Genomic DNA, 115,343 nt, shown 5'->3' with positions numbered 1-115,343 from the left:
AGCTGGCTTTCATATTCATCTGTCAGCACAGGTTCAATCGTCTGCCTAGCGTACATAGGTTGATACTGATAATGATCCCTCAACACCGTATACAATGATTGGCCTTCTAACATCTCTTGGCTCAATCCAGGCACTTTTTGTTCATCAAGCCAGACTGTTTCCAACGCCAAAGGCTCTCCGTCAACGATTCTCAATCGCTTCACTTCCACGACCTGCTCATGATGCGGAGGCATCCGCAAATTCCGTTTCAAATTGAGCGTCGCATCCATGACGGAAAAGTTAAGCATCCGCGTTTCTACCGACAAGCCCTGTTCTTCCATCTCTTCGGTAAAACCTTTCAGACGCGTGATCAAATGTTTCGGCTTTGGCTCGGCCACAAAGGTACCTTTTCCCTGCTCCCTGTACAACACCCCTTCGTTGACCAAGGCGATAATGGCTTTGCGAGCCGTCATGCGGCTGATTTGATGGATTTCGCACAATTCCCGTTCAGGGGGAATTGCGTCGCCCGGCTTCAGCTGATCATTATCTATCATTTCCTGAATGATTTCTTTCAGCTGGTAATACAAAGGCACCGGACTGTTTTTCAACACCTTGCGCATCCTCTGATTCTTCACCATTCTTCCTTCCTTCTTTATCATGGTCGGGCCAACCGCACCGGCACGCCCCCCATGCATGCAACTTCCCCCAAGAGCTGACGAACCAATGTGGCCAGCTGTTGCTTGGTTGCGGCGTAAGTGGCCAAGGTCGTCACATCATGCGGTATCAACTCACTATCATAAGGGTCACGCAACATGATTGCAATAAGGGGACGCATCTTCGCAAGTTCTTTCATCACTGCGATCTGCTCAGGGAAGCGGTAAGCATTGACCGTCCCTTGCAAGATGACGTCTGCTTTGGCCGCTTGGAGCCTCAATTCAGCCAACGCCTGTTCCGCTTCATCCGGCGCCAATTCTACACAGACGGTGTGTGGAAAAGCCTGCTTGACATAAGCGGCCAACTTCAATTCCTGCTGGCTGGATGTATCCGCTTCCGACAAATTGCTTAACCGGGGGGAGATTACCAACAGCTTCATGTCAGGAGACAGGGGCAGAAGGCGGCGCGGGTCGCGCACAAGCGTGATTGAATGCTCAGCGATCTGGCGGGCCAACTCCTCGCCGCTGATCGGCGGCAACTTTCTGCTCTGTTGGTAGGCGGCGATTTTTTGCTTGAACCGCAAAATCCGTTTCAAGGAGGTATTAATGCGCTCTTCCGTCAATTCACCTTGCTCAACCGCTTGCATCAATCGGTAAAAAGCTTCCTCAACCGAGTCACGGCTGTCATGAATGAAAGCGATATCGCCGCCCGCCAAAATAAAACGCAAAACAGCCTCACCCGCAGAATACAAATTGCGCACCGCACCCATGGCCAAGTCGTCAGAGATAACCAATCCATCATAGCCCATCTCTTGGCGCAACAATCCACTGATTACTTCTTCAGACAGACTGGCCGGCAAGGAACTGCAGGCAGAACAAACCACATGTGACACCATCACAGAATCGATCCCACCGTCCACCAACTTCTTAAATGGCACGTATTCTGTTTGTCTCAACACCTCTTCAGCGGCGTGGTTGACCGCCAATCCAACGTGCGTATCGGTCACCGTGTTGCCATGTCCCGGAAAATGCTTGGCGCAGACCGCCACTCCACCGCGATTGGCTCCGAGGCTAAAATGAAAGCAATGGCTGGCAACCTGTGCGGGATCATCCCCAAACGCCCTCACCCCTATGACTGGATTGGTTTTCTCCAGATTGAGGTCGGCAACTGGCGCCAACAAGTGATTTATTCCCATTTCCGCCAGCTCCCAACCGACTTGTTGAGCCTGAAGTTCAGTCAGTTCTACCGAACCAGTCGCACCCAAAGCCATGCTCCCGGGAAATTCGGTAACACAATCACCAAACACACTCAAAACGCCACCTTCTTGGTCGCATGCAAAGATCACAGGCAAATCTAATCCAGAGGCTGTATAAGCTTGCTGTATGTCACTCGTCAACTTCTTCACCTGAGCCGGATGTTCGATATTCGGCCCGTTAATGCGATAACCCGCGAGTGGAACCCTCTCAATGAAACGGCGGAAGGACTCGCTCAAGGCGGTCCCCTCCGCTTGCCCGACCAACAACTGGCCGATTTTTTGTTCCAAACTCAGTGATGTCAATCGCTCTTCCATTTGACTGAGCATGCAAACTCCCCCTTATCCTTTCACAGCCCCTGAGGTCAAACCTTTGATTACATATTTCTGGGCTACGCTGTACAGGATGATGACCGGAATCAAAGTCAAGGTCACCGCCGCTGCCAACAATCCGTAATCGGTCCCATATTGCGAACTGACCGTCGTCAAGAGCACGTTGATGGGACGCACATCTTCCTGCGGAACGAAAATCAAAGCTGAAAACAAATCATTATACGACCACAGGAACACAAAAATGCTCGCGGTGATGAACGCTGGTCGTGACACAGGTAGCATGATGCGCCAAAAAATAGTAAAACGGCTGCATCCATCCATGATAGCCGCTTCTTCCAAATCCTTCGGGATCGTTGCCATATATGAAGACAAAACCAAAATGGTAAATGGCAAAAATCCGGCGGTATGTGGGATGATCAAGGCCCAATACGTATTGAGCAACTGCAAGTCTTTCAACATCCCAAACACCGGTACCACAGTGGCAAACGCTGGAATAAGCAAACTAGCCACCAATACGGTTTGCAGCAGTCCCCGCAAACGAAAGCGGAAGCGCGCCAAAACATATGCCGCCAACCCGCCGACCAACAGCGTCAAAAGCACCGTCCCCCCGGACATAATAAAACTGTTCAGATAACTTCGACCAATATCCACCTGTTCAAAGGCATTTAAATAATTGGCAAAGGTAGGATTTGTAGCGACAGAAAACGAGTTATTGATCACTTGGTGCGAGGGCTTCAAAGAGTTGTTGACCACCCAGAACAGCGGATAAATCGTGGTCAATGACCAAAGCCCCAAACAAATGAACGTTACCATCCTGGTGATTTTTCCCCGGAACAAAGCCAGCGTCATTTTTTCATATATGGTAAGTTGTTTCAACTTTCCCACCTCATTTCCTTCCGAAACTCAATAAGTGATCTCCTCTTTCTTGAGCAGGCGATTGGCGATAACGGAGAACAAAAGACCCAAAATCACAATCCAGACAGCAATCGTCGCTCCATAACCGAAAGCTTGGCCCGTAAACGTTTTTTGGTACATATAGGTACCCAACACCTCAGAAGAGTTCGCCGGACCGCCGGAACTGATGACATACACCAGTTCAAACACTTTTAACGCTCCCGTGATTGCGAGCAGGATGGATGTTTTTACATCACCCCAGATCAGGGGGAGAGTGATGTAAATCGTTTTTTGGAGTCCGGTGATCCCCTCCAACTGCGCAGCCTCATAAAAGTCATCAGGAATCTTTGAGATCGCCGTCAGTATAATGACAAAATAAAACCCGACATACTGCCAGATGACGGGCACAGCTACCGCCAACAAAGAAGTTTCTTCAGTCATCCAGACCACCTTTTCAAATCCGAAGCGAACAAGCAATTGATTCAACATACCATTGTCATAGTTATAGAAAAGGGTGAACATCAATCCGATCGCTGTTGCCGAGATGGCGACAGGAAAAAAGAAGACCGACCGAAAAAAATTCTTGCCAAATCGAATCGAGTCTACTAAAAGGGCCAGCACAATCCCTAACCCCACCTGAAAAATCACCGCGTACAACATTATTTCCAATGTGTTGAGCGTGGCGATCTTCACGACTTCATCCTGTGCCAAGCGAATATAGTTTTCTATGCCCACAAAGCGGTTGATAAACATGCCATCTGAATAATAAAAACTCTTAATGATACTGTGAATGAACGGATAGTACAAAAACACGCCCGTCAACAAGACAGCGGGAAGAAGGAAAAAAAAGATGACTCCACGATCACCCTTATGCATGGGACAACTCCTTTCTTTGGCAAAAGCGGCAGCCTTGCATCATGCAAAACAGCCGCTTTCGTCCATGAATATTACTTTGGCATTTTTTCTTGCTCTATTTTCTGAGCGGCCTGTAACACTTCCTGAGCCGTTTTCTTTCCTTGCACGATGTGGGGGACGCCTTTTCTTATTTCGTTAAACGCTTCAGCTGAGATTTGCGCGTCGATGGGCAGTGAGAGGGAATGAGCTTCCTGCACCATCTGGTGACCTTGTTGGAAAACAGTCGGCAAACCCTCTACCTTGACGTCTACCGCCGGCACACCCCCATTAGCCTCAGCGAATTTCTTCACCATCTCTTTGGAAGTGAGATACTTGATCAATTCCAACGCCAATCCTTTTTTGTCATTGTCTTCATAGGACTTCTTGCTCAGATAAAAGCCCGACGTATATCCCGCCACCAAGTCCTTCGGATTCGCTTTACCCCCCGGCATTACCGGGAACGGGATCACCTCAACATCTTCTTTATCCGTCAATCCCCCCAAAATCCAAGACCCATTGACGATCATGGCCGCTTGCTTGTTCTTGAACAGCTCTTGCGCTTGCGCATCTTTGATAGTCAGCGCATCTTTGGGGAAACCACCCATGTCATACACTTCTTTAATTTTTTCCAACCCTTGTGCCCAAGAGGGATGGATACCGTTGTCAAATTTGCTGTTGTGACCCGCCGGACCACCTGCGGAGAGAATGAAATGTTCAATCAAGTAATAAGACTCTTCCAATGAACCAGCGATTGGAATAATTCCGTTTTTAGAGAATGTTTCGACGGCTTTGGTGAATTTCTCCCAATCCGTCGGTAGCTCCAGTCCGTATTTTTTAAATAAACTTTTGTTGACAAACAATCCTTCATAAAAACCGGTAATCGGAACAGCGTAGATTTTGCCGTCTTTCGCTTTCACTTGTTGTTTAACGTTGTCGGAAAAGGCATCACTCCAGGCTTTATCTTTGGCGAAGATTTCCTCATATGGCACCACCGCACCGGATTGGATGATTGGTTCGGCTTCCGCTCCGGTGAAGAAAAACGTCACATCAGGTTCATTGCCTGAAGCGAAATCGGTTTTCACTTTCGTTCGAAAATCATCTCCTGTGGCCGTCATCGATTCATCGACAATTTCGACATCTGGATGCGCTTTCATAAAATCTTTTAATGCTTGCTCATATGCTTTCTTGGCCGGATCTGTACCACCGAACATCGTCACAACCCGCAATTTAATCTTGCCGTTGTCAGCACTTTGCGAACAACCGGTCAACGCAGCCACCAAAATCAGGACAACAGCCAACAAGCTTGGCCACCATTTGCGCATGCCATTCACCAACCTCATGATGATTTGTAATATTGACTATACCAATTTTATTTAATTCACAAAAATATGTCAATAAAAAATATATTTATTCTTATTGCTCCAAGTACGTATCAACTTGATTTACTATAGACAAGCTCCCGTGCCAATCTTAAAACGTATGGGGAAGCGGCATTGCGCTACAACCGCTGCCACTCCCCCATCCGGTGGACATCATGATTCATTTTAGCGTGGGTATTTTGGAAGCGTATTTCTCCACGAGCGCTTTGTTGTAATCATCGGCTCCCGGAATATTGCCACTGCGGAATACAGGCACTTCCACACCTGCATCGGCCATCAGTCCGACCGCCTCCACCAGCACCGATTGCAAAATGAGAGAGCCCAAAATGGTCGAACTCGGGCCGAACCTGGCCGGTACCCGCTCATGCGAAAGCAGAGCGTCCCCTTTGTCAACATGATTGTTCAACACCAAATCAACCACTTCTGACAAATGTCTGCCCGAATGGTGCCGCGACGGAACCCCACCGGCATAAGCGAGCGATGTCAAACCGATCACCTTCGCCCCTTTTTCCTTAGCAAACAGCGCCACTTCGATCGGCACCGGATTGATGCCGGAGGTAGAGATCACAATCACCACATCCCCTGGCTGAATCGCTTGCTCCTCCATGAACGTCTCAGCCAGCCCATGTTGCCGCTCCAATTCCGAAGAGCGCGCCGCCCCCTCGTGCAACATCAACTTTTCAACCAAAATCGGATGAATGGGAGCCAAGCCCCCCGCACGATAAAACACATCTTCCGCCAACAAGTGGGAATGCCCACATCCAAACAGATGGACCACCCCACCCTGTGCAACAGCTTCTGCGATCCAACGGCCCGCTTGTTGCATTTGGGCCAATTCTTCCCGCTTGATCTCTCCCAGCTTTCGCTCGATCGACTCCATGAACGCTAAAATCATCAGGATGTCCCCTCTCTACTGATCCCAAGCGTCCGCATCCGCAATCACGGTGACATGGGAATGTTGTTTCAAGATGGATGCTGGCAAATCCTCCGATACAGGTTCATTTAATAAACGATGTAAAATGGGCGCCTTATGTTTGCCGGACACCAACAAAACAATGCGTTTGCTTCGCATGATCGTCGCCAAACCCATGGTGATCGCGTGTGAAGGCATGGTCTCCCCTTCATCGAAATACCGGCGATTCGCCTTTCTCGTCGACTCTGTCAACGTCACTACATGTGTAACCGATTGAAAAGGGGTGCCAGGTTCATTAAACCCGATATGCCCATTCATACCAATCCCCAGAATCTGCATATCAATACCTCCGGCCGCCAGAATGGCCTCTTCATATTGGCGACATTCCTGTTCTAAATCAGCCGCTATGCCAGAGGGAATATGTGTCTGTGCCAATGGGAGATCGATCCGGTCAAACAACTGCTTCCGCATATAATAGGCAAAACTGCTGGGATGTTCCGGCGGTAAGCCTACATACTCATCCAAGTTAAATGTACGCACGCCGGCATACGATGTTCCCCGCTCTTGATGGTCGGAAACCATTTTCTGATAAATCCCGGTCGGTGTCGCCCCCGTCGCCAAACCCAACACTGCATTCGGCTTCTGCTGGACTTGGGAGATGAGCATCACCGCCGCTTTTTCGCATAGGTCGTCATAATCTGTTGCTCTGATGATCTCCATTACTACTACTCCTTTGATTGATAAGCGATTGCCCCGCGGCAAATCGTCATGAATACATCCATTTGTTCATCAAGGATCACAAGATCAGCGTCTTTTCCCACCGCAATGCTTCCTTTGCGATCATATAAATTCAATTCTTTCGCAGCGTTAGTCGCCGTCATTTGAATCAATTGTTCCATGGTGCAGTCAACATATTGATGCATGTTCTTCAGTGCATCTTTCATTTTCAAAATGCTACCGGCCAAGGTCCCATCAGCCAACCGGGCATCACGATCCGATACTGTGACCTCCTGCCCGCCGAGATCATATGTCCCGCTCTTTAGGCATTTGGCCCGCATGGAATCGGTGATAAGGATGATTCGTTCTGGAGTAATGGCCTTATACGCGACATTTACACTGTTTGGTTCGATGTGAATTCCGTCAACAATCATCTCGACCATCAATTCGTCGCGCACCAGCGCTGCACCAGCGACACCCGGTTCACGATGGTGAAACCCTCTCATGCCGTTAAACAGATGAGTGACGTGGCTTAAGCCTGCGTCAATCGCCTCGCTGACCTGTTGGTAACAGGCGTCTGAATGGCCCACGGACGCAATAACCCCTGTTTCTTTGAGATAACGTGTCAATTCAAGCCCACCCGGCTCTTCCGGAGCCAAAGTGACCAATCGAATGTGCCCTCGGGCCATGGACTGCCATTTGGCGAATTGTTCCCGGTCGGGATGGACAATATACTCTGGGGGTTGCGCGCCGGCGCGCTTCTTGTTTATGAACGGCCCTTCCAAGTGAATCCCTGCGCATTCCGCCTTCCCCGGCACCTGATGCCGTTCAATGAAGTCAGCCGCATTGATCAGCGCAGCCTCGATATTCTCGTGCGTTTGTGTAATCGTCGTCGCCAGAAAACAGGTTGTGCCTTCTTTTGGCAAGTGTGAGGCCATCGTGTCAAGCGCTTCCAATGTCGCATCCATGGTATCCGCACCAGCGGCTCCGTGGATGTGGACATCAATCATGCCAGGCAGAACTTGGTGTTCCGTTGATAATTGGATCACTTGTGCGTCTGTAAAATCTGGCATGTGATCCATCGGTCCGAAATTTTTGATTTTGCCATTGACTAGTTCAATATATCCAGGTGTGATTTTTCCATTCTCCGTAAAAATCGTTACATTGCTTATGATAAGTGGGGAAACCGGATTCATATGATTATCTCCTTTTTCCTTTCGTTACAATTTAAGTGTATCACTATCATGTATAGTTGTCTATACCACTTTTCCTCTTTCGCCAGATCACCTGTCCGCGACATCGGGAACAAATGGCTTAGTCTAGGGCGTGTCTGATGAATTGGGCAGCGGCTTCAAAACCATTTTCTCGTTCGCTTCACTTGTGCATCTGCACTCCTAGAGAAAAGGTGGTTTTTCCACCGTTTCTTCCCCACCAACCAGACTTGCCAGACACATCCTAGGCCCACCCGTATCAAATTTCCCACCATACTATCCCCTGCCTGTAAATTCCCTATGCAAAAACGGCCGAGGTGGTGTTCCCGGCCGCTTAAGATCAAGATCATTTGCTCTTCTATTTTTCCTGCTTATCATCGCATTCTGATTGTTGTCGCGCAATCTCCATCCTTAGCAATGGCTCGGGATCTTGCCATGTCGGAGGCTTGATCACTTTCCCATCTGACTCCCGGTAGCGTGGCTTGCCATCCTCCCACAATTTAGACATGTTGGCTTCGTGCACGATGCGAAAGAGCTCTTCCGGCCGCACACCCATTTCGACGAGTGTTCCCAGCGCCAGATACATGACATCAATCATGGCATCCGCTTGCTCAGTTAGCGTTTTTGCCTCCAGAAACTCTCGGACCTCCTCCATCATCCAATCAGCCCGCTTGTGCACGCGATCCTGTTCCAATTTACACGGCTTTTTTTGTACAGGGACATTAAACGCTTCATGAAACGCCTTCACATCTTTCCATGCTTTATTCATAAAGATGGCCTCCATTCATTTGCATAGTCCTAGCCCACATTGAATAATTTCGTTACCAGGAGGTGAGGATTTGATGTGGTTGCTCTTATTTCAAATCGCTCTAGTATTTATCACCATTCATTCCCTCTTGAACGCCTATCAGCTGTTCCGAGTGCAGAATTGGTTTGATTTCGTTTATCGCCTCTCTTTGTGTGCTGCCGCGCTTACCTTGTTGTTCAATCCGATCCCCATATGAAAGCACCTCCCTGGCAGGGAGGTGCTTTCATATTCACAGATCGCCGAAATCAAGTGAACTTGCCTTAGAATAGTTGGTTACTTTCTGTTCAAAGAAGTCTGTTTTGGTCGCATTCAAGTTAGAGAAGCTTTCCACCCATTTCATAGGATGAGAAGTAATCTCCGGATACAGGATCTCAAAGCCCAATCGGCTTAACCGCTCATTCGCCAAATACTTAATGTAGCGTTCCAACACGTCATTGTTAAGCCCCTGAATTTCATTGTTGGTGATGTATTGGCCCCAAGCGATCTCATGCTCCACTGCCGTCCGTGTCATCTCACGCAACTCTTCAACAAACTCCGGAGTGATCAAGTCCGGATTTTCGCTACGCAACTCTTTGATCATGTTTTGGAACAAAACGACATGGGTGAGTTCATCCCGTTGGATATACTTGATGATCGTCGCCGTAGCGGTCATCTTCCCTTGGCGTGCTAACGCATAGAAAAAGGAAAATCCGCTGTAGAAGTACAAAGACTCCAACAAGAAGTTAGCCATACATGTGCGAACAAAGTTTTTGTCGTTTGTGTCATCAACGAACTGCTGGTACAAATCGGCGATAAACCGATTCCGGCGCAAAAGGTGTTCGTCGTTACGCCACTCGTCATAAATGTTTTCGCGCGTTTCCGGCGAACAGACGCTATCCAAGATATAGCTGTAAGATTGAGCGTGAATCTCCTCTTGAAACGCTTGAATGTTCAACAGGGAGCTTACTTCTGGCGCCGTCACATACTCATTGATGTTGGGCAAATTCTCCCCTTGAATCGAATCCAGGAAGTTCAAAAAGGAGATCGTCTTGTCAAATGCTCGTCTTTCCGCTGGCGACAATTCCATGAATTGTTTTGCGTCACTCGCCAGCGGGATCTCTTCGGGAATCCAGAAATTGTTCAGCATGGCCCGATACAGCTTGTGCGCCCAGTCATATTTGATCCGGTTCCACTCGCGCAGATTGGTGGTGTTGCCGTTGATCATGCGTTGGGTTCCCCGTTGCCCGTGTTCGTTAAATATTTTTTTGCGTTCTAATTTCATGCCCTATCACCTTTCTACTGCTTCTGTTATGAAGAACAGCTCACGCAATCTTCCACTTCCAATGATTGGTTACGCACATAGTAGATCGTTTTCAAGCCGTTGCTCCACGCATCCATGTACAGATCCAAGAATTCGCGCGCGGTGGTGTTTGGTGTGATATACAGGTTGAAGGATTGCGATTGGTCGATATGACGTTGCCGTCTTCCAGCCGCCCGAATGCTCCAATGCTGGTCGATCGCATGCGCTTCTTTGTAATACCATGTCGTTTCAGGGCTCAGGTTAGGAGCTGTTTGCGGAATGACCGCACCGCGTTTTTCTTCAACGAAATACTTAGCGTACACTGGATCAATGCCCGCCGTTGAGCCTGCGATCAGCGATGTGGACCCGGTCGGAGCTACGGCAAATACCCACGCATTGCGCATACCGTGCTTGGCCACTTCTGCCTGTAGTTTCTGCCAACGCTCATCGGTATAACCACGCTGTTTAAAATACTCTCCGGTCTGCCACTCACTTCCTTCAAACAACGGATAATGCCCTTTTTCTTTAGCGATTTCCATTGAGCTGCGAATCGCATGGTACGCCAACTCTTCAAACAGCTCATCCGCCTCGTTCACATGCTCTTCTGATTCCCACATGATTTTCCGTTGTGCCAAGTATTGATGGTAGCCGCTGGTACCCAATCCCACTGCCCGGTACTTCTTATTGGTCAATTCCGCTTGCTTTACGGGATAGATGTTGAGATCGATCACATTGTCCAACATCCGCATCTGCACGGATACGATACGGGCGATGTCATCTTTGCTTTTCACCCGGCCCAAGTTGATCGAAGACAGGTTGCACACGACAAAGTCACCCGGCTTTTGTTTGGTGACGATCACGCCGTCTTCCAGTTCTTCAGAGATTAATTCAGTCGGCGACATGTTTTGGCAGATTTCGGTACAGAGGTTGGAAGAATAAATAACCCCTTTGTGCTTGTTGGGATTGGCTCGGTTCACCGTATCACGGAAGAAGATAAACGGCGTTCCGGTCTCAAATGCGCTCACCATAATCCGCTTCATGATCTCGATGGCCGGAATCTCGGTCTTGTGCAGGTTCGGGTTGGCTACGCATTCTTCATAGCGACGAGTGAACTCCTCTCCCCAATAATCTTCGATGGAATAGCCCATCACTTCGCGCACTTCATGGGGATCAAACAAATACCAGTTCTCCCGCGCTTTCACCCGCTCCATAAACACATCGGGAATGCATACACCAGGGAAAATGTCATGAGCTTTGAGGCGATCATCCCCGTTGTTGGTCTTCAAATTGAGGAAATCGAGGATGTCAGCATGCCACACATCCAAGTAAATGGCGAATGCTCCTCGGCGCACACCCAGCTGATCTACTGCCACGGCCGTGTTATTGTAGTTGCGGATCCATGGAATCACACCGCCGGAAGCCCCTTTGTGACCGCGGATTTTTGATCCTTTGGAACGCACTTTACCCAAGTAAATCCCCACTCCGCCGCCGTGTTTGGACACTTGCGCCGTCGCGGAGTTGGTATTGTAAATCGACCACAGGGAATCATCCACAGTGTCGATAAAGCATGAAGACAGCTGGTGTAGTGGTTTACCTGCATTGCTGAGCGTCGGGGTGGCCACTGTCATCTCCAGCTTGGACAACACATCATAAAACTGCTTGGCCCAACCGACACGGTCGACTTCGTTTTGCGCCAGATGCATAGCGATCACCATGAAACGCTCTTGAGGCAGTTCCATCACTTTCCCATCATAGTCACGCACGATATACCGGTCCGCCAGCACTTTTAATCCGATATAATTGAATAGATAGTCCCGCTCAGGCTTAATGTACTTCTCCAGCTCATCCAGCTCTGCTTTCGTGTAACGCTCCAACAAATATTTTCCGTACAAGCCCTTTTCCGTCAAGCTATGTACCAGAGCATGCAGATTGCCGTATTTATCCTGCGCTTTATATCCCCGGTTTTGGGCCGCTTCCTCATACAAGCCATGGGCGAGCAGATGGGCAGCGACAAATTGCCAGTCCGGCTCTTCGACGCTCGTTTTTTCAACAGCGGCTTGGATGACGATTTGCAACACCTCTTTGTCGCTCATGTTGTCTCGCAACTGCATCGCCGCATCTTCAATCAATTGTTCTTTGTTTAAATGAGTGAAACGCGCACACGCATCATCGATTAAGCCACGGTAGCGCGTCAGCTTATCAACAGAAATATCGATCATGGATCATCACGTCCGTTCTACTATATATAGTCGCTTTAGTAGTATAGCTAATACAAGATATTGTGCCAAATCGAAAAAAAGGAGGAAAAAAGAAATACGAGGAACCATTAAGACATAACCATCTGTTTTTGTCTTTTTTCTCTTTTAAACTCCTCTCTCTCAGGTTTGACTAACACTTGAAATATATTAATAAAACCAGATCAACACGTTTCATTATCAAAAAATAGTAAGACTCAACAAAGCAACATAATAACATACTTTGGCGTAGTTTAAATCTCCAAAAAATTTTTTGACTTTTAGGAGGCGATCCACTTGCTTCACAGTCAACGCTCCTTCATGTTAGCCACCATCATAGCCTTGTGCTTGACCGCATGTGCACCAGCGGAGCTCTCCACTCCATCCGCGTCCAAGCGAGCGTCAACCATCTCCGTGCGGGCAACCGCACCGCAACCCATACTCAAACGGCAACTCACCCCTTTTGAACAGACCCTCATGCGCAAGCCGGGCGATCTGCATGGCTCTCAGTTTACAGAAAATAAACTTCAGGCGCGGTTAGCCACCGTGAAGCGAACCCAATCGGCAGACGCTACTTTCCGCCAATTGCTGCAATGGCTCCATGAAGATTATCGGCGCTTGGTCATGGAAACTGCTAATTTTTCTACGGATATCAACCCCACAACACAACAACCAGCAAATACCATCATTTTAGAGAAGCCGACACACTTCGCCATCCTGCTTGATGCCAGCGGAAGCATGGCTGAAAAAGTGAATGCCAGCACAAAAATGCAAAGCGCCAAAAAAGCGATCGCTACGTTTGTCAGCAAATTGCCCCCAGCGGCCACCATTTCCCTACGAGTATACGGCCACAAGGGCACAAACCAAGCTACGGACAAAGCGCTCTCATGCCGAAGCACAGAAGCCATCTTTCCCGCATCCACATACAACGCCACCCGATTTTCCCAAGCGCTCGACGCCATAAACCCTAGCGGTTGGACGCCCATCGCCGCTAGCTTGGCCGCAGTAGAAAAAGATGTTCCACCTCAAGCTGAAGAAGTCCATCTATATCTGATCAGCGACGGGGAGGAAACGTGCGGCGGAAATCCGGTTCAACTCATGTCTCAACTTCGCCAAAGCGCGATACGCCCTCACGTCCATGTGATCGGATTTCGCATCGACGATGCAGGGCAAAAAGCTTTAAAACAGATGGCCGAAGCCGGTATGGGCACCTTCACTTATGTAGACAGCGGTGAAGAGTTGGACCGTTTTTTGGATGCCGAACACCAGCGGCTCATGCGTGAATGGTTGCATTGGGGCCAGAAAAACGGAAGCGAGGCGCTCCGGATGCGCCAGCAAAAAATGAGCGAGCTGGATCGTTTATTGATGCGTTGGAAATCTACCGCGGACCGAGAAATGAACCGGATGAAATTGGCATTGCGCTATTTGGAACAAACTGGCTACCCTCCCGCACAGCGAGATAAATTGAAACAGCTCATCCAAGAGCGAAGCGACCAATTTGGCGCCTATCGCACGGAAACCCGCCGCTCTTTGCAAGCCGCCATCCAAAAAAGCGGTTGGGAGGCATGGAGCAACATTTGGGATGAAGGGGCTCGCCAAATGAGAAAAGCGATGGAAAACTAACATCACGACACCAGTGTTTATGTTCTATTCTAAAATTTCCGTTTACTTTCGATGTAATTTATTGTATAATTAGAATATATATCCAAGTTTTTTGCTCGTTTGTCTCCATTCGTGTGCATCTCCAATTTGGGGTGGGATAATGAAATCCGTGTTATTGCTCTTGATCGCAATCATCAGCGAAGTTATCGCAACCTGTGCGCTCAAAGAGTCTGCCGGCTTCACCCGATTGCTCCCGACCTTGATCGTGATCATCGGCTACGGAATCGCTTTTTATCTGTTCACCATCAGTTTAGAACAAATTCCCTTGGGGATCGCCTATGCCGTCTGGTCCGGATTGGGAACGGCCGGTACCATTCTTGTCTCCAATTTACTGTGGAACGAGAAATTACAACTGGTCCAGATGGCCGGCATCGTGCTGATTATTGTCGGCAGTGTGATGGTGAATCTCTTTAACCAACCTTCTACTTGAAATCAAATGAGCAGGCCAACCATAAAAATTGGCCTGCTCATTTGATTGATTATTTACGGTAGATATTTCGCCGTTTTTAGACGATGTCAAAGTCTTTATCCTTTTTCCAATGTCGATGACTGGCATGGTCATGCATTTAGTTTGTTCAACAAACTTGTTTATCATATAGATAAGAAAAAACAGGGTGATGGTCGGACATCCCCCTGTTCATGATCGTCTACGACAGATTATAAGGACTTGCTCCAATCGTGCACGGCATCACCTTCAAGGAAGCGTTCGCAATCCAACGCCGCCATACACCCCGAGCCAGCAGCAGTGATCGCTTGCCGGTACACATGATCCTGCACGTCACCGCAGGCAAATACGCCTGGCACATTGGTTTTGGTTGTTCCCGGCTCCACTTTGAGGTAACCCGCCTCATCCATCTCCAGTTGGCCTTCCAAGAAATCGGTGTTTGGTTTGTGTCCGATTGCCACAAAAATGCCGTCGGTGTGAATGATCTCCTCTTCACCGGTTTCGTTGTTTTTCACTTTCAGTCCCGTCACACCTTGCTCGCCGCGGATCACTTCGACTGGCGTGCGGTTCAAACTCCATTTGATCTTTTCGTTTTTACGGGCCCGATCTTGCATGATTTTAGACGCGCGAAGCTCGTTGCGGCGATGCACCAACGTCACTTCTGTGGCAAAGCGGGTAAGGAAATTAGCTTCTTCCATCGCCGAATCGCCGCCGCCGACCACGATAATTTTCTTGCCTCTGAAAAAGAACCCATCACAAGTGGCACATGTGCTTACCCCTTGCCCGATGTTTTCCTTCTCACCCGGAATACCAAGCAATTTGGCCGAAGCTCCTGTGGAAATGATCAAGGTTTCCGTCTCAATGCGCTCTTCCCCCATGTACAACGTGAACGGACGTTTCGACAAATCGACTTTCTGCACCCATCCCCGCTTAAACCGAGCACCGAAACGTTCGGCTTGTTTGCGCATGTTATCCATCAGCTCCGGCCCCATGATGCCATCAGGAAAACCCGGGAAATTCTCCACTTCGGTTGTCGTGGTCAATTGCCCACCCGGTTCTGGCCCCTCAATCACCAACGGCTCCATGTTGGCGCGTGCCAAATAAATAGCCGCCGTCAAACCAGCTGGCCCCGTGCCTAGAACAATCACTTTATTCATCTTTTCCGCCTCCTACTGCCTAGTTGATGCGATATGTATCTTGAAAATGCATCAACCAACATTTATTTTAACCCAGCCCCGGCATCCAGCAAGATGTTTTTCATCCAAGGCTGAGCCATATGACACCCGAGATTCATATCCCTGTAGGCATGCCATCCGTCACCTGCATGGCATGCCTTATATTTCCCTGCATCCGCAGGTGCCAAACTGCTTTTTAGAATCATTCTAATCTACTTTTTTCGCTTCAGCAAATGCTTTTAAAAAGTTGGCTGGCGAATGGGCTCCCGACAAAGCCAGCTTTTCGTCAATAATGACAAAAGGAACTCCTTGAATTCCGATTTGCCGCGCCAATGCCAAATCCGCTTCAATCTCCGCCCGTTTCGCATCCTCTGTCAACGCCGTCCGCACCTCATCCAAATCCAATCCCACACGGGCAGCCAGCTCCAGCAAGACCTCCAATGACCCCACATCTTTGCCTTCCTCAAACTCAGCCACATGCAAGGCATCCAGCATCCCTTCCACTAGCGCTGGCGGGGTACACTTGAGCAAAGTGTGTGCCAACCATGTATTGGGCATCCGCTCGATTTTCGTGAAATCAAAGTGGAGACCGATGTCTGCCCCGGCCCGGGTCACTTGCGCAAACACTTGCATCATCCGCTCCTGGCCGCCCATTTTTTCCGCCATGTGCTCTTGGAAAGGGCGTCCTTCTTTAGGCATATCCGGTTCCAACAAATAGGATCGATAACGGATAGTCACTTCTTCACCATGCTCCCGCTTCCACTCAGCCAATGCCGTGAAGAGGTTTTTCTTGCCGATCCGGCACCACGGACAGACAATGTCATGAAATATGTCGATAATCATTCCTATGCTCCTTACTTTTTTAAAGTTTATATTTTTCTATTATACTCATTGTGAGGGCTGGCTGACTATCCTTAATTTGCGATTACATGGATAAAACCCCTATCATTTCTTCCACAATATGCTATGATGGCAATTGATCCGCGATTTTTTTACCATACTTACATTTTCACACACACATCTTGATTGCAGGAGGGGGCGCATGGTGGCCACTAGAAAAAGTCAACGTTTAGATAAAGTGTTAGTGCACATGGGCGTTGGCACGCGCAAAGAAATTAGGAAACTGACCAAAGCAGGCCGAATCAAAGTGAACGGGTCCGCGGTGAATGACCCGAGTGTGCATGTCATGCCCGAAACGGACGATATCACCGTCGACGGCATCACCATCGATTACCGCGAGCACATCTATTTGATGATGAACAAACCGCAAGGCGTCATATCAGCAACCGAAGACCGCAATGAAGAAGTCGTCACTGACCTGTTGGAACAAGAACACCGCGTATTTGAACCATTTCCCGTCGGACGGTTGGATAAGGATACCGAAGGTCTGCTGTTGCTCACTAGCGACGGAAAATTGTCACACCAGTTGCTTTCTCCCAAAAAACACGTACCCAAAACTTATTACGCTGAGGTAGATGGTGTAGTTACGGAAGAAGACGCACTCGCCTTTAAACACGGGGTGACCTTGGATGATGGCTACGTAACGATGCCTGGCGAACTCACCATTCTCTCGTCCGGCCCACGATCCGAAATCGAGTTAACCATCTACGAAGGCAAATACCATCAGGTCAAACGCATGTTTGAAGCCGTCGGAAAAAAAGTGGTGTTTCTCAAGCGGATCGCTATGGGACCGCTTACTTTGGACCCCGAATTGGAACTAGGCGAATACCGGGAATTGACACCGGAAGAACTCGCCCTGCTCAAAGGAGAAAACAACGGCAACTAGTATCCCCCCCTCATTTGTAAACCATTCGCAGGGGGGACCCTGCAAGCCCGACTTGAATGGATTTTTATTCTAAGTTAAAATCATGATGCAATTTCTTCCCCAATGGTAAAAATAACAATGCACCAACAAAAATGAATTCAAGGGGGCAGTCTATGAACAAGCAAACGCAGAATGAGTCATTGGCACGAGGATTAAGCAACCGGCATATCCAGCTGATCGCGATTGGGGGCGCAATCGGCGTAGGATTATTTTTGGGTTCAGCTTCCGCCATCCAAGCAGCAGGGCCCGCACTGGTGCTCTCTTACGCCATCGGCGGGATTATCATCTTTTTTATCATGCGTGCATTAGGAGAGCTGATCCTCTACAAACCTGTCTCGGGCTCCTTCAGTACATACGCAGCTGAAATGATCGGGCCATGGGCAGGATTCATCACCGGCTGGACGTATTGGTTTATGTGGGTCGTCACAGGGATGGCCGAAATTACAGCTGTGGGCATCTATGTGAACACATGGTTCCCAGACATACCGCAGTGGATTCCCGCACTCATCGCCCTCGTTGCGGTGTATTTGGTCAACCTCATCGCCGTCAAGGCGTTTGGTGAGGTGGAGTTCTGGTTTGCCCTGATCAAAGTAGCCACCATCTTGGTATTGATCGTAGTCGGTCTCGTCATGATCACAACCGGCTGGGGCAACAACGGAGAAGCTGTCGGATTCTCCAACCTGTGGGAGCATGGCGGTTTCATGCCCAAAGGAATTACGGGAGTATTGTTCGCTTTGCAAATGGTCATGTTCGCTTTCTTGGGCGTTGAGATGGTGGGGATTGCCGCCGGGGAAGCTCAAAATCCGGAGAAAACAATCCCTTCGGCAGTGAATAAAATCATCTGGCGCATTCTCATTTTTTACATCGGAGCGTTGATTGTGATCCTCTCGCTCTATCCATGGAACCAACTGGACGGCAAGACGAGTCCATTTGTACTGACCTTTGCCAAGATCGGCATTCCCGCCGCGGCCAGCATCATCAATTTCGTCATCCTGACTGCCGCCTTGTCTTCCTGTAACAGCGGCATCTTCAGTACCGGTCGCATGCTATTCACACTGGCGGGACAAAATCATGCACCACAAGCACTTCACTATGTGAGCAGACGCCAAGTTCCATCCCGAGGAATCACGGTGTCCGCCATTGTCTTGTTGTTTGGCGTGGTGCTTAATTATTTCATTCCTGAGAAAGCGTTTACTTACATCACCAGCGTTGCAACTTTCGGTGCATTGTGGGTCTGGGGCATTATCTTGTACGCCCATATCAAGTTCAGACAAAAACACCAGCCCACTTCGTTTAAAATGCCGGGCACACCTTGGACCAACTGGATTGGCATCATCTTTTTGATCGGTGTGGGGGCGCTATTGTCTTTGGAAGAAAGCACCCGCATCGCCCTGTATGTGGCACCCATTTGGTTCGGCATTCTCGCCTTGAGTTACCAATTGGTACGCAAATACAATAAAAACGACGCATAATGTCATATCCGTCTCCCCTATTCTTGGGGAGACCTTTTCTTATCTAATACAAACACATCGTTCAAAGGGTGGCACTCACCAAGTGTATGTCGGCACCCTCAAACGGATATCACTCTGAAACAGAAAGTAGCCAACCTGAACTTTATTGACTCAACCCTTGCATAAGCATCCCAACGCGTCGATCTTTGGTATTGTCTGAATTTTTCACCACCAAGGTAACATTCGCAGCGATGGCCGAACCGATTCCTCACGGTCCCACCTGCCACCGATTGGCGAACATCGCCCGTCGACATCAGACAACCAAGGGGTCTTCTTGCAATCCTTCTCAACTTACTTGACACGATGGCATCGGTACGATATCATTTGTATGTACAAACAAAGGAATGGGTGCGATTTACAATGATCGAAGAACAAATGAGCCATTGTCTTTTCATTGCCGTTAGCCGCTTTTCACGAACCATCACCAAAATGGCCGAAGAAGAGTTTGCCTCTATCCATTTGTCTCCCACTTACGCTTTCCTGCTGATGATCATAGCGGAAAAGCCGGGTCTTTCGCTCAAGGAGTGTTGCGAAAAATTACATATCGCCCCCTCGACAGGTACCCGGTTTATTGACAAATTGATCGCCAAAGGATTGGTTGAGAGGAAAGCGGTGGGTAAACTCGCTTTGATGTACCCCACCGAGAAAGGATATGCTTTGGTCGAACCCATCCGCGAATGCTGGAAGAACTTGTACACACGCTATTCAACCTTGATCGGGGTAGATGAAGGTTGCCAATTGGCGAAACGGCTGATGATCGCCAACGCTAAACTGGAACAAGAAAATAACTAACCCTTTGCTCCATCATTTGTTTTGTACACACTTTTATAAGCTCACCATGCAGGAGGTCGACACACATGAAAACACTGGTGATTGTGGCCCACCCTAATCTGGACCAATCCCGCATCAACAAACGTTGGGTGGCCAAATTACGCGAATATCCTGAACAAGTGACCGTTCATGACTTATATGCAACTTATCCCGACGGAAACATCGACGTGGCGAAAGAACAAGCGCTGGTGATGGAACATGACAGAATCGTCTTCCAGTTCCCCTTTTATTGGTACAGCACCCCGGCGCTGTTAAAACAATGGCAGGATGACGTGTTGGCTTATGGTTGGGCCTATGGCAAAGAAGGAACCAAACTCCATGGCAAAGAGTTTGTGGCAGCCGTATCCATCGGCGCTCCCATGGAAAACTACAAAGCGATGGGTTATTCAGTCGACCTGCTCACGCTCCCTCTCAAAGCCATGAACCATTTCACCGGCATGACTTATCTTGAACCCTTCCACTTCTATGGAGCCAACACCGCCACCGACGAACAAATCGAAGCCGGCGCCGAACAATACGTTGCCCATATTCTCAATCCTGCACTGACAACCGCGAAGAGCTAAGAGGGGGAGTATCCCCCTGTTTAATTGATCAGAATGGCATGGATCGCCATACTCGCTTCGATGATGCTTTTCTTGGTGTCTTGTCAGAATGGCCCACCAGCGAAAGAACCGTTAACCAATGAAAAGGTTAAACAGGTTCTCCACACCATCCCTGATCATTTCAAAAAAAAGCTGCGCTTACCCACACACCTTCCGTTTAACCCGACAAACATGGAGGCTCATTATTCATCATTACACAAACATAGCTACCAACAAGATTATGTACAAAACACTGAACATGTGGTTTATTTCACCATCACGGAGAGTACATCCACTTTCAACAACCTGGAAAAAATAAAGCTAACCAGTGAAATCGACGCATTTTATGAGGAAAAAGGCATCTTATATTGGAATGATAAAAAAACCATGTTCATTACCTTTTGTCAACAGTAGACCACTCCAAGCAAAAACAATACAAACTTTCCAAAGATCAGCTAGTAAAAATCGCTACCAGTGCCATTCCCCTCGAGTGAATCGGCTGGCCGCGAGCAAGAACCCTCTTGAAGAAAAACAAGCCTTTGATTTGGGTACGTATGCGTCAAATCAAAGGCTTGACCAATTTTTCATTCAAGACTTTTATCATCTGTCTGTGTGTATGCCCATGATCCTTTCGATTCGCTCCACATCCACATGCTGGCGCAACCACTCTGCCAAATCGGCATACACTTGTTGGCGGTCGACGGCGGGATCTGAGGCGAGCGTCAACCCCTTCTCGTCTCCAATAAACTGCAACCACTTTTGCACAAAGCGTCCATTGTCAAACAACCCGTGCAAATACGTCCCCATGACCCGTCCATCGGCAGATATCGCTCCGTCTTCTCTTCCATCGACCCAACGCAACAACGGCATGACACCCTTTCCCCTGGTGGTGCGCCCCAGATGTATCTCATAACCGGACACTTCCACTTGATCAGCCCACTCCGCTAGCAGGCACCCTGTTTGTTGCCTTGTTTCTTTGACCGGCACAAAATCGGTCTCCACCGCTAGCAAACCTAACCCTGACTCCACCCCGCCAGCACCCTCGATCTGCCCTTCATCCCGCAGCACACGACCCAACATCTGATATCCACCGCAAATGCCAACGACAAACGACCCGCGTTCATAAGCTTGTAGGATCGCTTCCATCCAGCCATTCGCTTTCAGCCACTGCAAATCATGTATGGTGTTTTTGGTGCCTGGAAGGATGATCACATCCGGCGCACCCAACTGATCCACAGACTGCACGTAACGAACAGCGCATGCCGACTGGCGGGACAACGGCACAAAATCAGTGAAGTTGGAAATATAGGGCAGGCGCACAATTGCCACATCCAGCTTGTCCCCTACCGCTTGTTGATCGCCGCGCATGTTTTGCAAAGCGAGAGAATCTTCTGGATCTACTTCCATCCGGATGGTCGGCAGAACCCCCAGAACTGGAACACCAGTCCTCTCTTCCAGCCAAGCCAGGCCGGATTCCAACAATTCTTTGCTTCCTCGAAACTTATTGACGATCCATCCTTTAACCCGTTTTCGCTCCTCTTCCGTCAATAGTTCATAGGTTCCTACACAAGACGCAAACATCCCACCCCGCTCGATATCCGCCACCAACAAGACGGGAGCATCCACCAGCTCGGCAACTCGCATATTGGCAATATCACGATCTTTCAAATTAATTTCAGCTGGGCTACCCGCCCCTTCAATCACCAATACCTCCACTTGTTCCGCCAAACGCGCAAGCGATGCCCGCACCGGTTCCAACATCTCCTCCAACGTCCGAGCACGGTACGTCATTGCTGGCATATCCGCCCATCGCTTCCCATGCACGATCACTTCCGACACCATCTCCCCTTTCGGTTTGAGGAGAATGGGATTTATGTCGTATGTCGCTTCAATCCCTGCCGCCTCCGCTTGGGCTCCTTGTGCCCGGCCAATTTCATGACCTGAACGCGTCACATAAGAGTTTAAAGACATGTTTTGCGATTTAAAAGGCGCCACCCGATAACCCCGTTCATAAAAATGCCGGCATAGCGCCGTACAAATCACGCTTTTTCCCACATCAGATGCAGTGCCTTGGATCATGATCGTCTTCAATATATCCTCCCCTTTGGATATCAAGTGGAATCATCAGCATGACCTTCGTACATCTCGCTTATCTTAGCCCAGAAGACCATCATGTGCAAGCACTGGCTAGCCTTGTGTATGGACTCGAGAAACGGTGTTGTCATGCTAAGCAATTCAATAATAAAGGATTTTATTTATAAATGTAGAAATATTTGATTATTTCAATTTACAAGGAGGAAAGCATCATGTGGACCACTTGGAAAAGCATCTTCGCCAGCACTCTCGCATTGGGAACCATGCTCGCACCGGGTGTCAGCTTCGCACAATCGCCTGTCGACGCACCCGCTGGAGCCTATCTTCCTCCGCAACCCAAGTATGCAATCACAGCTGGAAAAGTGCCTGAGCCATTCAACAAACAAACGAGAAACCAGCATGTCACACGCGGCCCGATTCATCCTGATTATAAAATACATGTCACCTATGATAGCCAAAACCATATCATTAACGGAAAACTATCTGTCACCTTCACCAACAACACCGGGGTTCGCTTGAACGAGGTATACTTCAACCTCTGGGGCAACGCCGCCAATTTCCGTACAAACGGGGGTGGCATGGATGTAAAAAACGTGAAAGTGAATGGGAAAACAGCCAACCATCACCTTCAAGAAACCGCCTTGCACATTGACGCCACCTTGCCCAAAAACCGCAAGTCCACTGTTTCCATGGATTTCACCGTCCATGTGCCAAAGGGGCAAGACCGGTTCGGTTGGGATGGTGACACCGTTTCCTTGGGCAATTGGTTCCCCATTTTGGCCGTCTATGATGATGAAGGCTGGAACGTCGACCCTTATTTTCCATACGGTGAAAGCTTTTACTCCCTGACCGGCAACTTCGACGTCACCGTCACCACCGACAAAAAGCAAGTCATCGCCGCAACCGGAACCGAAATCGGGAAGCCCAAGCTCAAAGGAAACCTCGCCACCCATCGTTATATCGCCAAACAGGTGCGTGACTTCGCCATGGAGATGAACCCCAACTACAAAATCATCTCCACCACCGTCAACAAAGTGAAAGTGAATGTCTACTACGCGGAAGAGCACGCCAAGTTCTCCCAAGACCTCCTGCAAAGCGGCGTGGACAGCATTAAGCTCTTCAGTGAAAAATTCGGCGCTTATCCTTGGCCAGAACTGGATGTAGTCAGCATGAAAGGCTGGTTTGGTGGCATGGAATATCCGCAGCTGGTCATGATCTCCCTCCGTGACAACGCCACCCCGGCCTGGGTACGTAGCGTCAATGCCCACGAAATCGGACACCAATGGTTCTACGGCATCATTGGCAACAACGAATATGACGAGGCTTGGTTAGATGAATCCTTCGCCACTTTCGCCGCCGCTCTATATGACAACGAACTCGACCAACTCACCGCCGAACCGATTCCCGGATTCCATCTCTCCCATCCGATCTCCTATTTCACCGCCTACGGCCAAGAAGGCATCAACGCCTACTACGACACGGTCTACGATTACGGCGCCCGCACCTTGAACGACTTGCGCAAGCTGTTGGGAGACAAGCAATTTTATGCCTCGATGCAAGCCTACTACAAACAAAAGAAATTCGACATCACCACCACCAAAGACTTCATCCGCATCATGGAACAAACCAGCGGGCGAGATTTGGACAAGTTCTTTGCAGAGCATTATGTGTTTGTATCTGATCAGGAATAAAAAAATAAAACCGGCTGGAGAAAGACTTCTCCGGCCGGTTTTTGTTTATAGATTCCCTGGCGGTTTGCATTCTGTGTTTTATTGATATAGTTCAAAATCATGAAAAATGGCAACTGGTATGGAACCCCGTTTTAATTCTCTAACTGAGATGTATTTCATTGATACTAAGGTTGAAAGAGGTGTTGTTGATCTGACGCTTCAGCAGTTTCAATTCTCTAACTGAGATGTATTTCATTGATACACACAGCCCGGTCAGGCTGGTTCTTGTGTTTGTTGTTTCAATTCTCTAACTGAGATGTATTTCATTGATACATATGTCATTTGAAGAACGGATGCAACACCATATCGGTTTCAATTCTCTAACTGAGATGTATTTCATTGATACGTCCACCATGAACGTTTCAATTCTCTAACTGAGATGTATTTCATTGATACACTATGATACCTTGATTGATGGCTTGGCTCTTCTCCCGTTTCAATTCTCTAACTGAGATGTATTTCATTGATACGGCCACTTCTTTTCGGCTCTCCTTACCGGTAAATCCGGTTTCAATTCTCTAACTGAGATGTATTTCATTGATACGGGTGAGCGGGATGACGAGGAAGGAGCTAGCTAAAACCAGTTTCAATTCTCTAACTGAGATGTATTTCATTGATACGAAAGGGGTGAGATGTATATGCGTGAACTCATTGGGTTTCAATTCTCTAACTGAGATGTATTTCATTGATACCCTGCGCCCCCGGCTACTAATAGGGGGGCGCAAGTTTCAATTCTCTAACTGAGATGTATTTCATTGATACTTCGAAAAGGAGGTGGAGATGATGGAAGAAACCCTCGCCGTTTCAATTCTCTAACTGAGATGTATTTCATTGATACCCAGTCGCTGTTTGCAAACGAACCGATGTCGCTAACGAGTTTCAATTCTCTAACTGAGATGTATTTCATTGATACCGAGGACAGGATGTATTCCTTTGGGTTCTGGAATCAGGTTTCAATTCTCTAACTGAGATGTATTTCATTGATACGTCTATGGGGGATGGAGACGATCGCGGTCTGGTGGCTGACCGGTTTCAATTCTCTAACTGAGATGTATTTCATTGATACATCAGCGTATCCGTTTGTTGGAAGAGCGGCAGAATGTTTCAATTCTCTAACTGAGATGTATTTCATTGATACCTCCAAGTAAAAGGCTTTGTTTTGTAACATCATAAAGTTTCAATTCTCTAACTGAGATGTATTTCATTGATACCCGCGAGGGAGTCTTTTAAAAACAACATCCATAAGGTTTCAATTCTCTAACTGAGATGTATTTCATTGATACTCCCCGGTCCCGATCAACTACATCTCACCATATCCGTTTCAATTCTCTAACTGAGATGTATTTCATTGATACGAAATAAGGATTTTCTGGAACCAAGTAACCAGAGGCAGTTTCAATTCTCTAACTGAGATGTATTTCATTGATACCATCTGTTAGGATTTATGGAACTGCAAGTAAGTCAGGTTTTGTCGTTTCAATTCTCTAACTGAGATGTATTTCATTGATACAGTCCCAGCCAAATCAGAGAAGTAGCGAGCCGTTTCGTTTCAATTCTCTAACTGAGATGTATTTCATTGATACGGCGTTCGCGAAAACCTGTAAAAAACCAATGTCTAGCTGTCCCTTTTCCGAACACCCCTCCAAAAATTAAGTTTTTATCACCAGAAAACCGTTTTATCATACATGCATCAAATGGCAAACCCCTTGATTCATAAGGGATTGGGCATTTCCGACGACCCCCTGGCTTTTTTCCGAAGCAATGGGTGTTCGCATTATTAAGCCAACAACCTACACCCTCTACTCATTATATCTAAATGATTCAGAAAATAAAACCATCAAACCCATCACACTATGACGCATGCCCAAAGGTTAAGGTCAGACTATTTCACGTTGGGGATGCTTTGAATTGAATTTTCTCCTAAGGACACCTCTATAATTTTGAGGTGTCCTTTTCATTTTCTGGGTACAATGTTTCTATCTCAGTCATCCCATTTACTTATCAAACCACATACCCAGTTTAATGCATGAATGCGTTCATACGTAATCAGCATATCATACTCAAGCGTTTCATCATGATTGAAAGCTTCCACCTGTTGATTATAAATTTCAAAATGCTTGTCAAGCATATGTACGATCTCTTCAATCGGACGGCATTCCGCTTTAGCGATAAATGGTTCAAGTGGCTCACCCAGCCCTGGCAACACCTCACGAATGAAACCGCCATCGCACCGTTCAATTGGTAAATCAAGCTCTTCAACTAAATTCAAGCTCCATAATAATGCAAGCAAGCCTTCAATTCGCCAAGTAAGTAGGTTCGATTGCATCGCTCGCTGATTCCAACTTTTCTCTGCCGGGCTGAGATCAGAGATCGGTACAGAAAAGACATTTTGCTCTTGCGGGCTCAGCGAATCCCATAATCCTTCTTCCCTTGCCCACTCTACCACTTTCTCCGGCTCATGATAAAATATTACCCCTAATAGTAAATGAAGAGCCAAAGCACGCTTCGCTATATCTTCTGCTGAACGTAAATGGACTTCATTTGTTTCGGGGTACACCGGGAAGTTATACACCATAAGAACACGTCCGGTATCCGAATCCAATGAGATTTGTTTACTTGTCTCGGAATGAGTCATGTACATACACTTTCCTTTCTATTTGGACTTTATCAAATCTACTTACATGCATTTTGTTTCGATGAATTGAGCGGAGGAATATCATCAGGATACTGTTCATGCTGATTCCTATACAAGGATTCTTCGTACTGTTGAGCCGTGCCAACAAAGAACTGTTGCATAGTCGGATATTCTCCTTTTTCATCCTCACGTCCGACAGAATGAAACCCTTGTACATAGATCACACCTTTTTTCGGAACCCAATCAATGGTTTCATATTCCATATGTGCCTTTGTCCGTTTTCCTTTTTCGTCTACAAAGTAAAATTCAACCCCTCCTGCCCCATCCAAAGATGTACACGTCCGCAATTGACCATCATGGGAAATCGGTACCAACCACTTTCCATCCTCTTTAACAAGCGCTTTTTTTCCTGGAATATCCCCGACAGCATAAACCCATCCTGTAAAGCCTTTAGGAATGAGAAACACAAGATCAAAATGATTTTCTTTTGTACACCCTACAGACAAAATAGTTAGGATCGAGCTCATGATGAATACAAATACATATTTCATGTTGATTCACTCCTGTGACAGACTTGCACCATGGATTAAAAAAAGCCAACCACCTCTATGTAGTTGGCCAAAAAAGCTCCGGGGTACTATATGATTATTCGTTGCAATATCGTTATTTAAGGCACAGTTTCAGAGCGCTATTTGGTTTTATTATCACATTTCCGTGTATAGTTCAAAATCTTATCAACTGATTTGGCTCTTCGCTTCTTCACATCATGATAAGTAAACCGCATAACCTTCCACTCTTTTTTCACGTGAAATATTACCGAAATTAGCTAAGTTAGGAGATTTTCTAAATGAGGAACAGCAGCCAACTGTGAAGCCACTTTCTGATAATACCTATCTGTCACTAAAATAAAAGAAGCGGTAATCACTCTATAGAGAGCTCTCCCGCTTCTCACTATTTTAAGGACCGGATACAATCGTTACTATCCAAACAACAGGAAAAATACTAAATAACATAATCACATTTCCAATAATCGACCATTTAGCAAAGCGATTATTTTCCATTCGTTGTCCTATGATACCTAGAATAATCCCCACTGGATTAAGAACAAAGATACAAGTCCAGAGAGGAATTCCCTCATCAAACCCGATGTTTAAACTAGGTATAGCCAAATATAAGGTCCAACACATAATCCCAAGGAGAATCATAATGGTCGATAATATAGTCCAAGCTCCTAAACGAGGATTATTCATCAATTTTTATCCCCACCCATATCATAGTTCGATATTCAATCACGAGCTACACAAAGCGAAACCGCAAAATATGTCATAATTAAACGTGCTTTCCTTCTCTCTCTTGGTTTCATATAAGGCAAGCTCTTTTTAATCCCTCGAATTAGTTGTCCATCACATCTACAATCAAAATAACCATTATATTTATAGCACATATCGTGTTGCATGCAACGATAATCCAAATTGTCAACAGGTTTTGGTTTATTCCAGTTTTTACCCCCGTGCCCAGGGCCGCACCATCTGCCCCAAACAGGTATTCTGATATTTCCATCTGGATCAAAGTACTTTTCCGGATTGTTGTTAGCATAAGAATATCCGTTCTTAGTCAATGGATCGGCACAATCTCCTTGATGCGGATCCTTAGTTAGAAAGTTTCCATGCTCAGGCTGATAGTAACGGGCTTGCAGATAATATAAGCCAGTTTCGGCATCATACCTATATCCCGAGTACCGATAAGGGTTGTCCAATGTACCTGTTTCTCTTAATACATTTCCGAAGGCGTCATACTCATAAGTTGCCACAACGGTTCCATTAGCGTCAGTTACCGCCACTACATCGCCATGTCCATTTAACTGATAATAATAGTACTGGTTATTACGCATCATGCTCAAGGGTTGATTGCTCGCATTGTAAGTATATCTAGCAATGATATTGTTACTTCCATCGGTTTCATAAATTACGTTTTTATTCTCATCATAATGGAACTTAATTGTTCCAGCAGACGTCGTCATGGTGTTACGCATACCATCAGCACGGTAGGTAAACGAAGCAATTGTATTTCCACCACTATCCTTTACCGTTGTCAATCGATTCTCCGCATCATACACATAGATACGACGCCCGTCATTTACTAAGTTACCATTTTTGTCATAAGTGTAATCCACTCCATTTATGGTGGAAATCTGATTAGCATCATTATACATATAATCAGTTGTGGTAATAGAGCTCCCTTTAATCACTTTCTTATTGAGACGATTTCCAACAGAATCATAAGTATATTCGTAAATTGTTCCATCAGGCCTTGTTTCCTTGATAAGCTGATCTAGTTCATCATATTCATATAAAGTATTACCCGCCTTAGAAAAAACGGATGTGATGTTCTTTTTTGTATCGTAGGCATATTGGAATTGATCAATTAATTCCCCATTTTTATTAATAATGCTTCTCTTCAACAAATCTTCTGCACCATTATACTCGTTAAGCGTCGTGGTACCATCTCCCGTTTTCCGGCTAGCAATCTGGTCTGTTTCATGATAAGTGAACTGTCCCATGTTGACACCATTTTCTACAACCTTACTTAGCTGATCCAAAGCATTGTAGGTAAATCCATGCGTACTAATCGCGGTGCCTACGGTATACTTTCGCTCAGTCACATTTCCATTTTCGTCATAGGTGTATTCCATTTTATTCCCAGTGTCAACAACAGATTTCAACTTATTGTTCGCATCATAAGTAAATGTTGTTGCTTCCCCCTTCGCTTTATCCGTTTCTTTGATGATGTTTCCATTCGGATCATACTCAAATGCATATCTTTCCACTCCGTTATGCGTCACGAAAGATTGACGATAAACAGAGTCGTACGTATACCCCACGGTGTTCCCATTTGGATACAAGGTCTTTGTTTTATTTCCTATCAAGTCATACTCATAACTTGTTGTTTGTTTAAGTGCATCGGTTACCTTTTTCACTAAGTTGAGCTCATTGTACTCATAACTTGTTGCTTTGTTTTTGGCATTAATCATTTTCGTCCTATTACCATTGGCGTCATATAAGTATTGAGTTACCCCTCCTTTTGCATCAATTACTTGGGTCAATCGGTCCAATCCATCATTGGCATAAGAGGTAATATGCGTACCCACGTTAACTTTTGTAATATTTCCAACAGCATCATAAGTGTTTTCCACCGTTCTTCCCACAGGATCCGTTGTCTTAGTTTCATAGTTACCATTGGCATCATACTCATGTGTGGTAGTTATCGAACCGACAAAAACTTTAGCCGTATCAAACCAAGCCGTCCCCGACTGTTCGCTGTATTCATAGAAAACTTTAACATTGTCGAACGGCTTCGATACCTTAATTTCAGCAGTGCGATGTTGCCAATCGTGTGATTTGGTCTTATCAAAGTTAAACGCAAACGTTTCTTGACGGGTGGAGCCCAAATAAGTTTCAATGACATAACCATAGATGCCACCTTGTGGATTCGGGTTTTCAACTTTAGAGAATCCTGATACAGTGAACATTGCGCCAACACTTCCAGCCAACTTCACATCTTGGCGTAAGGTTTTCCATTTGCCAGCTTCTCCTTTGATACGCATTGAATATTTTCCGGTATGGGCTTCAGTGTTATCCAAACCATCCACAGTTGTAGAAAGCGTCATATCTCCGGCAGCAAACCAACGATCTGGGATCAAGTCACCAGCAGGATCTGTATCTCTTTCCAAATCCCCATTTTCCAAAATGTTATATGCACCATAGAACTCTTCTTCAATCTGCAACCCATCAAACCAATATTCCCCAGTGCCAGATGTGGTATAGCCACGAATCTGGAGTTCATTGGTTCCGGCAGGCATTGCTCCTGGATTGATCACCACATGAACCCGAGTGGAACCTTGACCGGCTGCAATCCAAGTGCCCTGTATAGCTTTATAAGTCCCTTTAGAGGAATTGAAGCCAAACCCATAAATAGTTGCCTTTCCTGTCGCATTGGTCGATGTTTTTATATAGCCACTAAGTATATATGTTTTATTCGGATCATACGTGATTTTACTGCTTGCAATCGCAGTGGTTGAGGTCGGATTGGTCACTTTGATACTTTTCTTACCGAGTGTGATTCCCTCTGCAACTAATCCACTTGTTTCCCAAGTGATGGTGGATGTAGAAGTCGGCACTTTACTCCAATCATCTGGCCACTGGTCAGCATTACGATCTATTTCAAAGCTTCCGTTAATGGCAAGGTTATTGCCAGGGCTCATTTGATTACTCTCAGATATTACATTTCCAAAAGGATTGTATTTTTGAGCCGACGATTTCACTCTAGCGTCTGTAGTTGATGTATTGTTATTATTTACGTCATATTCATGAGTAGTTATATTGCCCTTCGAATCAACTTCGTTAACCAAGTTATTGTTTTCATCATGTTTTGTTGTAGTCGTTTCGTTGAGAGGGTTAGTGACTGTTGTTAAGTTTCCATTCTTATCATAAGTGTAAGAGTAAGTAGCGTTGCTATTGATCGCGTTGGCATTTGCATCTTTTTTGCTAATAAGTTGGTTTTCAGCATTGTACGTAAACGTTCGTTTATAATTTAAACCAGTTGGATCTTGCGTGATTTGAATTATATTTCCATAATCATTATGTTGAAAAAGTGTTTTTACTCCTTTAGCATCTGTAACTGTGGTCAATTTGTTTGCAGGATCGTAACCAAACTTGGTATTAGTTGTTTGTACCTGTCCATCCACTGTAAGTGGTTGAGAAATCTCCGTTACTTGGTCATTGACATAAGTGATGGTTTTCTTATTCCCATTTCCATCGGTGACATCCACCAAGTTGTGGCCAGTATCATATCCATACGACTTCGAGGTCAAAGTGATTCCGGCTTCATCTTTTTTCACCACAGAAGTCAAGTTATTGTTAGCGTCATAACCATATTCAATCATTCGGTTCGCAGGATCTGTTACCTTCACGACAAGATTGTTTGAATTATAAGTAAACCTAACTACGCGGTTCGAGGCATCAGTAATTGTACTTGGATAACCGTTTTTATAAGAAATTACGGTAACGTTGTTATTTGCATCTTTTATCTGTATGAGACGACCACTTTGATCAAAAAGATATTGAACTTGGTCCGAGTTTTCTAGCACATATGAACTATCGGCATTCTTCTTTAAAGTTAATTGTAAAACTTCTGTTGTTTTGTATAACCCTTCAGTGGAATCATAGGTAAAACTATGAATTGTACCATCCCCATCAATGTATTGGATTGGTCCATCCCCGCTATCAATTACGTGTTGTTCAATAGTAGAGCTCCAGCCAAAACCAAAAATCCCACTACTATTAGAACGACTGTTATAGTAGCGATCTACTTTTGTTGAGATTCCCCGCCCTTTGATTTCAAGATCAGTTTCAGGGAGAAAGAAGTTTCCGTTAAAAGTATTCACATTGGTGACAGACGAAGTCCAAAACTCTTCTTGGCCCAACGGACTAACAGTATAAGTGATAACCAGTTTCGGCTTCATTGTGGGATCAGTTGCATAATCACTGGAGCGGAAGGACTTCCGATCATTTGTCTCTACTGTATGACGCAGAGAAACACCATAGTTCTTGCTAGTACCATTGTACCATTTTTTTACTTGAGAAGTGAGATCCCAACCATATTCCCCTGCCGCTCCTACCGTTGTTGAAGCAAGTTTGGTCCCAATTGAAGGCTGCTTATTCCAAGTGACCTCATTTGATTTCCAAGAAGAAGTCACAGGATAAAGATCCACTTGTTGGTTTTCAACCGTTGCATATTGATTCAAGTATAATTTAGCAGAGGTAATCTGGGCTCCGCTTAGTAAAGGTTGTAAATCAAACTTAATGAATGAACGAGTTTTCCCATAATCCACATGAGTACCACTAATCAAAAAAGTTTCTCCATCGTAGTATGACGTTGGATTTTTCTCACTAACAAATGTATCCATCGTGGTATACGTACCTTGCACGATTAAAGTCGGATCCAAGACCACAGGGTATTTACGAGCATCATCCTTCAACCAACTCTCATCCGCTTGAATATCTAAATAAGTTTTGTTCCCTTCAGTACGCAATTTCAACTTAACATCATAGGAAATGCGATCAGCTGCATCGATCATATAAGGACGCGGTATAGAGAATAGCACTTTTCCCTTTGTGTCCAGAAACTCTAGGGATCCATCATTTTGTTCCTTCAACTTTGCGTTTTTAACATTAACAGCCATGGAAAAAGTAGATTTACCATTGTACTTATGTAAAATCCATTCTTCTTTTAAACCTGTCTGGCCAACATAATAGACCAGATCGGTATCGGGATATACAGACTGGTATGTGACACGGTTTTTAGATAATTTCGCGGCTACATTTACACCATCGACCAATCGAAATTCGACTTTCGACTCACCATATTGGAAACGAACCAATTTATTTGCTTTAGTTCTTTTAGCAAAACTGGCAACAAACGAATTCTCTTCATTTTTCAGCGGAAGTTCTTCGTCTTTTTCATTTCGTGCTGATAAAGATTTAATCGTATTATCAATCTCCAACCAATGTCCATTTTTTTTTGTAATGTATCGGCTCTATAAATTGCTCAGTAGTAAAGGTCTTTCCATCTGGTTCTAAAAAAGTTTTTGAATTCATAGTACGGAGTTCCGAAATTTCAAACCGCTTCTTAGTAAAAGCCTGTAAAGTCTTATTTGGTTTGGATGTAAAGGTTTCTTTTTCCTTACTAAACGCATTTGCATATTCAAAAAAGAACGTAAAATTTAGGATCGAGATAATTACTAGGATTGAGACTAACCTACCAAATCGAAACCATCTTTTCATAAACTTCCTCCTAAATGTGCATAAAATGTGAAACATAAATCCTATTATATCTAGATATAAAAAAATAACAATACATTATTCTTGGTTTTATTTAGTATTATGGATGAATTGCGAAATAATCTGTCCTTTGTAGATTGACCGGATGTCATAATACATCCACCGTTCCAAGATGCTATCCGTCATAAACATGTTTTTATCCAGCACCGGAAAATGCCCCCACGCAATCTGTTCAAAGATAAACTGTATCGCCAGAAACGGAGAAAGGATCCAGCGTACAATTTGTTTTACAGATCGTTTGGTCACAATGTATTTTCGTCTGACTCTGCGATAAGTTTTCTTAACTGATATCCACCATGAGTTTACACGATTAAAAACACTTAGCTGTTTATACATTATAAAAACCCCTCCTCTTTTCATAATACTATGAAAATAAGGAGGGATTACATTTGATCACGAATTCATTCTGCTTGTTAGACATCCCTACAACAGGTTCATCCATGTAAAGGCATATCCAACTGTTACTTACAGTTTGTGCCATTTGTCGTTGCCTCATTCTGTGCAATATTGACATCAAAAAAATTGAATGTTATAAAAATAGATGCTTAGCACTCGTCACCCTCAAGTGCTAACAAATCTTTCTCACCTGCTAATTTTCTAGATTCAAAGGAGAGAATGGGCATGGAAAAGAAGCAGTTTCAAGCTGAATCAAAAAGACTGCTGGAAATGATGATCAGTTCGATTTATTCGCAGAAAGAAATCTTCTTAAGGGAATTAATTTCCAATGCCAGTGATGCCATCGATAAGATTTATTACAAAGCGTTAACCGACCCTAAGTTGGTCTTCAATAAAGAGGATTATTATATCAAAGTGATTGCCGATAAAGAAAACCGTACACTGACCATTCGCGACACTGGGATTGGCATGACCGAGGACGAACTGGAGAACAACCTTGGCGTCATCGCGAAGAGCGGTTCTTTAGCATTTAAGAAAGAATACGCATCCCAAGATGGACATGAATTAATCGGCCAGTTTGGCGTTGGATTTTATTCTGCTTTTATGGTGGCAGACAAGGTGACCGTGATTAGCCGGGCTCTTGGCAGCGATCATGCCTTTAAGTGGGAATCTACGGGGACAGATGGATACACAATTACGCCCTGTGAAAAAGCTGAGGTCGGCACGGATATTATTCTCAAGATAAAGGAAAACACCGAAGAAGAGAACTATGATGCATTCTTAGAGACGTACCGATTACAAGAAATCATCAAAAAGTACTCGGATTTTATCCGTTACCCCATCAAAATGGACGTGACTGTCAAAAAGCTCAAGGAAGGCAGCGAAAACGAATTAGTCGATGTTCAGGAAGAACAGACCATCAACAGTATGGTACCGATTTGGCGTAAGAATAAAAACGAGCTGACTCCTGAGGATTATGAGCAGTTTTATAAGGAGAAGCATTACGGTTTTGATAAACCCATCAAGTATGTACATCTCAACGTCGAGGGTACAGTGACATATCAGGCAATCCTGTTTATCCCTGAAACCATCCCCTTTAACTATTATACAAAGGAATACGAAAAAGGACTGGAACTGTATTCCAACGGTGTATTAATCATGAATAAATGTGCTGACCTGCTTCCTGACCACTTCAGCTTTGTCAAAGGGATGGTCGATTCCGACAGCTTATCGCTGAATATCTCTCGGGAGATGCTACAGCATGACCGGCAGTTAAAGCTGATCGCTAAAAATATTGCGCGTAAAATCAAGAGTCAATTGCAAAGCATGCTAAAGGATGAAAGAGAAAAGTATGAGCAGTTTTATAAGTCCTTTGGCAGACAATTGAAATACGGCGTTTACAGCGATTTTGGCGCCAACAAAGAAACGCTGCAGGATTTGTTGCTGTTCTACTCCTCCAAAGAAAAGAAACTCGTCACGCTGGATGAATATGTATCAAGAATGCCAGAAGATCAGAAATACATTTATTACGCCACCGGTGAATCCATCGAACGAATTGAAAAGCTTCCGCAAACTGAGCTCGTCGCTGACAAAGGCTATGAAATCCTATACTTTACCGATGATATCGACGAGTTTGCTATTAAAATGATGATGAGTTACAAGGACAAGCCATTCAAGAATGTATCAAGTGGCGATCTGGGAATCGAAGCCGAAGAACAAGAGAGCGATCAAGAAAAGCAGGAAAACCAGGAGCTATTTGAATACATGAAAAACCAATTATCGGGTAAAGTGACGAATGTAAAAGCTTCCAAACGACTTAAAAACCACCCCGTATGTCTGTCTTCGGAAGGCGAAGTCACCATCGAGATGGAGAAAATATTAAACGCCCAGCCTAACAACCCGAATGTAAAAGCAAATAAGGTCCTGGAGATTAACATCCACCACGAGGTTTTCCAAACGCTAAAGGATGCGTTTGAAAAGGATAAGGATAAGCTAAACCTGTATACAAACCTGCTTTACAATCAAGCGCTCCTAATCGAAGGGTTGCCGATTGATGACCCTGTCCAATTTACGAACGACATATGCAAAATCATGGTTTAATAAACTAACTTCGTAGCACATAAAGCTCCCCTTCTGATAACGGGGAGCTTCATTTTGCTATCACAGATTTCTGCCCATTCTTACTTTCCGCATTGCTTAAATCTCCATCCGTAAAGCCATCCACCCTACACGCATGGTTTCCAGTCCGTTCTGTCTTTCTTCCAACAGTCAGCCGGAATGCATTCACGCCGTCACCTTTTTTCTCCCCAAACGATTCGCCCCGATCACTCCGGCGATAATCAGTGCCGAACCGATGAGATGGTGCACCGTGATTTCTTCTCCCAGAAATATGGCTCCAGCGATAATGGAGACGACGGTCCCTAGATTGGCGAAAACACTCATTCTTGAAGCTTCTATTTTTGACAAGGCATAGTTTGCAGTCAGCGCTGTGACAAGTGAGGACAATACACCCAAGTAGAGAATGGAAACAACAAAGGAACCACTGGTAAGCGGGGCTAAAAGGAGGTCAAGCGTGCCGTCGGCCACATGAGTGGTGATTGAAACCGCCGAAAAAGAGACGAATCCGATTCCAGCATCACATAACTGATTTCTGTCGGGCTGTAAACCCGCAAAAGCGACCGGACTAATACGCTGTAACCGGCAAAAGCCAAGCTCGACATGACCAATAAGAAAATCCCGGTGAAATTCGAGAAATCGAAGTCTGTTCCCTTCATAACGAAGATCAACACAACGCCAGATACCGACAAGAAGATCGATACCTTCTGAAAGAGGGTTGTCACTTCCTTCAAAAAAACGGAGGCCAGTACCATGGTTACGATCGGTGTAAAGGCGTACAAAATACCTCCTTCGGCTGACGAAGCGTGTTGCAATCCAAACGCTTGAAAGAGGAAGAATCCAACTGGGTACATGGTCGCCAGCAACAACAAATTTAAAAGCTTACCGCGGAACTTAAATTTCACCCAACCAAAAGCAACTGGGATTGACATCACCACAAACGAAACAGCAAACCGGTGCGTCAACGTGTCAACCGGGTTGGCGTGTTCAAGCGCCACTTTGGTGAACAAAAACGAAAAACCGATGATCACCGCATTCAATACGGCACATAAATAAGCCAGTTTCAATCCGCTTTCGTTTTTCATCGTTGCTTCTCCCTTCTACAGGTCGGCGGAATCATTTTGAAAATGGATCATCCGTTAAATAAAAAGTATGGCAAATAGCAATTCCGAACAATGTCATTTTGGCAAAACTGTATCGATACAGTTGATTCGGTCAAGATATAATAATCAGTGGAAAGCAAAATCTGCCAACTCCGGAGGGAGCATTGTGAAAAAATATTTATCTATTCTTTCCGATATAGAGCAAAAAATCATGGAAGGAGAATACCGGCCGGGCCAAAAGCTACCATCTGTCCGCAAGGCGGCGAAGTCATACGGATGCAGCATCAGTACAATCACCCGGGCATACGCAGAACTAGAAAAACGGCACGCGATTTATTCCATCGCGCAAAGCGGTTTTTATGTAGTCGGACAGTCCGATGTTTCAAGCGACACCGCGAGCGACCTGATTGATTTCGCTTCAGCGTCACCTGATTTAACTGTGTTTCCGTATCTCGATTTCCAGCATTGCTTAAATAAAGCGATCGACATTTACAAATACCACCTGTTTACATACGGCAATTCAAAAGGGCTGGAAAAGCTACGCCATACGCTTGTCTCCCATTTGGCAGACAGCCAAGTGTTCGCTAAAGCGGAAAATATCTCCATCACTTCGGGCATCCAGCAGGCGTTGGAAATTTTGGCGAAGATGCCGTTTCCTAACGGGAATTCGGTCATCTTGGTCGAACAGCCAAGTTACAATCTTTATCTTCATTTCCTAGAGGCAGAGGGCATACCCGTTTGCGGAATACGGCGCACTGCGACAGGGATAGATTTGTGGGAATTAGAGGAGAAATTCAAAAGCGGCAACATCAAATTTTTCTACACCATGTCGAGATTTCACAATCCACTAGGTACCTCATATAGCACGGAGGAAAGAAAAGCCATCGCCAGTTTGGCCGACAAATACAACGTATTCGTTGTAGAGGACGATTACATGGCTGACTTGGGCCAAGAACGGAGTTTCGACCCAATCTATGCTTACAGCCAAACATCGCGCGTCGTTTATTTGAAAAGCTTTTCAAAAATCATTTTCCCAGGTTTACGATTGGGAGCGGCCGTGATTCCGAAGCAATTGTTAGATATGTTCTACACTTACAAAAACTACACCGATACCTCGCTTTTATCCCAAGCAGCGCTAGAAGTATACATCAAAAGCGGCATGTACGAACGACATAAGCACAAAATTTCCAAGCAATATGCGACGCGAATTCAGTTGCTGAATGAAGCGGTGCGGCGGCACAATGATGCGGGATTGATTGAAGTGTCGGATGTCAGATACGGGGTCTATGTACAATTTAAACTACCAAAAACGGTCAATCTCGAACGTCTGACACAACGGCTTGCGGCACGGAAGATCAAAGTGGTATCCAGCAAAGGATTTTATTTGTCGGATTACTTGGAGCGAGAAAAGTTTTTGCGGATCAGCATTTCTCGGGTACAACCGGAGAAAATCGATGAGGGGGTCAAAGCGATCATTGAGGAAGTGAGGCGGGAAAACTGGTAAAGCCTATGCACCTGTCAGGACCCTTAAATAGATCAAAGAGCAAGGAGTCATTGCCCCTTGCTCTTGTGGTTTTTACTTCATGTATTTACTTCGATCTGCCCTTAACGCATTTAACATCTTTACTTTTTCCATGATTAATGGAAACAATGGAGAGTCCGATCCAATCCCTGTATAAAGAGGAATGGTTTCAGCCAGCCCTTTTTCTTTGATGTCTTTCTGAATTTGGACAGCTTCCTCATCGTATTCATAATTAAACTGGAATGCCGCAGCAATGCCAATGCACAAATGCTCAGGAGTTACACCCAGTTTTAACAGTTGAACAGCAGGGCCGACTAAACGGTCGTTGGGTCCCAGCTTTCTTATCGGTGACCGGCCAATTCTCGTCACTACATCAGAAAGATAGGGATTAGAAAAGCGGTTCATAATCTTCTCGATATATCTTTCTTGTTCTTCTGAGCTAAAGTGATATTTCGTTGTTAGCAAGCGGCTGGTTTCCATAAGCGCTTGCTTGGTTGTGTTTTGGATAAATTCATCTCGCAGGGCCGCAGCAATCGCCTTATACCCAAAATAATATCCAAGATAAGCAGCCGTTGCATGACCGGTGTTTACCGTGTATAGTTTGCGCTCGATATATGGCTCCAGATTTGGGACATAGTCGACTCCCTCGATCTGGGGGACTTCACCTACCATGTTGGCCCGTTCAACCACCCATTCAAAGAAAGGCTCAACAGCAACACGAAGTTTGTCTTCATGCTTTTGCAATGGAACGATTCGGTCTACGGCCGCATTCGGAAAACCAACAAGTTCATCCACTTTTCTTTGATCTGCTTCGCTTAAATGCTGATAGACGTATTCTTTTAGCATAGAACTTCCGCCTATCGCATTTTCGCAAGCGATGATGTTAAGCGGTTGTACATTTTTATTGACTCGTTCTGCCAGTCCTTTTGCGATGGTTGGCGCAATCAATTTTAACACATTGGGACCGACCGCCGTTGTCACCAGATTTGCGTCCAGCATTTCTGCTACTACGGCGTTTGCATCTTGCCCGTTGATGGCTCTAACTCCACTCACATGAATTTGTTCATTCCCGGCATCAGCAATTTCTACTGTATATTCTTGTCTCCGATTGATTTCATCCACCAACTCCGAAACCACATCAACAAAGCAAACTTCATATCCGGCACGGCTCAATAAGGCGCCGATAAATCCTCTGCCGATATTTCCTGCCCCGAAATGTAATGCCTTCACCTTACATTCCTCCTTCCAAAAGGGCAATCAATTCTTCGGCAGATTTGGCTTGAATTAATTTCTTCACGTTTTCTTCGTCAGCGCAGATGATGGCGAGATTGGATAGTATCTCCAGATGCTCATCACCCACCGCAGCGATGCCGATCACCAGATAAGCTGTATTGCCATTGCCAAAATCGACTCCGTCGGGAATTTGCACAATCGAAATGCCAGTGGAGCGAATCCATTGTTTGGCATCGTTTGTCCCATGAGGAATGGCTACTCCGTTTCCAATATAGGTTGTCAGATCTTCTTCCCGCTCAATCATTTTGCCGATATATTCTTCAGAAACATGATTTTCTTTAACCAACAATTTTCCAGCTAACTCAATCGCTTCTCGTTTCGTCTCCACATTTTGGTTTAAGATGATTTTATCTTTAGATAAGATCCCCATTAAACTCACTCCTTGATGTTCATTTTTTCTGAGCAAAATCGATACAAGTGTTGCACAAAATATTGCCTGATTTGGGACTGATCATGGGATTCAAGAACCCGGTTGGTTTCCGGTTCGATTAACAATGCACTGATTTCACTTAAAACAGCTATCGCCTCATTCGGGATCGACACCGGACTCAACAATAGAAGAATCTTATCGATCTCAACCGTTCCTTCATCCATCGATTTGATTGGAATCGGCTCACTTAGGACATGCATGGTAAAAGAGGGTTGGGTCACCTGATCGTTTCGACAGTGAAACAGACCCAGTTTGGCATCAGGGATCCCAAGACCTCCTTGTTTCTCTCTTTCAAGCAGCTGGTGAACAACCGGTTCACTTTGAATAATGACACCTTTGCTCTCCAGTATTTCGCATGCTTGAGAAAGGATTTCTTTTTTGCTTAGGCTTCGATTCTCTATTTGTAATAAGCAAAAGTTCTTCATCAAATCAATGGCATGGCCAAGTAAAGAGTGTAATGATTCAAGTTGTTGCAAGCTGTTTGGCTGGGATGTTTGCTGGGCTTTCCCGCTCGTGACAGGCTCATACTTCCTTAAAAACGAATAGATCTTTTCAATCTCTTTGTCTGTCAGCATAGGGCTCACCCTGATATATTCCTCAGGCTTTTTGGATGGAATGGGTATCGTGGATACGATAAAGTCGTATTCACTCTCATCGATGTTGTTCAGCTCAAACACCGACACATTCCGTCGCACCTGAATCTCAGGAATGGAACTTGCCAGACGGCTGGCCAACATTTTCGAAGAACCAATCCCACTTGAACATACGATTAGTACACGAAAACGCTTTTTGGCCCGCGATGCTCTTTCCAAAGAGGAGCCGATATGCATAACCAAATATCCGATTTCTTCATCTGGCACCTGCAATCGAGGGAAAATTTCTTTCGCTGCTTGCTTAACGATTTGGAATAAATCAGGGTAATCCTTTTTGATGATATCGAGCATCGGATTACGAATCTTCATATTTCTCTTCATTCTGTGAATTGCCGGTTCCAGGTGGGTGATAAGATCATGAAGTAATGAACGATCCTCACTTAGATTTACTCCCACCTTTTCTTCACAAAAATGAATGAGATTCTTGGCAATCGCAATTAATTCGGCGTTGGCATCTTCCGGCGATCCGATTTGCGAAAGCCTTAATTTGGCCCCTCTTAAATGCATGGTGACAAAGCCGATTTCATCCACTGGAATGGGAAGGCCAAAAGAAGATTCTAGTTGCGCCACGATCTGTTTAGCAACTTGATATTCAGGTGTGCCTTCAAGTTCTTTCAAATAATCGGGGTCGATTTTGATTTTCTCTCCTTTGGTTATCCGTTCAATCACCAAAGAAAGATGGATGACAAGTCCAATAAAGGCGCTGTCTGCCAAGGGATACGAAAGAAGTTCGCTGATGTTGCGCAATGTGTTTTCGATAGCGATCAGCTTTTCTTTGGGAATCAGGTTGAGCAATCTTTCTGATGCAGTATCCGTTGTTGTAACGGGCTTATTTTGAATGTTTTCTTTCAATAGCTCCATGAGTTGCGACTCGTTTAGATTCTCAAAGATCAACGCGCTGATCGCTTTTCTTTTTGATGCTTCAGCACCAGTGATTTCAATCCCATATCCCCGCCTTCTGACCAATTCAAGATTGAACTGCTTGATCCAATCGTTGAGATGATCGAGATCATGGCTGATTGTGGCGGGCGTCACTTTTAAATCATAAGCCAGCGATATGATTTTCACCGGCTCTTTGGCTTCTAATAGGGTGCATAAAATGACGGTTTTTCTTTCTGCTGGCGTGTATTCAATGGGAGTGATCTCGGACAATGCTTGCTTCAGTTCATTCAACTTCTCTTTATTCCCTTGAATGATCAGCCCTGTTCCGGCCTTTTTCTTCAGTTTTAATCCATGACTTGTTATCAGCTTGTCCAGCTCATCCAGTTCCCGGTGAACCGTACGGGAACTGACTTGCACTTCTTCCGCGATTTTCCCGATCGTCACACCATCAAGCTCTCTTAGCAAGATTTCAAGAATATGGCGCTGTCTAGAGGAAATATTCATAATCCCTTACCCCGATTTACACAAAGAGATAAATGACTGGCATGGTGCAAGTGTTTTATCCTTTATTTTGCTCACTAAGCCGTTTGGTCAATTCATCATACTTCGGGTTATTTAAGAAATTGTCGACCGAGATGTGCTCAGCATGTGGAGCTTTGGCTTTGGCGCGATCGGTTAACGTCATTTGCGTTACCACAATATCTGCATCTTCCGGAATATCATTAATAGCAGTATTCGTCACTTCCACAGAGACATTGGCGTCCTTGAATTTTTTTCGCAGAATAGAAGCTCCCATCGCACTAGAACCCATTCCCGCATCACAAGCAAACACCACTTTTTTAACTAAAGCACTTTCTTTCTGTTGCACAACATTCTGTTCTACAACTTCACTTTTCTTGCCTTTCAGTTCCTGCATCTTTTCAGCGGCTTTAGCAAAATCCTCTTCACCGGCGCCCGACTTGGATTTCAGGAACACAGCGGAGACAAGGAAGGAAACAACTGTGCTCACAGCAATGCCGGCCAATACCGCGAGGAGACCGCCTTTAGGAGCCAACGCGATCAGAGCAAAGATACTTCCGGGAGATGGTACAGCAACCAGGCCTGCATCCAACAGTTGGAAGATGAACACACCACTCATACCACCGGCGATTACCGACAGGATTAAGCGAGGGTTCATCAGGATATACGGAAAATAAATCTCGTGAATACCACCCAAGAAGTGAATGATGGCAGCTCCTGGAGCTGATTGTTTCACAGAGCCTTTACCGAATAACCAATAGGCCAACAAAATCCCCAATCCAGGCCCTGGATTCGGTTCAAGCAAGAAAAAGATGGACTTGCCAATTTCTGACGCATCTTTTAGCCCCAAAGGACTCAGTACGCCATGGTTAATCGCGTTATTGAGGAACAATACTTTTGCCGGTTCGATAAATATGCTGGCCAAAGGCAGCAACCCTGCATGGACTATCCATTCCACACCAGCCCCCAGCAATTGGGTTGAAGTAGCCACTACAGGCCCGATAGCAACATAACCCAGAATGGTTAATATCGCACCGATAATTCCTGCCACAAAGTTATTGACCAGCATTTCAAAACCTGCGGGAATTTTTCCTTTAAACAACCCATCAACCAGCTTGATCACGGCGCCACCCAGCGGGCCCATGATCATCGCGCCCAAAAACATCGGAATATCCGTACCGATGATGATCCCCATCGTAGCAAGGGCCCCCATCACACCGCCTCGAACGTCGTAAACCATCTTTCCACCTGTATAACCGATGAGCAGAGGCAACAAGTATTTGATGGTCGGCCCAACCAGCTCAGCCAATTTTTCATTGGGAATCCATCCCGTAGGAATGAATAACGCAGTAATCAGTCCCCATGCGATAAATGCCCCAATGTTTGGCATTACCATTCCGCTTAAAAACCTACCAAATTTTTGTATGCGGACACGAATGTTTGTGTTGTTTTCAGCCTGTTTCACAGATTCACCCATAACCTAGCTCCTTTCTAACTTTAAATGATAAAATAATTATTCCCTCGTCCATATAGTAAAGCGGTTCCATGCCTACTTCAACAAAATGAAAACATAACTTCGTCATCCCCAATGTTGACAAAAATAAAATGTTGCTCATTCTTAATCTATCCACCCTAAGAGAGAATATTTAATTCGGAGTTAGGAAGTACGATGAAATCGTTCACTGTCCCCTTGTATCAACAGGCACATTTGCCAATAGAACTAATCACATTTACAAAAGCAACACCCTCGGCACTTAAATTACCGAGGGTGCTTCTTTGTGTTATGTAATTATTTAGGCCCATTGTTGTGTGAAAAGGGATGTCGGATGGATTCCAAGGAACGAAGTTGTTGAAAACTGATCACCATCTAGGTGCAGAACTTTGCATCTTCCAAAAACAAAATCTCTTTCCCAATATCACTATGATTACAACTAAACCGACAAGCTACTGAGCGAATTGATGGACGAAATACAACTTTCAATACCAATATGGTTACAACTAAACCCCGTATGTGAACATCAGTCATTTCAAGCATTTTCATTATAACAAAAACCAAAATAATCTGTGAACCGTTAATGATGCAAAAATCCCGGGAGGTTCACAGACTTTTTAGTACTGGGTTTGTGCTCTCCATTTGCAAACCGTGAGAAGTTGTTGGCGCATTCGACAGTGAAGAGGATCATACCATTTATCCCGGTTATAACATTTGTCGGCTACATAGCTGGGACATTACCATATTCTTTTTTTCGCTTGGGCGAGATAACCTCAGCCTGCGGTAAGTTGATTTTAGAATCACACAGACACTTAAACAACCTCCTCTGATTCATTCAGAGGAGGCCAAATAACCAGCACCATTGAGAGAGATTCATCTAATCCTCGATAATAATCAAGTTATTATTCATTAATAGTACTAGCTAGGAATACACTGTTCATAACTCCTGCCGCACCGTCTGAGCCAACTTTGCCTAGCCATGGATGAGCCAGTGTTGTACTTGGCCCTCGATCCGGAGAATTAATATGATGTTAAATGAACGTCACTTGCCTATATTAAAGCTATCCTTAATTTCTCTTAATAATTTACCAACCTCTACTTCTTGTTCTGGATATATATCTGTCTAAAAGCACCTATTACGTGGCAAAAGTCATCATAATCCCCTACTTCGTTTGAAATGGATAACCATTGCTCAAATGGACTCCAAAATCATTAAGTTATGTGTTTATATTTAAACTCTCCTTAATTTCACTTAACAGTTTGCAAACCTCTTCCTCTTGCTCCGGAAATTTTTTGATATATTCTTTACTGTGATCAATAAGACAATTATAAAAATCCTTAAAACTCAAATAGCCCATTGTATCTTCTTCCGCCGCAGGATAATCTTTAATTAAAGATACTTCATCTTCTTTACAACGATATTCCTCCCATTCATCAAAATCATCATGAAATAGAATCCTGACACATTCTATTCCAAAACCTGTTTTATCTTTAAATCTATTTAATGCATTAATGAAATAACTTTCTCCAATAAACCAAAAATAAAATTTCATAAAATCCTTTTTTTCTTTCTCATCATCAAAGATTTTATAGATCTGCTCCTTGTTATTGTACATACATTAAATCCTCCCTATTACCTCGATAATAATCAAGTTATTAATTAAACGTAGGAAAAAAGTTTGTGATTTCCCCTTGATCATTGATAAAACCTCTAAATTTCATTCCATTTTGGCTAAAGCCTGTAACTACTCTCCCTTTAATTCTTTTCATTTTAAGGCCTTCTTCCATCGCCTCTTTTCCCCATTGAATCATTTGAGCATCAGTATAAACGTTAGGGTCATACACAGTTTTAGGCGTTGGTATTACTTTATATTGACCAGAGGGGATTAGTTTTCCATCTGGACCATAAGTTAAGGATGGAATCCTATAATATACTTCATACAAACCGGGAAAAGTAGGATGTTGCTGTTTACTAATTATTAAATTGCTCGGATCCATACCTGTTGTTTCCAATGTTTTATAGAAGTCATGCATATTATGTCCTCCGACAACCCCTTTTTTCCCTTTCCCTATTCCTTCTCCAACGGTAAAGTGAGTATCAAATCCACTTTTGAATTTTACTGTATTATGGTTACCATTCGAAGCAAACTTCTGTAACCAAACACCAAACGGTGTATCCCCAACAGTCTTTGGAAAAGTCGTCCCGTCCTTAAAAACAGAAACAGCCGTTAATGGAATATCATTGATTTTGGACACAATGGTAGGAGCAACGAGTTTGCCTCCATATTGAGCAACCCCCATACAAGCAAAACCGATCGCGACACCTAATAATCCGGCAAGCCCTGCTTTTTTCCAATCCACCTTCCCATCACGCATATAATCAAAAGAGGCACTGTCCGCCACTCCTGCCGTACCACCTGAGCCAACGAATGGAAGCCATTTTCCTAGCCACGGAGGAGCCAGTGTTGCAATTCTCCCCCCGATCAATCGAAATGCGAGCGCTCCGGCCCCCAATCCGACCAAACCAGCTATTGCACCAATCAACGCCTCTTGCGCAATACCGGAAACATCCTTATCATCTATCCAAGCTCCAAATCCACCAACCGCCATTCCCATCACGATCGAAATACCCACAAGGGGGTTGGAACTTAGAAAAAACAGACCCAGCCCCAGACACAGCAGCGCCAAAATCAAGGATAACTGCTGTTGCAACCATTTTAGCAGTTGATCAATAAAGCCGGTCGATTCTTGCACCGGGGCTTTAGGAATCTCCGCCTTCGGTACCTCAATCTTATTTTCCGGTATCTTCACTTTCGGTATTTCAATCGGGTCACTCGGTATCTCCACTTTCGGTATCTCAATCGGGTCATTACTCGGAATGCTTGGTATTTCAATGCCTTCTGCAAGCAATATCTTCTCTGATTTTGTGCCCAACCATGTATGAGTCTGTGCTAATGCTAAATGGGGGATATTCAAATGTATGATTAATAGTATTAATAGAATAGTAGATATCTTCCACTTTCCCATAAACAATAATATTCCTCCTTCATCTTAAACTACCTTCACTTCTGGAAAAATCATTATCTGGTTTAACAAGATGACAAGACCCAATCCACAGGCAAGTACAATGATATATACCCACATTGCTAAACCTTAACTACTTACTGATGCGTACCTTTTTGAAAGAAGTCCCCATCACGTGGCAAAAATCATCATAATCCCCTGCTTCGCTTGAAATATTGTGATGTTAAGGCCACCTCTATGGTGACGACATATTCATACTCTATTAGGTTTGAGGAAGGTAATTGGTATTTTTATCTCTATTTATTCCCACTCTTGATCTTCAGTAAGTTTTCCTGTTTCAAAAAAGTGTTTCACTGCTTTAATCATACTCAACAAGATATCGTTTGGGTATATCCGTACCTACCTTTTGCACAGTAATGTTTATGTACTCTTCATCCATCTCTGATACAGAAGAATTAACCAACTCTTCACTGTAACCATCATCATAATAGGATAAATAATATAGTCTCACTCCGTTGTATTCGTCTCCCCCGGCAACCATCAAATCTCCAGCCTGATCAGATAATAAAGAAACATGATCAAGGTTGCATCCATCCAATTGATCCAAAATGGAATGAACCTGATCCCAACTTGGATTTGATATAACTTCTTTTTCTCCTGGCTTTAAAATGCAAAGCTTCCATTGATTCATATTTACACCCCTTTATTACTGAAGATTACGATCATTTTACATACTAATCCCCTCTTCCTTATAAATAATGAGCAGCCATGTTTTAACTGACTTCCAGTCATCATCGTCATCATCCAGATGCTGTATGGGAAGATGCATTCTTCTTCGTTCCAATGGTATTAGCTACCATCGATTCATTGACTTTACGGTAAAAGAAACAAATGGCGGTGGCTCGTTTCCCTCCGTAAAAAAGAACCATTTGGCAAATTGCATAAATATGGTCTTTAACACTAAACCGTGCATACAAATCAATCATTTACAACATTATGAGAGTTAAATGATCGCTATCCTACCTAAATAAATTTTAAAAGGGCTTATGGTCTGATACCAAGAGCCCTTTTTTGTGTTGAAATGCCCTATTTTCGAATCCTTTCTCAGCTAATTGATCATGTTGACCACTTAACTCTTTCCTCTCCCTTTGTATGGTTTGCTTCAAAACATCAATTATTTACCCTTCAGCCGTCGCCACAGACAGCGCCATTGCACTTGTGGAAGATGAGATGCATTTCTTTGATTCTATGTTGAGTTTGATTCGTCCAATTTCCACGCGGAGTTTCAATTCTCTCGATGAGATGCATTTCTTTGATTCTGCGATATTGCTTAGAGCGTTATATGAACAACTTACGTTTCAATTCTCTCGATGAGATGCATTTCTTTGATTCTCAAGCGGTTGGCATGAGGAGTGCAAATATGCTTCCCGTTTCAATTCTCTCGATGAGATGCATTTCTTTGATTCGCGGCTCGAATGTTTCCGGGTCAACCCACCCGATAAAGTTTCAATTCTCTCGATGAGATGCATTTCTTTGATTCGGGGCTTCTTCGGAAGTCTTTTTTTATTGGAAAGGAGGTTTCAATTCTCTCGATGAGATGCATTTCTTTGATTCAAGACGTTTCCGTCCAAGTCGATGACCGATATCTGTTTCAATTCTCTCGATGAGATGCATTTCTTTGATTCTCTGGCCTTTGGAAGGTTTCCAAATGAATTCAAACGGTTTCAATTCTCTCGATGAGATGCATTTCTTTGATTCTTCCGGCTGTTAGAGGAGCGTCAGAACTTCACCGACAGTTTCAATTCTCTCGATGAGATGCATTTCTTTGATTCAAGACTGATGATACGAATTAAATCCAATTACAGTATAGTTTCAATTCTCTCGATGAGATGCATTTCTTTGATTCGGCGTACGTCGAAACACTTGTCTTCAAGCATGTATCCCCCCCTTTTGCGAACACCTCCTTAAAAAAGGATAGAATGATCCATTCGCCTGTCGTATCAATCCATCTCTAAATCCCCAAAACCCTTTATTTATAAGGCATTAAGGATTGCCGACGACCTCCTGGCTTTTTTCCGAAGCATAGGGTGTTCGCAATTTGGATTGATTATGCGGAATTAATTTGACTTGTCCCATCCCCCAGGCTGTTTTATAGCCAAACCCCATGATCGAGCCATAGCATGCTAACTTCCAAAGCCACTTCTGATCCTCAAAAGGCAATTTATTTGTATTTAAAGTCATTTTCCCCAAAAAACCGATGGCTTGAAATTTTTCAAAGTCGACGACCACGGTTTTGAAAGAAGCATAATTAATTTTGATGGTCCGAATCATGGAGTATGGAAAATCAATGTTGCCTGTATGCGTAATTTTTAAAGCGCTTAGAAACAGAAGGGTTGGATCTGGCAGAGGGTAGTAATTGCCGGATTGGTAAAAAGTGGTTGGAGAAATAAAATGCAACGTAAATTTCGTCGCAAACCTTCGCATGATGTCTTCATCCGAATAACTGATCAACTGAACCTCTTGAACCACACCTTTCCAATCGATCAAATCAATCTCTTTTTGAACCAAAAAATGCTGTTGCATACATTGAATAAATGCTTTACTTGGGCTTTGAATATGCAATTCATCATTCTCAATCAATAGATGAGCAGAGAATATTTGACGTTCTTTCCGATCATGAATCATCTGGGAAAGCACCGGATCGGTGTTTTGAATCGCTTTTAATATATAGCCATGCAATCTTCGCCCCCAAACACCTCGATCCAATTTCTTTCCATATGGCTTCAAAAAGATGCGCAACCGATACATGCTCTATCTCCTTACAAGATATAATCACTTTCCTTGACACTTTCTTCAGAGGATTCACCTTTGTAACATGTTTTCCTCTGGCAAGAATGACACAAATGATATATACATAAAGAATCTTCTTCTTTATCCAACAAAGCAAACAATCGATGCTCGAGTTCGATCCAACGCTTTTCATCGCAATCTATCTCAAACAACGAATACTGAACCCATCTGCCATAATCTTTCAATATCTTAAATATCTGATTTCTCCGTCTATCATTCATGATATCATAACTAATTACTCGTTTCATGATATTCCCCCTATTTAGCCAAGAACGGGTAGTATTCCTCCAGCTCTCCCTTTACACACTTAGCCAGTAAAACGGCTTGTTTATGTAATATTTCACGATAGGTATATTTTTTCTCCAAAAACGAATGATACACGCTATCTTTTCTTCGTTTATCGAACTCTTGTAAAAATCTTTTTCGGGCAGCTTTTTTCAATCGCGGTTCGCCTTGATCATGTTGAAAATCATTCACCTGAATACTTCCCTGATTAATCAATTTCACAACCAAATTATCTACAAGCAAGCACCGAAATTCCTCCATCATGTCTAATGCCAATGACTCACGGCCATACCGCTCACGATGCAAAAAACCAATATAAGGATCTAATCCCGCCGCGCGGAGAGCTCCACTTATTTCGGCTCTTAATAGCGCATAACCATAATTAAGCAACGCATTGATAGGATCCTTGGCCGGTCGACGGCTTCTACCGTGAAACGGAAAGTCCTCTTTCTGAATAAGAAGAGGAAAAGCCTCAAAATACTGTCGGGCAGCCATGCCTTCAATTCCACGGAGATGATTTAAATCGCTTACTGTTAAGCATTGTTTCATAGCTATTTTTAGGCTTTGGATCGGTTGGTCCAAATGAAGCTTTCTTCGTCTGGCATAGCGTTGCAAGCTTGTTCGCGTATTTTTTATCTTAGCCATCACCATGTTTCTTGCGATGTGCAAGCTTCTTTCTTCTGAAAGATGCATTTCAACCTGTGCAATTCGTAAGCGGACATTTTTATTGTCTGGACCAATAAATCTCCCCACCACATCATATCCATCAAAATAAACAACATCAATTCCCTTTTCTGCCAGCATCATTAACGCATCTGTAGTCAATGTGGACGAAGAATGGATGAAAAACCGTCTAAAATCTTGTACTCTTAATTCTTTTATAAGCACCTGATTTTTAAAGACTTTCAAACGCTCGGATTCTTTTCGTACAAAGCAATATGGCTCTGTTAAATAAAACGTTCCCACCGAATTTTCCCCCTTAATTGCCTCCGTTCACGTGGTAAGCAATAATCGACTAAGCTACATTTGCAACATTTTTTCCAATCATCTATACCAGCAGGAGGATTGTCAGATAAATATAATTCTCGGATGAGTCCAATAACCTCTATGGTACGTCTTCTGATCTCCTCATCGAAAATCACTTTCTTGCGTTGATGTGACCCATAAAAAAAGAGATAACCAAAATCAACCTGCTTACGCAAATACTCCTCTAAAGCTAATGCTTGAGCGCAAACTTGAAGCACATTGTTCTCCCAGTCGGCAGCTTTTCCCCTTTTATACTCCACCGGATAAATTTGCCCCTGTTCTTCTTCTATGAGATCGCACCGAATAGACAATCCATATTTCTCAGAATAGAGGAAAACGGACCGATAACCTTCCCGTTCTCCCCTTGTTTCTCTGCCGACGTGATCCACATGTTCATGTAACAACTTTCCATGCATTGTATAAACGTTATGGTAAAAGGTCTTCTCAACATATTCGTAATAACACCGCCGTGGGCAAAATACATATGCGTTGATCGCATGCCCTTCTACCGTCGGATTTTCCATCATAGCACCTCACTTCGCACACGTTCCATGATACTCCATAACTGAAACGCCTCCGAATTAAAAGCGATACTCCAGTCTGCACCTTGTTTCTTTGCAGGATATATACGAAACATCGGTGGTAAACGAAGTAGATCACTTAATTCCCATATAGAATGGTTCACCATATATGCAACCCAAGACTTTTTTTCAGCGGAATGGAACAGTTGCTTTAATTCTTGATTTAACCATGGGTCTTCCGGTGCTTCCAAACTCAATCGATCAATCCGAACCACCTGGCCTTTATGCTTGGATACAGATGATCGCAATTTCCAATGTAATCTTGCAGGTTTTTCCCGGATGCCCATCGCGACCGCATATCCTAAAACGTAATCATTTTGAAGAGCTGCCAGATGTTCCTCTCTCTCGGCTCCTCTAAATCGTTCATTCACTTTCGCAATCATTTCCTCTTTGGTAATAAAGCGAACCATTCGTCTTCGGAGTACAAACCAAAAATCATATTTCCTTAATGGAGCTTCAGGTATTGATTCATCCCAAAACCAAACGTCTGGATAAAATGTTTCATGATGCTCTGATTCTTTACGCCAACTTTTCAACCTGAATAAATGACTTTCCAATGTATTTTGCCCACGGAAACTTATGACCGGTTCCAAAATTTTTTCTTGTTTCAACTGTTCATAACGAGTGCGTTGGCTTTCAAATCCTTCTCCATAAAGTAGTTCAATGGATTGCTTGATATTAGCCAATATTGGATTCTCTTTCTTTTCAAGCTGGTGCTTTGCTATTAGATGATAGTGGTGCACTAAATTCATACCGCCCACTTTATGAATATAAGGTATAAAATCTTGATAATATTGATACGATTGCATAATGAAATCTTTTAACTCACTACGAGTTACCTGTGCAGGAGATTGATTGTTTATCCTTTCAGCGACATATGGGGGAGCATAAGCCCAAACATGCAATGGCGGACTGGGTTTGGAACAACTTCCTCGACCTATTCTTCCTAACCGTTGCATGAAGCTCCCCGCACTCCTCGCTTCAAAAATAAGAAAATCCTTATGCATGTCTCCTTGGAAATCAACCCCTACTTCTACTGTAGCTGTAGCGACTGTGATTTGTTTACCTAATTCAATCTCGCTCTTTTGACGGTCAGACAGTCCGTGAACCTCTCCTACCTCATATCCTTTCTCCCTCAATTGACTCGCCAACATTTGTGCTTCATGAATTGAATCAAGAATTACAAGCCCTTTGGCCTTTGGGTATTGAAATAAATATTCTTCTACGTCTCTCCAATTCTCCAATATCTTCTCAGCCGTTTGCCATTGGCGAAGATTACTTGACTTTACTTGCAATTTCAACGGCTCCAAATACGTTCTTTTGGAGAAAACAGGGGGCTTGGTTGCATCCAACCATTCCTTTACTTTATCCTGTACCCTCCAAATCTCGATTCCCAAATTTCTCGCTAAAGCAAAAAACTCATTTCGCGGGGTCGCCGAGGAGAGCAAAAAGGCAAAGGGTTTATATGGAGCAACGGAAATGAGCAGAGCCATCCATTGTAACAAAAAATTTATCTGAGCCACATGATACAGATGAAACTCATCAAAAATTTGCAATTGAAACTCAAGTAATTGATAAAAAAGAGCTGGCTGTTCCCCTTTTTTATATGAATGAAAACGCTCCTGAGAAATCAACATCAGATAATCTGGATTGGACAAAATCAACCGAAAAGCAGGATTCATTGATTCTGCAAGTTGCTCAATTGTCGTCTGACCTGGTTCGCGTCTCTTCTTTAATTCGTCTGCCGTCCAGATACCAATATCTTCCCAATCCTTTAAAGGGAGATTTTTTTGAACTGAGCGATATTGATCTTTAATCAGTTCATTGACTGGGTAAATACCTAACGCTTTGATGTGGGGATCATAGAGTAAAGAACTATAGTTGGCTAGTGTCTTACCTGCACCTGTCATAGCCTCATTCCAAATGATCACTTTCTTGTTTTGATCAATTACTTCTCTAATCAACTGTTGTTGAACGATTTGATGTGCATAGGGCTTCAACGTGCCGACAAATGGAACATCATACGTATTTGCTGTTTCTTCTTTCACATAAATCATTTATCCCACCACCAAAAAGCTGATTCAGGTACCCATACATTTCGATGATCGCCATAAGATATCTGATAGCCATCTAGTTGCTCATCCCATTCAACCCCTTGTACCAGACGGGTTGGCAAAACGTTGTACATGGCTGAGAAATATACCGGCAGGCAAGCAATATCTTGAATATTAACCATATGTGGACAAGTATTTCCTTTCTTTTTGGTCAACAACACTTCTTGCATGGTAATCGATGCCAGACTCATCCACTTTCCCAACCTTATTTTGGACGGAATCGGAATCGGATCATGACTTAAAATATAGGTTTCAAATGTTGATCCAGGCCGAATGCACTTAATGAACCCCCAGTTTGGGTATCCCATACTTTGTGTTCGTTTCATCAAAAACGCTTCATCGGTAGTGTTATACTGCATCATTCGGTGGGAAATATGAACCGGCACAGCAGGATAAACATACACCCCTTGTTCATTCAGCGGTTGAAGTTGTTGTTCGTATTGAGGAGATTGCATTTCATTGAAATACAGGGAATCTACCCACCCCATCGCATAAGCTAAGGCGTAGTTGTGGAGAAGGGAAGCGGTCTCCGCGACCTTTCCCTTTTCCATGCTGGCAAAAAACAAGTAATCCTCCAATTCAATGCCGATACGATAGGCATATTTTTTCTCCTTTACTTGGACCGTTTTTTCAGGTACGCTTGATGATCTTCTGCCAGATTTTTTAGCCATTCGCGATTCCCCTCCTCACTCTTCCATAGTTGACGCAAGCCAGAAAAAACAGATTCCAACTCTTCACCTACATACAATTGGATGGGTAAGTAAGAGTCTGCAACCACTTCATTCAGTGCATGTAACATCGCCTGCCGCACTTCCTCTTGTTCCAAAGGCCCTTCGTGGATTTTCTCTCCTTTTTCCTGAATCAAGTAATCGAATACCCTTTGTGTCAACTCCAAGTTCGACATTATTTCGGTGTTTGTAAACAACAAACCAATGATATGATTCTTCACATACCCTTGCCGGTTGCTTTCAGCACCATAACGAGTAGTAGACAAAATATTACGCAAAATATAAACCAACTCACTCGATGTCACGTCAATCGCTGTTTCGATCGTGGGGAAGAACACTTGAGGCCGGATATGCTCTCGCTCAGCAAATGCACTGCCTGCTATGCCTCCTTGCGTTGTATCTTGAATCGCATTCAGTGTGATGGAGCGCTGTATAGCTTCATATTGACGAATAGAAAATCCTGAGTCTGTCAAAACGCGTGAACGCTGTGCTCCATCCCCACTGGTCGCAGCAAAGCCATACAACAAACAATCCGGACATTCTCCACACATTTTTTTCATGTAGTCACAGGTTTCTCCCCACCCCATTTGTCGGTTGAAGGCACGACCCGTACGCCGTTCAGGAGCTACTTGCTTCCTTTTTTGCAATACAACTCGAGAAAGCAACTGATTCTTTGTCCGTCCTGCACGAACCATTTCAACATCCAGGTGTTGTCCCTCCGTAGTTAGGACGGCAGTTGAATGAAATTCGCGGAGAATCACCATGCTGACATACACCCGTTGGGGAGATTTGGGAATCTCCTCTAACAAATGCTGATCCAACAATTTTTTTACAACGCAATCTTTCCAAGTTACATTAGATCCTTTCATATACATCCTCCTCAATTAATCTTGATTCTCATCTTTTCCCATAAACTCTTTTTGCCTTTCCAGGTGTATCGCAAAATAGATGCCATCTGCCAATTGATTTTCTTTTTGATTCAACTTCATAATACTTTCATTACAAACTCCAGAGAAAAATTCATCATATACAAGATTGACTAACTCCATCACCTTATCCGTATCAATGGGGGAGGGAACATACCCCAACTGTTGCCCCTTTAATCGTTCCAGCCTCTTATGCACGGCTCCGCAGAGGCTCTCCTTATCCCTCCTGCCTTCTTTGATTCCCTTGATAATGATTCGATACAGATTTTCATACCGGTGAGCCCGTCCATCTTGTTTCGTGCTTGGCTTATACAAAGCCAGAGTAGCCAAAGCAATTTTTTGTGCCAACGACACCATTGTTCCCCCTTTATATTCGTCGATTTGTTTACATGAGCGAATAAAACTTGGACTGGTAAAATTCTTCTCCATGCTACATCGTTTGAAAAAATAGGCTCCTGAAAGCGGATGTACTTCGAGTTGATGCAGGATTGTTGAAATATTTTTATCAGTAGGCTTACTGTAATCAAGTGGATGTACCGTTTGGTGGATTTCCCATAAATATGCCAAACGGTAGATCAATTCTTTGGCATTTTCCACAGGAACGATAAAATCTGTGTCCCCTCTTTCTTCCACAGTCCCCAATAACTTTGCCACTTTATAGGGGGGCGCATCCAAATGAACGGCATAACGAATATCCTTTATTTCTGACAGCGGCAAAAACGCTTTCTCTGTAACCACGATTCGGAAGCCATAGATGGTATGAAGTGATAGGGCTACTGTTAAAGCCTTCATCCACGCTTCTTCTCTTGTTCGAACCAATGTGGCACTATTGCTATAACAATGAAAAATGAATAACATGATATTCCCCGGAAGACCTGCATTCATTACGTCACCAGTGTCGGGAAGCTTTCCGCGCTCAGCTAAAACCATTTGTAAATACTCATGGTATCTGCGAAAATGCGTTTTAAGATGCTCCCGTAAAACCTCTACATTTTCTTCTATAAATGGCATTTGCCAAGTCGGAAGATTTTTGCTTTTATGCAGATTAAGCGAAGTGAAGTCATCATCCAAGTCTTCATACAACTCGACAAGCGATTGGTCTGTTAATTGATATGATGGTACTGCAAACAAGTGAATTTGGCGGGAAACATCATACTCTCCTGGACTTCCCATTTTATAAATTTTGCGCAACGAATATTCGAATGCACAAACCCCACACCAATGAAGCGCAGACACACTTTTTTCTTTAGGCAACAAACGATTACTGAAAACCTGAACATCGTCTTGGATCATGGGCGCCTTTATGACTAAATCAACACCGGATAGTATTTGGCGATTACAAATATTGCACACTTTCTTCTGGCTGCGTTTTTTTGGCTTTAACAACTCGCTTGATTGAAGCAAATTTAAACGCCGTTTTCTTTCCCAAGACAGTGTCACTTCTTCAGCAAAGTAGTTTTGTAACTCCTCATGCAGTTTCATTTCCGACTCAGCTATTTCTTTACAGCGCGCTGCTGTCACTTTGTCCTGAAGAAATGTTGTTGCCATTTGCCTAACTTGAAGATAAATATCTTCAATAGGAACCTGCAAAACTTCATATCCATCTACGCGAGCCGACAAGAGATAACGATAAGATAACCAAATCGCCGCATCAAAACGTCGGCTGCTGCTTTGCATGCTCTTTGGAACAATTTCCAAAATGTCTGTCACCATTAACCCTAAGTATTCTGCAATCATTTGTATGGCTTCGCCTGAACTGACTTTGTACAACCGTTGCAACAACCGTTGCAAAGCAGCAAAATACTTTGCGGTAAACGCCCATTTTTCTCTAAAATCCTCACTTGGAGACGAATTCATTCCTAATTTTGCGTATAACTCAGCCAAGTGATCTACTTTATACGCCCTTAATCTCTTTGCATCAAAACGGTCTTTTTTATCCTCAGGAAATTGATTGCTCCTCGAGGATTGTTTGCGGAATATTCGGTAAAACAATACAGAAAAATCTTCGGGATCAGAGTACAAAGCAAAGGCGAGGGTTTGACAACGAAATGTGGCGCGATCAAATAAGTCTTCTTCATTCACTTCATCTACTTTACTGTCCATGGCCTGTTGAAACATCTGGATCAACTGTTCGATTACAGTCTCTTTTGCAGGAAGTTCCTGGCTTCTAAATGTGATGTACAGTGTCCCATCTCCAAATCGTAACCATGGATAGAATCCCCATTCCTTCATGATCGTTGCTAAGCCATTGTGCAACAGGGTTGTGATCATGCCGCGAATCTCTTGCGTCTGGTGAAATTCGATTCTCATCGCTTGCATTAATTTTGGGGGCAACAATTGCTTTAAAAGGTGACTTAAATTATACAACGTTCGCCCCTTTTGACACTCAGCAATACTCGTAATAGACGCTAACTTGTCCATCAATTTGACCCAAAAATAGATATGGGTCCAACGGTACTCGCCAGAGAGTAAACCAAAATCCCCAAGTTTGTTAGATAACGAAGACACAGCAGCTACTCGCAAAAACGCAGCAGGTGGCGTCTTAATATCCAACCCTATACACAGTTTTTCCCCCAACTCCTCCAGCTCTTCCAAGGCCCGGTCATACTCGCTTCCCACTTTCTTATGCAATTCCTGAACTTTATGAAGATCATGCAGGACAAATGCAACCAAGGCGATTTTTAGTTCCACAACACGAAAAGGAAGGTGATAAGTCTCAAGTTGTGCATAAAGAGAAAGAAACGCCTCGATGCCGGATCGTATATGCTGCCACATCGTCTGATCAACCAAGTTTCGGTCTACTGCATAGTGTTCTTTATTGTATTTATAGGACTTTGCTATGGCATCAGCAAACAGCGTACCCTGATATTTCAATGTTGCAAAATTCGTTAGTAGCTGTTCGGCAAATTTAAATAAATCCATTTTCCTCACCCCCTGCCTTCGATTATCAATGCTGCAACAAGGATTTTCAACCAAAGCAACTGTGTAGAAAATACAATTTGGAAGTAATATATACTTCCAAATCGAAATTTAGAGACAAAAAAATCGCTCTAGCGGTCGCAAGCTAGAGCGATTTTTTATTGATTAAATACGCTGAGCCGATAAACTTGATCGAATAAAATTTTGATTTCATTCTGAATTTCTTCTTTAAAATGGCGGGGTGCAACCACTTCCAATGCGCTCCCCCACCCTAAGACCCACTTTTTCAACTCCATGGGACTCGCTACATTGGGAAACTTAATCTGGCCAACAACATATTTTCCCTGGATCATTTGTCCTATTAATTTTATCTCTTGCCTTGGATGCCACTCCTTTTCAACAATCCGTTGGAATGCATTTTGCTCCAAAATATTGAAAATATAGTCTTCCCGTTGATTGTTGTTATTCTCCGCTTCAAACATTTGGTCAATATAAGTGTCAGCATATGATTCTTTATAATTTAAAACCTCATTTGCATTTACCTTGTTAGCGATTGGAGAACGGATCCATACCTTTTTCACCTCTAATAACCGATCCAAACGATAATGTATGATTCTCTGCTTTTTAATTTCCTCTCCAAAAGGCGTCGTTGCTTTTCCAATAATATAAAAATTGCTTTTGCAATAATATACCATATACGGATCAAAGTATCTTATCGCCTTTTTATAACGAAATCGTATAATTTGATTGCACAAAATCGCATCAAAAACCTCATTTAACGCTTGATAAAAATGAATTCGCTCCTTTGGGTAACCAAATTGTTTAATTCGATAAAATTTAGACCAACTTTTCATCTTCTCAATATCTTGCTTAGGCAAAACAGAACAGGCATGTTGAAACAGCAACTTATACGCTTCTTGCCCTTCATTCAACAACAATGGTTCAACCTGTTTAAGTGCTAAGAAAAGATATAACCTCACCTTCGGACTCAGATTCACAATGCCTCTTGAAAAGTTACCTTCGTATTTCCCATGATATCTGGTAATATACTCCCTTTGATTTGGTGTATTTAGTTTTTCTCTCAAATAGTCGATATCGTTGCGGACTTGTTTATCGCTGACTCCATAACGCAATGCCGTCTCCTTAATTTTATATGGCCCCGGATCAAGCAATAATTCTGCAAGCATGGCAAATAACCGCTCTCGATATTTCACATGTTTTTTCAATTGATCATTCACCTCAACTAAAACAAAAAATCTCTCTTGTGAGAGATCCCGTTACGTTTCCATTCTCTCGATGAGATGTATTTCTTTGATTCACCTGTACCCGCGTCTACTGTCGGCGTCCCTTGGGTTTCAATTCTCTTGATGAGATGTATTTCTTTGATTCGCTCTTCTATGGTAAGGTTTTTCTTTGTATCAGCGGTTTCAATTCTCTTGATGAGATGTATTTCTTTGATTCCTTGAAGCGGAAGAGCTTAACTTGTTTAAACTGGCCGGTTTCAATTCTCTTGATGAGATGTATTTCTTTGATTCACAGCGAATTAATAGCGATGTCTGCGCTAATGGCTGTTTCAATTCTCTTGATGAGATGTATTTCTTTGATTCTTTAATTAGCGTCGACTGCGAAACGTACGACAAAGTTTCAATTCTCTTGATGAGATGTATTTCTTTGATTCCAAAATCCCTAAAAGTGTGTTAGCTGCCACTTTTGAGTTTCAATTCTCTTGATGAGATGTATTTCTTTGATTCACCCGTAGGCTGTTCGCTCTAATTCGTCCCAGTTGTTTCAATTCTCTTGATGAGATGTATTTCTTTGATTCGGCATTCGCCAAAGCGCTTGTCCTGCAGCCATGGTTATCCCCTTTTGCGAACGCCTCCCTAAAAAAGAATATAAATGCCCCTAATATGTCTGATAAAATACGACTCAAAATCCCCAGACCCCTTTATTCATAAGGCATTAAGGATTTCCGACGACTCCCTGGCTTTTTTTCGAAGCATGGGGTGTTCGCAAAAATCTGATTACACCCTTCATTTATAATAGCATAATTAATCACTCGTTTCATGATATTTCCTCCATTTGGTGAAATTACATTTCAAAATAATAAAACGCCAGATTTATATTTGAGCTTGTAAGATGAATAAGCCAGCAGCTCCAAAGCCATTTTTTCATTTGTTGCACTTGTGCATCGGCGCTCCTCGAGAATTGTATGAAGAGGGCTAAAAACGCCCTCTTTCAAAAAGCTGTCACCAACACTTCCATTTCAGACGCCCCTGATACAGACCATAAATATATGTTTGGCTCTTCTTAAAACGAGGAATGACACTAGCAAGATCACGTGGTAAGCAAACCTCTTTTATTTCAGGAGGGCATGATATAGCAAAAAAGCATTATTATTGCGCGAATGGGAAATCAGTTATGAAGTAGACGGGTATCTTCCTTTGTTGCTACGCTATGGGGCGTAATGGGAAGCCTGAGGGGCGCAGATCAATACGAGCTGGGGGCACGTTCACCATTTGACGTTTTGAATGGTTTCTGAAGTTTCTCACGGATGAAGAATGCATGGAGCTTAAAGTAACACATTTACTATATCTATGGAGTAACTAATACGTATCACTCTGGACAACATACCCTTTTCTGTACATTCAAACGACCATTCGATTTATACCAGTAAGCCGCCTAACAATCCCTTGCTAGAATACATGATCTATCTCACACCAAAAATATCAAAACTTTTTCCAGCAATGATCTTTTTTCCATCATCAAGCTCCAGTTCAAGCACATCCCACAAGGGAATGACGATTTCCTTGCCATTGGCTGCCAATAAGGAAACCCTTTGCACATAGGTCTCTGGAAAAAGACGCACATAGCATGTCACTTCAACATCTTTACTCCCGTACATCCCCTTCCACTGTTTTTCATGGCAATCGACTTCTATTTCAGGACGTTGTTGTAATTTATTAATAAACGACGTAACTTGATTTGCTTTCCCTTTAATTTGAACTTTTAGCAAAATCTCCACCACCCTTTATCTAAATTACTTGACTATTTGGACAAGAAGTTTTAATATGCACGATGAACCTAGTAATAGTATGGTTTAGATTTCGGAATATTAGAACAAACTGAATAGTTGTATTTTAGCGTGGTACTCACACTATCTGGTTTGAATGAGAGGGTTGTAAGATTATGAAATACCATTACGGATTAACGATTCGTGAAGGTAGAGAGAAATTAAAAATGACACAGACACAGCTGGCTGAAAAATGGCCGCAAGCGGGTGGCGGAACTGGTGTGAGTGTAAATTATGTATCTGATGTGGAGCGAGGCATAAAACATATCTCTGATCCCCAAACACTTCGCCGATTATGTCGTATATTGCAAATCCCACTTTGGAAAATGGGGCTTTCTGATTACGATCCATTCAATCCGAGTACAAAACATCCTAATAGTAATCAGGAGAACGCTAATCATAATGAAAACAACGGCATAGTTAAACTGACGGACTCGCCGTTTGACCGTATATTGGACTATAAAAATTGTCTTGTTGAAGCAAAAGGAGATTGCTTTATCTCAGGAACTTCGATGATCCACTTAACCGATGATTCAAGTGATATCTTGCAAGCGAAACTGGCGACCGGCAATATATACTTGCTAATCCTGAATCCCGATTGGATCGAAAGAAATGCTTCTATCCTCACTTTCATAGAAGATGATGAATACAGACAAGAATTCCACCACGAAATCCGCAATTCCATTCGCAAACTCCATCAACTTCGCAAATCTTTACCCCTGGATCTCATTTCTCGCTTAAAGATTAAAACCTATAGTACCGTTTTCCCATACATTGTCACAGGATTCGACGATGGCGAAACCGGAAAACTAGTCTTTGAGATAACCGATTATATTCCTGAAAAAAAACGACCCCGTTTTACACTGCACAAACTTAAAGGCAAGCACACATTATTCGAGCAGGTGAAGAATAAATTTTTTTCCATTTGGAATAACCAATCTATTAGCAAGGAGATTTAAGCAATGAACAAAGAGCTTTACTTTAAGTATCAGTGGAGATATAAAAAAGAGGACTTAAAGTTTTGTCCTCGATGTGGCAACCGCTTTTCCTTGGAAGATCTACACATTCCCAACCAACCTCAACTCCTTTGCCATCATTGTCAATTCGTCTTTTATTTAGATCCAAAGCTAGTTGTTGTGGCAGTCGTCTTAAACAAAGAAAGAAATAAAGTATTGCTTCTTCAAAGAAATGAAGAACCGGGTAAAGGCTTATGGGCATTTCCTGGAGGGCATGTTGAGCGGGGACAAGATCTGTTTGAAGCAATAGGAAATGAGGTAAAAGAAGAAACAGGCCTTACTGTAAAAATTGATGGAATCATCAACACCTGTTCTTCTGCCGAAGAAGGTCTAGTCCAATTAACCTACGAAGCGATTGCCTATCATGAAGAAGTGATTGTGAACATCGAAAGCAAAAAAGGTTATTTTTTCCGCTTTGATGAAATTCCTTGGAATCAGCTCGCTTTTCCCTCTACCGAAAAGCTTTTACGCTTGTATACAGAAAAGTACGGGTAATTCGACTAGAAGCTTATTATCTCACCTTCAAAAATGTTAAAAGGGCCTTCAGTTTGATACCGAAAGCCCTTTTCAATGAATCTACAATGCGGTAATTCGTTCCGGGAGAACCAATAATTGACTTTCACTCTGAAAACGCTTCCTGTCTTTGATGCTCCCCCTATTAAAACACACTACGTACTAATCCCCCATCTATTCGCAATGCGGACCCATTAATAGCTGAGGAAAGAGGACTGCTTAAAAAGGTGACGAAATGTGCAATTTCTTCTGGTCGAATAAGCCTTTGAATCAGGGAAGTTGGTCGATTCTCTTTCATAAATCGCTTTTCCGCTTCTTCCATCGTCAAGTTCTCATTAGAATAAAGGGTATTTAACATCGTTTCTACCCCTTCTGTTAACGTGGAACCCGGCATCACCGTATTAACCGTCACATTTGTTCCTTTCGTCAGCTCAGCCAAGCTGCGAGAGAGCGAGAGCTGCATCGTTTTAGTCGCACTATAATGAGCCATTTCTTGAGAGGGCATGATTGCTGCTTCGCTAGCGATAAAAATGACTCTGCCTTCTTTTTTTTGAATCATTTGTTTTAGGTACCAGCGAGAGAGTCGAACCCCGCTCATGATGTTGACTTCAAACAGCTTAAACCAATCTTCATCTGGGATATCAAAATATTCTACAGGCTCAAAGATTCCCAAGTTGTTAATTAGAATATCTACTTCTGAGTGCTTTTCAATCACCTGTTGGCATCCTTGTTCGGTTCCAAGATCAGCGACTACTGACTGAAGGGTGGCGTCAGGATACTTTGCTTGAATTTCTTTGATCGTTTGATCCACTTTTTCTTCACGTCGTCCATTAATTAGCACAGTGGCGCCTTCTGCTGCCAACGACATGGCAATTGCCTTTCCAATACCTGCAGTAGACCCAGTAACCAGTGCCGTTTTTCCTTCCAAATACAGATGCATGCAGAGCCCTTCCTATTTCAAGTTTTAGGCCATTAACCTATGTAGTGACGTTGATATTGTTATGAACCTGAATCGCCCCTTTTTAAACATATAGTATGAGGAGTGATTCATATCGCAAAAGGATATAGACGACACAGACGCCTATATCCTTTTGCATCTTATTAAAAGTCGAAGTTATCCGGATCTGGACCCACTCGTTTATTCTGATTCAAGCTATCAATTCGCTCCATCTCTTCATCCGTCAACGCAAAATCAAACACCTGGGCGTTTTCAGCAATTCGATGTGCTTTCGTCGATTTGGGAATGGTCACGACGCCGTTTTGCAAGTCCCAACGCAAAATGACTTGCGCAGTTGACTTGCCATATTTGTTTGCGATATCTTTTAGAACTTGATGATCTAGCAATTGACCTTGCATCAATGGAGACCAAGCTTCCAGCTGAATCCCGTGTTCACGGCAAAACGCCTTTAGTTCTTTTTGAGTCAAACGCGGATGGTATTCCACCTGGTTCACCATCGGTTTAATCTCAGCATCTTTCATCAAGTCTTCGAGGTGATGGATGTGAAAATTGCTTACCCCAATCGCTTTGACTCGCCCTTCTTTGTAAAGCGTCTCCAACGCTCTCCATGCCTCTTTATATTTGCCTTCTACCGGCCAATGAATAAGGTATAAATCCAGATACTCTAAGCCAAGTTTATTTAAGCTCGTTTCATAAGCTTTTATGGTGGATTCATACCCTAAATCGGCATTCCAAACTTTCGATGTCACAAACAACTCTTCTCTAGAAATGCCGGTTTCCTTCAACCCTTCACGAATTCCTTGTCCGACTCCGGCTTCATTTTCATAAATGGCCGCCGTATCAATGCTGCGATAACCATATTGAATCGCTGTTTTTATGGCATGAACCAACTCAAGTCCTTCTTCCACTTTAAATACCCCGATGCCAAACCAGGGCATTTTCACACCGTTATGCAAAGTGGTGGTATCTTGTAAGTTTTTCGCTGTCATATATTTTCCTCCCGTTGGTAAATTGATTGTTCTGTCTAATTATCAATGCAGTGTCCATCACCTCCTTTCAAACCCCCGTTGATACAGGGTACCATTCTCCCTTTTTATTCTGAAAAAACATGTTTACCTACCCGGGTTTGATCTTTTTGCTCCAAGGCGCGACTCCACCCTGTCAGGATCACAGCACCTAAAACCATCACTGCCCCGATCCAGGCCGTATGAATCAACCCAACAGAATCCGTGATAACGCCGCCCAAGTAAGAGCCGATGGCGATTCCGGCGTTAAATGCGGCAATATTGATGGCAGAAGCCACATCTACCGCACTTGGTACAAAGCGTTCAGCCAGCATCACGACATACACTTGCAGTCCTGGCACATTCATAAAAGCAAAAATCCCCATCAAGATGATCGTGATCAATCCAGCAACCTTATATGGCGCAGTAAAGGTTAAGATGAAAAGCACAATTGCTTGCATAGTAAACATATAGAATAACGCGGTAATGGGCTTCTGATTGGCCACTTTCCCGCCAATGATGTTGCCGATGGCAATAGCAACGCCATACACAAGCAAAATGGCGGCAACGGTTCCTTCTTCGAATCCTGTAATATTTTGAAGCAATGGAGATAAATAGGTAAATACTACAAACGTCCCTCCATACCCTAAAGCCGTAATGACAAATGAGAGTAATAAGCGACCATTGGTAACCAGTTTGAACTGATCGCGGAATGTTGTGCGCGTGCCTTTTGGCAAGTCAGATGGAACAAGGGTACTGTTGGCTATAAAGGAAATCACACCAACTGCTACAATCGCAATAAAGGCGAATCTCCAGCCAAATTGCTGTCCAAGAAATGTACCAAAAGGTACGCCGGTAACTGTTGCCACAGTGAGTCCGGAAAACATAATGGAAATCGCACTAGCTCTACGATCTTCCCGCACTAAATTCGCTGCGATCGTCGAGCCGATCGACATAAATACACCATGTGAAAACGCAGACAGGACACGCGCAACAAGTAATATGCCAATACTTGTCGCACTAGCAGCAATCGTATTACCAGCAATAAAAACAGCCATAATAGAAAGCAATAACGATTTGCGCGACATACTCGATGTGACCGATGTTAGAATGGGCGCTCCAAATGTGACCCCTAATGCATATAGAGAAACGGTTAACCCAGCGGTTGTTACAGAAATTTGCAAATCTTGAGCGATAAGCGGTAATAACCCCACACTGATGAATTCTGTGGTGCCAATCGCAAATGCACTGACTGCCAATGCCAGCAGTGCCAATGTACTTCGTTTTTTATCTAAAGTCATTTTCTGTCCTCCTGACAATGGTCTGGTTGCATGGTTGGTTCATCTGCTAGCAGACGATATAAAGAAAAGCATGGTTAATATCAGCCGGCGAATGTTATTATGAGATATATGAATCATAATGAGAAGTACGCACTTATAAGTTCGATAGATACTTAGAAGTTTCGTAGGTACTTTTTGGTTCCTATGAATGGGAGGAAGCATATGCAGAAAAAGAAGTACAATATTTCGGTTGAAGCTACATTGGAAGTCATAGGGGGAAAATGGAAATGCGTTATCCTTTGCCATCTGACACACGGCAAAAAACGCACAAGTGAACTAAAACGTTTGATCCCCAACATCACGCAAAAAATGTTAACCCAACAGTTACGCGAGTTAGAGAAAGATGGGGTTATCAATCGCATCGTCCATAATCAAGTACCGCCCAAAGTGGAATATGAGCTGAGCGAATATGGATGGAGTTTGAAAGGGATTTTAGACGCTTTGTGTGCGTGGGGAGAAAAACATATCACCAGAGTATACGGCGATAAATTTGCTGTATTGGAGGAGAACATATTAAATGAAAAACTGAAGGATTAGACGGAATCTCAGCTTCTTAAAGCAACCAACTTCTTCAGGATTCAAATACAAAAAGGCTGGGGAAAACACCCAGCCTTTTTGCTTTACTAATTTCGAATGAGGTAATCAAAGGCACCCAAACCAGCTGTAGCGCCTGATCCCATCGAAATAATAATCTGCTTGTAAGCACTGTCGGTGCAATCCCCAGCTGCAAATACGCCAGGAACGCTCGTGGCACCATGCTTATCCACGATAATTTCTCCGAAGCGATTGCATTCGACTGTATCACGCAACCAGTCGGTATTTGGCACGAGGCCGATCTGAACAAAAACGCCCTGCAGTTCAATGTGGTGCTCTTCCTCAGTCGCCCGATCAATATAAGTAATCCCGTTCACTTTGTCAGTGCCGGTGATTTCTTTCGTTTGCACGTTCTTTAGAACGGTAACGTTAGGGAGACTGTAAAGACGTTCCTGCAAAACGGCATCAGCTTTCAACTCAGGCATAAATTCAAGCACCGTGACGTGCTTCACAATGCCTGCCAGATCGATCGCCGCCTCAACCCCTGAATTGCCGCCGCCGATCACCGCTACATGCTTCCCTTCAAACAAAGGACCGTCACAATGAGGGCAATAGGCTACGCCTTTGTTTTTAAACTCAGCTTCACCTGGCACACCCAGATTGCGCCAGCGCGCCCCTGTTGAAATGATCACGGCTTTGCTCTTTAATACGGCGCCATTTTCAAGTTCAACCTCGATCAGGTCTTTCTTTTCCAGGCGCTTAGCACGCTGCGGAGTCATCACATCAATGCCATACTCTTTGACATGTTCTTCAAGGCTGGCCACAAGTTTGGGACCTTCTGTGTATTTCACACTGATAAAGTTCTCAATCCCCAACGTGTCCATCACTTGACCGCCAAAGCGTTCAGCAACGATGCCTGTGCGGATGCCTTTGCGCGCCGCATAGATTGCCGCACTCGCTCCAGACGGACCGCCACCGATAACAAGCACATCAAATGGGTCTTTATTAGAAAGCTCCGATGCATCTGGGCCGCTCCCCAGCTTGGCGAGGATTTCCTCAAGAGTCATGCGGCCGCTGCCAAAAAACTCACCGTTTAGGAAAACGGTTGGCACAGCCATGATTTCTTTGCTTTCAACCTCATCCTTAAATGCCGCACCGTCAATCATGGTGTGCGAGATACCAGGATTGAGAACACTCATCACATTCAGAGCTTGCACGACATCCGGACAGTTGTGGCAACTCAAGCTAATATAGGATTCAAAGTGGTATTCGCCCTTGATATTTTTAATTTGATCGATGACCTGCTGATCAACCTTCGGAGCTCTTCCGCTTACTTGCAACAAAGCCAATACCAATGAAGTAAATTCGTGCCCCAGAGGAATGCCGGCAAAAGTAATTCCAGTGTCTTCATCCATTCGGTTCACACTAAAGCTCGGCGTTCTCTCTAATGATGTCTTCTCCACCTTAATATGGGAAGACATGGCGGCCAATTCATCCACTAAAGCAAGCATGTCGCGGGATACGTCATCCGATCCCGCGCTTACTTTCAGAAGCACATCGCCTTCCATCAATTGAAGATATTGGGCAAGTTGTGCTTTAATATCTGCATCCAGCATCATTGGTCATACCTCTTAAATTTTGCCTACAAGATCAAGGCTTGGTTTGAGGGTTTTGCCACCTTCTTGCCATTTAGCTGGGCACACTTCACCTGGGTTGTTGCGAACATACTGAGCTGCTTTGATTTTGTTTACAACGGTGCTTGCATCACGGCCAATGCCTTCTGCGTTGATTTCAACAGCTTGCACTACGCCATCCGGATCGATGATGAACGTACCGCGATCAGCCAAACCAGCTTCTTCGTTCAGCACTTCAAAGTTGCGAGAGAGCTGTTGAGAAGGATCGCCGATCATAATGTATTCAATTTTGCTGATTGCTTCAGAGTGGTCATGCCATGCCTTATGTGTAAAATGGGTATCCGTGGAAACCGAGTACACTTCAACACCCAGCTCTTTCAGAGTGGCGTATTGGTTTTGCAGGTCTTCCAATTCCGTTGGGCAAACGAAAGTGAAGTCTGCTGGATAGAAGCAAACTACGCTCCACTTGCCTTTCAGATCAGCCTCGGTCACCTCGATAAACTTGTTGTTTTTTGGGTCGTAAGCTTGTGCTTTGAATGGTTTTACTTCTTTACCGATTAAAGACATGTCAAAATCCTCCTTGTTAGTAGTTAGCAGTTTATAACCTTTATCTAACTACAATAATTATAATCTAGGTATAATTATTACTTAGGAAATATTCCTTTGTCAATAGCAAATGGCAAATTCGCAGAGATTAATTATCATTTTCAATGTATGCATTGCCAGTAAAGCAGACCGCCATGGCGCCAACGCATCTTGAGATAACCCTTGAAACACAGGCAGTATGGTTCACTCACACCTTTAATAAACCAACCGATAAACCCTCGCTTCATATGGTCTTAATACCATGTTTTCGATGTCACCCGACCCATCGCCTTCATAATTGGCTACCATCAACTCACATTTTTTATATGACCGGAGGTAGGTAGGCAACTCAAAACGAGGGGTGCCATTAAAAAAGTTGCAAATGACCACCAACTTCTCATCGCCTAATGTTCGCGTATATGCATAAATTTGCTCATGATTCTCCAATATCAAATCATACGTTCCATAAACGATGATCTCATGCTTTCTCCGCAATTGGATCAACTTCTTGTAATAATGAAAGACCGAGTTTGGATTTATTAAGGCCTGCTTGACATTTACTTCTTTGTAATTTGGATTGACGGAGATCCAAGGGGTTCCCGTAGTAAACCCTGCATGCTTGGAATCATCCCATTGAACAGGTGTGCGTGCGTTATCCCTGCCTTTCATATGGATGGCGCGCATCACTTTCTGCATGTCCTCTCTGTTTTCCACCGCTTTCTCTCGCACCATGTTTAAGGTTTCGATGTCTTTGTAATCTTCAATGGAAGCAAAGCGGACATTCGTCATGCCGATCTCTTCCCCCTGATAAATGAAGGGGGTTCCCTGCATCAGATGGAGAAAGGTGGCCAACATTTTCGCCGACTCTTCCCGATATTTAGTATCGTCACCAAAGCGAGAAACCATTCGGGGCTGATCGTGATTGTTCAAATATAGGCTGTTCCAACCCTTGTTCTCCAAAGCCTTTTGCCATTTAGTCATGACAACTTTCAGATCTTTGAGTTGCCAAGGCTTCACATCCCATTTTCCGCCAGGGCCGGAGTCCAGCTCCATATGCTCAAACTGGAACACCATGTTTAACTCACCGCGGTCTTCAGCAGTGTACAAGATCGCTTCTTCGGGTGTGACACCCGGCATCTCGCCTACGGTCATCACATCGTACTTTGAGAGAACCTCTTTGTTCATCTCTTGCAGAAATTCATGAATGCGGGGGCCGTTCATGAAATATTGACCGCCAAAAACATATCTTTTCCCTTCTGGATTAGGCACGTCCGGCAAATCGGGATCCTTGGAAATGAAATTGATAACGTCCATTCGAAACCCATCAATCCCCTTATCCAACCACCAAGTCATCATGTCATACACTGCCCGGCGGAGTTTCGGGTTTTCCCAGTTTAAATCGGGTTGTTTTTTTGAGAATAAGTGAAGATAATATTCTCCCGTCGTCTCATCGTACTCCCATGCTGATCCGCTGAAACACGATTCCCAGTTATTTGGTTCTGCGCCGTCCTTCCCTGGACGCCAAATATAAAAATCGCGATAAGGGTTATCTTTCGACCGACGCGCTTCCACAAACCACGAATGTTCATCGGAGCTGTGGTTGACAACCAAGTCCATGATTAATTTCATTCCGCGCTGATGAACTTCTGCGAGCAATTCTTCCCAATCTTGCATCGTGCCGAATTCATCCATGATCGCTTGATAATCACTGATATCATACCCGTTGTCGTCATTGGGCGACCGATAAACGGGTGAAAGCCAAATCACATCGACCCCCAACTCTTTTAAGTAATCCAATTTTGAGATAATCCCGCGCAGGTCGCCGATCCCATCTCCATTGCTGTCCATGAAACTGCGGGGGTAGATTTGGTACACAACGCTTTCCTTCCACCATTTTCTCGCCATCGTATCTGACTCCTTTGAAATCTCATCACAGTTGCAGTTGGCGTGTCGCGCATCAAATCCCGCATGACTAAATTTTTCGTATACTTATTACTATATCACAAGATGCATACATCTTCCGCTTTTACCCAAATGGAAAACCTGTTTTTTTGTTTTTTCAAGCTGGACAAGAGGTTGCGATTACAAAGAACGTTTGGACACAGGACAAAAGCCATTTATAAGGCGAAGAAAAAGAAGCTGAAACATACATATGCCATGTATATCTCAGCTTGCTTCGATCAAGATTTTTTGTTACTTTTTATGCTTGCCAGTTTGTATGAAAGACGCCTTCTAAGTCATTCCGTTCATAGGTATGCGCACCAAAATAATCACGTTGTGCTTGTAGCAAATTGGCATTGGATGTTCCAGTCCGATAACTGTCGTAGTATGTAAGGGATGCACTTAAACATGGGAAAGAGATCCCTGATTGAATTCCCTCGCAAACGACTTTTCGCAATCCAGTTTGATAGACTTTCACCTTTTCCGCAAAATATGGAGAGATTAATAAGTTTGCCAAATTGGGTTGCTCTTGATAAGCTTCGCTGATGACATTTAAAAAGTTGGCGCGAATGATGCAGCCACCCCGGAAGATCAGCGCAATATCTTTTAACGGCAACTTCCAGTCATACAGCTCTGACGTCATTTTATATTGTGTAAACCCTTGGGCGTAGGCACAAACTTTGCCCATGTACAATGCTTGTCTGACATACTCAACCCATACTTGTTTATCTAAGCTTTGCTGAGCTTCATCAGGCCCTGCCAAGATGGTTTCTGCCGCCATCCGCTCTTCTTTTAATGAAGAAATATACCGAGCAAACAAAGCCTCTGTGATGATGGATGTCGGGATTCCATTATCGATGGCTTGTATACTTGTCCATTTGCCTGTTCCTTTTTGTCCTGCTTTGTCCAAAATCACGTCGATCAGCGGCAATCCGGTGATGTCATCTCGTTTCCTTAAAATCTCTGCCGTGATTTCAATTAAATAACTTTTCAATTCTCCTTGATTCCACTCGTCAAAGATGTCCGCAATTTCATCGACCGACAATCCTAACTTTTTTCTTAGAAACGTATAGGCTTCAGCGATTAATTGCATATCGGCATATTCAATCCCGTTATGCACCATCTTTACAAAGTGACCAGCGCCTTTGGGGCCAATGTAAACACAGCAGGGGTCGCCTTCCACTTGCGCCGCAATTTTGGTAAGAATGGGAGCAACGCGTTCATAGACATCCGGGTCTCCGCCAGGCATGATGGAAGGCCCTGTTAAAGCGCCGATTTCACCGCCTGAGATACCAATCCCCAAGTAGCCGATTCCTTTCGCTTTCAGTTCATCGTATCTGCGTTCCGTATCTTTATAATGGGAGTTGCCGCCGTCCATGAGCAAATCCCCTTCCTCAAGCAAAGGAAGCAAAGAGTGAATGACAGAATCAATGGCTTTGCCTGCTGTAACCATAATAAAAATTTTTCTCGGCTTGGCTAAGGATTGAACAAAAGCTTCCAGGTCGTAGTACGGTGTAATTGTTTGCCCTTCCAGTCTTTGTACCAGTTTATCTGTCAAATCTCGTGTGTAATTATATACAGCAACTCGCTCGCCTTTGCTGGCCATGTTTAACGCGATATTGCTGCCCATCACTCCCAAACCATAAACACCGATTGTATTTAACATATTGTCTGCCCCTTTCTTGACTAAATGGCAGTAAGCCCTCACCGAAGCGGGGCTTTACTGCTGGGAATGGATTATACAAATAAGTTGAGCAATAAAATGAATCCTAACCCAAACACAGAAATCAATGTTTCGAGTAAAGTCCATGTGGCAAAGGTTTCTTTCATGCTTAATCCAAAGTATTCTTTAAACATCCAGAAACCCGCATCGTTCACATGGGAGGCAATTAAGCTACCTGCACCTGTTGCCAGTACCACTAATGCCAGATTCACGTCAGTTTGCCCTAACATCGGCATAACTAACCCTGTCGTTGTCAACGCGGCCACCGTTGCCGACCCCAATGAGATGCGCAAGATGGCGGCAATGATCCAAGCAAGTAAGATGGGAGATAAGGTGGTTCCTTTGAACATGGCAGCTACATAGTCGCCAACTCCACCATCAATCAACACTTGTTTGAAGGCACCGCCTCCACCAATAATCAACAGCATCATGCCAATATGTGAAATCGCTGTTGAGCAAGATTCCATTACATCCTTGATTGGAATTTTTCTAGCCAATCCCATAGTATAGACGGCAACCAACAAGGAGATCAACATCGAAGTGCCGGCATCGCCGATAAAACGGATTGCGGCTAGCAATTGGTTGTCTGCAACTCCCATGGTTTTTTGTAGCAAAGAAATGATGGTGGCTATAGACATTAAAATGACAGGTAATAATGCCGTAAACACGCTAATTCCAAAACTGGGAGTCTCTTCGAGTTTAAACGTTTTTTGTTCACCTAAAGAGGCAATGCTGCCGGTTTTGGTAAATGATTCTGGCACGATCTTTTTAGCGATTTTCGCAAATACTGGCCCAGCCAAAATAACGGTTGGAATCGCGATGATAAAACCATAAAGCAATACTTCGCCTATGTTTGCGCCCAACTCACCTGCGATCACTGTAGGCCCTGGATGAGGTGGCAGGAAGCCGTGCGTCACAGACAGCGCTGCGGTCATCGGAATGCCAAGGTGCAGAATCGACACCTTCAATTCTCTGGATATAGCAAATACGATCGGTATGAGCAACACCAGACCCACTTCAAAAAATAATGCAACACCGATAATAAATGATGCCACAACAACAGCCCATTGAATATTCTTTTCGCCAAATTTATTGACCAATGTCATCGCAATGCGCTGGGCGCCGCCCGCATCAGCGATTAACTTACCAAGCATGGCACCAAGCCCAAATATTAACGCCAAGTGGCCCAGTGTACCGCCCAACCCGGTCTCAATGGTTTTGACAATATCACCAACTGGGATGCCAAGCAAGAGAGCAACGCCAAATGAAACAATGATCAATGATACAAATGTGTTCAATTTAAAGCCCATGATTAAAATCAATAAGGCTATGATCCCTATCCCAACAATAACCAATGGCATCCTCGTTTCCCCCTCATTTACGGTTGATTAAGCTTTGTTGGTACTTTGCAATCGATACATATTCTTCTTCTAATTTCCGAGATATATCAATGAATATCGGCAATAATTTTCTATATTCTTGGACAGCCTCTGCTTTTGGTGTGTGCTTATAGGTGTCCCCCACCATTTCAGAAACGACCTCAAACGTATCGCTCTTTCCAGTGGCATACAATCCTAAAATGCACGCACCGAGGCATGAGCTCTCATGATTTTCCGGTACCACCACTTCCGATTCAAAGATGTCAGCCATCATTTGCCGCCAAATCTCTGATCTAGCGAAACCGCCTGTGGCTTGAATGCGGGTCACCGGGCCTTCCATACATTCGATCAAGGCCAAGAACACGGTGTACAAATTATAAATGACTCCTTCCAATGCAGCCCGAATCATATGTTCCTTCTTATGTGACATCGTTAAGCCAAAAAATGAGCCACGCACATCTGGATTCCAGAGTGGAGCGCGTTCACCCGCCAAGTAGGGATGAAACAGCAAACCATCAGACCCCGGTCTTACACGCTCTGCAATTTTTGTCAAAACATCGTAAGGGTCGATCCCCAATCTTTTGGCTGTTTCGATCTCCGACGAGGCAAACTCATCCCGAATCCAACGCAGAACCATTCCGCCGTTATTTACCGGACCACCAATCACCCAATGTTTATCTGTCAAGGCATAGCAAAAGATTCTTCCTTTGCTATCTGTTTGCGGCTTATCGATAATGGTGCGAATGGCGCCGCTTGTCCCAATAGTAACGGCAATCTCGCCCTGCCTGATCGCATTTACGCCCAGATTTGACAGCACGCCATCGCTGGCACCGATGATAAAAGGCGTCTGTGGATCAATCCCAATTTGCTTCGCCAATTGAGGATGGCAATCACGAAAAATCTTGGTTGTGGGTACGATCTCTGATAGTTGCGAGCGGGTGATCCCGGCAATGGCTAATGCTTCCTCGTCCCAGTCCAATGTGTGAAGATTCATCATTCCCATGCATGAAGCCAATGAATAGTCGACAACATAGCAATCAAAGAATTTTTTAAAGATATATTCTTTGATTCCAATATATTTTTTTGTTTTGGTAGCGATTTCAGGATGTTCATGCACAAGCCATGCGATTTTGCTCAATGGCGACATAGGGTGAATCGGTGTTCCCGTTCGCTTATACACTTCATGTCCGTTCAGCTCATTTTTTATTTTTTGCGCCCATGTTTCACTGCGATTGTCTGCCCATGTGATTAAGGGCGTAAGCGGTTGGTCATCTTCATCCATGGCAATCACGCTGTGCATGGCGCTACTGAATGATACAAACGACAGCTTCTTGTCAGAATGCGGTTTCAAAACATTCGTCATGGCTTGCACCACAGCCTGAAAAATCTGGTCCGGATCTTGTTCAGCCGTAAAGATATCCGGCGTGTACAGCGGATACCCGATATTTTCCTGCTGGATCACTTCGCCTTGTTCACTGAATAACACGGCTTTTGTACTGGTGGTGCCAATGTCAACCCCTAACATATAGCTACTCATTCTGTTGCCCTACTCCTTTAGCTAACATTTGTTGCGACCTCCATAAGTCTTCTACGCCTCCTTGCACATCATCAAAATTTAGGTGCAAAGACTTAAGCATGAGGTTTCTATCTTTTGTTTTTATAGCCTCAACATACAGCTCATGATTTTTAATAATCCGTGCAAAGTCTTCATATTTTTCCTGGAAGCGTACCCGCATTGACAGCAGAATAAAACTCTCCATCACGGGCTTTAAATTATTCCAGATCATCAAGACGTAAGAATGACCGATGGACCGAATGATAGTCTCGTGGAACAAGACATCTTGATAAGAAAATTCATCGGCATCACGATATTTCACCGCAACTTTCATCATCTCCAGTATTTTGCTAAGTTCCATCACTAATGCATCTGTGTCCATTTTTACGAGGCGCTCAAACACAAACGATTCGATTAATAGACGGACATCATAGATCTCTTCTATTTCTTTTTCTGTTAAACCAATGACAACAGCTCCCATCCGTTCCAAGCGGATAATATTTTCAGCTGATAGCGTTCTGAGCGCTTCGCGAATGGGTGATCGGCTCACAGCAAAATCTGCGGCCAATTTATTTTCCGACAGAACCGTTCCCCTTTTGATCATGCCCGAGATAATGCGCATTCTAAGCTCACAGGCTACACGATCTCCAGTTGAAGCTTTGGAAAGCCATTTTTCTGGATAGAGAAGCCCATTAGGCATGTGCATGAAATCACCCTCTCAAAGGATACAAGTGTACTTGTATACAAGTATTATAAACGAAATGACCGTCTATGCAAGCGCTTTAATTTGAATCAGACAGAATTTAATTTGTATATTTTCCATTATTTGTTCGATCTGACAACAAAATATCGACAAAAATCCGGCGAAACGTGACCGATTCGCGCCCATGAAAACAGCGGTGACACCCCATCACCGCTGCAGGTCAAAAAACAGATTTTGGCACAATGAGGAAAATCATAAAAATCCTCATCGTTTTTATTAGCCTCCTTATGAACACACGCCAACCATCACATTCAACCAAAACAGGACATGTATGGGACAAATGACATAAATGAATACGGAATTTGCCAACCGGTTATTGTTTCACTCTGAAGTAAACAAAACAACAAGTCAATCTTCAAGGAATTTTCTACTGAACAGTTTCCTTCAGTTGATCATCAAAAAACCCCCTTGGTTGCTTTTCCTTGTACCAAGGGAGAAAACGACTTTCAGGATGTTTGTGCAACAAACAAGTTTATATTAGTATTTTATAAATGTATAGTGCTGGTCTAAATCCACCAGCCCGCAAGATCAAGGGATTTATCCATTTTTGGCCTGGCAGGGATGGCGTCTTCTATTTGCTGGAGGGGAAAATATTTCTTTATGGATGGTCTTTGTCTATGCCTGATGCTTCCCTCCTTCCCCATGGTATTCGGAGACAGAGGGAAAGAACCAGCTGATACTCCCATTCTATTTTTCATTGGATATCGATGAACGATTGCGGCGGATGAGAAAGAAATAGCATAGGACGGAACCGATGTCCGCTACTGCGATAACCACCCCCATCGGGATGGCAGAATCTCCCCCACCGAGACCGACCAGAGGAGCCACGAGGCCGCCGGAGATGAAAGACAACACCCCAAGCAATGCTGAAGCGCTTCCCGCTGCTTGCCCTTGGTTTTGCATGGCGAGGGCAAAGCCGGTGGTGGTGACGATCCCCACGCTGGATACGACGATAAACAAGGGCGGCAAAATGGCGTACAGTTCGGCTTTCATCAAAATCATAAGCAACAGGGTGATCCCGCCCATCGCGGCGAGAATGAGGCCGCTGACAAACAGTTTGCCTTCAGCAATCCGACCCGCCAATCTGCCGGTAACCTGGCTGGCGATAATAATCCCCAGACCATTGATGGCGAAAAACAAACTAAACATTTGCGGAGAAACACCGTAAATGCCTTGTAGAACAAACGGCGAACCGGAAATATAAGCAAACATGGCTGCAACCACCAGCCCTTGGGCCAGCGCATATCCAATAAACGACCGGTCTTTGATGAGATGATGAAAAGTGGACAGGGTGTTTCGGATCCCGCCTTTGGAACGACGCTCGGTTGGTAGCGTTTCAGGTAGCCCGGCCAAGACTGCGACCAACATGATCGCTCCGATCAAACTAAGGGCAATGAACACTCCCGGCCATGAGGTCACCCGCATCAACTGTCCACCAAAAATGGGAGCCATGATCGGGGCTACCCCATTGACCAACATCAAAAGGGAGTAAAACTTAGTCAATTCTGATCCCGAGTACAGATCCTTAACGATAGCTCGGGAGATAACGATACCGAAAGCCCCCGCCAAGCCTTGAACAAATCGCAATAGAATGAGTGCTTCTATGGAGGGGGCCACTGCGCATAATAACGAAGCGATCGCATAAGTAATCAATCCGGCAAGGAGGGGCAATCGGCGTCCTCGTATGTCACTGAGCGGCCCTGCCAACAGCTGGCCCAATGAAAGCCCCAAGAGGCAAGCTGTCAGACTGAGTTGGCCCATCGACGCACTGGTATGCAAGTCAGCAGACAGTGCTGGCAATGCTGGCAAATACATGTCTAACGACAAGGGACCAAACGCGGACAACGAACCCAGAATGAGAGCCATCCATAATATGCGCGACCGTTCTTGTCGCTGTGGCGTAGAATCTAAATCTAATCCATGGCTGAGTTTGTTCATTACCGCTTCCATCCTTTCTTCAAATGAGTAATCGATCATCAGACGAGCATGGATGTGGACGATCACCCGCCCATTCGATAAGTCGACTAAGTATTTTCGCGCTTGAACGCTTGCAAGTTCTCATGCATTTGCCACAACAATCGCCGGAACAACAATTTCTCTTCCAAACTGAAATTCTCCAAGCATTTACACTCAATTCGTTGGAGCGCCTCTTTCACCGCATCAATCGCCTGGTGTCCCTTAGCGGTGAGAAAAACCCGGGACACCCTTTGATCGACAGGATCAGGCTTTCGTATCACCAACCCCGTTCGTTGCATGCGGTTTACCATCACCGTCAGCGTCGCCGGCGTTACTTGCAATTTGTTCGCCAGTTCCTTTTGCGACTGCCCATCCTGTTCCGCTAGTCTCAACAAAAGTGGAGGTTGGCCAGGATACACATCATGTTCTTGGATCAGCAGATCGACGCTTTGTCGGTGAAGCTTTATCACATGCCCCATCAAATGGGTCAAAGCGTCGGAATAATTGAAATCCATTGTGTAGCCTCCTATTAATTAGACGACTAATCATTTGTGATTCTATGATATGTACCTATCGGTGTCAATCATCCATTCTTTTTATAAATACAACTCCCCGTACACAGTGCATGTTAGCTACCTTCGCGCATACCCATTTGGTATACTAATATTAATTTTCTTACAAAGGAGGGCACGAGACATGAAACGAATTGGAATATTAGGAGGACTTACTGCCGAATCGACTACATTATTTTACAATTCGTTAACCAGGCTATACATTGCTCAACACGGCGATAACGGGTATCCCGAGATAGTCATATTCAGTGTAAGATTTCAGCATTTCTTCAACGCCTTTAAACAAGGGGATTGGGAATATTGCGCCCAATATCTCGCCTCCGGAATCAACCAATTGGAAAAAGCCGGGGCCGATTTTGCCGTGATTTCAGCAAACATGCCGCATGTCTTATTCGATGATATCGTCAAAAGAGTCTCCTTGCCTCTCATTCACATCGCGGATACGGTAGCTGAAGCAGCGCAGGCAAAAGGATATAAGAAAGTTTCTTTGCTTGGAACGCTGGCAACGATGAACGCAAGCTTTTACCCTGACCGCTTGTCTAACTATCAGATTGAATGTATTGTTCCTGATGAGCCTCAAAAAGAAATGGTTCATCAGGTGTTGGAGAATGAACTGTTTAAAGGAATCATTAAGGAAGAATCAAAAACAGCCTATCTGAAACTAATCCATGAACTTAAAGAAAAAGGCGCCGAAGCCGTCATTTTGGGTTGCACCGAAATTCCGATGCTCATCAACTCAGAAAACAGCCCCCTTCCCTTGTTGGATTCTTCTCTCATTCTTGCGCAAGCAACTTTAGATAAAGCATTAAATTAGGGCGTGTCTGGTGAATGATTAATTGAGCCACATGATCAAGGAAATCAAGGTAATGGCGGCACAAAAATAAACCGCCCGTTTTTCATAACGAGTGGCGAAGCCACGCCATTGCTTCAGGCGGTTAATACAGCGTTCAATCACGTTTCGGCGTGAATATTGTTCTTTGTTGAAGGTCAGAGGACGCCCCGGCTTTTTGGCCCGACGCTCCGCCTGATCTCTGCGTTCGGGGATGGTATGGGAAATCCCACGTTTTTGAAGAAATCGACGACAAGACGGATAACTGTAGCCGCGATCGGCAATCAGATGATCCGGCCTCTTGCGAGGCCTTCCTTTTCCCAAACAGGGAACGGAAATGGAATCGAGTAATGCTTGTAATTGGGTACAGTCATGCTGTTGACCGGGAGTGATTGTAAAAGCAAGCGGTCGACCTTTTCCGTCACAAGCAAGATGGATTTTGGTCGTCAGACCTCCGCGGCTTCGTCCGAGTGCCTCATTCTGGAAGCGAGGGTCCCCCTTTTTTCGGCGCGCCTGCGGCGTGCTGATGAGCTCGGACAATCGTGCTGTCAACGAAAACAACCCAATCGACATCGGAAACGGCGTGGGAGTAAGTCTGAACATGCTTAAGCAAGCGATCCCACGTCCCATCCTTTTGCCAACGTGTAAAACGATAGTAGCAAGTTTTCCAAGAACCATAACGTGCAGGCAGATCCCGCCAGGGAGCTCCCGTCCCAAACTTCCACAGGATTCCGTTCAAAATGGTTCGGTGGTCTTTCCACTGTCCGCCTCGTTTCCCATTCGAAGGCAATAAAGGCTCGATCTTTTCCCAAGCCTCATCTGTAATCTCATAACGCCGTCTCATCATGATGTCTCCTTGCTTTTGTTGTTATGAACATTCTAACAGGAAATCATGATGGATTCACCAGACACGCCCTAGAATCACATCTCAAACAACCAACTCTTGTTAAGAGAGTTGGTTGTTCACGTTGACTGTCATTTAACGACTTTTTGTGATATTAAAAATATGGAAGAAGGAATAATAGTGATTTCATTTAATCCGCTTGACTCGTCTCGATCTATTGCATCACGTAACATGTATCTTCCTCAATTTAACCCATAAGAAAAACCGGAAGCTATAAAGCTCCCGGTTGTTAGATTAATCATCTAGTTCTGTCGCCGGCAATGGCAATGACTCCTTTTTCTTCACGAGAATGCGCGAAATTCTCAACTCATCCATCTCAAGCACGGTAAACTCCCAGTCGCCAAAGGTTACTTGATCACCGATTTGTGGCACTTTTTGCAATTGGGAAAAAAGCCAGCCGCCGATCGTGTCGTTGTCTTCGTCATCGATGTTCAAAGCGAAATGGTCATTGACATCTTCAATCAACAATCCCGAGTCAATCGATGTCCCTTCGGCCTCTTCTTGGATCGCTGGTTTCTCGTCATCAAACTCATCTTGAATTTCGCCGAAAATCTCTTCAATGATGTCTTCGGTGGTCACCAAACCAGACGTTCCGCCGAATTCATCGACGACAATCGCCATCTCCATTTTTCTTTTTTGCAGGTTTTTCAGGATATCTTTCACTTCCATCGATTCCGGTACGACAATGAAGGGTCTGACCATGCTCGACAAATCAGGCGTGCCCCCTTCAGTCATCACTTGGTAGACGTCCCGAATGTGGATGATCCCTTTGATGTCATCCTTATCACGTCCACACAGCGGAAACCGGGTGTGATTGGTGTTTTTGATGATGTGGAAATTCTCTTCAAACGGTCGACCTTCATACAGACAAGTCATTTTTACTCGGGGTACCATCACTTCCCGCGCTACCCGTTCTGTAAAATCAAACACATTGTCGAACAGAGTCAATTCCACTTGGTCGATCATGCCGCTCTTATGGCTTTGAGCGATGAGCATGCGGATCTCTTCCTCTGTGTGGGCCTGTTGCGATTCATTCAATTCTACCCCGAAAAGCTTCAAAGTGAGATTAGCCGCACCATTCAGCACATAAATAAACGGCCGAAACAAGACATAAAACCAGTTGAGGGGCGCGGCGGTCCATAGAGTCGTTTCTTCCGCCTTCCGAATGGCCAACGATTTAGGAGCCATCTCCCCCAAGACGATGTGCAAAAAGGTGATCACTGAAAAGCCGATGGCAAATGCGATAGTATGGATCGCCCACTGGGGCAAACCGAAATAAACGAGCACCGGTTCAATCATTTTGGCGATAGCCGGCTCCCCTACCCACCCCAGTCCAAGTGATGCCAAGGTTATTCCCAATTGTGTCGCAGACAAGTAAGCATCCAGCTCTCCCAGCACCTTGCGGGCGGCTTTCCCTCTGCGCCCTTCAATCTGTGCGATCCGTGTCGCCCTTACTTTCACAATTGCAAATTCCGCGGCGACAAAAAAACCGTTCAATAAGACCAAAAAGATCACAAGCAAAATGTTAAAGGCATGACCTATGACGCCTTCCAACACAGATTCCTCCTGTTAACTCAAATTAGGTTATTTCGATATATCAAAAAACGGAAAAACCTTTCATCTCACAGGAAACGCCTCTCTCCTAGCAAAGATGACTTTCTTTACTTTATCAAATAAAAGTCGGCGTCTCAAAGAGCAAAAACCATAAATAATCATTCATAATAGGGATATAACCATGTGTTTACTTGTGCTAGAACCTCATTTCATTCATTTTTGTTTACCGAATATGGTTGCTTCACACATCGCAACGGATCTGATATGCCACTCACTTTCACAAAGATATGATCCTACTTTTACATTTTGGACATATTTGCCATCCAGTTTATCCTTATAATATACTTGAAAGTACATGATGCTTAAGGAGGCTTTTTCAGTAAATGGTATTTAAAAAATTTATGGCTAAGTTGGGCAAAGGTTCCGCCCAAGTCGATCTCATCCTTGATCAACACCAGTACAAACTAGGAGAGCAAATCAATGGTCAATTAGTCATTACAGGCGGCACGGTTGAACAAGAAATCAACAAAATCGATGTCGATTTCATGATGAGTGTGCGCGCGGGAGAACATATACAAACCGTGTTAATCAACCGGTTTCCGTTCCCTGAATCGTTTAATATCCAGCCATCAGAGAAAAAAACCTATTCATTTTCTTATCAATTGCCGCAAAATCTGTTGCTGTCCTGCAATTCAGTATCTTATTATTTTATCACGCATTTAGACATCGCGGCCGGAGTGGATTCGACCGACCGTGATCCGATTGACATCTTGCCTCCCGATCGCTTGCAAAACATCCTGTATGCGTTCGATCGTCTTGGCTTCCGCGAAAAACACGACTCTCGTTCGTTTGACGGGCACATGCAGGAGTTTGAACTGGCTCCCACCTCGATGCTCGTTAATGAAGTAGAAGAAGTGGAATTTGTGGCCGCGATAGCAGAGACAGGTATTCATCTGCTCTTAGAGGTGGACTTGCGCACGTTCTTTGGAGAAAAAGAGGTTAAACGAGAACTTTGGTTGGACAATCAACTGCTCGATGACCAAAACGCCTTGATTGACTATCTGCAACAAGTTCTGCTTGAAATGGTGAATAATCCGAGTCTATACCACGCTGATAAAGCCCAATTCCGCCACAAGATCTCGGGCTTGCCGGGTGCGATCGGCGCCTTCGCGATTGGGCTTATCGCTATGGAATTGCTGGAAGAAGCTGTTGAGGATATCGTCGAGGACTTCTTTGAAGATGATGATGACGATGATGACGACGATGATGAGGACAGCTTATTAGATTTCTTTGGCGATGAAGAAGAGGACAGCTTATCAGATTTCTTTGGCGACGAAGAAGAGGATTAAACAATCAAGAAGGCTTGAGCGTCGTATCGGCGCCCAAGCCTTTGTTCATATGCCAGCCGATCCTATCGCTTGAAAGCGGAAAAGTTATCCATCCTTCTCATCAAGATAATCTGGCATATGCACTTCATCAATGAACAAAATGCCATCATACTGCGAACGGGGGATGAATCGTTCTTCCCAAGTCCCCCAATCCAATGCTTGACGTTCCATGAACATCCAAGAAGTTACACGATCGCACTTTTGGCCAGCCAGATCGACAAATATGTTTGCTGCTCCCGCTTTGCCCAAAATCCATTCCATACTGCCTTCCGGGTGCGGATAGCGCACCGGAGCAGGTTGATGATCAACAAACGCGGATACACCGCGATTCATATATAGACCGATAACATAACTAGTTTGTTTTAAGGAGTTAGGCAATAACCCACCCATTGTCGGCAATGGCGAACGCGCATTTTTAACGGCCTCATTTTCTTTCCGTATATGATAATTATGTGACCAAACGATGATTTTTTTATCGGGATACAATGTTTCAGCAACCCATACAAGCTCTTCAGCCATTCGCTGGTCGCGCATGGCGGTAATTTCATCATAGTATTTTTGAGCCTGATTATGGTTGTTTTCCGCTGCGTATTTATTGCCGAGCACCGCTTTTTCCAAAAAATGCTCAACGGTTTGGATGCGGCCGTTTAACACGTGCAACGTGACAGAAATCAAATTTGGATCTTCTGGATATATGTTAGCTAGTGCCGACCGATTCGCTTCTACAAACTGAATCAAGGCTTCATATCCGGCACGCATTTGGACTTTCTCCTTCTGGTATGCTTCGATATCCTTTAGGTAGAAGCTTGCGGCAAATTGCTGTTCCAACTGCTCCGCTTGTTCCGCTACGATTGGTTTCACCTGCTCAAACCAACGTCGTATGAAATGGTGATAACTCCCCGTAGGTTGCATGTCCATGCCGGACAATCTCAGCGGAACCTTGTTCTGTTTAGACTGCCGCACAAATTCAAACAAGGGAATCATCTCTTGCGCATGCCAGACGCTGATCACAGCACTTCTCATGGTATCTTCAGGAAGGCGCTCACTGGCTTGCAGGTTGGCGACATGGGTTTCCCCCAAGCCTGATTCAAAGGCGATTACTTCATAGCCCAGTTCTTCATACAAATATTGAACCAGTCTCACTCTGGAAGAAATAAATTCACTGGCTCCATGCGAACTTTCCCCCAGCATGACTATCCGTTTCCCTTTTAAAACATCTTTCAAAAAAGTAAGATCCCGATAGTCATCATCGTGACTTGTCTCTAATTGTTTTATAGGGTGTGCATGGGCTCTCAGCCACGTTTCCCAATGCTCGTACAAGCTTTGTTCATTCTTCATCGCCACAACTCCTTTGGCTGTTAGCAACTTTGACACAAACGACCGAGAAGGAATCAACAGAATTTTATATCAACTGCGATCATTTTTATTTTATATGAGTTGCCATGTCCATGAAAAGAAAGCGACAACCTGGTTTCACTTAAACATAAAAGGATATAAAAGAAATAAATGAAGCTGAGGAGTGTAAAAAGAAAACAGCTACTGTGAGTGATTAGAAAAGAATCCTCAATCAAAACAAGCCAAACCGAAGGAAGCTGCACCATGTGTTCCCGTTTTGCTCATATATACACCTCCCAAATTTAGATAACTTTATTACAGCTGGATATTTCATGAATGCAGAGAATCAACTATGTTTAAATTGGCTCCCTTGGTCTTTTTTATTATACCTGAATGAGAGGAACCAAGTGTGCAACTTGACTGAAAAATCCAATTTACAGATAAAAGAAAGGAGAGCTTTTCTTCCCTCCTCTACATAACATCTATCTAATTATCTACTGCCTCCCCTTCCTCATCGACTTGATATGTTCCTCCACCAAACATCCACCCATTTGCCTCTACAAAGTCAATAAACTTATCCAAAAATTCATCATGATCAATGTCAACATGTTCATCTACAGCATAAATACAACCCTCAATATGTATACCAAGCCGTTTTTTCATCTCCATGTTCTACCCCCTATGTAAGATCAAAGCACACTGATTTATTTTCGTTTTGAGTTTTGCCATTTTGCATCATCATTTTATTTTGCGAAGGCTTGGGCAGTAAGTACCCAAACCTTCATTCACACAACACACGAGCCTCTATGTTTCCACGCCGAGTGTTTGCTTAGCCATGGTTTCATACTCTGCCAACCCGGATTTCATTGCGAATTCAGCAATAGCGACAGGATAGGCTGCTTGCAATTCGATAATATGCTCAACCATCGTTGGCCAAACCACTCCACCGTTTTTTTGATACGCATCAATCAATTTTTGTAGCCCACCCTCTCCAAAGAGTGAAAGATGGACGACAAAATCATTGGCCGGATCGTCAACGCGCGCTTCCATCCAATCGATGATTCCCGTAACACGGGCTTCTCTGTCAACTAAAATGTGTCCGACATGCAAATCGCCATGGATCAATGCAGTCTGTTTCGGCCAAAGCACATCATTGGCCAACCATTTCTGCCAACGGTCCCAAAGGGGTTGGCTTACACCGAAATGCACCTTGACTTTCTCCATCCTCTGTCGCATCGCCTCTCGCAGTTCCCCTGCAGCATGCACGGTCAAGCCAGCTTGTCTGGCCTGGTCAGGATTGGTGCGATGCAAGGCAGCCATGGCCCGGCCCAAGGTTTCATAAAAGATGTCTGGCACATTATGCTCATCGATCTCCCACACATACGCTTTTGCTTCTGGATCAATCGTTGCGGCAGGTACGCCTGCGAGACGCTTGTAAGCGATCAATCCATCGGAAAAAACCGTCCATTGTGGCGTTTGCACCGGAATCTTCCCATCCAAGAAATCGAGAATCGCCTTTTCTTTCCTGGCGGTCGGAACCACATCAGGGCGCCTCGGCAGACGCAAAACCCATTGTTCTCCTTGCTCGTCCACGGCAAACACGACGGAAAAGTCAAGGCCGGACTCATTCCGTGTCAATGCGTCTTCTCTCACCATCAGGCCATGCCGCCGGGCCACTTCCACCACTTGTTTATCGCTCAACGTCATCGTTTTTCCCCTCCTTTTCTTGTACGTGGTCATCTTTCCGGGTCGCATTGTCCGGGCCTTGGTTGTCCCCTGTGAAAGAGGGCAACTAAAAAACCCACAGGTTGTCTGCCTGTGGTTAGGTAATCGGAAAATGGTTAAAATTCCGTACATACTCGTCTACAATGGCCCAAAAAGTGAAGGCCTTCCCCATCCTGATCAGGGTGGCCGTAACACATCCCTTCCCCCACCAGTTGAGGGTTTGCAGGCGTAATATCGCTGTATAGTATAGCGGATTACCTTACAAACAGGCCAACCCATTCCGATTCCCTGCCCAAAAGCAGAACCTTTGAACACAATATTATTTATGATTGCAAAGGGTCGAATCGGAATGAGAATGCCATAAGTGACCCTCCGTTCAGTGTAAATTAAACAATGCAATCATTGTCCTTTTTCATGATGAGCAGAAAGGAGATCATCTAAAATACTGCTTGACGAACCCCTTTCCTTGAGCCACTTCCACTTCGGCATAGGCGCCATTGATAAACGTGATTTGCGGCGGAACATGTCCACAATCCATATCGTATATGACAGGTACTTGAAGCTCATCCGCCAGTTCCTGATAAACATCTTCCACCGTATAACCTTGCACGGGTTGATTGGCGGAGCTACGGCCAAACAGGATGCCTGAACACCCTTCAAACCACCCGGCCAACTTCATTTGCACCAATGATCTGCGCAAATCGGTAGTCACCAGTTCGCAATTCTCAAAAAACCAAAGTATGGGTTCCCCATCAATAAAAGCCTTTCTGAATTTCCCCACGTCGCCATACGGTGTGCCAATCAAGTGCCTGATCACATCAACGCATCCGCCGAGCAACCGCCCTTGTACCTTCGCTTTGGTATGGGATATCACTTTCCAGTGTGTTGGTTCTGTCAAATGAAAGAGACAAGGGGTTGGATTGTCATGTTGCCATTTTTCTTGATATTTGGTGGAGGAGTACTGAAGGATGGAGGCACCCCGCTCGGTGGACAAGACATCGAGCCAAGCGCCGGTAGTCTCATCCCAGTATTCCCCGCGAAGATCAACGAGATTAGGGCCATGTGCCGTAGCGATCCCCGTTGTCAACGTAATAGCCAGCAACAGCACACTGGTATCGGAATAACCCAACACCCACTTGTTCTTCATTTTTTCAAAATCGACATGCTCCAAGATCTCGATGAGGAGTTCGCCGCCCCAAGGGGGAATGATCGCCTGAATCTGATCATCGCTCATCATGCGATTAAATTCAGCTGCGCGTTTCTTCGCTGATGCTGACTTCGCTTTTTCTTGCGTAAAGGCGGTTTCTCCGCAAACAATATGAAAGCTCCTCTCCTCCAGTCGCCTGATCGAGCTGTCCAGCACCGCATGCAGTTCTGTCGGCACCCCGGAGGAAGGGGCAGTAATCCCAATGGTCATACCTGTTTTAAAAGATGGATAGTTAATCATGCACTGCCTCCCGGTCTTTTCTAAAAATTGTATCAAAACTCTATTAATTGAACAATCCTTTTCTATTTGTCTTCCCCTTGTCCGGCACAAGTCAGCTCATCACGCAATGATTGGTCAACCACCCACCGCGCGGTCAGTCACAACCTGTTCAGGCAGAAAAAGGCCATGGGCATAGCCTATGGTCCTTTGTGCATGACTTTTACATGTGCGACACATGAGACGGTAAGAAACTTGGCAGATGGCAACGCTCATTCACCCAAGAAGTCATCCAACTCATGCCAATGTTGCTGCAACCACTCGATCTCCACCATGAACCGCCGCGGATTGGCGCTTCGCTCCTCAATGTCCGCGGTGATCCACCAGCCTGATTCTTTTGTCCACAAAAGACGCAACGCTCGCACTGCCCTCTCCGCCGAGTACCCGGGCACAACTTCCCGATATCCGCTGAGGAATGCCAACGCTTTCGCTCGCACCATTCCTCGCTGGCCGTCTACACTACCTGACAACAAGGCTCTCGCAACATCGAGGTCGGGGTAAACATAACGCATGCGATCAAAGTCCAAAATAGCGGCAACTCGCTCATTTGCAAACAAAAAGTTGTCAAAATGGCAATCCCAATGGGTCCATCCTAGGCGACATCGGTCAAATCGGGAAAAGTCCAGCGTGTCCAAAATTTGCTTTTGTCTGTGGAGTAGCTGCATCACACGCTCGGATGGTTGGAAAATTTGCGCAAGAGCCATCTGTTTATTCCATTTTTGCAACAAGCGCGAGCGATCCGGCTTCCAAGCGAGCTCGGCCGGTGGAATCTGTTTCAACGCCTGATGCAATTTCCCCAACTCCTTCCCAAGGGAATGCATCTGTTCCACCGTTGCTTGCCCCGGAGCCACGACCTCCCCATCCATTTTCTCTTGCACTGCAAACACTTCCCCATTGCTTGATGTCAGCAACCGCTTCCCGCCAAACGAATAAACCATTGGGCATCGAATTCCTTGCTTCCGTACCGACTCTTGGATAAACAAGGCCTTGTTGATAAAGGGAAGTTTTTTTCCATGCCGGCGTTGGTTGTATTGCTTGACAAAAACGGACACACCATCAGCAAAGCGCACAATCCACTTCAAATTAAGCAACCCACGGTGAATGGGTTCACTATCTACAATTCTTTTTGAAAAAAGTGTTTCTACCCGCTCAAAAATATCTTTACGGATCACTTGGCTCATCACTTGCCCCCTCACCAGTCTTGCTCCCTTCGCCAGCCGGCACCACAGCGTATTTGTTCATGAGCCGGGAAAGAATTTCCTTCATACCATGCACCAATTCCAGCGGTTGCCGCACTGTCGCATCTTCTCCCAACCCCATAAAAAATTTGGCCAGAAAGGGAAGATCTCTTTTGGAAAAATGACCGTCCACCCACCCTCCACCATCCTCTTGATGATGCAAATGATTTGCCAGCCACCATTCGGTCTCACACTTTCGCACGCCCTCTTCATTCAATTCCACTCGCACGTGAACCATCGGCTCCGCTTGGGTCACAGGTTGGACATTGCCGAGGTGAACGTGTCGTATGTCCCGTGGTTTCACATTTGAAGATGCCTGTGCAACCGACTTGATCCGATCACATCGGAACACGCGATACCCACCACGCCAAAAACAATGGGCGGGGCAATACCATATGCCATCTCGCGCATAAATGCCAATCGGTTGGATGTGCCGGCTAACTTTCCCTTCCTTCGCCTCATACTCAATCAAAAGCACTTGCTGGTGAATGGCTCCTTCGAGCAATCTGGATAAATGAGGACTTTCCCCCCGCCTCATCGGTGTGATGAAATCGACGCGATTCTTCATTTGTTCAATTCGGTCACGTATGTCATTAGTCATGTAAGAAGTGAATTTATTCAACGCAGATGAGATTTCCGCTTCAAAAGGAATGGACAGATAATGGCGCAACGCATAAACGGAAAAAAAGATGGCAATTGCCTCTTCTTCGGTAAACGAGATGGGAGGGAGGCTTCTTTCATTCAACACGTGATAACCTCCGTGCGGTCCCACTTCAGAATACAAGGGCACCCCCAACTCACTTAACTCCTGTAAATCCCGCAATATGGTTCTCGTTGAGACACCGAATTCCTCCGCCAATTCCTTGGCTGTAAACTTCCGTTTGCGGTTGACTGTCATCATCAATTCCAGCAACCGTTTCGCTTTGGGCATCACGATCCTCCATTCGATCGATTTTATGACAATAGCTGTCACCATTATAAGCTACAATGGGCACCAAGCCGAACCTTGCTCGCTTCTTTATCAGTGAGCGGGCTTGGCATCAATCCATTGAATGTGAGGAGTGGGTATACCATGACAATGCAGTTGACCCCTTATGTTTTTTTTGATGGAAATGCGCGAGAAGCAATATGCTTTTATGAAGAGGTGCTTGATGCGGAGATTCTTTTCTGCCAGACCCTGGGGGAAGGGCCGGAAAATCCGGATCATCCTCTTCCTGCAGAAATGAAAGAAAAAATCGCGCACGCTGTGTTAAAAGTGGGCGACACGGAGTTGATGATCGGCGACGCCTTTCCCGGGCAAACCCTGCACGAAGGAAATCAAGTTAATATCTGCATCACCGTCAACACGACAGGGAAAGCGCAACAGCTTTACGATGTGTTAAAGCAAAACGGTCATGTGAGCATCCCGCTAGAAGAAACGTACTTCAGCCCCGCCTATGCCTTGGTGACAGACCGATTCGGCATCACCTTTCAGATCTTCACCAGAAGAAAATAACGCCGTATTCTCATTTACTCCCTTTGATGGCTGGCCCGTGTTCGCGTTACTGCGGGAGAGTCACAAAAAAATCATCGCTCTTTAGCGATGATTCATGCCGGGCCGATCTTGACTTCTGGTCAAGCGTCCCGGTTTTTCATATATTTCTCAGCTTCTATTCTAAACTCGCGCGCATCTCTAAACGAAGCGGACCGATGCGACAGGGCAGCAACGATATCAGCCTGATCAGTTTCTGCCAAGGCGAACACCTCTGGAGGACGTGGAACACGCAGTTGTGTATGATCATGATAAACTTTCGTAACAATGGTCCCTACCGCGACGCCATTTTCTTCTTCAATAACACTCCACATCCACCGCTCTTGGTCAGTGAAATCGTTGGTGTTACCCCATTCACGGGAAATATTTAAATCACCAGGCAGACGGGGGAGCGGTTTCAGCCCACTCTCTTTCAATTGCTCGTGAATTGGTGAAAACAAGAAGTTCAAATATGTTCCGTAAGCAGGGTCACCTACTTTTTTATACGCATCCATCAATTGCTCGTACTTTTCTTCAAATATCGCTTTCCAGTTTTCAGTGATATGCTCATTGATATACTGGGCAATGACATCGATGCGATTTCCTTCGCTTTCGGCGAGGATTTGCGGAAGTGGCTTCATTGTGCTCATTTTTAGCCCCTTTCGACATGCCAATTTCCAATAGCAACAAAAGGCTTTTTCCTATTTCATTATACAACATAGCAAATGAACTCCAATAACATGCCTTAATTTTTTTAAAACTATTCATCGCCAGTCCATCTCATCCGCTTACTTCCAAGCTGGAAGGCTAAACTCCCGCTCAACCATTCCAGCTTAATTGCCAAGAAACACCGAATCGATCAGCAACCCAAGCGAATTTTTTACTGAATGGATATGAATCTAACGGCATAAGCACTTCTCCGCCTTGGGACAGTTTCTCAAACAACTCGTCAACTTCACTTTCTGTCTCACATGTGACAAACAATGAAATCGCGGGTGTAAAGCTAAATTCATGTTTGATAGGACTGTCTATGCACATGAACCGTTGTCCATTGAGTGAGAAAACCGCTTGCGCCACTTTTCCACTCGCCTCGCTCCCATCGTCTTCATGACGGGACAAGGTAAGGATTTCTGACTGCTTGAACAAAGAAACATAAAAATTCATCGCTTCTTCGGCGTTGCCTTCAAACATTAAAAAGGTCGTGATTTTTTGATTTTCATTCTCCATCATTGGCAATCAACCCCTTTGATCAGAAAGGATAAAACGCTCTTTCTTCCATTGTCGACAAAAGCACCCATCCCCATTCTCTTCCCATTCTTCACATGGTCATCAAGATGACGGAATGATCAAAATTGGAATATAATAGTCTATGAAAGCGATGTTTCGCCAGTGAGGTGTCTGGCAAATCAAGTTGTTAGGGAAGAAGTGGGGGAAAAACCTTTTCTCGAGGAGCGCCGATGCACAAGTAAAGCGAATGGGAAAAGGGTTTTGGAGCCGCTGGCCTGTCAGACACGCTCCAGTTGGCAACATAGCTCATTTTTTAACCCCTTTACAAATCGAAAGAAAGGATCAGTCCAATGAAAAAAACCTTCGCTATTTTGTGTGCGGCGACCATCACCGCAGCCGCACTGCTCCCGTTCACCGCAAACCCGGTTTTTGCAAGTGTTCCGCGATATGCTTTTGAAACGGAAGATGGAAAGTGGGACGGCCATGTCTATAATCCCGAAGTAGTGGGGGATGTAGAAATCGTCCTTGTCCAACCTTTATACGCCAAATACACTAACGGCAAAACCGTGAAGCTTAAGGACACGTCCAAACTGTGGGTACGCCTTTGCGAAGCCAACACCCGTGCCTGCACCACCTATTACAACCTGGCTAGCGGCAAAGCGCTGTTTGACAATGTGCAAGTCGGACACTTTTATATTGATGTGAAGGACGAACTCCCCAATGCACATGTGTCCGGGCAGTTAGATGTTGTGTTTAAATGATCTCCCTCAAAGTGACCTGCGCTTTTTCCATCTCTTGACGCCACAATAATGGAAACGATGCAACCGTTCAGGAAACAAATTGTCGCAATAGAATTGGGCCGAAAATATTTATTTAGCGGGAAGAGCCAGATGCGTAGCTGGCTATTTCCGCTTTTTTGCGCAATCAGACCAATCCGTATCCTTTATTTCGCAAGTCAACGACGATCGGCTTATCAATAATAACCACTGTAATGCCGACTGCTACTCCAGAAACGGTTTTCCCTTCTTGATCCAGAACACGAATAGTAGCAGAACGTAACTTAGGTTGCTTACTTTCTTCATGGGCACAACCCACTAATATAAAGCAAGCAATTTCGACCTCTTTCTATAAAACACCTGTATTTTAATTTTATAAATATATATAATTTTACTTTAGCATGCATTTCTTTCATTTTTTTATGTTGGTGCGACAGACAAACTCCTCAACGCATGTGTCTTTACTTTTAAAATCCGCCTGTACGACGGACTTAAGAGAGGATGAACATAATGGGCGTGATCCGCGCCATTAAACAAAACGAAATCGACCGATTAATCACTTTGGTTGCCAATGCTTATCCATCTTTTGACGCGACAAGGGAAGAAGTTGTGCAACCGTTCAGGGAACAAGTTGCCGCCACCATCAAAGAGCCGGGAAACTCCCATTTTTACGGCTATTACCGCGATGAACAAATGTTGGGGGTTATGCGTTTGTATGACTATACCGTTCATTGGCACGGTTCCAACCTAATAGCCGGAGGCGTAGGCAGCATAGCGGTGGACTTGCTTCACAAAAAGGAGAAAATCGCCAAAGAATTGGTCACTTACTTCCTGCGGCACTATCGCAATCAAGGCGCTCACATTGCCTTCCTCTATTCGTTCCGCCCAGATTTTTACAAACGTATGGGCTTCGGCTTCGGCACCGAGTGGCACGAATACCGCATAACCCCCAGCACCCTCCCCAACGGCCAAGGCAAAGAGCGGCTCACTTTTTTGACAGAAGCAGACATTCCGGACATGTTGGCTTTGCATCGTCGGGTGACAGAACGAACGCATGGGATGATTGCCGCAACAGACCAAGATCTTAAGCGCTTATTCAGCGTGAAACAAAACCGCATAGTCGGGTATGTCAACAGACATAGACTTCAAGGATACATGGGGTTCCAGTACCGCAACAATCATTCCAAAAACGATTTCCATAACGACTTGCACGTCAACCAATGGATTGCGGAAGATCCGGCTGCACACCAAGCTTTTTTCGCCTTTTTACGTAGCCAATCCGACCAATTCCAGCGGATTGTGTTCTATGTGCAGGATCCTGAATTTCATCATTTGTTCGATGATCCACGTAATGACACATACAATATGATCCCTCCGTTGTCGCACGAGGTTCGCACGACGGGAATCGGCCTCATGGTTCGTATCCTGGATGCCAAACGCGCCCTCTCGACATCAACCATCTATCCCTTTGGCAATGTGAACGCCACCTTCACCTTCGAGATCAGAGACACTTTTTTGGCGGAAAACGAACAGCGCTTCACCATTACGTTCACAAATGGGAAGCCCGCGTTGCGCGACTTTGTCGACGAAGCACCCGTCGTTCGCATGGACATCAGCGATTTGTCTGCGCTTCTGTACGGAGCAGTCTCCCTCAACACCTTGCTCAACTACGGCAAAGCGACCCTTTCGGATGCACAATGGACGCAAACATTGCGTGCCTTGTTTCCCAAAGCGGACTTCCCTGTTTGCGACACCTTCTTTTAAAAAACCCATCCCCCTCATTTTGCCGGGGGATGGGTTTTTGATCACATCGCAAATCATCATCAAAGACAAGCCGTCTTAATTCCGAAAATTCAATCCATTTTTCAATCAGTCTGACAGCATCATCCACATAAGAACTGCATAAGGTGCACCAACACCAGCTGGGCTATTCAGCATGGCGGTCGCTCTCTCCATGGTGTTATCCTGGGCCAAGTTTGCATATAATAATGCGCAAATCCGCCAGGAAGGGGCTACACACCGTGATATGGCAAGAAGTTGTCAACGTGTTGTCTGAACAAGCCCCCGCGCTCTTCATTCTCTCTCTGCCGCTTCTCGCTTATTTGGTCAAATCGTTTCTAGCCAAGCGCAACTAGTCTATGAATCCATATTTTTTGCAAACCTATCCCCATTGCATCCCCATATTGACCATATGGTCAAAGAGCGATAAGATGATATTGACCGTATGGTCAATACCCTTCGCGTTTAAGGAGTAGAGACATGGAAACTTATGTTATGCATTTCCATGAGATTGATCAGACGCATGTGAGCGAAGTCGGCGGCAAAGGTGCCAACCTCGGTGAGTTATGCAAAGCCGGATTTCCTGTACCCCCCGGTTTTTGCATCACAACATCTGCTTACCGTGATTTTGTTGGTGCCAGCGACGAGTTTGATGAGTGGTTGAACGAGCTTGCGAAGTTTAAACCGGAACAGCTGGATCAGATTAGCTTATGGGGACAACGGATTCGCACTCATCTGCTCTCCCTATCCCCTTCTGAACCATTCACATCTGCCCTGTTCGACGCATGGAAAAAGGAAGGGACAGAACGGGCTTATGCTGTTCGTTCTAGCGCGACAGCTGAAGACTTGCCTACCGCTTCCTTTGCCGGGCAACAGGAAACTTATCTGAACGTAAAAGGGTTTGACTCTCTCTTAGAAGCGGTTAAAAAGTGTTGGGCTTCCCTGTTTACTGACCGCGCGATTGTCTATCGCATCAAAAACGGATTTGACCACCGTTCCGTCCGCTTATCGGTCGTCGTGCAACAGATGGTAATTCCGGATGTCTCAGGGATCATGTTTACTGCTGACCCTATCACCGGGCACCGGAACACAGTATCTATCGATGCCGGATTCGGCTTGGGTGAAGCTTTTGTTTCCGGATTGGTCACCGCTGATTTGTATAAGGTGCGCGGTAACCGAATCAGCGACAAGCAAATCGCCACAAAAGAAAAAGGCATCTTTGCCATGCCGCAGGGTGGTACGGAAACGAGAGATCTCCCTCCCGAACATCGACAAAAACAAGCATTGTCAGACGAGAAAATCTTGGAACTAGCCAAGCTTGGACGACGCATAAAAAAGCATTATGGCACGGAGCAAGACATCGAGTGGTGTCTGGAAGGAGACCGGTTTTTCATTTTGCAAAGCCGGCCTATCACCTCCCTATACCCACTCCCTCCCGCGAAAGATACTTCTCTCCGAATCTATCTTTCATTCGGCCACAAACAGATGATGACCGACTATATGAAGCCGCTTGGGATTTCGGTTTTACGCACCCTCATCCCAATCAACAAACAGTCCGACCATTCTGAAAGCCACAGCATGGTTGAAGCTGGCGGCAGATTGTACTTAGATTGCACGCCTGCCTTGCACCTCACATCCATACGAAACAAAATTTGCGCAAATGCCGAGCTGGATGATGATCTCCTGGCTCTGTCCAAGGCTATCCAGATGGAAGAGTTTCAGCAAAGCCTTCCCCGTCGAGGGGTGAGACGTCAATTTTTCCACACCTTCAAACGTTTTTTTACCGTCTATGGCCGAGTCATCCCCCGGTGGGTCAAACTGTTCTATTTCAGCGACCCCCAGAAGGCAGCCAAACAGGCGCACATCACCTATGAACAACATTTAGCTCGTTGCAAACTAAAGCTCATAGGCCTGTCCGGCTCCGAACGGATAAAGGCGCTACAGGAAAGTGTGGCGCGAGACGTATTGAAGGCGTTGGCAGATTCATTGGCTTGCACCTTGGCAGGTTTGATGGCAGGAGTCATCTTGGAGCGGTGTGTTAAGAAATGGTTGGGAGAAGAAGTGCCTCCCGCCCTGCACAAATCTCCGCCAGGTAATGTCACAAGTGAAATGGGCTTGATGATCGGCGATTTGGCAGATGCGGCAAGAGACTGCCCTGCATTGCTCCAATATCTCGAAACAGCGCAAGACGAAACGTTTTATGAGGGATTGCGCAACATTGAAGGCGGGGAAGCCTTTCAAGCTAAACTTTCTGCATTTATGGAAAAATACGGCATGCGCGCTCCCGGAGAGATTGATATTACGCGGGTTCGATACCGTGAGAAACCGACATTGCTCGTTCCGTCCATTCTAAGCCATATCCGAAGCAATCAAGTGAATGAGCATCGCGAAAATTTCAGTCGCGGGGAAAAGGAAGCCCATGAAGCGATTCAATCTTTGCTGTCCCGGATCAGAAAAACACGGGGCGGAGCGAGAAAAGCCAAACGGTTGGCGCGGTTAATCTCCATTTACCGCCATAACGTAGGCATCCGCGAACTGCCCAAGTACATCATCATCCGGCATTTTGCCCTCTTCAGGGAAGCGATCTTGGAAGAAGCAGAACTACTATGCCAGCAAGGTGTGTTGAAACAAAAGGAAGATGTCTTTTATTTCACGTTGGATGAATTGGTCGCTTTGGTGGAACACCGCTTACCTGACGCTCAATCGCTGATCGACTCCCGCAAGTTGCATGAAGCGCACTACAGCAAACTTTCACCCCCGCTCGTTATGACCAGCGATGGTGAAATATTTACCGCCGCCCGACGCAACGATAAAGCACCTCTCGGTGCATTGATCGGCATTCCCGCATCAGCAGGAATTGTCGAAGGATTTGTCAAAGTCGTCCGCACCCTGGAAGAAGGTCGATTGAACAAAGGGGATATTTTGGTCGCTCCTCACACGGACCCTGGATGGACACCATTATTCCACTCAGCCAAAGCGCTTGTGACAGAGGTCGGCGGCTTGATGACCCACGGCTCCGTCGTAGCCAGAGAATACGGCATCCCTGCTGTGGTCGGCGTGGAAAAGGCCACCACGCGCTTGAAAGATGGGCAATACATCCGCGTGGACGGAACAAACGGCTATGTGGAAATTTTGGCAGACCCCGCCGATTAAACCAACGCAAAAAGGCAGGCACATTACCAGTGTCTGCCTTTCTCCTCTGGTTCCTGCCGATTCCCGATTTTGCGCATTAAACGAAAGAATCTAAAACGACACGCAACAACTTGCCTCTTAACAGCTTGTATGTCCGCTCAATCCAATTCATCTTCTCAGGATGATAACCGGAACGACCGACATACGTTTTATTGGACCAGATCCCCTTGCCCTTGGACTTGGCCATCTGTTCTGCCTCTTTCATCTTTCTCACCATGTCAGGATTGCGGTTTCTGGTGTAGCTCACCCGGGCCAAGCCCTTTTTGGCCAACTCTTCCTGCAACAGCTTGCGATCGACATAGACATAAGCTAGCAATCGGCCATAATGGTCCCTTTTTTCCGCATCATATCCCAGTTCAACGACGCGGCTCTGATTAATCATATATCTGGTGAACAACTTAGCCTCTTCCCCATAAGGTTCAACCCCTTTGCGCGGATGACTCGTCTCGGGGGTGTCCACCAATAAAAATCTCACCCGTTCCTCTTTGTTGTTCTTAAACCGTACCCGAATGGTATCCCCATCATACACTTTCACAACTTGTACAGCGTCAATCTCGCCGACACTGTACATACTCTTCTTATTCGGCAATCGTTTTCGTTTCTTTTTTTTAAAAAACACTATGTCTTCACCCTTGATGTAAATTATCTCTTTAAACAGAAACTTATAAGTTCTCATTGATTATTCTACTATTAATAACAAATAAAAATCTATAACCTTTGGGAAGAAGTTTCCATCACTCTGCCATATGTTTCAATCCCATTTATGACCGTCTCCCTGATTCGCAAAGAAGACCGCCAGCTCCATCAAGGCCAGCGGTCCCGCTCCCACAGTGTACCACTGGGAGAAGGCACCAAGGTTAGCTACCTGTTTTGATCTTGGCGATGCTCGCCTTCACCCCATCCAACACTTGCGGATCTTCCAAACCAGTCACATCTCCGGCCACTTCGCCATGAACCCACACCTCTTTCAACAGGCGACGCATAATTTTACCGCTGACGGTTTTTGGCATTTCTTCGAGGAACACCACCTTACCGGGCTTGGCGATCTCCCCGATTTTATCAATGATCCGTTGGGTTATTTCCTGTCTCAATCGGTCTTCCTCCGCAGAGATGTCCTGGTTTGCTTTGGCAAACACAATCGGTATCTCCCCTTTGATTTGATCGGGTACCCCGATGACAGCTGCCTCGGAAACATCCGCGCAAGCCAATACTGCGCTCTCCATTTCCATGGTGCTGAGGCGGTGGCCAGCGACATTAAAGGCATCATCAGAGCGGCCCACCACCCAGAAATGACCGTCCTCGTCTTTTAACGCGATGTCGCTGGCGAAATAACAGCCTTGCACTTGGCTAAAATAAGCCTCTTTGTAGCGCTCTGGCTGTTTCCAAAGCGTCCGGCACAGCATGGGCATCGGCCGACGCATAACTAAGTTTCCCAGCACCCCTGCAGGCACCGGCTGGCCGTTGTCATCAACCACGTCCATATCTGCGCCCAAAAATTGAATTCCAGCCGAACCCGGCTTCATGGGAGTCAACCAAGCGGCCCCGGCGATAGGGCATCCGGCCACTTCGGTCTGTCCCCATGTGTTATTAACATAAACGTTGTTTTTCCCCAAAACTTCGCGCGTCCAATGCCATGTCTCCGGATCGAACGGCTCCCCGACCAACGCGATGACATCGAGACATGACAAGTCATAAGGCGCCAACGCTTCGTTTCCAAGGCTTTTTAACATACGCAATGCCGTCGGCGCAGTGAACAGCTTGTTGATGCGATAGCGATCGATAATCTGATAAAAACGGTCCGCTTCGGGATAGTTGGGTGCCCCTTCATACACCACCGTTGTAACCCCATTGGCCAACGCGCCGACAATTCCCCAAATGTGCATCGTCAACCAGCCGATGTCGGCAGTACACCAGAAAACATCATCTTGGCGATGATCCATATGATATTTGGCGTAAATGTAATTTTGCACTACAAAGGCCATGCCAGCGTGAACCACCCCTTTGGGGTTTCCCGTCGTCCCGCTGGTGTAAAAGACAATGCCCGGCTCATTGGCTTCGACCCCTGTCGGTTCACATTGATTGCTTGCTCCTTTCACCAGCTCGTGCCACCAGTAATCCCGTCCTGCTTGCATGTGCACGGGTTGGTTCAGCCGATTGACGACAATCACCGTCTGAACGCCGTTGACCGCGGGAATCACACGATCCACCTTGTCTTTCAACGGAATGCGTTTTCCCCTGCGCAAAGAAGCGTCAGCGGTAATGATCAACTTCGGTTCAAAATGGATGAGCCGGTCTTTGAGCGACTCAGTAGAAAATCCGGAAAAAACGGCGTTATACACTGCCCCCAAACGGAAACAGGCTAACACAGCAATCACGGCTTCCGGCAGGTTAGGCAGATAAATGGCCACCGGATCCCCTTTTTTCACACCAAACTCCTTCAGCACATTGGCAAAACGGTTTACTTCGGCCAAAAGCATCTGATAAGTATAAAAACGAACCGGTCCATCTTCCCCTTCCCAAATCAAGGCTGTCCTATTTCCGGCTCCCGCTTGAACATGCCTGTCCAATAAGTTGTAACAGGGATTGCTGACGCCACCGGTAAAAAAACGAAAATCGGCAAAGTCTCCTGACATGGTGTCAGTCCACGGCTCAAACCAATGCAATTCACGTGCCACTTGATCCCAAAAAGCGGCGGGATTCTCCCATGAACTCTCCAACAGCTCGCGGAAAGCGTCCATACTTCCCAGCTGTGTCGCTCGCACTTTTTCCGGGTTGGGTTGAACTAAACGGCTATTTTGCACAACATCCCGCATACCTTTGATGTCACGATTCACCATTTTATCCCTCCAATGAATGCATTGATTCTTTTGAGATTGCCGCCCTATCCGATGACCGGGGAAAGCCGCCTTGAAAACCCTTACATCAAAGCCCGTACTTTCTCAACCGGGCATCCATCCGGTGCCACTGGAGCGATAATTGATAGAACCTTCAGATTTCTACTGCCAAGTGATTCCTGCTCACCGAAAGAGGATAGGGTACGCAACAAGCCTCAAAACTGACACCTTCCATGTCGTGTGGTCTAATGAACAAACATCAAGCTTATTCAAACCTGGTTGACTTACATCGAGAGAACCTTATCATTCATGATCACTTTAGGTTCCACAACCTTATTTTATTACAATTGGAACCCGAAGAGCCATCCTGACATCGTGCCTTTCCTCCATCTAGAGACACTTTATTGCTGGCGCAAACAGCCGGCAAAAAAAGAGGCCGGGTGCATGATAGGTGCCTCCGGCCGAATACTAAGAGAGGATTCATATAAAACCATCTTATGGGAAAGCGTTGTTTCAGATTACATCACTTGTTGTTTTTATCGGAAACCAATGCAGCAATCTTATCAAACGCTTTGGATTCATTTGAGCTTGACACCATTTGAATACCCATTTCTTGAATCCGCTTATACGCTTCATCCAATTTCGTTTGCAAATTCAAAATGGTTTCATTCGCCGTATCAAGCTGTGCTTTCAAATTGTCGCGCTCTGTTTCCAGAATGCGTCTGTCGGCTTCCACTTCCTTTTTGAGAACATTTTCGCGGATAGCCAGAACTTTTTTGATTTCGGCGTCGGCTTTTGCTGACGCTTCTTTCTTGACCTCTGCGATTTTGTCGGGAATGGCAGCCACTTCAGCTTCAAGCTGATCCATCTTCTGCTCCCGTTTTGCGATTTCGCTTTCACGCTCGTCCAGCGATTTTTTGTATGTACTCAACTCAGCGTTTTTCTGTTCGAGTTCCAAGTTAAATGCTTTGCGTTTGCTCGCTAACTCATCCTCTAGTTGGTCATACGCTTGTTTCTTATGTCTTTCAAAGTCGTATTTGAATTCTTCTTGTTCACGCTTCTGACTTTGAGCCAGTTTCTCTTTTTGCTCTTTGATGAGCGCCTCGTATTCTTCACGCGCCGACTTAATTTTGTTCGTGATCTCGTTTAGTTCGGCCGTTGCTTTCTCTTTGGCCTCAACCAATTCTTTTTCTTGTTCCAGCTTCAACTCTTGATGGGCGTTGACCAGCCCGGCGAGGGTATGAGCTTGCTTTTCAATTCCGAACAATTCCTTAAGCTCCGCCTCTTTGATGGCGATCGCTTCTTTGACGGTCTGGAGATTGGCCGTTTGCGTCTTGATGTCATCACTGATTTTGCTAAGCAAGCTAGTGACCGATTTTGACAGATCGGAGATTTTCTCTTCAATGTTCCCTTCCACGATATTGTTGGCTTTGGTGATCGTTTCCGCCGTTTTTTTCGCCGTCGTTTCCGCAACCGGATCTAGCTTTCCTTTCTCCAACTCAGCAATTTTCTTCTCCGCTTCACGGAGAGCCTTCAGGATCGTCGCTTTGGTGTCTTTCTCGGTGACTTTACGCATCTGGATTCTCCTTTTTGCTCAGAAGTGAAATTCATCCGCCGCAAGAGCTTTGATGTCTCGCGCTTATATTTGTATTCTACCATACGAACATATGTTTGTAAAGCGTCTCATACAAATTGAATTGGCCTCCCGTCCATCACTAAAAACAACCTTGATTGGCCAATAATATACTATAAACCAGTTTTTGCCCCCAGGCAGAAAGGTGATCCAAATGGACCTGTCCTATTTTTTTGATGCAACGCAAGTGCCGTCAGCCACGATCTATGCCTTCCTGCTAAACTTGGTGGGAATTCCTCTGTTCTTCATTGTGGCCGGATGGCTCATTACCCGCATGAAATGAACGAGGTATGCAATCAACTATGCTTGAACGCTTGTCTTTGACTGTTAAAGGAGGTTGAATAAATGAAACGGGCGAACCAAAACGAACCGCTAACCGACAACAGGGAAACGGAGTTGCCTGACCCGCTTAAACGCCTGCCAGACAGCGCTCCCACACCTATAGAACCAATCCCTCCCAACCTGCTCACTCCACCAGAGGAACCACCTCCGCTCGATCTACCTTGACAGACACGCACATCCTTGCTCCAAACGAAACAAAGGCGAGCATAAACTCGCCTTTGTCATCATTTTCGATCGTTGTTAAGGAATTAGCTTTGGCAGGTCAGGGATGGTTTGATTGCAGTCCCCCGCCAACGGAAGATTGCGGCAAACGTATTGGCCTGCACTATTTTCGGTGGCCGCCCCACTCGGTGCCGGTTGATGGACGCGTTGTTTCCAGAGCTGCCAAAGCATAAAGCCGTCATTGGCTTTACCTTTATACTTGATGTAATTGACCATCGTTTCGACGTTGTAGTATCGGGTAGCGATATTATTCTGACCTGTGAGCATCTCCGCATCGTAGACGGTTCCAGGCGGCGCCTCCACTTCAAGTACCGCTCCGCCAGACCCTTCGGGGGCGATTTCCATGCCGATATTGATGGGACCGTCATAAATGGCTCGGTACGATTCGTACCCTTCACGCGGATCATAATAATCACCGGCATCATAGGACATCAGGTTGATGAAGTCGATCTTGTCGCCATGATCCTTTACCACGCGATACATCGTTCCGCCAAACGGCGAGCCCCACTGCACTTTTCCTTCTTCAAACGGCGTGCCCTTGACATAATAAGCTCCGGTCGACCAACCAGCGATCGAAATCTTCAAATCGGCACCACGTGCTTGGATTTCATTGTAGAGGCTAGTGATGATCCAAGCAATCTCACCATCCTTGGTACAACTGAACCGCTCTTCCTCCAGCTTGTTGCAAAGACTGCCACTCGATTCCCAGTCGATATCGACGCCTGACGCACCCAAATCAAGCGCCAGGTCAACCACACGCGATGCACTGAAGTTGGCCCATTGGCTACCTTGGCTATACGCCCAGCCACCAACCGACACCCATACCTCTGTGCCGCGCGCTTTTAAGGCCGCGATATTGTCACGTAAGTCACGTGCCTGTTGGGGAGTAAATTTCTTCTGGCCATTATAAGTGGTCGCCCCTTCGACGAATTCAAAGCCGGCAACGGCCTGATCAAATTCATATGATCCTTTACGGTAAGCGGTGTCGGGTCTGGCAAAGGAAAGATTCACATTGGTGATGTAATTGGGGATATTAACGGGCGTTAAATCGTAAATGCTTGTATTCCATGTGCTGGCATAAGCCACATACCTGCGGGCCGGCGCATTGGTGCTTTCCTTCTTCAGCGGCGCCTTCACTTCATCACCGGATGCAGACGCATGCAAGGGTGTAAACGTTGCTGTCGACAAACTAAAAATCATTGCCACGATGAGAAATGTAATGACCGCACCCCGTTTTCCCCTATTCGTTATGTTCATTTCCATCTCTCCTCTTTTAATCTGCAAAAACAATAAAATATTCAGTATATTGTTAGTTTAACGTATATTAGTATAGTTGTCTATACCATTATGGGCGCATCTGCTAATTACGAGAAACAAAAAAACCCGTTCCTTCATGGAGCGAGCCTTTGTATTCGCGAATATAAAAGTCATGTAACTACATTATTTATCTTTTCTAAAAATAAAATAAGTCACAAGGTGTGTTATTCCCACTAAGATATTTAAAAATATTAATATGATTATACCACTTGGCGAGGTAATGGGTTTCTCTACAAAGATATACTCAACCACAATCGTAGCTAAGTATGGAATCACCACCAACCATGGCTTTTTACCTTTACTTGCAAAATAGATCATGAATATGGTGATTAAAACCACCAACGCATAAGAAATAAATAGAAGCGACTTTGAAGATAGAATCATTTTTTCATCCTCTCATCATCCCCCCTCAACCAAGAGGGGGGATTTTCATTTACCAGTTATAACATGAAAATACAAGCGTCCAATCCTGATCATGATCAACCCATTTCACATATCGATCATATGAACTAGTCGGACGGCTTGGATCAATTAACCAAGCATATGAGCCATTAGTATTGTCATATCCAGAACCGACCAACCAATGCCATTCTTCATCAATTAATGGGCTGTAGATTTTACCTGATAAAACAGCCACAGGAGCATTTCCATCAATATGCGCTTTATACGTACCGAAGTTTCCTTCCGCAGCAGGTCTAGAAACAGTCCATTTTCCAGGTGTATCATGTTCTAAATGTTTATCAAATCCATTTGCAAAATCTCCAGCCGTTGTTCCTATGATCGTACTACCAAATTCGCTATATAAATGATTGATTAAAGAGGCATGAGTACCATAGTAAGCGGTGCCCCTTACATTATAACCACGGCTGTCATAGTAATTCGTAATCATCGCAGCAGCTGTAGGACCACATGAAGAATTAGGATGCGAAACGCCACTGATATATTGACTAATTCTTGGAATATCCAATTTTTTTGCAGTAATAGCCAATGGCTTAATATTACTCTCGTCTGTTAAAAGGCTATTCCATTCAACACTGCTTTCTTTGTAACTCGTAGGTATTTTCTTAAAATTGTGTTCTCTTTCTATTTCCTCAATAACTTGGGAATTTCCTTTTATTTTCTGTTTAACCCTTTTTAAAATCATATTTTTCTTTTCATTTGATTGTCTTTGCAAATCCTCTGTATCTATAGCACCCATGAATTGAAAAGGCCCAACATAATATACGTTTTTCCCTTCATCAAGCATTTTTTTGATATCCGTTGTATAGGAAGGATCATTCCCAAATTCAATAACCGGACCACGATCAGTAGAATCGGCTACAACCATATTACCCAATTCTTTCCCATTTTGTTCAGCTACTATATAATAGGCTACACGATTTCCTTCAAAGTCGTACAAATCTGTCAAGATCTCTAATTTTGCTCCTTGCCATTCATTTCTCATTTTTAAAAAGTTCCCACTGGCTTTCAGAGCATCTTTTCTACTGATTTCTTTTACAATATTGGTTTCAGCATATCCTTGATTAATGAACATAGATTGAGCAACAATAAGAGATAATGCAAAAACAACAAACATAATTTTTTTCATCATCGATCCCTCCTTTATGTATTTTCAAACACTTAATTATTATATTTCTATATAATTATAATAATAGATAAAATAAAGCAATATAAAATCATTAAGTTAATTTGCTGTATAAAGAAAATGCCATATCCCTACTGCGATGAAAGACAAGGACTAATCAACGCCCCAATCTCTTAAATGTAATCCGCATTTCATCCATTCCTTTCTGACGATTCGCTACTAAATATGCTCTGATTTGATCTGCAAGCCGGTGTATTCTACGCACCGCTAAAACCACACATTTCACTCGCTTGGCTGTCATATGAGAAAACATTCTGTCATTTAGCACCATCATCTGCATGGCTAATGTCTCATTGCGCAGTCAAATCAATCCCATGTCGTGTCCATCGGCAACATCGCGACGCATTCACTGTAAAAACCGCAAAGCATACGGCCATTCGCTGGTATCAAAAACTTGGATTTGATAAAACAGGTGTGTTTGAAGAAGTAATCTTCGCTTAAAAAACATCTTCACCATGCGATCAAAATTTTTTATTGACAGACACCATCCTCTCTCATATAATTCTATCTAAATTAAAAATCAAAATAGCATTTCATTTTCACATGCAATGAAGAGGTTAAGTAGACAAAACAGCATCGTCAACAGAGAACGGCCCCATGGCTGAAAGGGCAGTACGATCGTTTTGTTGAAATTTCGCCTCGGAGCTTCGCGTTTGAACGGGAACTTATCCCCAGTAAAATGCGACGAATGGCCATCGTTATCAGGCTGAGTCTCTTCAGACTAGTTGAGTCCGCCTGCCGTGAGGTAGACGGAGAAGCTGAGTGGTACCGCGAACCTGTCGCCTCAGCGATCATAGGGAAATCCGATTCCCTTGATCGTTGAGGCGTTTTTGCGTTTGGCGGTGCTGTGAGACGAGTGAGTCCATTTTCCGTGAGGAAGTGGAAGAGCTGAGTGGTACCGCGGTCCCCCCGCCTCAGCAATCAGGCGAATTGCGCCTGGTTGCCGGGCGGGGGTTTCCATTTTACATGTAAACAGGAGGGTTGAAATCGATGGACAGCCATAACAATCAATTGCGCAGAGGGTTGGATGAGCGACACATGCATATGATCGCTTTAGGCGGAGCGATCGGCACAGGTTTGTTTTACGGTTCTGCCACCACCATCCAAATGACCGGCCCGGCGATCACCTTAGCCTATCTTATCGGCGGAGTCGTCATTTTCTTCATCATGCGCGCCTTGGGTGAAATGACTTTGGCAGAACCCGTCTCTGGCTCTATTAGCCATTACGCTGGACGATACATCGGACCGTTCGCTGGATTCTTAGCAGGATGGACTTATTGGTTTATGTGGATTATTGTCGGCATGGCCGAACTGACAGCGATCGGCACCTATTTCCAGTATTGGTTTCCCAGCGTGCCGCAATGGGTTCCCGCACTCATCGCTCTGGTGCTAATGACGCTGGTTAACTTGTTACATGTCAAAGCGTTTGGGGAGCTTGAATTCTGGTTCGCTTCCATCAAGGTGTTTGCCATTCTGGCCATGATGGGAGGAGGATTGTTCCTTATTTTCGGACCGATCGAGCATGGGTCCACTTCAACTGGAGTAGACAATCTGTTTGCCCATGGTGGTTTCTTGCCGTACGGTTGGAAAGGCTTCCTGCTCTCCATGGTGTTGGTGTTCTTTTCGTTCGGCGGAGTCGAACTGGTGGGCATGACAGCCGGCGAAGCGAAAAATCCGCGCAAAAGCATTCCTGCCGCAGTGAATAAAGTGATCTGGCGCATCTTGATTTTTTACGTCGGCGCTCTGACAATCATATTGATGCTCTATCCCTGGAATGAAATCGGCACAAAAGGCAGCCCATTCGTCATGATTTTTGATCAAATCGGCATCCCTGCCACTGCCACCATCCTCAACATCGTCGTCATTACCGCCGCTTTGTCGGCTTTTAATAGCGGCTTGTTCAGCACTGGTCGGATGTTATACCACTTGGGATTGGAAGGCCAAGCCCCTCGCATATTCACTAAGTTAAACAAAGCCCATGCACCGCAACGGGGCATCCTATTTTCTTCCCTGCTCTTATCCGTTGCAGTGGTACTGAACTACCTTGTTCCAGAAAAAGTCTTTCTGTATATCTCATCTGTAGCGACGGTTGCCGTGATCACCAGCTGGGCATTAATCTTGCTCGCCCACTTGCGCTTTCGCAAAATGAGCCGTACAGAAGCATTCCACATGCCACTTTATCCTTATTCTTCTTATTTCGCATTAGCTTTTCTGGGGATTGTGGTCATCCTGATGGCTTATGTTGATTCGACAGCGATCGCTCTCATCGTGGCCCCCGTTTGGTATCTATTTGTATATGTTAGCTACCACGTGCGGCAAAGAATTGCGACAAAGCGGACAAAGCCAGCTGCAACCTCATAAAAGCACCAAAAACCTCCGCTTGATCTGCCAACTAGCGGAGGTTTTAACTCGCCGATTTTTCACATTTCGCTATGCCCAGATAAACGTGTAACCCGGGTGTCCAACCAAGCGAGAATATCCCGGTATACTTCATCTTTGTTCGTTTCGTTTAACATCTCATGCCGCCCGTCCGGATACAATTTCAGCACCACGTCTTTGATGCCAATCTGCTTGAATTGCTGATAGGTTTTGCGCACCCCTTTTCCGTTTTGCCCAACTGGGTCCTTGTCTCCCGACAGCAACAATATGGGCAGTTCTTTGGGAATACGTGCCAATCCCTCGGCTTCATCCATTTGTTTGATCCCTGTCAGCAAATCGCAAAAGAAATTGGTAGTGGGAACCTCCCCGCACAGCGGATCTTGCAGATACTTGTCCACCTCCTGCGGGTCGCGGCTCAACCAATCAAACGGTGTGCGAGCGGGTTGAAACGGCTTATTGAAATTGCTGAAAGAAAGCGTGTTCATCAGCACACTTCTAGTCCTTTTCCCCCTGAGCCGACATTCAATTTTGGCGATGAGAATGCCCAACGAACTCATCACCTTCCGACCCGCTCCTGTGCCGGACAAGATCAGCCCAGCCAGCTCCTCCCCATGCTGGTGGATGTAGGTTCGCGAAAGAAACGAGCCCATACTGTGGCCAAATAAAAACAGAGGGAGATTGGGAACTTCGTCCTTGATTAACTTGGTTAAACGATGCATGTCGTCAACTGCAAGCTCCCAGCCATTCTCATCTGCAAAATGCCCCAAGACTTCGCAATTCCCCGCCGATTTCCCAAGTCCGCGGTGATCGTTGGCATAGACATGATATCCAGCCTCGGTCAATGCCGTAGCAAAGTCGGCATATCGCCCAGAATGCTCCGCCATCCCATGAGCGATCTGGACAATTCCTTTCGCCTTGGGCCCACTCACCCATTTGTTCACATGGATCTTTACACCATCTGACGAAGGAAATGTAAATGAAACCGACTTCATCTTCTCAGAACCTTTCTTTGCGGTTATTTCAAAAGCCATCTGCTAGAAAAAGATCAGGAAGGGAATTTTATGCCTATTTTATCGGCTCCCTATTCCATATCATATGGCTTTCGCAATAACATGTAGTATCAGTTATTACTCTTATAACATAGCAAGTATTCGAAAAGTTGTGTAGAACCTTTGCTGAGAAACCCTCGAAATCTTCTTTATTTTGCGTACAAATTGGTCATATTTACTGCGGCATGCACCCTCTCCTTTTTCTTCTAAAAACATATCTATATATCAATGGTAGATTTGATCGAAGCCGATCGGTCAAGTCTACTAAATACCATTTTCAAAAGGAGAGATTCGCATGTACAACGCTTACTTTTTCTGCTGGGAAGACCATCACCACAAAAAGAAGCATTCCAGCAAGAAGGGTGTCAATGTGAACAAAAACTCCAACAAAAACTCCAACAAAAACAACATCTACATTGACATCGACATCGATCTCCACAAAAAAGGCAAGAAAAAACATCATCACAAAAAACATCACCACAAAAAACACGACCATCACAAAAAGCACCACTACTATCATCACTACGGCTATTAAGCCGGTTCCGTCAGACAGCCACCTCACTTTTCGAGTGAGGTGGCTTTTTCATCACACTCAAAGTTTCCTTGTGTACAAGCCGTTTGCCCATTGTTTCTAGCAAGACATTCATAATAAGCCGGACAATAACAAAGACTATGCTTCATAGGAGCATTTCGCGCATGGCGGATAGAGGTGAATGAGGATGTTTTTTCGAAGCGGAAAAATAAATCGCAGACAAAAACGGGACACCCAGACAAGTGAAGCTTCTGTCTCCACCAAACTGGCCGAAAATGTGGACGCCTTGAAACAGCGGTTTGCTTCTTCCCCCGATTTGATCATCAAGGAGATGCGAAACGCCTCTGGACAAAAAGCTGTTCTAATATACTTGGAAAATCTGGTCGACAAAACGGCGATCAATGATCAAATCTTACGCCCCTTGATGATCGAAAATACAGCATTTGACCCAGACAGCATCCCTATTCACCAAACATCAACTACACGCGATATGGACCAAATCGAATCATCCATCTTTATAGGGAAAAGCGTGTTGTTGGTGGATGGGAAATCGTGGGCGATCATATTTAACACGCAAGGATGGCCGCAACGGTCCATCAAAGAACCCCAAGTAGAATCGACGCTCAAAGGTGGACACCAAGGCTTGGTAGAAACTGTGGGGATGAATATCGCCATGATCCGGCGTTACTTGCCCCACCGAGAGTTAATGTTGACAAAGACTCTTGTCGGGGAGCGGAGCCAAACCACCGTGTTCCTCCTCTATTTGCGTGACATTTGCCAACCGGAACTGGTAAAGGAATTGGAAAACCGGATCAATCGCATCAAAATTGATGCGCTGATCAACGCCGGGGAACTGGAGGAGTATTTGGAGGATCATTGGTTTACCGTTTTTCCCCAGTTTATGCAGACAGAGCGGCCAGACACGATTGTCTCTCAGTTGCTGCAAGGGCGGATCGTCATCATCGCCGACCACTCCCCTGTAGCGCTGGTGGGTCCGATGAACTTCACCTCTTTCTTCCAAAACGTGGATGATTACAGCGCACGCTGGATTCTGGCTTCCTTCTTACGTTTCTTGCGTTTTTTCGCTTTCCTCATCGCCATCAGTTTGCCAGCGTTTTATATCGCTACCATCTCTTTTAACTATGAAATCTTGCCAATCGACTTGTTGATCTCCATCGGCATATCCAGGGAAAGGGTTCCTTTTCCTCCTTTGTTGGAAGCATTCATCATGGAAGTAACCATTGAAATGATTCGGGAGGCTGGTGTGCGACTTCCATCACCAATCGGACAAACTATCGGGGTGGTCGGGGGGATCGTCATCGGGCAGGCGGCCGTTCAAGCCGGTATTGTGAGCAACATCATGGTGATCATCGTGGCATTGACAGCGATCTCTTCCTACATCATCCCCAACTACGACATGGCCTCGGCAATCCGCCTGATTCGCTTCCCACTGATGATCATCGCTTCGATGTTCGGGATGGTGGGTATTGCCATTGGGTTGATGATTCTTTCTATCCACATCGTGACGACCACTTCGTTGGGATACCCTTATGGTAGCCCGATCGCTCCCATCCGTCTCCCCGATTGGAAAGATACTTGGTACCGGGTGCCCTTGTGGAAAATGGATAAGCGCCCGATCTCGGCCGATCCCCGGCAAAGCATGAGACAAGGCCACAGTGGAAAGAGTGGGAAGAACTGATGCAGATGCCGGAAAAGGGACAATTGTCACTAAGCCAATTTACATTCACCATCTATAAAACGCAAATCGGGATCGCCGTATTGTCAATTCCACGCGAGGTGGGGAAATTCGCAGGAAGGGACAGCTGGATTTCCATCCTCATCGGTTGGCTCATTACCATGGTCTTCAGCCTGTTGATCATTAACATAATGAAAAAACATCCCGACAAAACCTTATTTGACATCTTGCCCATCTATTTCGGGAAATGGTTGGGAGGCGCCTTCACCTTCTTGTGGGCGGTGTATGGCTTGTACGCTTCTTTCTCTACATTATACGCCACCCTGTTCCTGATCCAGGTGTGGATCTTGCCAAACACCTCCACCTTTTTGTTGTTTGTGCTTTTTCTGATCCCTGTGTACATGTTGTGCCGGCACGGCATCATCGCTATCGGCCACTACTCGGACTTTGTTTATTTGATCTGCTCGTGGATGCCGATGCTGCTTCTATTTTCAGTTCATCATGCGTACTGGCTCAATCTCTTGCCCATTGCCGCAGAAGGGTGGCTTCCGATTATCACCGGAGTCCAATCGACGCTTACCCCCTTTCTCGGATTTGAGATGGCTTTCGTCTTGTATCCTTACTTGCAAGAGAAAAAAAAGGCCACGAAAGGCATTTTGATCGCCTGTACCATGTCGATGTTGGTGTACTTGCTTGTAATCATCTTGGCAAATATCATCTTCAGCGACAGAGAAATACAAACGTGGATCTGGCCAACTCTGGCCTTGCTCAAACCGATCCAGTTCGCCTTTTTGGAGAGATTGGAAATCTTATTCCTCTCTTTTTATACGATCATTCAGTTGATGACCGTCATTCCATATCTATATTTGGCATTGCGCGGCTTGACGCAACTGACACGCAAGTCGACGTACCATCCTCTGTTACTCTTCATGGTGGCGGCCATCGCGATTAGTTCCCTTTTTTTGGACATGACCAATGAAAGGATCGAACAATTTCAGGATTGGCTTTCCCATGCAGGATTAATTATGTTCGGTTTTATCGCGTTTTTGTGGGCGGTCAGCCAATTGCGGCATCTGATCCAAAGGAGGAGAGCGATGTGAAACGTTGGGGTCATGCTATTCTCGTCTGCCTGTCGCTGTTGACCCTTACAGGTTGCGGTGACCAACTTTATTTGGAAGACGCTGATATTCCGCTCAGTGTCGCGTTGGATATGGATGAAGAGGGAAAGATTATCGTTGTCACTTCTGCACCCGTATTTCGCGAAGAGGCGAATAAAAAAACGCATTTCGAGCAGTCCACCGCCTTGTCGTTTCGGCAAAACAGAAAACTGCTCAATTCACAAAGCCAAGGAAACGTCATCTCCGGCAAAATCCAAAACCTGATCATCAGTAAGCAGATGTTGAAACGAATCAATGTCTTTCCTATTCTGGACGTGATTTTCCGCGATCCCAAAAGTGAAATCAACGCCAGAACGATCGTCGTGGACGGTTCGCTTGAAGATCTGCAAAACATCGCGATTCAAGACAAGGGCCGCTTGGGCATCGCCATCCGCGACACAATCGATGCGGCCCATCAAATCAGTTCGACCGTGCTTACCCGCGTGATTGATTTTCGCGGTCAAATGTTGGACAACCGGGTGACACCTTATCTCACGGAAATGCGCATCCGGGGACAAGATTACGCAATTACGGGCACCGCTCTGCTGAACAATGACGGGAAATACGCCACTTCCCTTAACCAAAACGAAAGCTCGCTTTTACTCCTGCTTCAGCACCGAACGGAATACCCCTTGCAGCTGCCGTTTACGGCTCCGCCCAACATGGCACCAAACAACCCAACGATATCCCAGATGAATGTGAGCCTGACAGTCAACCGGCACAAAATCAGCTCCGCTTATGCGAAAGGAAGGTTTCTTTTTGAGTTTCAAGTGGATTTAACCGCCAATCTCTCTGAGCGCACCTTCCCGTTCGACATGAAAACCGAGAGAAGAAAATTGGAACAGGCCATCGAAAAGCAATTGCAGCAAAAACTTGAGCGCTTGATAACCAAAATCCAACATCACCGACTGGACCCGATGGGCTTGGGCCGGGTAGCGCAGGCGTATCATTATTCCATTTGGAAACAGGTACAAAACAATTGGCCGGAAACATTGGCCAAGGCCAATATCCGCGTAACCCCCCATGTCACGATCAAAAGCTATGGCATCACTTTTTAGCGTCTCTGGAATGGGGTCTTCCTTCGTCATCTTCCGATTGATACAGCCTTCCACCATCCGGCAATGGCTGGATGTCTGGGAAATAGTAACTCAGCTTGATCAGGAAATAATTTGTTTCACTAAAATGATGCTCCAAAAACCTTAACGTTGTTTTATTCAACACTTGCCGTTTGCGATATAAACGGGTAACCGTCTCCACATACCGGTAAAACCGCTTTACCACATCTGCCGTTTCATGGCCCAACAAAGCGAGGCGAGGGTATATTTCGGATTCAGAATAAGGGAACATAGCCATGGACTGGGCTTGCGACAAAAGGGATCTGAAAAGATTTCTGAATCGCTCGGATCGGGTGGCCACAATCGTTTCCAACGGATCGAGCATGTTGATCAACAGAATGGAATGCCCTAACTGATCGATCAACCACGTGTTTAACAGCGACAACAATGGCAAATGAGGGGCTGCATCCCTTTCACATAGTACGAGAGCAAACGAATGTATTCCTTCGCTTCTAGCAAGGTTCCGTTAAAATAACTGGGTGACAGCGAAAGCACCACCTCGTTGTTGATTCGCCTCTTTTGCAATCCTTCCTCAAACTGGCAATAACGACTAGCCACCGCATACGCCCGTTGTGCAAACCCCACATTCGTGGGCGCATGGACTGGAGCATGGGGATCCATGCCAGAAAGCTCCGACAGCAGCTCGCAAAACTCATGCATAAAAGCGCAGGCTTGGGTGACCGCTTCCGTTTCTCCTGGTGACAAATTCTCATACACAAACAGCGCGTGTTCGTATAGAATTTGTAGCCAAAAACGATGTTCTTGCCACACGGTTAAGGACATATCGCTCCCCCACTCATAACCTTTTTAACTAACATATGGAAGCATGACCGTGAATATGAAAACATACTTGTCGCTTCCTCCGGCAGCTGCATACATGCGTGACGCTGGAACAACCCTAAATAGCTGACAAACCCTTTTGGGCATAAATAACAGGATCGACTTACTCCCGTGTCGATCCTGTTTTCTTTCATCCACTATATCGCCGGTTGGTTTGAAAGAAAGCGTTGTCTAATCAAGCCGTTTCATCCCGTCGCACATCGTCCTTTTTTTGCCAATCGATGAAGAGAAAGAAGAGTAGGAAAACAGTGAACAAAGCGACGCCAAGCCATTCTAACTCCAATTCCGCCTGCGGTTTGAAATAGA

General features: G+C 44.9%; 93 protein-coding genes, 1 pseudogene, 3 CRISPR repeat arrays and 1 other annotated feature (2 of these 98 only partly in view). Of the genes and pseudogenes, 25 read left to right on the top strand and 69 right to left on the bottom strand.

Going from position 1 to position 115,343, the window contains the following annotated elements:
* The 9 genes from NYR52_RS08210 to NYR52_RS08170 all read right to left on the bottom strand — a co-directional run.
* A protein-coding gene (locus tag NYR52_RS08210; protein ID WP_259436687.1) for a GntR family transcriptional regulator crosses the window boundary here: on the bottom strand, window positions 1-617 show its 5' portion. 136 nt of this gene lie to the left of the window's left edge; only the first 617 of its 753 coding nucleotides appear in the window; the start codon lies at window positions 615-617; its stop codon lies beyond the left edge, outside the window.
* Window positions 618-634: 17 nt separating this feature from the next.
* Window positions 635-2,215 (bottom strand): glycoside hydrolase family 3 protein, encoded by a 1,581-nt coding sequence (locus NYR52_RS08205; protein WP_259436686.1) that lies wholly within the window; start codon window positions 2,213-2,215, stop codon window positions 635-637.
* A gap of 12 nt (window positions 2,216-2,227) precedes the next feature.
* Window positions 2,228-3,103: a carbohydrate ABC transporter permease gene (locus NYR52_RS08200; protein WP_259436685.1), complete on the bottom strand. Its 876-nt coding sequence runs from the start codon at window positions 3,101-3,103 to the stop codon at window positions 2,228-2,230.
* Window positions 3,104-3,121: 18 nt separating this feature from the next.
* On the bottom strand, window positions 3,122-3,988 hold the full coding sequence (locus NYR52_RS08195; protein WP_259436684.1) for a carbohydrate ABC transporter permease: 867 nt from the start codon (window positions 3,986-3,988) through the stop codon (window positions 3,122-3,124).
* 71 nt (window positions 3,989-4,059) lie between these two features.
* On the bottom strand, window positions 4,060-5,328 hold the full coding sequence (locus NYR52_RS08190; protein WP_259436683.1) for an ABC transporter substrate-binding protein: 1,269 nt from the start codon (window positions 5,326-5,328) through the stop codon (window positions 4,060-4,062).
* A gap of 217 nt (window positions 5,329-5,545) precedes the next feature.
* Complete coding sequence (locus NYR52_RS08185; protein WP_259436682.1) at window positions 5,546-6,280, bottom strand: SIS domain-containing protein; 735 nt, start codon at window positions 6,278-6,280, stop codon at window positions 5,546-5,548.
* A 15-nt stretch (window positions 6,281-6,295) separates the two neighbouring features.
* The gene (gene nagB / locus NYR52_RS08180; protein ID WP_259436681.1) at window positions 6,296-7,018 is read right to left on the bottom strand and encodes a glucosamine-6-phosphate deaminase; all 723 of its coding nucleotides are present in this window, start codon (window positions 7,016-7,018) and stop codon (window positions 6,296-6,298) included.
* Window positions 7,019-7,023: 5 nt separating this feature from the next.
* Entirely contained in the window at window positions 7,024-8,211 is a 1,188-nt protein-coding gene (gene nagA, locus NYR52_RS08175; RefSeq protein ID WP_259436680.1) for an N-acetylglucosamine-6-phosphate deacetylase, read from the bottom strand.
* A 373-nt stretch (window positions 8,212-8,584) separates the two neighbouring features.
* Entirely contained in the window at window positions 8,585-8,995 is a 411-nt protein-coding gene (locus NYR52_RS08170) for a pyrophosphohydrolase domain-containing protein (RefSeq protein WP_259436679.1), read from the bottom strand.
* Between the two features lie 70 nt (window positions 8,996-9,065).
* On the opposite strand from NYR52_RS08170, the gene NYR52_RS08165 reads away from it, so the two are divergent.
* Window positions 9,066-9,230: a hypothetical protein gene (locus NYR52_RS08165; protein ID WP_157053463.1), complete on the top strand. Its 165-nt coding sequence runs from the start codon at window positions 9,066-9,068 to the stop codon at window positions 9,228-9,230.
* 33 nt (window positions 9,231-9,263) lie between these two features.
* Here the strand turns inward: NYR52_RS08165 and NYR52_RS08160 are convergent, their stop codons facing one another.
* Window positions 9,264-10,295 carry a ribonucleotide-diphosphate reductase subunit beta gene (locus tag NYR52_RS08160; protein ID WP_132220330.1) on the bottom strand — a complete coding sequence of 344 codons (1,032 nt, stop codon included), beginning with the start codon at window positions 10,293-10,295 and terminating at the stop codon, window positions 9,264-9,266.
* Between the two features lie 26 nt (window positions 10,296-10,321).
* On the bottom strand, window positions 10,322-12,532 hold the full coding sequence (locus tag NYR52_RS08155) for a ribonucleoside-diphosphate reductase subunit alpha (protein ID WP_259436678.1): 2,211 nt from the start codon (window positions 12,530-12,532) through the stop codon (window positions 10,322-10,324).
* Between the two features lie 312 nt (window positions 12,533-12,844).
* Between NYR52_RS08155 and NYR52_RS08150 the strand changes: the two genes are divergently transcribed.
* The gene (locus tag NYR52_RS08150; protein ID WP_259436677.1) at window positions 12,845-14,170 is read left to right on the top strand and encodes a VWA domain-containing protein; all 1,326 of its coding nucleotides are present in this window, start codon (window positions 12,845-12,847) and stop codon (window positions 14,168-14,170) included.
* A gap of 139 nt (window positions 14,171-14,309) precedes the next feature.
* Entirely contained in the window at window positions 14,310-14,639 is a 330-nt protein-coding gene (locus NYR52_RS08145) for a DMT family transporter (RefSeq protein ID WP_259436676.1), read from the top strand.
* Between the two features lie 227 nt (window positions 14,640-14,866).
* Here NYR52_RS08145 and trxB read toward each other — a convergent pair whose 3' ends face one another.
* Together trxB and NYR52_RS08135 are read right to left on the bottom strand one after the other, a co-directional pair.
* Window positions 14,867-15,811 carry a thioredoxin-disulfide reductase gene (trxB, locus tag NYR52_RS08140; protein ID WP_259436675.1) on the bottom strand — a complete coding sequence of 315 codons (945 nt, stop codon included), beginning with the start codon at window positions 15,809-15,811 and terminating at the stop codon, window positions 14,867-14,869.
* A gap of 225 nt (window positions 15,812-16,036) precedes the next feature.
* On the bottom strand, window positions 16,037-16,672 hold the full coding sequence (locus NYR52_RS08135) for a DsbA family oxidoreductase (protein WP_054096346.1): 636 nt from the start codon (window positions 16,670-16,672) through the stop codon (window positions 16,037-16,039).
* Between the two features lie 199 nt (window positions 16,673-16,871).
* Here NYR52_RS08135 and NYR52_RS08130 point away from each other — a divergent pair, with 199 nt between their 5' ends.
* The 4 genes from NYR52_RS08130 to NYR52_RS08115 all read left to right on the top strand — a co-directional run bounded on the left by NYR52_RS08130 (window position 16,872) and on the right by NYR52_RS08115 (window position 20,559).
* A complete protein-coding gene (locus NYR52_RS08130; protein WP_259436674.1) occupies window positions 16,872-17,615 on the top strand; it encodes a pseudouridine synthase in 744 nt (247 codons plus the stop codon).
* Between the two features lie 152 nt (window positions 17,616-17,767).
* On the top strand, window positions 17,768-19,126 hold the full coding sequence (locus NYR52_RS08125; protein ID WP_259436673.1) for an amino acid permease: 1,359 nt from the start codon (window positions 17,768-17,770) through the stop codon (window positions 19,124-19,126).
* Between the two features lie 399 nt (window positions 19,127-19,525).
* A complete protein-coding gene (locus NYR52_RS08120; RefSeq protein WP_132220316.1) occupies window positions 19,526-19,957 on the top strand; it encodes a MarR family winged helix-turn-helix transcriptional regulator in 432 nt (143 codons plus the stop codon).
* Between the two features lie 65 nt (window positions 19,958-20,022).
* Window positions 20,023-20,559 (top strand): NAD(P)H-dependent oxidoreductase, encoded by a 537-nt coding sequence (locus NYR52_RS08115; protein WP_170176047.1) that lies wholly within the window; start codon window positions 20,023-20,025, stop codon window positions 20,557-20,559.
* Between the two features lie 618 nt (window positions 20,560-21,177).
* Here the strand turns inward: NYR52_RS08115 and NYR52_RS08110 are convergent.
* Window positions 21,178-22,668, bottom strand: a complete 1,491-nt coding sequence (locus NYR52_RS08110; protein ID WP_259436672.1) for a cobyric acid synthase — start codon at window positions 22,666-22,668, stop codon at window positions 21,178-21,180.
* A 215-nt stretch (window positions 22,669-22,883) separates the two neighbouring features.
* Here NYR52_RS08110 and NYR52_RS08105 point away from each other — a divergent pair, with 215 nt between their 5' ends.
* Window positions 22,884-24,362, top strand: a complete 1,479-nt coding sequence (locus NYR52_RS08105; protein ID WP_259436671.1) for a M1 family metallopeptidase — start codon at window positions 22,884-22,886, stop codon at window positions 24,360-24,362.
* Between the two features lie 128 nt (window positions 24,363-24,490).
* Window positions 24,491-25,984: a CRISPR direct-repeat array (repeat unit 37 nt; unit sequence GTTTCAATTCTCTAACTGAGATGTATTTCATTGATAC).
* A 398-nt stretch (window positions 25,985-26,382) separates the two neighbouring features.
* On the opposite strand, the gene NYR52_RS08100 is transcribed toward NYR52_RS08105, so the two are convergent.
* The 5 genes from NYR52_RS08100 to NYR52_RS08080 form a co-directional block, all read right to left on the bottom strand.
* Window positions 26,383-27,036, bottom strand: a complete 654-nt coding sequence (locus tag NYR52_RS08100; RefSeq protein ID WP_259436670.1) for a DUF4272 domain-containing protein — start codon at window positions 27,034-27,036, stop codon at window positions 26,383-26,385.
* 38 nt (window positions 27,037-27,074) lie between these two features.
* Window positions 27,075-27,587, bottom strand: a complete 513-nt coding sequence (locus NYR52_RS08095; RefSeq protein ID WP_259436669.1) for a DUF6843 domain-containing protein — start codon at window positions 27,585-27,587, stop codon at window positions 27,075-27,077.
* A gap of 405 nt (window positions 27,588-27,992) precedes the next feature.
* A complete protein-coding gene (locus NYR52_RS08090; protein WP_259436668.1) occupies window positions 27,993-28,286 on the bottom strand; it encodes a YnaG family membrane protein in 294 nt (97 codons plus the stop codon).
* Between the two features lie 35 nt (window positions 28,287-28,321).
* On the bottom strand, window positions 28,322-33,598 hold the full coding sequence (locus NYR52_RS08085) for a DNRLRE domain-containing protein (RefSeq protein WP_259436667.1): 5,277 nt from the start codon (window positions 33,596-33,598) through the stop codon (window positions 28,322-28,324).
* Complete coding sequence (locus NYR52_RS08080) at window positions 33,588-33,878, bottom strand: hypothetical protein (RefSeq protein WP_259436666.1); 291 nt, start codon at window positions 33,876-33,878, stop codon at window positions 33,588-33,590. The genes NYR52_RS08085 and NYR52_RS08080 overlap by 11 nt, the downstream gene beginning before the upstream one ends.
* 678 nt (window positions 33,879-34,556) lie before the next feature.
* Here NYR52_RS08080 and htpG point away from each other — a divergent pair.
* Window positions 34,557-36,431 carry a molecular chaperone HtpG gene (htpG, locus tag NYR52_RS08075; RefSeq protein WP_259436665.1) on the top strand — a complete coding sequence of 625 codons (1,875 nt, stop codon included), beginning with the start codon at window positions 34,557-34,559 and terminating at the stop codon, window positions 36,429-36,431.
* Window positions 36,432-36,614: 183 nt separating this feature from the next.
* On the opposite strand, the pseudogene NYR52_RS08070 reads toward htpG, so the two are convergent.
* Window positions 36,615-37,531 (bottom strand): annotated as a pseudogene (locus NYR52_RS08070) (DMT family transporter).
* Window positions 37,532-37,715: 184 nt separating this feature from the next.
* Here NYR52_RS08070 and NYR52_RS08065 point away from each other — a divergent pair.
* Window positions 37,716-39,053 carry an aminotransferase-like domain-containing protein gene (locus NYR52_RS08065; RefSeq protein WP_259436664.1) on the top strand — a complete coding sequence of 446 codons (1,338 nt, stop codon included), beginning with the start codon at window positions 37,716-37,718 and terminating at the stop codon, window positions 39,051-39,053.
* A 72-nt stretch (window positions 39,054-39,125) separates the two neighbouring features.
* Here the strand turns inward: NYR52_RS08065 and NYR52_RS08060 are convergent, their stop codons facing one another.
* The 17 genes from NYR52_RS08060 to NYR52_RS07985 all read right to left on the bottom strand — a co-directional run bounded on the left by NYR52_RS08060 (window position 39,126) and on the right by NYR52_RS07985 (window position 61,806).
* Window positions 39,126-40,301 (bottom strand): mannitol-1-phosphate 5-dehydrogenase, encoded by a 1,176-nt coding sequence (locus NYR52_RS08060; protein ID WP_259436663.1) that lies wholly within the window; start codon window positions 40,299-40,301, stop codon window positions 39,126-39,128.
* Between the two features lies 1 nt (window position 40,302).
* On the bottom strand, window positions 40,303-40,734 hold the full coding sequence (locus NYR52_RS08055; RefSeq protein ID WP_106342905.1) for a PTS mannitol transporter subunit IIA: 432 nt from the start codon (window positions 40,732-40,734) through the stop codon (window positions 40,303-40,305).
* A 5-nt stretch (window positions 40,735-40,739) separates the two neighbouring features.
* On the bottom strand, window positions 40,740-42,833 hold the full coding sequence (locus tag NYR52_RS08050; RefSeq protein WP_259436662.1) for a BglG family transcription antiterminator: 2,094 nt from the start codon (window positions 42,831-42,833) through the stop codon (window positions 40,740-40,742).
* Between the two features lie 55 nt (window positions 42,834-42,888).
* The gene (locus NYR52_RS08045) at window positions 42,889-44,325 is read right to left on the bottom strand and encodes a PTS mannitol transporter subunit IIBC (RefSeq protein ID WP_259436661.1); all 1,437 of its coding nucleotides are present in this window, start codon (window positions 44,323-44,325) and stop codon (window positions 42,889-42,891) included.
* Between the two features lie 1,232 nt (window positions 44,326-45,557).
* On the bottom strand, window positions 45,558-45,956 hold the full coding sequence (gene cdiI / locus NYR52_RS08040) for a ribonuclease toxin immunity protein CdiI (protein WP_022739214.1): 399 nt from the start codon (window positions 45,954-45,956) through the stop codon (window positions 45,558-45,560).
* 40 nt (window positions 45,957-45,996) lie between these two features.
* Window positions 45,997-47,367 carry a CdiA family toxin C-terminal domain-containing protein gene (locus NYR52_RS08035; protein ID WP_259436742.1) on the bottom strand — a complete coding sequence of 457 codons (1,371 nt, stop codon included), beginning with the start codon at window positions 47,365-47,367 and terminating at the stop codon, window positions 45,997-45,999.
* A 355-nt stretch (window positions 47,368-47,722) separates the two neighbouring features.
* Entirely contained in the window at window positions 47,723-48,055 is a 333-nt protein-coding gene (locus tag NYR52_RS08030; RefSeq protein WP_259436058.1) for a hypothetical protein, read from the bottom strand.
* 591 nt (window positions 48,056-48,646) lie between these two features.
* Window positions 48,647-49,270: a CRISPR direct-repeat array (repeat unit 37 nt; unit sequence GTTTCAATTCTCTCGATGAGATGCATTTCTTTGATTC).
* A 137-nt stretch (window positions 49,271-49,407) separates the two neighbouring features.
* The gene (cas6, locus tag NYR52_RS08025) at window positions 49,408-50,049 is read right to left on the bottom strand and encodes a CRISPR system precrRNA processing endoribonuclease RAMP protein Cas6 (RefSeq protein ID WP_259436660.1); all 642 of its coding nucleotides are present in this window, start codon (window positions 50,047-50,049) and stop codon (window positions 49,408-49,410) included.
* A 134-nt stretch (window positions 50,050-50,183) separates the two neighbouring features.
* Window positions 50,184-50,462 carry a CRISPR-associated endonuclease Cas2 gene (gene cas2 / locus NYR52_RS16755; protein ID WP_375163186.1) on the bottom strand — a complete coding sequence of 93 codons (279 nt, stop codon included), beginning with the start codon at window positions 50,460-50,462 and terminating at the stop codon, window positions 50,184-50,186.
* A gap of 10 nt (window positions 50,463-50,472) precedes the next feature.
* Window positions 50,473-51,465 (bottom strand): CRISPR-associated endonuclease Cas1, encoded by a 993-nt coding sequence (cas1, locus tag NYR52_RS08020; protein ID WP_259436659.1) that lies wholly within the window; start codon window positions 51,463-51,465, stop codon window positions 50,473-50,475.
* On the bottom strand, window positions 51,447-52,049 hold the full coding sequence (gene cas4 / locus NYR52_RS08015; protein ID WP_022738941.1) for a CRISPR-associated protein Cas4: 603 nt from the start codon (window positions 52,047-52,049) through the stop codon (window positions 51,447-51,449). The genes cas1 and cas4 overlap by 19 nt, the downstream gene beginning before the upstream one ends.
* Complete coding sequence (gene cas3, locus NYR52_RS08010; protein WP_259436658.1) at window positions 52,049-54,163, bottom strand: type I-D CRISPR-associated helicase Cas3'; 2,115 nt, start codon at window positions 54,161-54,163, stop codon at window positions 52,049-52,051. Before cas3 ends, cas4 begins: the two co-directional genes overlap by 1 nt.
* On the bottom strand, window positions 54,160-54,891 hold the full coding sequence (cas5d, locus tag NYR52_RS08005; RefSeq protein ID WP_259436657.1) for a type I-D CRISPR-associated protein Cas5/Csc1: 732 nt from the start codon (window positions 54,889-54,891) through the stop codon (window positions 54,160-54,162). The genes cas3 and cas5d overlap by 4 nt, the downstream gene beginning before the upstream one ends.
* On the bottom strand, window positions 54,834-55,817 hold the full coding sequence (cas7d, locus tag NYR52_RS08000) for a type I-D CRISPR-associated protein Cas7/Csc2 (protein WP_022738936.1): 984 nt from the start codon (window positions 55,815-55,817) through the stop codon (window positions 54,834-54,836). The genes cas5d and cas7d overlap by 58 nt, the downstream gene beginning before the upstream one ends.
* A 15-nt stretch (window positions 55,818-55,832) precedes the next feature.
* The gene (cas10d, locus tag NYR52_RS07995) at window positions 55,833-58,796 is read right to left on the bottom strand and encodes a type I-D CRISPR-associated protein Cas10d/Csc3 (RefSeq protein WP_259436656.1); all 2,964 of its coding nucleotides are present in this window, start codon (window positions 58,794-58,796) and stop codon (window positions 55,833-55,835) included.
* Window positions 58,797-58,951: 155 nt separating this feature from the next.
* Complete coding sequence (locus NYR52_RS07990) at window positions 58,952-60,019, bottom strand: helix-turn-helix transcriptional regulator (RefSeq protein ID WP_022738934.1); 1,068 nt, start codon at window positions 60,017-60,019, stop codon at window positions 58,952-58,954.
* Window positions 60,020-60,074: 55 nt separating this feature from the next.
* Window positions 60,075-60,615: direct repeats of the CRISPR family, unit length 37 nt; unit sequence GTTTCAATTCTCTTGATGAGATGTATTTCTTTGATTC.
* 885 nt (window positions 60,616-61,500) lie between these two features.
* Complete coding sequence (locus NYR52_RS07985) at window positions 61,501-61,806, bottom strand: hypothetical protein (protein WP_022738932.1); 306 nt, start codon at window positions 61,804-61,806, stop codon at window positions 61,501-61,503.
* A gap of 173 nt (window positions 61,807-61,979) precedes the next feature.
* On the opposite strand from NYR52_RS07985, the gene NYR52_RS07980 reads away from it, so the two are divergent.
* Window positions 61,980-62,822 (top strand): helix-turn-helix domain-containing protein, encoded by an 843-nt coding sequence (locus tag NYR52_RS07980; RefSeq protein WP_259436655.1) that lies wholly within the window; start codon window positions 61,980-61,982, stop codon window positions 62,820-62,822.
* Between the two features lie 3 nt (window positions 62,823-62,825).
* Window positions 62,826-63,374 (top strand): NUDIX hydrolase, encoded by a 549-nt coding sequence (locus NYR52_RS07975; RefSeq protein WP_022738929.1) that lies wholly within the window; start codon window positions 62,826-62,828, stop codon window positions 63,372-63,374.
* Window positions 63,375-63,537: 163 nt separating this feature from the next.
* Here NYR52_RS07975 and NYR52_RS07970 read toward each other — a convergent pair whose 3' ends face one another.
* From NYR52_RS07970 to NYR52_RS07960, 3 genes are all read right to left on the bottom strand, one after another.
* The gene (locus tag NYR52_RS07970; protein ID WP_154986385.1) at window positions 63,538-64,332 is read right to left on the bottom strand and encodes an SDR family NAD(P)-dependent oxidoreductase; all 795 of its coding nucleotides are present in this window, start codon (window positions 64,330-64,332) and stop codon (window positions 63,538-63,540) included.
* A gap of 161 nt (window positions 64,333-64,493) precedes the next feature.
* On the bottom strand, window positions 64,494-65,339 hold the full coding sequence (locus NYR52_RS07965; RefSeq protein WP_259436654.1) for an aldo/keto reductase: 846 nt from the start codon (window positions 65,337-65,339) through the stop codon (window positions 64,494-64,496).
* A 104-nt stretch (window positions 65,340-65,443) separates the two neighbouring features.
* Window positions 65,444-66,655, bottom strand: a complete 1,212-nt coding sequence (locus NYR52_RS07960) for an MFS transporter (RefSeq protein ID WP_132220284.1) — start codon at window positions 66,653-66,655, stop codon at window positions 65,444-65,446.
* A 201-nt stretch (window positions 66,656-66,856) separates the two neighbouring features.
* On the opposite strand from NYR52_RS07960, the gene NYR52_RS07955 reads away from it, so the two are divergent.
* The gene (locus tag NYR52_RS07955; protein WP_132220282.1) at window positions 66,857-67,231 is read left to right on the top strand and encodes a winged helix-turn-helix transcriptional regulator; all 375 of its coding nucleotides are present in this window, start codon (window positions 66,857-66,859) and stop codon (window positions 67,229-67,231) included.
* 86 nt (window positions 67,232-67,317) lie between these two features.
* On the opposite strand, the gene ahpF is transcribed toward NYR52_RS07955, so the two are convergent.
* The 9 genes from ahpF to NYR52_RS07910 all read right to left on the bottom strand — a co-directional run bounded on the left by ahpF (window position 67,318) and on the right by NYR52_RS07910 (window position 79,279).
* Complete coding sequence (ahpF, locus tag NYR52_RS07950; protein WP_132220280.1) at window positions 67,318-68,847, bottom strand: alkyl hydroperoxide reductase subunit F; 1,530 nt, start codon at window positions 68,845-68,847, stop codon at window positions 67,318-67,320.
* Window positions 68,848-68,859: 12 nt separating this feature from the next.
* Window positions 68,860-69,429, bottom strand: a complete 570-nt coding sequence (gene ahpC, locus NYR52_RS07945; RefSeq protein WP_132220278.1) for an alkyl hydroperoxide reductase subunit C — start codon at window positions 69,427-69,429, stop codon at window positions 68,860-68,862.
* A 234-nt stretch (window positions 69,430-69,663) separates the two neighbouring features.
* Window positions 69,664-71,352, bottom strand: coding sequence for a glycoside hydrolase family 13 protein (locus NYR52_RS07940; protein ID WP_259436653.1), 1,689 nt, complete (start codon window positions 71,350-71,352; stop codon window positions 69,664-69,666).
* A gap of 295 nt (window positions 71,353-71,647) precedes the next feature.
* Window positions 71,648-73,054 carry a decarboxylating NADP(+)-dependent phosphogluconate dehydrogenase gene (gene gnd, locus NYR52_RS07935; protein WP_132220276.1) on the bottom strand — a complete coding sequence of 469 codons (1,407 nt, stop codon included), beginning with the start codon at window positions 73,052-73,054 and terminating at the stop codon, window positions 71,648-71,650.
* A gap of 71 nt (window positions 73,055-73,125) precedes the next feature.
* Complete coding sequence (locus tag NYR52_RS07930; RefSeq protein WP_132220275.1) at window positions 73,126-74,472, bottom strand: GntP family permease; 1,347 nt, start codon at window positions 74,470-74,472, stop codon at window positions 73,126-73,128.
* A gap of 13 nt (window positions 74,473-74,485) precedes the next feature.
* Window positions 74,486-76,027, bottom strand: coding sequence for a gluconokinase (gene gntK, locus NYR52_RS07925; RefSeq protein ID WP_132220274.1), 1,542 nt, complete (start codon window positions 76,025-76,027; stop codon window positions 74,486-74,488).
* A complete protein-coding gene (locus NYR52_RS07920; protein WP_022738062.1) occupies window positions 76,020-76,751 on the bottom strand; it encodes a GntR family transcriptional regulator in 732 nt (243 codons plus the stop codon). The genes gntK and NYR52_RS07920 overlap by 8 nt, the downstream gene beginning before the upstream one ends.
* Before the next feature lie 744 nt (window positions 76,752-77,495).
* Window positions 77,496-78,746: a multidrug effflux MFS transporter gene (locus NYR52_RS07915; protein WP_259436652.1), complete on the bottom strand. Its 1,251-nt coding sequence runs from the start codon at window positions 78,744-78,746 to the stop codon at window positions 77,496-77,498.
* 86 nt (window positions 78,747-78,832) lie between these two features.
* Window positions 78,833-79,279, bottom strand: a complete 447-nt coding sequence (locus NYR52_RS07910) for a MarR family winged helix-turn-helix transcriptional regulator (RefSeq protein WP_022738065.1) — start codon at window positions 79,277-79,279, stop codon at window positions 78,833-78,835.
* 181 nt (window positions 79,280-79,460) lie between these two features.
* Between NYR52_RS07910 and NYR52_RS07905 the strand changes: the two genes are divergently transcribed.
* Complete coding sequence (locus NYR52_RS07905; protein WP_022738067.1) at window positions 79,461-80,150, top strand: aspartate/glutamate racemase family protein; 690 nt, start codon at window positions 79,461-79,463, stop codon at window positions 80,148-80,150.
* Between the two features lie 18 nt (window positions 80,151-80,168).
* Here the strand turns inward: NYR52_RS07905 and NYR52_RS07900 are convergent.
* Both NYR52_RS07900 and NYR52_RS07895 read right to left on the bottom strand, forming a co-directional pair.
* Window positions 80,169-81,009, bottom strand: a protein-coding gene (locus NYR52_RS07900; protein WP_375163144.1) for an IS5 family transposase whose coding sequence is annotated in 2 segments (ribosomal slippage) — window positions 80,169-80,672 and window positions 80,674-81,009 — 840 coding nt in all. Because the reading frame shifts where the segments join, the coding sequence is not laid out codon by codon here.
* Between the two features lie 294 nt (window positions 81,010-81,303).
* Window positions 81,304-82,623: a hemolysin family protein gene (locus NYR52_RS07895; RefSeq protein WP_246026850.1), complete on the bottom strand. Its 1,320-nt coding sequence runs from the start codon at window positions 82,621-82,623 to the stop codon at window positions 81,304-81,306.
* A gap of 383 nt (window positions 82,624-83,006) precedes the next feature.
* On the opposite strand from NYR52_RS07895, the gene NYR52_RS07890 reads away from it, so the two are divergent.
* Window positions 83,007-83,972, top strand: a complete 966-nt coding sequence (locus tag NYR52_RS07890) for a sporulation protein (protein WP_259436651.1) — start codon at window positions 83,007-83,009, stop codon at window positions 83,970-83,972.
* Between the two features lie 84 nt (window positions 83,973-84,056).
* On the opposite strand, the gene NYR52_RS07885 is transcribed toward NYR52_RS07890, so the two are convergent.
* The 6 genes from NYR52_RS07885 to NYR52_RS07860 form a co-directional block, all read right to left on the bottom strand.
* Complete coding sequence (locus NYR52_RS07885; RefSeq protein WP_259436650.1) at window positions 84,057-85,349, bottom strand: erythromycin esterase family protein; 1,293 nt, start codon at window positions 85,347-85,349, stop codon at window positions 84,057-84,059.
* A 483-nt stretch (window positions 85,350-85,832) separates the two neighbouring features.
* Window positions 85,833-86,015 carry a YggL 50S ribosome-binding family protein gene (locus NYR52_RS07880; protein WP_022738072.1) on the bottom strand — a complete coding sequence of 61 codons (183 nt, stop codon included), beginning with the start codon at window positions 86,013-86,015 and terminating at the stop codon, window positions 85,833-85,835.
* A 135-nt stretch (window positions 86,016-86,150) separates the two neighbouring features.
* Window positions 86,151-87,053 (bottom strand): macrolide 2'-phosphotransferase, encoded by a 903-nt coding sequence (locus tag NYR52_RS07875; RefSeq protein WP_022738074.1) that lies wholly within the window; start codon window positions 87,051-87,053, stop codon window positions 86,151-86,153.
* A gap of 451 nt (window positions 87,054-87,504) precedes the next feature.
* A complete protein-coding gene (locus tag NYR52_RS07870; protein WP_259436649.1) occupies window positions 87,505-88,518 on the bottom strand; it encodes a S66 family peptidase in 1,014 nt (337 codons plus the stop codon).
* A gap of 248 nt (window positions 88,519-88,766) precedes the next feature.
* Window positions 88,767-89,735, bottom strand: coding sequence for a phosphotransferase (locus tag NYR52_RS07865; RefSeq protein WP_259436648.1), 969 nt, complete (start codon window positions 89,733-89,735; stop codon window positions 88,767-88,769).
* The gene (locus NYR52_RS07860) at window positions 89,716-90,723 is read right to left on the bottom strand and encodes a helix-turn-helix transcriptional regulator (RefSeq protein WP_259436647.1); all 1,008 of its coding nucleotides are present in this window, start codon (window positions 90,721-90,723) and stop codon (window positions 89,716-89,718) included. Before NYR52_RS07860 ends, NYR52_RS07865 begins: the two co-directional genes overlap by 20 nt.
* 141 nt (window positions 90,724-90,864) lie before the next feature.
* Between NYR52_RS07860 and NYR52_RS07855 the strand changes: the two genes are divergently transcribed.
* Complete coding sequence (locus tag NYR52_RS07855) at window positions 90,865-91,287, top strand: VOC family protein (RefSeq protein ID WP_132220265.1); 423 nt, start codon at window positions 90,865-90,867, stop codon at window positions 91,285-91,287.
* Window positions 91,288-91,406: 119 nt separating this feature from the next.
* Here the strand turns inward: NYR52_RS07855 and NYR52_RS07850 are convergent, their stop codons facing one another.
* A complete protein-coding gene (locus tag NYR52_RS07850; protein WP_259436646.1) occupies window positions 91,407-91,952 on the bottom strand; it encodes a DUF6022 family protein in 546 nt (181 codons plus the stop codon).
* 169 nt (window positions 91,953-92,121) lie between these two features.
* On the bottom strand, window positions 92,122-92,529 hold the full coding sequence (locus NYR52_RS07845) for a VOC family protein (RefSeq protein ID WP_132220970.1): 408 nt from the start codon (window positions 92,527-92,529) through the stop codon (window positions 92,122-92,124).
* 350 nt (window positions 92,530-92,879) lie between these two features.
* Here NYR52_RS07845 and NYR52_RS07840 point away from each other — a divergent pair, with 350 nt between their 5' ends.
* From NYR52_RS07840 to NYR52_RS07830, 3 genes are all read left to right on the top strand, one after another.
* Window positions 92,880-93,290 carry a hypothetical protein gene (locus NYR52_RS07840; RefSeq protein ID WP_132220263.1) on the top strand — a complete coding sequence of 137 codons (411 nt, stop codon included), beginning with the start codon at window positions 92,880-92,882 and terminating at the stop codon, window positions 93,288-93,290.
* A gap of 525 nt (window positions 93,291-93,815) precedes the next feature.
* Entirely contained in the window at window positions 93,816-95,069 is a 1,254-nt protein-coding gene (locus NYR52_RS07835; RefSeq protein ID WP_259436645.1) for a GNAT family N-acetyltransferase, read from the top strand.
* Between the two features lie 495 nt (window positions 95,070-95,564).
* Window positions 95,565-98,237 (top strand): phosphoenolpyruvate synthase, encoded by a 2,673-nt coding sequence (locus tag NYR52_RS07830; RefSeq protein ID WP_259436644.1) that lies wholly within the window; start codon window positions 95,565-95,567, stop codon window positions 98,235-98,237.
* A 76-nt stretch (window positions 98,238-98,313) separates the two neighbouring features.
* Here NYR52_RS07830 and NYR52_RS07825 read toward each other — a convergent pair whose 3' ends face one another.
* The 3 genes from NYR52_RS07825 to NYR52_RS07815 form a co-directional block, all read right to left on the bottom strand.
* A complete protein-coding gene (locus tag NYR52_RS07825; RefSeq protein ID WP_158283241.1) occupies window positions 98,314-98,895 on the bottom strand; it encodes a thermonuclease family protein in 582 nt (193 codons plus the stop codon).
* Window positions 98,896-99,133: 238 nt separating this feature from the next.
* Window positions 99,134-101,113, bottom strand: a complete 1,980-nt coding sequence (locus NYR52_RS07820; RefSeq protein WP_132220259.1) for an acetate--CoA ligase — start codon at window positions 101,111-101,113, stop codon at window positions 99,134-99,136.
* Between the two features lie 520 nt (window positions 101,114-101,633).
* Complete coding sequence (locus NYR52_RS07815; protein ID WP_132220258.1) at window positions 101,634-102,686, bottom strand: coiled-coil domain-containing protein; 1,053 nt, start codon at window positions 102,684-102,686, stop codon at window positions 101,634-101,636.
* A 211-nt stretch (window positions 102,687-102,897) separates the two neighbouring features.
* Between NYR52_RS07815 and NYR52_RS07810 the strand changes: the two genes are divergently transcribed.
* Together NYR52_RS07810 and NYR52_RS07805 are read left to right on the top strand one after the other, a co-directional pair.
* Window positions 102,898-103,026, top strand: coding sequence for a hypothetical protein (locus tag NYR52_RS07810; RefSeq protein ID WP_022738097.1), 129 nt, complete (start codon window positions 102,898-102,900; stop codon window positions 103,024-103,026).
* A gap of 62 nt (window positions 103,027-103,088) precedes the next feature.
* The gene (locus tag NYR52_RS07805) at window positions 103,089-103,250 is read left to right on the top strand and encodes a hypothetical protein (protein ID WP_158283240.1); all 162 of its coding nucleotides are present in this window, start codon (window positions 103,089-103,091) and stop codon (window positions 103,248-103,250) included.
* A 75-nt stretch (window positions 103,251-103,325) separates the two neighbouring features.
* Here NYR52_RS07805 and NYR52_RS07800 read toward each other — a convergent pair whose 3' ends face one another.
* A complete protein-coding gene (locus tag NYR52_RS07800; protein ID WP_259436643.1) occupies window positions 103,326-104,564 on the bottom strand; it encodes a glycosyl hydrolase family 18 protein in 1,239 nt (412 codons plus the stop codon).
* Between the two features lie 493 nt (window positions 104,565-105,057).
* Entirely contained in the window at window positions 105,058-106,215 is a 1,158-nt protein-coding gene (locus NYR52_RS07795; RefSeq protein ID WP_259436642.1) for a C39 family peptidase, read from the bottom strand.
* A 593-nt stretch (window positions 106,216-106,808) separates the two neighbouring features.
* Window positions 106,809-107,059: a binding site (T-box leader), on the top strand.
* Window positions 107,060-107,259: 200 nt separating this feature from the next.
* Here NYR52_RS07795 and NYR52_RS07790 point away from each other — a divergent pair.
* Window positions 107,260-108,630: an amino acid permease gene (locus NYR52_RS07790; protein ID WP_259436641.1), complete on the top strand. Its 1,371-nt coding sequence runs from the start codon at window positions 107,260-107,262 to the stop codon at window positions 108,628-108,630.
* Between the two features lie 59 nt (window positions 108,631-108,689).
* On the opposite strand, the gene NYR52_RS07785 is transcribed toward NYR52_RS07790, so the two are convergent.
* Both NYR52_RS07785 and NYR52_RS07780 read right to left on the bottom strand, forming a co-directional pair.
* Complete coding sequence (locus NYR52_RS07785; RefSeq protein WP_259436640.1) at window positions 108,690-109,589, bottom strand: alpha/beta hydrolase; 900 nt, start codon at window positions 109,587-109,589, stop codon at window positions 108,690-108,692.
* 385 nt (window positions 109,590-109,974) lie between these two features.
* A complete protein-coding gene (locus NYR52_RS07780) occupies window positions 109,975-110,193 on the bottom strand; it encodes a hypothetical protein (RefSeq protein WP_259436639.1) in 219 nt (72 codons plus the stop codon).
* Between the two features lie 223 nt (window positions 110,194-110,416).
* Here NYR52_RS07780 and NYR52_RS07775 point away from each other — a divergent pair, with 223 nt between their 5' ends.
* From NYR52_RS07775 to NYR52_RS07765, 3 genes are read left to right on the top strand one after another with little or no spacing between them, the layout of a single operon-like run.
* Window positions 110,417-111,928 carry a spore germination protein gene (locus NYR52_RS07775; RefSeq protein WP_259436638.1) on the top strand — a complete coding sequence of 504 codons (1,512 nt, stop codon included), beginning with the start codon at window positions 110,417-110,419 and terminating at the stop codon, window positions 111,926-111,928.
* Window positions 111,928-113,025: a GerAB/ArcD/ProY family transporter gene (locus NYR52_RS07770; RefSeq protein ID WP_259436637.1), complete on the top strand. Its 1,098-nt coding sequence runs from the start codon at window positions 111,928-111,930 to the stop codon at window positions 113,023-113,025. The genes NYR52_RS07775 and NYR52_RS07770 overlap by 1 nt, the downstream gene beginning before the upstream one ends.
* Window positions 113,022-114,140, top strand: a complete 1,119-nt coding sequence (locus tag NYR52_RS07765; protein WP_259436636.1) for a Ger(x)C family spore germination protein — start codon at window positions 113,022-113,024, stop codon at window positions 114,138-114,140. The genes NYR52_RS07770 and NYR52_RS07765 overlap by 4 nt, the downstream gene beginning before the upstream one ends.
* Here NYR52_RS07765 and NYR52_RS07760 read toward each other — a convergent pair.
* The 3 genes from NYR52_RS07760 to NYR52_RS07750 all read right to left on the bottom strand — a co-directional run.
* Window positions 114,130-114,591 carry a DUF2935 domain-containing protein gene (locus tag NYR52_RS07760; protein ID WP_259436635.1) on the bottom strand — a complete coding sequence of 154 codons (462 nt, stop codon included), beginning with the start codon at window positions 114,589-114,591 and terminating at the stop codon, window positions 114,130-114,132. The genes NYR52_RS07765 and NYR52_RS07760 overlap by 11 nt on opposite strands.
* Window positions 114,570-114,980, bottom strand: coding sequence for a DUF2935 domain-containing protein (locus NYR52_RS07755; RefSeq protein WP_259436634.1), 411 nt, complete (start codon window positions 114,978-114,980; stop codon window positions 114,570-114,572). The genes NYR52_RS07760 and NYR52_RS07755 overlap by 22 nt, the downstream gene beginning before the upstream one ends.
* Window positions 114,981-115,212: 232 nt before the next feature.
* Window positions 115,213-115,343, bottom strand: partial view of a HoxN/HupN/NixA family nickel/cobalt transporter gene (locus NYR52_RS07750; RefSeq protein WP_259436741.1) — the end only. 667 nt of this gene lie beyond the right edge of the window; only the last 131 of its 798 coding nucleotides appear in the window; the start codon falls outside the window, past its right edge; it ends in the stop codon at window positions 115,213-115,215.

Source organism: Laceyella sacchari (genome assembly GCF_024927925.1).
GTDB lineage: Bacteria > Bacillota > Bacilli > Thermoactinomycetales > Thermoactinomycetaceae > Laceyella > Laceyella sacchari.
Note: the sequence above shows the minus strand (reverse complement) of the source record. Positions and strands in the feature narration are given on the sequence as shown.

Excerpts from the sequence above, each read along its gene's own strand:
- NYR52_RS08205 (WP_259436686.1), bottom strand. The coding sequence starts at position 2,215 with ATGCTCAGTCAAATGGAAGAGCGATTGACATCACTGAGTTTGGAACAA.
- NYR52_RS08195 (WP_259436684.1), bottom strand. The coding sequence starts at position 3,988 with ATGCATAAGGGTGATCGTGGAGTCATCTTTTTTTTCCTTCTTCCCGCT.
- NYR52_RS08190 (WP_259436683.1), bottom strand. The coding sequence starts at position 5,328 with ATGCGCAAATGGTGGCCAAGCTTGTTGGCTGTTGTCCTGATTTTGGTG.
- NYR52_RS08185 (WP_259436682.1), bottom strand. The coding sequence starts at position 6,280 with ATGATTTTAGCGTTCATGGAGTCGATCGAGCGAAAGCTGGGAGAGATC.
- nagB (WP_259436681.1), bottom strand. The coding sequence starts at position 7,018 with ATGGAGATCATCAGAGCAACAGATTATGACGACCTATGCGAAAAAGCG.
- nagA (WP_259436680.1), bottom strand. The coding sequence starts at position 8,211 with ATGAATCCGGTTTCCCCACTTATCATAAGCAATGTAACGATTTTTACG.
- NYR52_RS08170 (WP_259436679.1), bottom strand. The coding sequence starts at position 8,995 with ATGAATAAAGCATGGAAAGATGTGAAGGCGTTTCATGAAGCGTTTAAT.
- NYR52_RS08160 (WP_132220330.1), bottom strand. The coding sequence starts at position 10,295 with ATGAAATTAGAACGCAAAAAAATATTTAACGAACACGGGCAACGGGGA.
- NYR52_RS08155 (WP_259436678.1), bottom strand. The coding sequence starts at position 12,532 with ATGATCGATATTTCTGTTGATAAGCTGACGCGCTACCGTGGCTTAATC.
- NYR52_RS08145 (WP_259436676.1), top strand. The coding sequence starts at position 14,310 with ATGAAATCCGTGTTATTGCTCTTGATCGCAATCATCAGCGAAGTTATC.
- trxB (WP_259436675.1), bottom strand. The coding sequence starts at position 15,811 with ATGAATAAAGTGATTGTTCTAGGCACGGGGCCAGCTGGTTTGACGGCG.
- NYR52_RS08135 (WP_054096346.1), bottom strand. The coding sequence starts at position 16,672 with ATGATTATCGACATATTTCATGACATTGTCTGTCCGTGGTGCCGGATC.
- NYR52_RS08130 (WP_259436674.1), top strand. The coding sequence starts at position 16,872 with ATGGTGGCCACTAGAAAAAGTCAACGTTTAGATAAAGTGTTAGTGCAC.
- NYR52_RS08125 (WP_259436673.1), top strand. The coding sequence starts at position 17,768 with ATGAACAAGCAAACGCAGAATGAGTCATTGGCACGAGGATTAAGCAAC.
- NYR52_RS08120 (WP_132220316.1), top strand. The coding sequence starts at position 19,526 with ATGATCGAAGAACAAATGAGCCATTGTCTTTTCATTGCCGTTAGCCGC.
- NYR52_RS08115 (WP_170176047.1), top strand. The coding sequence starts at position 20,023 with ATGAAAACACTGGTGATTGTGGCCCACCCTAATCTGGACCAATCCCGC.
- NYR52_RS08105 (WP_259436671.1), top strand. The coding sequence starts at position 22,884 with ATGTGGACCACTTGGAAAAGCATCTTCGCCAGCACTCTCGCATTGGGA.
- NYR52_RS08100 (WP_259436670.1), bottom strand. The coding sequence starts at position 27,036 with ATGACTCATTCCGAGACAAGTAAACAAATCTCATTGGATTCGGATACC.
- NYR52_RS08095 (WP_259436669.1), bottom strand. The coding sequence starts at position 27,587 with ATGAAATATGTATTTGTATTCATCATGAGCTCGATCCTAACTATTTTG.
- NYR52_RS08090 (WP_259436668.1), bottom strand. The coding sequence starts at position 28,286 with ATGAATAATCCTCGTTTAGGAGCTTGGACTATATTATCGACCATTATG.
- NYR52_RS08080 (WP_259436666.1), bottom strand. The coding sequence starts at position 33,878 with ATGAAAAGATGGTTTCGATTTGGTAGGTTAGTCTCAATCCTAGTAATT.
- htpG (WP_259436665.1), top strand. The coding sequence starts at position 34,557 with ATGGAAAAGAAGCAGTTTCAAGCTGAATCAAAAAGACTGCTGGAAATG.
- NYR52_RS08055 (WP_106342905.1), bottom strand. The coding sequence starts at position 40,734 with ATGGGGATCTTATCTAAAGATAAAATCATCTTAAACCAAAATGTGGAG.
- NYR52_RS08050 (WP_259436662.1), bottom strand. The coding sequence starts at position 42,833 with ATGAATATTTCCTCTAGACAGCGCCATATTCTTGAAATCTTGCTAAGA.
- NYR52_RS08045 (WP_259436661.1), bottom strand. The coding sequence starts at position 44,325 with ATGGGTGAATCTGTGAAACAGGCTGAAAACAACACAAACATTCGTGTC.
- cdiI (WP_022739214.1), bottom strand. The coding sequence starts at position 45,956 with ATGTACAATAACAAGGAGCAGATCTATAAAATCTTTGATGATGAGAAA.
- NYR52_RS08035 (WP_259436742.1), bottom strand. The coding sequence starts at position 47,367 with ATGGGAAAGTGGAAGATATCTACTATTCTATTAATACTATTAATCATA.
- NYR52_RS08030 (WP_259436058.1), bottom strand. The coding sequence starts at position 48,055 with ATGAATCAATGGAAGCTTTGCATTTTAAAGCCAGGAGAAAAAGAAGTT.
- cas6 (WP_259436660.1), bottom strand. The coding sequence starts at position 50,049 with ATGATTCATGATCGGAAAGAACGTCAAATATTCTCTGCTCATCTATTG.
- cas2 (WP_375163186.1), bottom strand. The coding sequence starts at position 50,462 with ATGAAACGAGTAATTAGTTATGATATCATGAATGATAGACGGAGAAAT.
- cas4 (WP_022738941.1), bottom strand. The coding sequence starts at position 52,049 with ATGGAAAATCCGACGGTAGAAGGGCATGCGATCAACGCATATGTATTT.
- cas3 (WP_259436658.1), bottom strand. The coding sequence starts at position 54,163 with ATGATTTATGTGAAAGAAGAAACAGCAAATACGTATGATGTTCCATTT.
- cas5d (WP_259436657.1), bottom strand. The coding sequence starts at position 54,891 with ATGGCTAAAAAATCTGGCAGAAGATCATCAAGCGTACCTGAAAAAACG.
- cas7d (WP_022738936.1), bottom strand. The coding sequence starts at position 55,817 with ATGAAAGGATCTAATGTAACTTGGAAAGATTGCGTTGTAAAAAAATTG.
- cas10d (WP_259436656.1), bottom strand. The coding sequence starts at position 58,796 with ATGGATTTATTTAAATTTGCCGAACAGCTACTAACGAATTTTGCAACA.
- NYR52_RS07980 (WP_259436655.1), top strand. The coding sequence starts at position 61,980 with ATGAAATACCATTACGGATTAACGATTCGTGAAGGTAGAGAGAAATTA.
- NYR52_RS07975 (WP_022738929.1), top strand. The coding sequence starts at position 62,826 with ATGAACAAAGAGCTTTACTTTAAGTATCAGTGGAGATATAAAAAAGAG.
- NYR52_RS07970 (WP_154986385.1), bottom strand. The coding sequence starts at position 64,332 with ATGCATCTGTATTTGGAAGGAAAAACGGCACTGGTTACTGGGTCTACT.
- NYR52_RS07965 (WP_259436654.1), bottom strand. The coding sequence starts at position 65,339 with ATGACAGCGAAAAACTTACAAGATACCACCACTTTGCATAACGGTGTG.
- NYR52_RS07960 (WP_132220284.1), bottom strand. The coding sequence starts at position 66,655 with ATGACTTTAGATAAAAAACGAAGTACATTGGCACTGCTGGCATTGGCA.
- NYR52_RS07955 (WP_132220282.1), top strand. The coding sequence starts at position 66,857 with ATGCAGAAAAAGAAGTACAATATTTCGGTTGAAGCTACATTGGAAGTC.
- ahpF (WP_132220280.1), bottom strand. The coding sequence starts at position 68,847 with ATGATGCTGGATGCAGATATTAAAGCACAACTTGCCCAATATCTTCAA.
- ahpC (WP_132220278.1), bottom strand. The coding sequence starts at position 69,429 with ATGTCTTTAATCGGTAAAGAAGTAAAACCATTCAAAGCACAAGCTTAC.
- NYR52_RS07940 (WP_259436653.1), bottom strand. The coding sequence starts at position 71,352 with ATGGCGAGAAAATGGTGGAAGGAAAGCGTTGTGTACCAAATCTACCCC.
- gnd (WP_132220276.1), bottom strand. The coding sequence starts at position 73,054 with ATGTTAAATACAATCGGTGTTTATGGTTTGGGAGTGATGGGCAGCAAT.
- NYR52_RS07930 (WP_132220275.1), bottom strand. The coding sequence starts at position 74,472 with ATGCCATTGGTTATTGTTGGGATAGGGATCATAGCCTTATTGATTTTA.
- gntK (WP_132220274.1), bottom strand. The coding sequence starts at position 76,027 with ATGAGTAGCTATATGTTAGGGGTTGACATTGGCACCACCAGTACAAAA.
- NYR52_RS07920 (WP_022738062.1), bottom strand. The coding sequence starts at position 76,751 with ATGCACATGCCTAATGGGCTTCTCTATCCAGAAAAATGGCTTTCCAAA.
- NYR52_RS07915 (WP_259436652.1), bottom strand. The coding sequence starts at position 78,746 with ATGAACAAACTCAGCCATGGATTAGATTTAGATTCTACGCCACAGCGA.
- NYR52_RS07910 (WP_022738065.1), bottom strand. The coding sequence starts at position 79,279 with ATGGATTTCAATTATTCCGACGCTTTGACCCATTTGATGGGGCATGTG.
- NYR52_RS07905 (WP_022738067.1), top strand. The coding sequence starts at position 79,461 with ATGAAACGAATTGGAATATTAGGAGGACTTACTGCCGAATCGACTACA.
- NYR52_RS07890 (WP_259436651.1), top strand. The coding sequence starts at position 83,007 with ATGGTATTTAAAAAATTTATGGCTAAGTTGGGCAAAGGTTCCGCCCAA.
- NYR52_RS07885 (WP_259436650.1), bottom strand. The coding sequence starts at position 85,349 with ATGAAGAATGAACAAAGCTTGTACGAGCATTGGGAAACGTGGCTGAGA.
- NYR52_RS07880 (WP_022738072.1), bottom strand. The coding sequence starts at position 86,015 with ATGGAGATGAAAAAACGGCTTGGTATACATATTGAGGGTTGTATTTAT.
- NYR52_RS07875 (WP_022738074.1), bottom strand. The coding sequence starts at position 87,053 with ATGACGTTGAGCGATAAACAAGTGGTGGAAGTGGCCCGGCGGCATGGC.
- NYR52_RS07870 (WP_259436649.1), bottom strand. The coding sequence starts at position 88,518 with ATGATTAACTATCCATCTTTTAAAACAGGTATGACCATTGGGATTACT.
- NYR52_RS07865 (WP_259436648.1), bottom strand. The coding sequence starts at position 89,735 with ATGAGCCAAGTGATCCGTAAAGATATTTTTGAGCGGGTAGAAACACTT.
- NYR52_RS07860 (WP_259436647.1), bottom strand. The coding sequence starts at position 90,723 with ATGCCCAAAGCGAAACGGTTGCTGGAATTGATGATGACAGTCAACCGC.
- NYR52_RS07855 (WP_132220265.1), top strand. The coding sequence starts at position 90,865 with ATGACAATGCAGTTGACCCCTTATGTTTTTTTTGATGGAAATGCGCGA.
- NYR52_RS07850 (WP_259436646.1), bottom strand. The coding sequence starts at position 91,952 with ATGAGCACAATGAAGCCACTTCCGCAAATCCTCGCCGAAAGCGAAGGA.
- NYR52_RS07845 (WP_132220970.1), bottom strand. The coding sequence starts at position 92,529 with ATGGAGAATGAAAATCAAAAAATCACGACCTTTTTAATGTTTGAAGGC.
- NYR52_RS07840 (WP_132220263.1), top strand. The coding sequence starts at position 92,880 with ATGAAAAAAACCTTCGCTATTTTGTGTGCGGCGACCATCACCGCAGCC.
- NYR52_RS07835 (WP_259436645.1), top strand. The coding sequence starts at position 93,816 with ATGGGCGTGATCCGCGCCATTAAACAAAACGAAATCGACCGATTAATC.
- NYR52_RS07830 (WP_259436644.1), top strand. The coding sequence starts at position 95,565 with ATGGAAACTTATGTTATGCATTTCCATGAGATTGATCAGACGCATGTG.
- NYR52_RS07820 (WP_132220259.1), bottom strand. The coding sequence starts at position 101,113 with ATGGTGAATCGTGACATCAAAGGTATGCGGGATGTTGTGCAAAATAGC.
- NYR52_RS07815 (WP_132220258.1), bottom strand. The coding sequence starts at position 102,686 with ATGCGTAAAGTCACCGAGAAAGACACCAAAGCGACGATCCTGAAGGCT.
- NYR52_RS07810 (WP_022738097.1), top strand. The coding sequence starts at position 102,898 with ATGGACCTGTCCTATTTTTTTGATGCAACGCAAGTGCCGTCAGCCACG.
- NYR52_RS07805 (WP_158283240.1), top strand. The coding sequence starts at position 103,089 with ATGAAACGGGCGAACCAAAACGAACCGCTAACCGACAACAGGGAAACG.
- NYR52_RS07800 (WP_259436643.1), bottom strand. The coding sequence starts at position 104,564 with ATGAACATAACGAATAGGGGAAAACGGGGTGCGGTCATTACATTTCTC.
- NYR52_RS07795 (WP_259436642.1), bottom strand. The coding sequence starts at position 106,215 with ATGATGAAAAAAATTATGTTTGTTGTTTTTGCATTATCTCTTATTGTT.
- NYR52_RS07790 (WP_259436641.1), top strand. The coding sequence starts at position 107,260 with ATGGACAGCCATAACAATCAATTGCGCAGAGGGTTGGATGAGCGACAC.
- NYR52_RS07780 (WP_259436639.1), bottom strand. The coding sequence starts at position 110,193 with ATGGTCGTGTTTTTTGTGGTGATGTTTTTTGTGATGATGTTTTTTCTT.
- NYR52_RS07775 (WP_259436638.1), top strand. The coding sequence starts at position 110,417 with ATGTTTTTTCGAAGCGGAAAAATAAATCGCAGACAAAAACGGGACACC.
- NYR52_RS07770 (WP_259436637.1), top strand. The coding sequence starts at position 111,928 with ATGCAGATGCCGGAAAAGGGACAATTGTCACTAAGCCAATTTACATTC.
- NYR52_RS07755 (WP_259436634.1), bottom strand. The coding sequence starts at position 114,980 with ATGTCCTTAACCGTGTGGCAAGAACATCGTTTTTGGCTACAAATTCTA.